Below are 100,103 nucleotides of genomic sequence, written 5' to 3'. Positions count from 1 at the left end.
GATCAGGAGACACCTGCATATCAAGCATAAAGGGATTACCACCTACAGCTTCCAAAGCATCCATATTTCTAATATAATTAGTTAATTTATTTGGATGTCTAGTTAGCCATCTGGTCAAACATGAGTAGAGGAACAGTATTGTAGTTATCATCATAAGTAAAGAATGTTCCATTGGGTCCTTGATAATATTCCCTTTCTACCTTGTTGCCATTGTCATCATAGAACAATCCAAAAAGCCCGTCCAAACTGGTTGAGAGGCTTATATCTCCTGTATTATTTCTTTTTTTAGTCATAATGTTAATCTTTTGATGACAAAGGTAAGAAAACAAAGGACAACCTTAAAAAAGATTAGTTTCCTGCTAAGGTTTCCTTTGCTTTTTACTTTATGGATACAAAGATATGAATTTATTCAGTATCTTGTATGAGGAGATACATCATTTCTTTATAAATTCTCCCAACTCACCAAGAGTATGGATGGTGTATATGGCATCCTTGTTGAAGTCCTTTATCATGTTTTCATGGATTTCCTGCTCTCTGGTGTTCTCATAATAGGGCATTATAATGATGAGGGACTTATGCCTCAGTGACCTTCCAAGTCTTTGTGGTCCAATCACTTCTGAAGAGGAATAGTTTGCAAATACAGCATATTTGCAGTCTGTAAGGTTGGCATTCTCATTGAGAATATTGACAGAGACTATGTGGTCAATCTTCCTGTTGTTGCAATCATTGTATATTTGGTCAGCGTCTTTGTACTTTGAGGTCGTTTTCTTTATTATTGTTTTTCTGAAACAAAGTGTCATAGTATCATTTTGAGCTTCATTTAAGGGGCTAAAGTACAGACCACCAAAGAATTACGCCAATGTTACTTTTCTGAATATTTTACAGAAAAGTAACATTGAAGTATCATAGAAGTATCATCGGGGGGTATCTTGGTTTTTGTCTAAAGATTATCCAGCATAGAAATCAGCAAGGGAAAAGGGAGTGCCACAAGCATCATTGGCAAGGAGAACAAAAAAGTGCAAGAAATGGGCACGGTGCTTGCCCCTGTTGGGTAACGTGCTTGCCCCTGTTGGGCACGGTGCTTGCCCCTGTTGGGTAACGTGCTTGCCCCTGTTGGGCACGGTGCTTGCCCCAGTTGGGCAGAACCCGTTCCGGAAAAGTGCCCAAAAACATTAACCCGAATCGGTCATCAGGGCTTGCCTGGATTTTATATTTTTAGAAGAGCGAATTTTGTTTGGCTTTTATGAGTAATAGCTTGCCGTTATGTTTTCTGTTCTTCGTGCTGAGGTTTTATAACCTGTGGATTTTTACCATAAAACAATATGTTTGGCATTTGCAAACCGCCGACTTTGTCCCCGTTTTCCGCTTGTTTGCATCAAGAGAATGATAGAAATAAGAAGCCATGACATCTATTGCCAAATGACCGTTGTTATGAAAACCGTTACAGAAGATGAAAATGTGCTATTTAAGTTGGCAATAATAATAAAAATGTGTAACTTAGCACCCAAATTATGTATTGACTAAAATAAAAGGAAATGATTATAACTACAACACCCTCTATAGAGGGACATCCGGTTAAGGAATATAAGGGCATTGTGACCAGCGAAGTGATAATCGGTGCCAATGCCATCAGAGACTTCATGGCAGGTATCCGTGACTTCTTCGGCGGCAGGAGCAGAACCTACGAACAGGTGTTTGCCGAAGCGAGATTCAACGCCTTCCGTGAGATAGAGCAGCATGCCGTGAATCTCGGCGGCAATGCCGTTGTGGGCGTGCGTCTCAGTTATGAGACCGTTGGCTCAGGCAACTCCATGCTGATGGTGGTCTGCAGCGGTACGGCAGTCGTGATCTGATTTCCGAAAGCCCCATCTGCAAGGAGGGAAGAAACATACTACTACTATATAATAAGACTAATCCAAGAGTAGCAAGTGTAAACTCGCAGCTCTATCGAAACAAACAAAATGATGAAGAAAAGTAATATCGTGAGGCTCCTCTGCCTCGCTGTATTTACGGCAGGCGCTATTGAAGCAGCTGCCGATACCAAGACACTCACCGTGACGCTGAAGAATCCTCTCAATGTAAGGCGTGCTGACGTTCCGGTGGTGTTGCAACTGAAAGATGTGCCCTTCAACGTGAAGGATGCAGTGGTGAGATGCGAGGGTAGGGAAGTGGCATCTCAGATAGACGACCTGGACCGTGACCTGCACAATGACGAACTCGCCTTCGTGATAGACATGGACGCCAAGTGCAAGAAGGTGGTCACCGTAGACCTGTATTCGGAAAAGCAGGCGGACCGCAGCTATCCGCGCCGCACATACGGCGACATGATAATGAGAGACAACAAGACGAAGGTGAAGAACGGATTCCGTTCCTACGTCCACTCGGTCTCAGCACCCGAAGGAGTTGACGTATTCCATCTCCTGCATCACCACGGAGCAGATTTCGAATCAGAACTCGTGGCATACAGAGTGTATTTCGACGAGCGTCAGACCTTCGACCTCTACGGCAAGTACAAGAAGCAGCTCGAACTCGAAACAAGCCAGTTCTATCCCGATGACAAGCAGCTTGCCGACGGATATGGTGACGATGTGCTCTGGGCAGGCAAGACAGTGGGACTCGGAGCCCTGCGCGGTTGGGACGGCGAGAAACCGACAATGGTCAGTCCGGTGCTGTCGAGAGGCCAGCGTATGGTGGCGAGCGGACCCGTCCGCACCATCGTGGAACTCACCGACGAGGGATGGCAGCTCTCAGGCGAGACCTTCAACATGAGGCAGAACGTGATAATCTATGCCGGACACAGAGACTGCGAGGTGCATGCCTGGGTGGACACGCCGGCAAAAGACGTGAAGTTTGCCACGGGAGTCATCAATCTAAACGACAAGATGTATTCCGACCATCGCGGACTCGTGGGCGACTGGGGCGGCAACTGGCCTAACGGTGCCAAGGACTCGATAGCCGGAAAACCGAAAATCGTGGTTGGTCTGGCAGTCAACGTGCCGGAGAAATATGTGGATAGCGAGCCGACGACAGAGAAAGACCAGTATCTCTATGTCATGCACACGGCAGGCGGCAATTATCTCACATACAATATGGCGTTCACCTGCGACAAGGAAACCTTCGGCTATAAGGACGCCAAGGAGTGGTTCGCATGGATGAAGCAATGGAAAAAAGAACTCGACAATCCCGTGACCGTCACCATAGAGTAGCGGACGGGAAGGAAAGAAAAATCAAATAAATGTCAACTATGCTGTAGTTTTCCAGATACTGCCAGCGTTATATAAGTAGTATTGACATTAAAACGAAAGAGTATGAAGGAATTTTTCAAGCAAGTAGGAGCTACGGTAGTAGGTATCATGATCTTCTGCCTCGTAGTGGGAGTGATGAGCGTGATGAGCATCGTGGGCATGATTGCCTCGTCAAGTGCCACAAAGGACGTTGCTGACAACACGGTATTCGTGATAGACCTGAACGGACAGCTGCAGGAGCGTGCCGAAGACGACATCATGGCGGTGCTCTCCGGCGGCAGAACCGACGTGATAGGACTCGACGACCTGCTGCTCGCCATCAAGAAGGCAAAGAACAACGACAAGGTGAAGGGCATTTACATACAGTCGGGACTCTTCGTCTCTGACTCTTACGCTTCGCTGCAGGCGGTGCGCAAGGCGTTGGTAGACTTCAAGAAGAGCGGCAAGTGGATAGTGGCATACGGCGACGTGTATACACAGGCCACATACTACCTCTCGTCGGTTGCCGACAAAGTGTATCTCAACCCCAGCGGTCAGGTGGAATGGAGCGGAATCTGCTCGCAGACGATGTTCGTGAAAGACCTGATGGCAAAGTTCGGCGTCAAGATGCAGGTGGTGAAAGTAGGAGCCTACAAGAGTGCAACCGAGATGTTCACCGGCGACAAGATGAGCGACGCCAACAAGGAGCAGGTGTCTGCATTCATCAACGGAATATGGAACACGGTGTGTACCGACGTGGCGAAGAGCCGCAAGGTGACCGTTGCACAGCTCAACCAGTATGCCGACAACATGATAACATTGGGCGATCCTAAAGACTACGTGAAATACAAGCTCGTGGACAAGCTGCTCTATGTTGACCAGCTCAAGGCAGAGGTGAAGAAACTGATGAATCTGAAGGATGACGACGATGTGAACACAATTGGCATAACAGGAATGGCCGGAGTGCCCGGCGGAGCCGACGACGGAGACTGCATCGCCGTGTATTACGCCTATGGCGACATCGTGGACAACGCCACAGGAATGGCATCTCGCAGCCATGTAATCGACGGCGCCAAGGTGTCGGCAGACCTGCGCGACCTCGCCGATGACGACGACGTGAAGGCAGTGGTGATAAGGATAAACTCAGGAGGCGGCAGCGCCTATGCCTCAGAACAGATATGGAGAGCCGTGCAACTCGTGAAGGCAAAGAAGCCGGTAGTGGTTTCTATGGGCGGAATGGCAGCATCAGGCGGATACTATATGAGCTGCTCAGCCAACTGGATTGTGGCAGAACCAACCACGCTGACGGGAAGTATCGGAATCTTCGGTATGTTCCCAGACGCCAGCGGACTGCTCACAGAGAAGCTCGGAGTGAAGTTCGACGAGGTGAAGACAAACAAGAACAGCGGTTTCGGCACTATGGCTCGCCCGTTCTCTGAAGAGGAGATGGGTTATCTCTCGGCATATATCGACCGCGGATACAAACTCTTCCGCCAGCGTGTGGCAGACGGACGCCGTCTCTCTACCGATGCTGTGGAGAAGATAGCACAGGGCAGAGTATGGCTCGGACAGGATGCGCTGAAGATAAAGCTCGTAGACCAGCTCGGCGGACTCGATGACGCCGTGGCAAAGGCTGCGAAACTTGCGAAGGTAAATGACTACTATACTGCCGAATATCCGGCAAAGGCAAGCTGGATGGACGACCTGCTGGACAACGGATTCTCTTCGGGCAGCTACATCGACGAGCAGATGCGCATGACGATGGGAGAATACTACTCCACATTCATGTTGCTGAAAAACATCAACCGGCAGTCGGCAATCCAGGCACGCATGCCTTATGTCATAACAATAAAATAGCGAAAAAACAATAACTCCACAACAGATATGGAAGGCGATTTCATCAAAATCAACGATTGGCTGCTGCCGCTGAGCTGGATCTACGGAGCGGGAGTGAGGCTGCGAAACCAGATGTTCGAAATGGGCATGCTGAAGAGCCGCAGCTTCGACATCCCCGTAATCTCCGTTGGTAACATCACCGTGGGAGGCTCCGGCAAGACACCACATGTGGAGTATCTCATCAATCTGCTCAGAGACAAAGTGAAAGTGGCTGTGCTAAGCCGCGGATACAAGCGCAAGAGCAAGGGATACATGCTTGCCACCGCCGACACTCCGATGAGCGACATTGGCGACGAGCCGTATCAGATGAAGAAGAAATTCGCCGATATCTATGTGGCTGTGGACAAAGACCGCTGTCATGGCATCGACCAGTTGACGACAAACGAGGAGACGTCAGACACCGACGTGATACTTCTCGACGATGCCTATCAGCACCGCTACGTGAAGCCGGGAGTGAACATACTGCTCGTTGACTATCACAGACTGATAATGTATGACAAACTGCTGCCGGCAGGAAGACTCAGAGAACCGCAGAAGGGGAAGGCGAGAGCCGACATCGTGATAGTGTCGAAATGTCCCGCCGACCTCAAACCGATGGAATTCAGGGTCTTAACCAAGGCGATGAACCTCTTCCCGTATCAGAAACTGTATTTCACTACGCTGAAATACGGCAGTCTGAGACCCATCTACGGCGGTGAGGACAGAAAACTCGATACGCTGACAGGCGATACCTCGATATTGCTGCTCACGGGAATAGCGTCGCCGCAGCAGATGATAGTAGACCTGAAGCCATACACGGAGCGTATCACACCGCTCACCTTTCCTGACCACCATCAGTATACCGATGCCGACATCGACCGCATCAATGCTGAATTTGAGGCGATGAAAGGCAACGACAAGATGATTGTCACCACGGAAAAAGACAACGCCAGACTCTGCGGAATGGAAGGACTGAGCGACGAGGTGAAAAAGAATATCTACGTGCTGCCCGTGGAAGTGGGCTTCATGTTAGACCAAGAAGAAGATTTTAACGAAAATATTATTGGCTATGTACGAAAAAATTCAAGGAACAGCATCCTGGCTAAAGCAAAGGATGACAACAAGTCCGACAACAGCGATAATTCTGGGAACAGGACTCGGACAATTAGCTTCAGAAATAACTGACAGCTATGAGTTCCCCTATTCTGAAATCCCCAACTTCCCTGTATCTACAGTGGAGGGCCATGCCGGAAAACTCATTTTCGGCAAGCTCGGAGGCGTAGACATCATGGCGATGGAAGGACGCTTCCACTATTATGAGGGATACAACATGAAGGAGGTTACATTCCCTATCCGAGTGATGTATGAACTGGGCATCAAGACCCTCTTCGTGTCTAACGCCTCGGGAGGCATGAACCCGGAATTCAAGATCGGAGACCTCATGATCATCACAGACCACATCAACTTCTTCCCGGAGCATCCGCTGCGCGGAAAGAACTTCCCCACGGGACCACGTTTCCCGGATATGCACGAGACCTATGACCACGCCCTCATCAAGCAGGCAGAAGACATCGCCCGAGAGAAGGGAATCAGAGTGGTGCATGGAGTGTATATGGGAGTGCAGGGACCTACATTCGAGACACCTGCAGAATACAAGATGTATCACCGCATGGGAGCCGACGCAGTGGGAATGAGCACCGTGCCGGAGGTTATCGTGGCACATCATTGCGGCATCAAGACCTTCGGAATCAGCATCATCACTGACCTCGGACTCGAGGACACACCGGTGGAGGTGAGCCACGAAGAGGTGCAGGTGGCTGCAAACAACGCACAGCCGCTTATGACTGAAATCATGCGTGAGATGATCAGACGCGCATGATAGAGACGGAGAACTTGTAAACATATAGACACGTGGGGCAGACAGACTGGCAGACAATGTAGTGAAACGCCAGGGCTGCTGGCAGACGGGAGTATGTTTGGATATTGACTTGTCCTGTGACCTATATAATATAAGGTGACGGGACAAGTTACTTTGGTTTTGCCCACTAAAACTCGTCAACTTGTTTACTTGTCATCTTGTCAACTCGTTTACTCGTCAACTGTATCGCAAGTTTAATACTTGCGATACCCAAATAATATAAAGAAACAAAAGAAAATAATGACAGATATCTCAAAGCTCGGAGAGTTCGGGCTCATCCATCGTCTTACGGATGGAATAAAGATAAAAAACAGTTCAACGCTGAAAGGTGTAGGCGACGACTGCGCCGTGATGCACTATCCAGACAAGGAGGTGCTTATGACAACCGACATGCTTATGGAGGGAGTGCATTTCGACCTGACATACATCGACCTACAGCACCTGGGATACAAGGCAGCGATGGTAAACATCAGCGACATCTTCGCCATGGGAGGAACACCAAGGCAGATGACCGTCAGCCTGGCTATAAGCAAGAGGTTCTCGGTGGAAGACATGGAGATGTTTTATAGCGGACTGCAGATGGCGTGTGACAAATGGAACATCGACATCGTGGGAGGCGATACCACTTCATCATATACAGGCATGGCGATAAGCATCACTTGCATTGGAGAGGCAGACAAAGAAGACATCATATACAGAAACGGAGCCAAGGACACCGACCTCATCTGCGTGTCGGGAGACCTCGGAGCGGCATATATGGGACTGCAGCTGCTGGAGAGAGAAAAGCATGTGTATTATCAGCAGGTGGAAGAGGCAAAGAAGAAAAACGACAAAAATGCCCTGAAGATGCTGACGGACTTCCAGCCCGATTTCGCCGGAAGAGAATATCTGCTGCAGCGACAGCTCAAACCGGAGGCAAGAGGCGACGTGATAGAAAACCTGCGCAAGATGAACATCAAGCCTACGGCGATGATGGACGTGAGCGACGGACTGAGCAGCGAATTGATGCATATCTGCGAACAGAGCGGATGCGGATGCAGAGTGTATGAGAAGAACATTCCGATAGACTATCAGACGGCTGTCATGGCAGAGGAGATGAACATGAACGTGACCACCTGCGCACTGAACGGAGGAGAGGATTATGAACTGCTCTTCACCGTGCCAATTGGCGACCTGGACAAAGTGAGACAGCTCGACGACGTGAAACTGATAGGAAACATCACGAAGAAAGAATATGGCTTGCAGCTCGTGGCAAGAGACGGAAACGAGTTTGAACTGAAAGCGCAGGGATGGAACCCACTGGCGTGATGGATTAAAGGAAAGGATTTCATAAAATATATATCGACTAATTATATAAATATAAAGAAGAAGGACTAAGGAACAAGCACAGATCTTCATGGAGGACAGAATATTAAAGGAAAAGAAAATCAGACGCGAACTTGACCTGTTGCTCAGAACCGGTGAAGTGCTCGTGGCAAGTGGAGCTGATACAAATAGAATAATCAGAAACATGCATCGTACGGCAGCATTCCTCGGATTGCCGGAAGAGAATCTGCACATTCATGTGACGTACAATATGCTTCAGGTGAACCTCAGTGATGAGGAACACTCGCTCAGCAAATTCCAACGTTGCGACAGGCATGGCATAAACATGACTGCCATAACGGAAATCAGCCAACTCTCATGGAAGGCAATCAGAGAAGACTATTCTCTCGACAAATATGAGGAGGAGCTTGAGAAGATAAATGGCAAACCGCGCAACTACACGGTGAACCAGGTGGCTGTGGGAGCGGGATTTGCCTGCGGAGGTTTCTGCATACAGTTCGGCTGCGACTGGACGGCATTCTTCTATGCCTCGATAGCAGCCATCGTGGGATTCAGATTGAGAGCCTATCTCAACGAGAAAGGGTCTAACGGATATGTGAACATCGGAATTGCCGCATTCGTATCCACGCTCCTCGCATGGCTCTCGACATTCATATCGACACCGGCTGCAGCACAGTATCTGCCAGAATGGCTGTATGCCATCTTGCATACCGACACACCGTGGCATCCGCTCATGGCATGCGCATTGTTCATTGTGCCAGGCGTACCGCTGATAAACTTCGTGTCGGATATGATAGAAAGCCATATCCAGATGGGACTCAGCAGAGCCATCAACACGCTGCTTATGGTCACGGCGATGTCGTTCGGAATATCAATGGCGATTACGGTGTGTGGAGTGGACAACTTTGTGAAAGACCTCAGCATGACGCCACACAACACATACATCAGCTATTCTATAGCGGCAGCAATATCGGCAATGGGATTCTCAATGATTTTCAACATACCGAAGAGGCTGCTTTGGGTAGTCGCCATAGGAGGTATCATCGCTGTATGTTCGAGAAACTTCGTGAATCTCGGAGCGAGCAACAACAACGTAGGACTCGACCAGGGACCTATCATGGCATCGCTTGTAGGATCGACGCTTATCAGCATCATTGCCGTGAAGTTCGTGCATGTGTTCCATGCGCCACATCAGTGTCTCGCCATTCCGAGTGTCATACCGATGGTGCCGGGAGTGCTTATGTATCGTGCGCTTTTCGCACTTATAGAGATGCAGGGCGTGGTGGGAGAACTTACCGAGGCGTTCTCTAATGCAGTGAAGGCATCGCTCATCATCCTGTGCATCGCCATTGGTGTAGCCATTCCGAACATCTATGCGCGCCGCTGGCTGATGCCGATGAGGAAGCATAAGCTGAACCAGCTTATTGCGCAACGCCGCGAGAAACGTATTTTCGAAGGACTTGATCCGGAATAAACAGAAACCTTATAAGCAACAAGATGTGACAATAAGTCACGTCCGTGGTGTGCCAAAATGTCGTATGGACGTTTTGGCACACTATTCGTATATGGACCGGTGAACGCTCGCAAATGGATTGCAGCGGAAATTAATAGTATAAACAATTAAATACATACAATTATGAATATCAAACCATTAGCAGACAGAGTTTTAATCGTACCTGCTCCAGCAGAGGAGAAGGTTGGTGGTATCATTATCCCAGACACTGCAAAGGAGAAACCTCTTCATGGAAAAGTCGTTGCCATAGGTCATGGCACCAAGGACGAGGAAATGATTCTGAAAGAGGGTGACGAGGTGCTCTACGGAAAGTATTCCGGCACAGAGCTCGAGTTTGAGGGCGAGAAGTATCTCATGATGCGCCAGAGCGATGTGCTCGCTGTATTGACAAAATAATTAGTATAGAACAACAATTTAATTAAAAGGATTACAATCATGGCAAAAGAAATAAAGTTTGATGTAGATGCCCGCGAGATGTTGAAGCAGGGCGTAGACCAGTTGGCTAACGCCGTAAAGGTTACACTCGGTCCTAAGGGCCGCAACGTTGTCATCGAGAAGAAGTTCGGTGCTCCACAGATTACCAAGGACGGTGTTACCGTAGCCAAGGAGGTCGAGCTTGAGAACCGTTTTGAGAATACCGGTGCACAGCTCGTGAAGAGCGTGGCAAGCAAGACTGGCGATGACGCCGGTGACGGTACTACTACAGCTACCATCCTCACACAGGCTATCGTGAACGAGGGCTTGAAGAACGTTACTGCCGGTGCCAACCCAATGGACTTGAAGCGTGGTATCGACAAGGCTGTAAAGGCAGTCGTTGCTTACATCAAGGAGAATGCTGAGATTGTTGACGACAACTACGACAAGATTGAGCAGGTGGCTACTGTCAGTGCCAATAACGACCCGGAAATCGGTAAGCTAATCGCCGATGCAATGCGCAAGGTGAGCAAGGATGGTGTTATCACCATCGAGGAGAGCAAGAGCCGCGACACATATATCAATGTGGTTGAGGGTATGCAGTTCGACCGTGGTTACCTGAGCGGATATTTCGTTACAGACTCTGACAAGATGGAGTGTGTGATGGAGAACCCATACATCCTTATCTACGACAAGAAGATCAGCAACATCAAGGACTTCCTGCCTATCCTGCAGCCAGCAGCCGAGAGCGGACGCCCATTGTTGGTAATCGCTGAGGATGTTGATTCAGAGGCTCTTACCACATTGGTTGTCAACCGTCTGCGTGGTGGCTTGAAGATCTGTGCTGTAAAGGCTCCTGGTTTCGGCGACCGTCGCAAGGCAATGCTCGAGGATATCGCAGTATTGACAGGTGGCGTTGTTATCAGCGAGGAGAAGGGCTTGAAGCTTGAGCAGGCTACTCTTGAGATGCTGGGTACTTGCGACAAGGTGACTGTTTCCAAGGACAACACCACAATCGTGAACGGTGCCGGAGAGAAAGAAAACATCGCCGACCGTATCGCTCAGATCAAGAATGAAATCGCAAATACTACAAGCACTTATGACAAGGAGAAACTGCAGGAGCGTCTCGCCAAGATGTCTGGTGGCGTAGCTGTGCTCTATGTCGGTGCAAACAGCGAGGTAGAGATGAAGGAGAAGAAGGATCGTGTTGACGATGCACTCTGCGCTACACGTGCCGCAATCGAGGAAGGTGTAGTAGTAGGTGGTGGTACCACATACATCCGTTCTCTCGGCGTGCTCAAAGACATAAAGGGTGAGAATGCTGATGAGCAGACAGGTATCAACATCGTTGAGCGTGCCATCGAGGAGCCTCTCCGTCAGATCGTGCGCAACGCCGGTGGCGAAGGTGCTGTAGTAGTACAGAAGGTTCGCGAAGGCGAGGGTGACTTCGGTTACAATGCCCGTAAGGATGTTTATGAAGATCTGCGTGTAGCGGGAGTTATTGATCCTGCCAAGGTGGCTCGTGTAGCTCTTGAGAATGCAGCATCAATCGCAGGTATGTTCCTCACGACTGAATGTTTCATCGTTGACAAGCCAGAGGAGAAGCCTCAGATGCCAATGGGAAACCCTGGAATGGGCGGTATGATGTAAAAAATGACAAGTTAAGATAACAAAAGAGGGAGTCGGTTTGTGTGCTGGCTCCCTTTTTTGTTCCTTTTATCACTAATTTATAATTTTCTTGTCAAATAATTTGGCAGTGATGAAAGTTATTCATAATTTTGTGGCGTAAATAAAAGAAGAATATATTAGCATAATAATATAACATTATTTTTTGATTTGTTTTAGTAGATTAGTTTTTAAGTAGTTTGTTTTTGAAAATCGGTTGTCGTGAGACATCCGATTTTTTTTTGTATCTATATATTTGTATGTAGAATTATTTGCGTACTTTTGCATCATGGAAAAGCTCATAGAACTTTATGCAGAATGGTCGGGTGAGAAACCCGCCAAAACGGAGAAGATTGCGGGAGCTGGCAGCAACCGTGAGTATTACAGATTTACGGATGCGGCAGGCAAGACTGTAATAGGAGTCATTGGAACAAGTCGCGACGAGAACCACGCCTTCATATATCTTGCCGAACATTTTAACTCGATGAAACTTCCGGTGCCTACCGTTCTTTGTGTGTCGGATGATGAGCTGCGCTATCTGCAGACCGACCTTGGCGGCACTTCGCTCTACGATGCTCTCAAGGCAGGACGGGATGCCGGTGGACGCTATACCCGGAAAGAGAAGCAGTTGCTCGTGAACACCATACGAGAGTTGCCGGCTATACAGATGCAGGGAGCTGTGGGGCTGGACTGGAGCAATTGTTATCCGCAGCCTGAGTTTAACCAGGACAGTGTGCTCTTCGATCTCAATTACTTCAAGTATTGTTTTCTGAAACCTACAGACCTCGACTTCCATGAGCTGAAGCTTGAGGCAAATTTCAGACTCTTTGCCAAAGACCTGACATCAGAAAACACCGACTCTTTCCTCTATCGTGATTTTCAGGCACGCAACATAATGCTCGATGATGCCGGCAATCCATATTTTATAGATTTCCAAGGCGGCAGGAAAGGACCTTTCTATTATGACATCGCCTCCTTTCTCTGGCAGGCATCTGCGAAATATCCGCATAAGCTGCGACGCGAACTGATATATGAGTATTATCATTCGCTGAAGAATTATACTGAAGTTCCTTCGGTGAGGCATTTCGTGGAGAGATTGTCACTCTTCGTGTTGTTCCGCACGCTGCAAGTGCTCGGCGCATACGGTTTCCGCGGATATTTCGAACGTAAGAAATATTTCATCGACAGTATTCCTGCGGCTATGCAGAACCTGAGAGAACTGTTGGAACTCGACGTGTTCCACTATCCATATATGATAGACATGCTGAAGCGTCTCACACAGTTGCCGCAGTTTGCTCCCAAGGAAGAACCGCGCCAGAGTCGCACTGACGGACTCAAGACCGATGACGCTTCTATCTTCAAGGGACATCCGCAGGATGGTCCTGCCACATTCTCGAAGTATGACGGCAGGGGACCTCTCGTCGTAAGGGTATTCAGCTTTTCATTCCGCAAGGGCATTCCGGAAGATGAGTCAGGCAACGGCGGTGGTTATGTGTTTGACTGTCGCAGCACCCATAACCCCGGTCGTTATGAGCCATACAAGAAATTGACAGGGCTCGATGAACCGGTAATCCGATTCCTGGAGGACGACGGTGAGATACTGACATTCCTCGACAGCGTGTATAAGTTGGCAGACGCTCATGTGGCTCGCTATATGCAGCGCGGCTTCACCGACCTGATGTTCAGTTTTGGCTGCACAGGCGGTCAGCATCGCAGTGTGTATTCTGCACAACACCTTGCCGAGCATCTCAACCAGAAGTTCGGAATAGAAGTGAGGGTGGTGCATAGAGAGCAGAATATCTCACAGGTGTTGGACAGAAGATAAATGACGAGTAGACGAGTAGACAAGTTGACGAGTAGACAAGTTTACAAGGCTCATTCCATGTCGTATCGTTCTCGTAATCTTTATAATATAAAAACTTTCATGCAAAGATATTTCATTTATTTGAGTTATGACGGCACCTCATATCACGGTTGGCAGGTGCAGCCCAATGGCAATTCTGTTCAGGAGGAGCTGCAGCGTGCCCTCTCGACATTGCTTCGCGAGAAGAAGGAAGTGGTGGGAGCCGGTAGAACCGATGCCGGTGTGCATGCCCGTGTGATGGTAGCACATTTCGAGCATGACGCATCCGTTAATTGTCCCCAACTCGCATACAAGCTCAACAGACTGCTGCCGCGCGACATCTCCGTGATGAAGGTCGTTCCGGTGGATGCTGATATGCATGCACGTTTCAGTGCCACGAAGCGCACCTACCATTATTATATACACACGCGTAAAGATCCGTTCTATCGCTTCTTCTCGTGTGAGACACATTACGACCTCGACTTCACATTGATGAACAAGGCAGCTTCGCTGTTGCTTTCGGCTTCCGACTTTGCTGCATTCTGCAAGACACATACCGATGTGAAGACCACTATATGCAGGGTGACAAGAGCCGAATGGGTGGACGACGGCTGTGGCTGTTGGCATTTCGTCATATCTGCCGACAGGTTCTTGCGTAATATGGTGAGAGCTGTTGTAGGTACGCTCATCGAGGTGGGGCGCCATCGCATGACTCTGGAACAGTTTCAGAGCGTGATAGAAGGCAAAAACCGCTGCAAGGCAGGCGAGAGCATGCCAGGCAATGCTCTCTTTCTTGAAGACGTGAAGTATCCTTTTGATGAGTAAGAAGATGAACCGTCAACTGGTCTACAATAAACAATAAAAAAATATATATAATCATGTGGCTGATATTAGCATTCTTATCAGCGACGCTTCTCGGATTCTATGACTCCTTCAAGAAGCAGTCGCTGCGCGACAATGCTGTAATTCCGGTATTGTTTCTCAACACGTTGTTTTCATCATTGATTTTCCTGCCGTTCATCCTCTTGTCGTCAAGCACCACGGTGCTCGACGGGTCGATATTCCATGTGGCATCCGGAGGGTGGGAGGTCCACAAATATATAATCGGCAAGAGCTTTATCGTATTGTCCTCCTGGATATTCGGATATTTCGGTATGAAGCATCTGCCGCTTACTATCGTCGGACCAATCAATGCCACCCGTCCTGTAATGGTATTGGTGGGAGCCTTGCTCGTCTTTGGCGAACGGCTCAACGTTTATCAGTGGATTGGTGTGGCGCTGGCTGTCGCATCCTTTTTCATGCTCAGCAGAAGCGGCAAGAAGGAGGGCATCGACTTCAAACACGACAAGTGGATATATTTCATCATCCTTGCCGCTGTGCTCGGTGCTGTCAGCGGACTCTACGACAAATACCTCATGGCACCGCAAGATAAAGGTGGAGTGGGGCTCAACAGTATGATGGTGCAGAGCTGGTACAACATCTATCAGTGCTTCATGATGCTCGTTATGATGCTTGTGTTGTGGTATCCCAAGCGCAACACCACTACGCCCTTCCGCTGGCATTGGGGAATCATCTTCATCAGCATCTTCCTCAGTGCGGCAGATTTCGTATATTTCTATTCCCTCAGTTTCCCTGATGCCATGATAAGTATCGTGTCGATGGTGCGCAGAGGCAGTGTGATAGTATCGTTCCTTTTCGGTGCCGTGTTGCTTCATGAAAAGAATCTCAAGAGCAAGATGGTAGACCTTCTTCTTGTGCTTTTGGGTATGGTATTCTTATATATAGGCAGCAAATAATCTCGTGATGTTGTCGAATTTGAATTTTAGGGCGCAAAATGTTTTGCAAATAACGTATAAAATAGTACATTTGCAATAGAATATTAATATGAAATCATAACCATTATGTCTCAAAACATATTCAAGGGCCTCGGAATAGCCCTTATAACGCCCTTTAATGCGTCTGGCGCTGTAGATTATGTAGTACTCAAGCAGCTGGTGGAATATCAGTTGAAAAATGGCGCAGATTTCTTTTGCATCCTCGCCACCACAGGCGAGACCCCGACTCTGACAGATGACGAGAAGCAGAGGATCAAGGAACTTGTAGTAGAAGTAGTGGCAGGCAGAGTGCCGATTCTCATGGGATGTGGCGGAAACAATACTGCAGCCATCGTTGAGGAACTCCATACGCGCGATTTCTCAGGTATCGATGGAATATTGAGCGTTTGCCCTTATTACAACAAGCCTTCGCAGGAAGGACTATACCAGCATTTCAAGACTATTGCCAATGCCACAGACATGAAAGTGGTGCTCTATAACGTTCCTGGCAGAACGGGTGTCAACATGAAGGCGGAAACCACTGTTCGTCTGGCTCGCGACTGCAAGAACATTGTCGCCGTGAAAGAGGCGAGTGGCAATCTGGAGCAGGTTGACGAGATTATAAAGAACAAGCCCGACACCTTTGATGTTATCAGCGGTGACGATGCTTTGACATTCCCGATGATAGCCTGTGGAGCGGTTGGTGTAATCTCCGTAATCGGCAATGCTTTGCCCAAGGAGTTCTCACGTATGTTGAGGCTGGAGCAGAATGGAGAGTTTGAGCCGGCACGCAAGATACACCACATGTTTACCGATCTCTTCAATCTCCTGTTCGTGGACGGTAATCCTGCCGGTGTGAAGGCGATGCTCCATGAGATGGGAATGATAGAGAATGTGTTGCGTCTTCCTCTTGTGCCGACGCGTCTCACCACGATGCAGAAAATCAGTGAGTGTCTGAAGTTCAGACTCTGAACAACATATTTTGAATCTTTGGTTTAGATCATTGAATAAGTTCCTTAGGTTGGGTCTCATTTGTTGGGATTCAGCCTATTTTCATATTCGGCAGCATACTATTATAAGAATAGAAGGTCAGCCCTTATGTAGCTTGCAATAAGTTTTACCTGACTGTAATGAACAAGACATAATCCAAGCAAGCCCTAATGGCCGATTGGGCTTAAACCCAAAACGGTCATTAGGCCGTTAAAGGTATATTTTTGATAACTGCTTGCAGTCTTTTGTTTTTTATAAGGTGTCTTTTGCCTGTTTTTAATTCGTAATAGCTCGCTATTACTCATTAAAAGCCAAACAAAAACCACTCTTCTAAAAATTCAAAATCCAAGCAAGCCCTAATGACCGATTGGGTTTTAAAAAAAACAAAAGCACCCTGAAAGGATAAAGCCAGAAGAAAGATTCTGGCTTTTAGCCTTTCAGGGCGCAATATTGTTAAAGTCTGTGTGCCGTTTGTCATCGTAGACATTGTCAGTTGCCATTTGCAATGCTTGTCATCATTGGCAACATGCGGCACAAGGCGGGATGTCGTCGGGATAACCGTTAGTTGTTTATCACCTTCTTGCCGTTGCGGATGTATATACCCTTTGGCAGGCTGTTGATGTCGTTGCCCATATATGTTCCGCTGATAGAGTATACATGGCTGTCAGTTGTCTTGTTTACAGTCACCTCGTTGATACCGTCAACAGGTTCGCCGCCGCCCATGAACTTGAATGACACGATGCCCTTCTCCGTATCGTTAGTGATGTCGGTGATAGGCTTGCCCATTGTCTCTCCATTGTATGTCCATGCCTTCATAGGCTGTGAGTCGTCGGTCAGCGATGTAGCGTTCGATGTGCCAGGGAAGAGGTCGCCGGCAGCCTCAGCCTTATAGTCTTCGATGCTGAATACTTGTCCGCCGTATTTTGCCACGAGGTCAGCGTTGTGCTCCTTCAGGAATGTGATGTAGCTGTCCTCGATGGTAGAACCGAGGAAGTATTCAGGAACGAACATACCGTCGGCAGCCATGACATGCATGCGTGGATGACCTCCAGTGTTGTTCACCTTGCATCCTCCGAGTGAGAACTGGCTTGAGAGATAGTCAACGTGGGTCACCATCAGTCCGTTGCCGAACAGGTTCTTGTTCCAACCATTGTTCTGCACGTTCTCCACGATATAATACTCGTGGCCCGTCTCGTCCTTGTCGTTATAGATGCGGAATGCTGCGCCACCCTCGTCAAGCGATTTCAGTTCCACGTTTGAAGGACCGGTCAGTGTGCCGATTTCCATCCATCCCAGACGCTCGCGCTCCCATGCTGTGTAAGCAGTAGGGCGGTATCCGTTCGCTGTATATTCTCCGGCGTCCATCAGGCTCCAGTAGTCCATATTCTGGTTTATGCAAGCCTCTGCAATTGAACCCGATTTCGGATATAGGTCAGGCAGTCCCATGCAGTGTGAGAACTCATGGCAGAAAAGTCCTATGCCGTTTATTATCGGTCCATTCGCCTGGTCAGCCGGTGTGCCGTTCAGCTCGTTGTTCACGCCATAGCGCTTCACGTCCATTCCGTCAAACGATTTTGCCAGTGAGAGATAACCCGATTTCGGATGTATGCAGTCGGTAGAGTTTCCGGCGATACTCTGTGAGAATCCGGCGTAGATGATGTAGATGAGGTCGATATTACCGTCGTCGTTAGAGTCATATTGGGTGAAGTCCACCTCGTCGTCAACAGCTGTGCAGGCGTCGGTGAGCAGCAGTCCCATATTCTCCTCTGATGAATATCCCGCTCCGTATGTTGCGAGAGGTTTGCCAAGGTTCACAGGACCATACACTTCAAATTCCGGCTCGAATTTTCCGAAGCTCATGTCTTTGAAATACTTAGCCACGCTGGCATAGTTCTGTCCCATCTCCGGGTCGGTCTCCTTGTTGAAAAGTTCTTTGCCGTTGAGATATTTGTCGAAGGTAGCCTTAGGATTCTCCACGCTGAATTCCACGTCGCTGAATTCCACGAGGATTACCGGTATCTTGTGTTTGCCGAGCGAAGGCAGCAAAGAATTGTCCGGTGTCATAGGCTCACGTCTCACCTTGTTTGCCTTTGCCTGTGTCTCCATCGAATTGTAGAAAGCCTTGGCGTTCTGCGCTTTGATGGCAGAGATTTCCTTTATCGTTCGCATACTTGGCTCGTGGGCGAGCACTCCGGTTGAATACAGAGTGCCGTCGGCTTTCACGCCGGCGATATAGAAGTTTGTGCCTTCCTGATAGAGCAGTGTGCCGTCAGAAGCGAGGAAATAGCTCAAGTCCTCGTCTCCGTAGGCTCTAACGGTTATAGTCGTTCCGTCAGCCTGCTTGATGATATTGATTCCAGGCTTCATTTTCACTGCCCCTGCTGTCATTGCGGCAAACAGAAGTCCGAATAGTAATTTCTTTCTCATTGTGCAGTATTAATAATATTGAAGTTAATATCGTTAAGATTAAGATGGCTGAAGGTTATTGTTCAGCCTCGTTTCCGTTCAGTTCGTTGAAAATCTTGTCGAACAAAGCCCTGAGAGCTGTCCGGTTGTTGATATAATCCCTTATCACCTTCAGGTTCTTTTCGTTTTCGCTCCCCGGAATCCATAGTTTTATGTATCCCGTATTGGAGTATTTGTTGTCGAGATGTTCCGTAAACCTGTCCCATTGCTGCTCCATGCTCATCTCCGGATAGTGGTCGCGTCCGTAGAGTATCGTGCGTCTGAACACGGTGTCGGGTTCGAGTTCCCTGTCAGCCTCAGCCACAATCTTGCCGTAGATGCTTCTTGGAGCGTGTGATGCCGAAGCCCTGTGGTCTTCCACTGCCTCCTTCATAATTTTCATCTGTTCGGCAGAGAACCATTTCTTCAGTCTTGTGTCTGAAATCAGTATTTTCCCGCTCGTCAGGTGGTGTATAGCTCTCGGTCCCTCCAGTCCCAGGTCGTGGTAAGCCGCCGTGACATAAGCCATGTTGATGTCGGCACCGATTTTCCTTGCCAGAGCCAGCGACTGTTTGATGACATGGTTGACGTGGTTCAGACGATGGGCCTGGTCGAAATTGGCATATCTCGGTAGAATCTGTGTCTCGACAAACTCCATCAGGTCCAAACTTACATTAATGTCTATCATGCAAAAGTAGTTCTTATTTTTTTGCAAATATACGATTTAATGTTTATTTTTGCAAGCCATTGGCGGTTTTAACACATTTGAACCCCCATATCGGCAAAAAGATTGAGCAGATGAATGATACTACAGTAAGAACTAACTCCCTACGTGCTTGGTTGTGTCCTGTAGAGATTGTCGGAGAGATGGTATGGAGAGCTGGATAGAATTAAGAACAAGAATATAAAGGAAAATAATCGATAAAACTATAGAATTATGAGAACAAGAACTTCAACATGGTTTGAGTGCAAGATCCGTTACGAAAAGATGATGGAGGATGGAATGCAGAAAAAGATTACCGAGCTCTACGTTGTAGACGCTCTCAGCTTCACGGAGGCAGAGTCGTCTATCATCGACGAGATGTCGGCTTATATAAGCGGTGAGTTTGAGGTGCGCGACATAAAGAAGGCGCCTTACGGAGAGATTTTCTTCAGCGAGGATGCATCCGCCGACCGTTTTTTCAAGGCAAAGCTCCAGTTTATCACTATCGACGAAAAGACAGAGAAGGAGAAGCGCAGCAACGTGAACTACCTCGTTCATGCCAACACTTTCAACCAGGCAGTTGCCAACATAGACAAGGTGATGGGAACTACAGCTATCGACTATGTAATAGCTTCTGTTGCCGAGACACAGATAATGGACGTCTTCGAGCATAACTCAGCCGCCAAACTGAAGAAAGAGGAGCCCAACGACGTTCCGGAATACGAGCAGCAGCCGGCTGCCGAAGGCGAGGCAGCTGCAGAATAAGGTGCGGTGATAGATAGCAGAGTCAGGAAATCTTATTTTTCAACTAAAATTATATTACCATGGATTATGATGTAGCAGGCAAACTGCGCGAAGTTAAGAGCAACATTCCCGAGGGAGTGACTCTCGTTGCCGTGAGCAAGTTTCATCCCAACGAGTATATAGAGGCAGCATACGCCGAGGGACAGAGGGTGTTTGGCGAAAGCCACGAACAGGAACTCTCAAAGAAGTATGACACGCTGCCCAAGGATATTCAATGGCATTTCATCGGACATCTGCAGACCAACAAGGTGAAGTATATCGCACCGTATATCTCTATGGTGGATGCCGTGGATTCGCTCAAGCTGCTCAAGGAAATCAACAAGCAGGCTGCAAAGCACGACCGCGTGATCGATGTGCTTCTCGAACTGCATATCGCACAGGAGGCTACGAAATACGGACTGACGATTGACGCCTGCCGCCAGCTTCTCGACGATGGCGAATGGCGGAATCTTAATAACGTGCGTATCTGTGGACTGATGATGATGGCATCGAATACCGATGACGAGAACCAGATACGCTCCGAGTTCATTCAGGCTGCCGACTTCTTCGATGAGGTGAAGGCAAAGTATTTTGCCGACTCTGCAGATTTCTGCCAGCGTTCCTGGGGAATGAGCCACGACTACAAGATTGCCGTGGAATGCAGAAGCACTATGGTGCGAGTTGGCACTACCATCTTCGGACCGAGAGTATATTGATGATGAAGCAATGCTTTAACCCAAATCGGTCATTAGGGCTTAACGTTCTGATAACCGATATGGGGTTTAATTGTATGCGTCAGGTTCAGGTTCCTGGGTGTCGTCCGTGTTTCCGTAGGAATTGTCTCGTATTTGTCCTTCTCGCATACTATAGCCCTGCCGTTGCTGAAGATTGTGGCGCCGGTATATTCAGAGCCAATCTTTTCCGGTTTCTTCTCCGCCTTGTATATCTCCCATAGGTTGGCTTCGTTTTTCACCAGGAACACACCGTTTCTCACCACGGTAGGTTGGTTTTTGAACTCTTGTGAGAACAGCACTTCTCCATCGGTTGTTATCATTCCCCACTTCCCCTTGTCCGTTTCCATATAAGGGAATGCCGTCACGTAGTCGTTGGTTTCCTTGTTGCATGATGAGAGTATCATCACCATGAACAGCAGTAAAGGTGTCAGTCTATTCATAACAGATTTTTTTGTCGTTATTGTTTTCGTGATATTATCTTTTTTATGTGTCTTTGCCATGCGATGAACGGATTGTTGCTTTCTTTTTTTGCAAAGATAGGTGTGGTGGGCAGATAAATAAATGGCATTTTCTTCCAAAAAACTTGCAAATCCTCTCAAAAAGCATGTAAATCGTTGGATTCCCTAAAATGTTACATGAAATATTACAACAATAAGTATAAGCGTTCTTTTTGTGTTGATGTCTTGTGTGCAGGGTGCTAACAAGGTGGTTGCAGGTTTCAGTATGTCTGGTTAGCGTGATGGAGTCTGTTCAGGGTTGTCCTTGGTGCAGTCTGATGAATTACAGGTGTCGGATAAGCAGGATTGCGTTGGTCGCTTTGTAGGGTATAGACACAAAAAAGCCGAAGAACTGAGTTCCTCGGCTTGGTCTTTTCGCTTAAATAGTTCTAGCTTTCGCAGAATTACTTGTTAGCTGTTGTGTCAACAGAAGTTGTGTCAACAGAAGTTGTGTCAACTGTATCAACTGCTGCAGTGTCAGTTGTATCAGCGCCCTCAGCCTGAGCTGTTTTGTTACCACATGATGCGAAAGAGATAGCTGCGATAGCTACGAACATTAAAACCAATTTTTTCATTTTTCTTTGCTTTTTAAATCTGTAAAACAATCATTTGTTTATTAAAACGCTGCAAAGGTAAGTATTTTTCTGATACGTTGTTCTCTTTTTTAGAGTTTTTTTTAGGGATAAAATGTAACTTTTTTGTAAGTTGTTGTTAATCAGTGAAATATGAAATTAATCAAAGTGTTAAATTTTCTATAATAGTTTTTGTGTGCCTTTACAATCCCTTGTTTTTATAGTAGAGTTTTTCTTTTTCCTGACTTAATTTTAGGAAAACATCAGCCCCGCATAGCGGTTTTTATGGAAAAATGAGCTACCTTTGCAAAACGAGCGATTCTTTTATATATATAATAATGTATGTATGGATGAATAATATATGGTATATTGCAGTTTTAATTGTAATTACCAAGGTGAATTAAAAATATCGAAATACAAGAAAATGATAGATACATCCGTTTTTCAAGGAAAGACAGCCGCTTATTTCACATTGGGCTGCAAACTCAATTTCTCTGAAACCTCAACATTCGGCAGGATGCTCCAGGATATGGGAGTGAGGAATGCCGCTGAAGGAGAGAAAGCAGACATCTGCCTCATCAACACCTGTTCGGTGACCGAAGTCGCCGACCATAAATGCCGTCAGGCAATCAATCGTATGGTGCGCCAGCATCCCGGAGCTTTTGTTGTCGTTACCGGATGTTACGCTCAACTTGAGGCAGAGACCATCAGCAAGATAGACGGTGTTGACCTTGTATTGGGAGCCAATGAGAAAGCGAGTCTCATACAGTATCTCTCCGACGCCTGGACCCAGTTGCAGTCAGACTCAGAAACCGCTGCTAACGGAGAGTCGCTTCACAGGCATTATTCCGTGAAGACGAAAGACATCAAGACCTTCGCACCCAGCTGCTCCAGAGGCAACCGCACCCGCTTCTTCCTGAAAGTGCAAGACGGATGTGACTATTTCTGCACTTATTGCACCATTCCCTATGCCCGCGGATTCAGTCGCAACCCAAGCATCAGCTCACTCGTGGAACAGGCACGTCAGGCAGCTGCCGAGGGAGGCAAGGAGATTGTTCTCACCGGAGTCAACATCGGTGACTTCGGAGCCACCACCCATGAGAGTTTCCTCGACCTCGTGAAGGCTCTCGATGGAGTGGAGGAGATAAAGCGCTTCCGCATAAGCAGTCTGGAGCCAGACCTTATGTCAGACGACCTCATCGAATACTGTTCCCGAAGCCGCGCCTTCATGCCACACTTCCATATCCCGTTGCAGAGCGGTTCCGACGCAGTGTTGAAACTCATGCACCGCCGTTATGATTCGGCGCTTTTCGCACACAAGATAGAACTGATAAAGAAATATATGCCCGACGCCTTCATCGGAGTAGACGTGATGGTGGGAACAAGAGGTGAGACGCCCGAGTATTTCGAGGAGACATACGAATTTCTGAAGCGCCTCGATGTCACCCATCTCCATGTGTTCCCATATTCAGAGCGCCCGGGCACTGCCGCCTTGCGTATCCCGTATGTGGTTTCAGACAAGGACAAGAAACTGAGGAGCAAGCGCCTCATAGAACTTTCCGACGAGAAGACACAGGCGTTCTATTCCCGATATATCGGACAGGAAGCGGAGGTGCTCTTCGAGAAATCCACCCGGGGCAGGGCGATGCATGGCTTCACACGCAACTATGTGAGAGTGGAGCTGCCGGCGGCAAAGTCTTCGGATGATCTCGACAACCAGCTCGTGATGGTCAGACTCGGTGGTTTCAACCATGACAAGACAGCCCTGATGTGTGAAATCTTAGATAGATAACAAATATAACTTTCAATAATGATGCCGTTATAAGAGGGTATACACATTATTATATAATATAGGCAGAGCCTCTTGTCTCGGTGGAATTAAAAAACCATAGCGCTATGGATAAGATAGCAATAGTGATACTCAACTGGAATGGAGTGGGTATGATGGAGAAGTTCCTGCCCTCTGTCTTGCAATACTCCATAGAGGATGGCGCCACGGTATATGTCGCCGACAATGCCTCTACCGACAATTCCATGCAGATGCTGAAAGAGAAGTTTCCGCAGGTACGCACCATACAGCTCGAGAAGAACTGGGGCTTTGCCGAAGGCTACAACAAGGCGCTGGCGCAGATAGACGCAGAATACTATGTGCTCCTCAACAGCGATGTAGAGGTGACACATCATTGGCTCGTGCCTTTGCTCGAGTTTATGGACAGCCATCCCGAAGCAGCCTTCTGTCAGCCCAAGCTGCTTTCTGAGAAAGACCGCAACTCTTTTGAATATGCTGGGGCGTCAGGCGGATATATCGACAAGTACGGCTATCCCTTCTGCCGTGGCAGGATATTCAATACCGTTGAGACCGACGACGGACAGTATGACTATACCACCAAGATACTATGGGCTACAGGCGCCTGCCTTATGATTCGCTCCGAAGATTATTGGCGTGCCGACGGTCTTGACGGACGCTTCTTTGCCCACAGCGAGGAGATAGACCTCTGCTGGCGTTTGAGGATAATGGGAAAAGACGGTTACTGCGTGCCCGACAGCGTGGCATATCATGTGGGAGGCGGTACGCTGCCAAAGGGAAATCCGATGAAGACCTATCTCAATTTCCGCAACAACCTCACTATGCTATACAAGAATCTCGCCGACGACGAACTCAAGGGAGTGATGCGTGTGCGCTGGTTTCTGGATTATCTCGCCGCCTTTCAGATGCTGATACTGGAGAGGAAATTCAAGGACTTCAAGGCTGTCGTGAAGGCGAGAAGAGACTTCAAGAAATGGAAAGACGATTTCATAGACGACCGCAGTTTCATACAGGCCTCGAGGTCGGTTGAAAACAAGGATATACAGGGCTTCTGCAGTTTCTCTATCCTGTGGAAATATTATGCCAAGGGAATCAGGAAGTTCTCTCAGCTATGACCCTCCCTTTTCCTTACATAACAATATTTTAAAACCGCTATATTATGAAAGACTCCGATACTATCAGCTCATGGGATGAACTGCTGGCTTCGCTTGAGACCGCAGTCAGTCATCCCGTTGATGCGGCATGGCAAATATACCGTTATTTGCAGAACAACTATACCACTATGGGCTCGCATCAGGTGCGCATGCTTTTGGTGGCATATCTCAAGCTGCCGGTAGACCGTCCGTCGCTGGTGCATTCGTGTGTTCTCGGCATCGCCGTGAAGATCAGTTCGGAGTATGCCGACTTCCAGTTTCCGCAGTTTCTGCAGATGTGGGGTTACGACAGATATCTGCGCGAAGAAGACAAGCAGAGGCAGACGGGAAAGGACGGCCGCAGCTATCCTTCGCTCATGCAGCGTGTGGAGCGCAGACTCCAGTCGTATGCCCTCCATCATCAGAGCGAGATGCCCCATCCCGTTGACGGCATCAAGGATATGGTAGCCGTCAAGGTGTTTGAGAAGCAGATGAACGGCAAGCGCCGCTACTTCGCCAAGCTTGTGGCTTCAGACGGTATGGAACTTGTGGCGAGCAGCCACCTCTTTCCATGCAAACCGTGGGAGATACAGGGACGGATGTATTCCGTGTCGGTAAGGGTGTCGAAGGAAGGCAACGAGAGGGCAGACGAAATAGTGGTGTCAGAGAAAAACATTGCTGACGCGTTTCCGTCCGTGGTAGGTTATGTAGACGGTGTGGATATGGGTCACGGTCATTATCATATATACGATTCATTGTCGAGACATTTCGTGGCAGAGAAACCCGCACTTATTGTCAAGCAGCAGGATTTCGTGGTCTTCTCGCCAGTCATACCGGCAGTAGACAAGTTCAAGAGTGCCATAGTCTCGAATGTCCTGCCTCATGATGAAGGTATGAAAGCCTTCGGAACGATGAAGGCGGAGATAACATATATGAATACCGACGAAGGTTATCTGCGCTATCGCATAACATCTCCAATCGCCGACACTCCGGAAGGCACCCTGGCGGAAGAAGGCTTTGCCCGTCTTTCTGCCGTTGCCGACGACAAGATGCGCCAGTCTTTGACAGTAGGCGATAGTGTCAGTCTTCTCCTTTTCCTGAAAAGAGGAAAAGATGGAGAGAAGCGAAACCACGTGGTTGAGATATCGTAAACTATTTTTTTTGATGAGCAAAACATAGGCTCCGGATTTCCCCCACGGCGTGGGGAATCAATCCCCCTTATGTGGGGTTTCATTCCCCACGCCGTGGGGAGTATTCTGATGTGCCAATTGGTAATGATACTTCGATGATACTTTAGTGATACTTTTCTGTAAAATAACCGGAAAAGTATCATTGTCTTTAACTTATTGATTTGTAGGGCTTTGGGTACTTGTGTAAAGCCCGAGAATGATACTATGATACTTTTCGATGCAGAAGTTACTATTTGCATCTATAAGTGGCTGATAATCAGCGTAAATATCTTTCTTTTGGACGGCTATCATATCTCATATTTAGAGTTATATGCGTGTATTTTGCTTCCAAATTCGATAAAATGCGAATTTTGAGATATAATTCTATAAAATAGAGTGATTTTAGGCAAAAACAGTTCGAAGCTAATGTTTTTTTTATTATATTTGCGCCAAAATTACTCATTATGACATTACAAAAGTGGATTGAAGATAGAGCAATTCATGGCTTTCCTACGTTTTCTGTTGAGGAAGTAAGGGCTGCTGACTTGTGTTCTTCTGAACAGATTCTTCAGAATGAACTTTCCAGACTATGTTCAAATAAGACTATAGCTAGTGTTTATAGAGGGTATTACGTTATTATTCCCACTCAATATGTGTTGCGTGGATCTGTGCCAGCAACCTATTATATTGATCAGTTAATGTCGTATCTGCAAAAGCCTTACTATGTATGTATGCTAAGCGCAGCCGAGATGCTTGGCGCAGCTCATCAGCGTCCCCAGCAATTCTCAGTTATGACGACTTTTCCTAAGCGTCGGGTCGTTTCTACTCGTAATGTGACCATAGATTGGTTTTATCGGGATGGACTGCCAGAGGAAGCCCTGATTACAAAGAATACTGAAACGGGAACTATCCGTATATCAAATCCTCTTCTAACCGCTGCTGACTTAGTGCAATATCAGCAACATGTAGGCGGATTGTCGCGAGTCGCCACCATACTTGAAGAACTTTCAGAGCAGATTGACATTAATAATCAGTTTGCGCCACTTGCAACTTATGTGAAAAAGGTTGTATGGCAACGATTTGGCTATATACTTGAAAATGTTGTCGGAGAAAAGAAGTTAGCAGATGAATTGTATGAACAGCTTCGTACATCATCTGGTTATTTCAAATATCAACCTTTGAGTACATCGGCAGAAAATAATCCATCATCCAGAGACAATCGATGGAAAATAAACATTAACGTAGAAATAGAAACAGACGATATATGATAAACAGAACAGCGATACAACAGTGGAGTGAGCATGCTCCTTGGATAGACAATGCGCAGATTGAACAGGACCTGATTATATGCCGTGCCTTGGTTTCCATCTTTAGTGATGAGTTCCTTGCATCGCAGTTAGCATTCCGAGGAGGAACAGCTTTACATAAGCTCTATCTTTCACCCCAGCCACGTTATAGCGAAGACATTGATTTGGTTCAGATTACTTCTGGACCAATCAAGCCAATCATGTATCGATTAGGAGAAGTTCTAGACTGGTTGCCAGACAGGGTAACTAAGCAGAAGCGATACAATAATACGATGTTGTTCCGTGTGGAGTCTGAAATACCACCTACGGTACAGATACGTCTGAAAGTTGAAATCAATTGCTTCGAACATTTCAATGTACTTGGGTTGACAAAGATACCGTTCAAAGTGGAGAACTCATGGTTCACTGGCGAAGCCGAACTGACAACCTATCATTTCGAGGAATTGTTGGGTACCAAACTTCGTGCCCTTTACCAGCGCAAGAAAGGACGTGACCTCTTTGACCTTTATATTGCCTTACAACGAAAGGAAGTGGATGTTGATAAAGTCCTTCAATGCTACAAGCAGTATATGGAGTTCGTAGTTGACAAGGCTCCATCTTACAAGCAGTTTGTCAATAACATGCAGGAGAAGATGGAAGATCCAGAGTTTACCAATGATATGCAATCTCTATTGCGTCCTGGCATAACATTCAATGCAAGTGATGCTTATCCTCTCATTTACGAAACATTTATAGATAAGATGGAGGGGAAGAGAGACTAATATGATTTCTATAATAATTTCTGTTTTTTCAATGTTAGCGTTCAAACAGAAATAAATAATAAACAAACAACAAATAATAAGGAAACCTGTTGGCAGAATTAAGTATGCACTAAATTAATTCCGCCAACAGATTGGCTATCTGTGTTCCAACATTATCGCATGAGAACGAGAACATATTAGCAACTCTGCCAATAAAAATAGTTCGATTGTAAGTTTTTGCTATAGAGTCCCTACAATGTTAAACTCCTCTACCTCCGTTCTATAGGTTTCAAGGTAGACAATAGTTTTTTGCCCGACACTCATGGTATTTCCGCAATGCCTTGGTTCGTGCAAATTGCAAGAACGCCATAAAAGGAATTGATTATACCTCTGTATATTTGGAACGTTTCTTCCGAAATCTGTTGTTGGGAGATAAATGGGATTTGCGTAACCGTTACCTTCACATCCATGCAACAGACGAATGGAAAGTGCAGCAGAATCTTGAAGGTGGAACAAACAATCAGCAAGAAGAGTATAAGCACGGGTCAAGTACGGGTCAAGTACAGGACAAGCTATCCACGGATAATGCTAATATCAAACGGCTGATTATTGTAATTGGAAATCAAGAGTTATCTGTGAAGAGTATGATGAATGCTTTGGAATTAAAGGGAAGAGACAATTTTCAAAAGCTTTATCTGAAGCCGGCTATTAGTGAGGGATATGTACGTTTGCTTTATCCGAACTCTCCTCGTCATCCTCGCCAGAAATATCTTCTGACCGTGAGAGGGTTAGCGGTGTATGATGAGTGTGTCAAATCAATGTGAAAAATCTGCCAGAGCTTGCTCCCCGAAGACGATTAGCCGAGAAACTCCGAGGATGCTTGGCTTGTCCAAGAACTCCTTTTGGAGTGGCAGCCTGATGCGGCTTTCAAAAACCGGTAATTAGGCTTGCCGATTTTTTTAATTGTTGTTTTAGCGGCATCGAGATATCTCGATGCAAAAATGAAATTACGTCAGGATAGACATGCCCTCAGCAGACGAGCTGAGAAGTAGTGGAATCAATGATGTATATCTCCACGTCGCCTATTCAATATCATATTTTTTAGGTATTGCCTATATATTCAATTGTCTTTAACTTTGCACCGCGGTTCAGAAGACAGGTGTAACGTATTTCGTGTGTCTTTGTCTGAATCGGTAATGAATAAAATCATTATATTCTCTTCAAAATATCTGGATTCACACACCTCGTATTTCCATCAGGAAGCCGACAGCTATCAGAACAACGGCAAGGCGGTTGATGCCGACGGAAAGGAGTATGAAACGATAGCCCCACTGTTCATCGGCTTCAACTCAAACGTCATCAACCAGCGTTTCGACATCAAGCCGGCAAAGAATTTCTCGATGTATGCCGGTGGATCATACAGCTACAAACTAACCGACCGTCCTGACTCCCGCACCGACATTACGGGAGGTTCCGACTATGATATGCGTAGCGAGGGATGGCGCTGGGAGGCAGGAGCGAAATATAAATTCGGCAAGCATTCGCTGCTTCTCGATTTTGTGAACGACAACTATCATTACGGAAACCTCTACCAGGTGGCGACAAAGACCTACGATGTGGGTGACTTCGTACGCAACAAGTTCCAGAAATACTATGAGGCAGAGCTGAAGGGCGTGTTCCATTTCTACGACAAGGCAACGACAATCATCGGTGCCGACTGGCGCAACGACTTCCTGACGGCAAAAAGCGGAGATGTCCGACCATCGCATCGACACTCCTTCGCAGAAAGTTGCCCTCTATTCACCGGGCAGAATGCTTGTAGTAGGACTAAAGGTGAATTTCGCAAAATAAAACAGACATTTTTACGTTATGCTAAGGAGAGTGGCAGAATCATCATGTTTTGGTTCTCTGCTCTCCTTGTGCTGTTTTGATAAAAAGAACATCTATGACAAAGAAAATACTTCTGAAAATCCATCTGTGGCTTTCATTGCCCTTGGGCGTTATCATAATGCTTATCTGCCTGTCGGGAGCCACCCTCGTGTTCAAGAATGAGATAAGGAATGCTCTCGGAATGCCAAGAGTCGTTGCTCCGCACGCCAAGGGCGACAATGGAGGAAAAACAGACAATGCCATAAAGGGAAAAGGCGCAAAAGACGCGACAGCTTCTTTCCGAGAGGAAAAGGCAGCAGCTCCCCACCAATGTTCTCCCGACGGATGCGACAAGTGTTCTTCGAGAGAAAAATGCCATCCGTCACCTTCTGCAAAGGATGACGTCATTGGTAAGGGCGCACCGGCATCCAAGAAAGAATCTTCTGTAGAGGATAAGTCTGCGGTAAAGGGCAAGGACGCATTGAAGACCAAGTCTCCTGCCAAGGATGCACCATACGGTACTACTACAAAGAGAGACTTCTTCTCCTATGTCACCAAATTCCACACCGGACTCATGATGGGACCGGTGGGCAAGATTATTGTCACCTACACCACATTGTTGTTTGTCTTTATACTGATAAGCGGAATATTCGTATTCATGCCCCAAAACGGCAAGCAGCTGTGTCAGCGCTTCAAGGTGGAGTGGGGCAAGGGAGGCAAGCGCCGCCTGTTCGACCTTCATGTCAGTCTTGGCTGGTGGGCACTCCTTTGGCTGATGCTTCTCGCCGTAACAGGCTTGGGCTTCGGTCTGAAACTTGTGCCGAAGGGAACGGAGATGATGCAGGTCTTCCATCAACTCCACATCGGTTCGTGGGGAGGAATGATAACGAAGATCATCACTTTCGTGGTCAGTCTCATCGGAGCTTCGCTGCCTGTGACAGGTTACCTGCTTTATTTCCGCCGCAAGCGGAAATAGGATGAGAATACGGAACAAATACTAAGGGAAAGGGGCTCCTTTGCCCCTTTGCACACTATCCGGCCTTTTACATATATCGGCAATTATGGATTGTTGGAATTGATAATTTGGGCGTAAACGTTTACGTCGATAACTTGCCTTACATTGGAATAGGATTGTCTGTATTTTACTATATTTGCAATGCTGATCATACATCTTGGAGTGACAAGATGAAAGAAAACAATATATACAGTAATCTACTAACATTAATACTTATTCTATGAAACAATTATGGGCTCTTGTAGCCACGGTAATGTCTTGTGCCACACTTTCGGCTCAAGATGTAGAATCAGACAATCGGTCGTGGTCGTTTACCTCTGTCTCGCAGGCTGATGTAAGTTTGATTTCCGGTGATGCAAACTGGAAGAAAGATTCAAAGAGTCGTTATTGCTATGTTCTCGCCATGGACAATGCGCCAGTGAAGGCCAACGATACGGAACTTGATGTAGCTAAGGGATTGACTTTCACGATTACTGACAATGACAATGGTAATTTGAGACTTGGCGGCAGCACCGGTGCGTTGTGGCTCGGTGATGCGTCTTCGCTCGTGATTCCCAACCGCAAGGCGGGAGAGATGGTGAAGATAGAATACTGCACTTCTAACAAGTCGTCAACCCGTTCGCTTGCTCTTGTCAATCTTGAAGGCACGTTCCCTGCCTCTACAGGAAAAGAACATCAGCAGGGCAGCGGTAAGGTAGTTGCTGATGGCGACGTAGTGGTAGGCATCACAGGAGGAATGTATATCTATAGCCTTGCCGTCGGCGATGAGGAAACCATAGGAGGAGGCGGTGGTACATCGCCCGACAACCCCGACAATCCGAACGACCAGACACCCGGTCTCGACTATATGACGGGAGATGCACCCATAGCAACGGCAAAGTTGGGATCAGGACCAAAGATCTATGTCTCACCGACGGGAAGCGACGCCAACGACGGACTGACACCGGAGACGGCACTTGCCAGCATTCAGCTTGCCATAGACAAAGCTGTGGATCCAGGAACAACAATCTGTCTCGCAGCCGGAGAATACCGTCCTACGGCACGCATAAACATCAACGACCGCAATGGTACGGCAGACAATTACAATTCGCTGGTCTGCCTCGACGGACGCGCCGTGATTAACTGCGACCATCCGTACCATTCGCATAGCGACAACCCATACCAGGGAATACGCCTCACCTCGTCTTACTGGCATTTCTATCATGTTGACGTGACAAACGCCAGTGACAACGGACTGCTCATCGAGCGCAACAAGCCGACCGGCGGTTCGTCAACCGACATCCAGAACAGGACACAGGATGCCCACGACAACATCATTGAAGATTGCAAATTCTATAGAAACGGTGATACGGGCGTTCAGATAAAGAATCTCGGAGCCTATAACTATATCCTCAACTGCGACGCTTTTGAAAACAAGGACGAGGGAGATGGTGATGCCGACGGTTTCGCACCGAAGATTTCCGTGGGAACAGGAAATTATTTCTATGGCTGCCGTGCATACAACAATTCAGACGACGGCTACGACGTTTTCTTCAAGAAAAGCGGAGGCTTCAAGGACAATGTCACGATAGTGTTTGAAAACTGTCTCGCTTACGAAAACGCCATCATCAACGGTGCCCTGACCCAGGGCAACGGCAACGGATTCAAGTGTGGTTCAGACCAGGGAGCGATGAACGTAGTGTTGAACCGCTGCATCGCAGTAAACAATGTGAACAAAGGATTCGACCAGAACCATAACTCAGGCGACATCATCATGAACAACTGTACGGGCTATGCTCTGAAAAGCGTAGACGGTCTTACGCTCAAGAAATCATATTCGTATAGAGCCTATGAGGATATAGCGGCAGGTCATGAGCTGGTGGCAACAAACTGTATATCCATCAACGACAATCTGAAGACGGACACACATCATGAAGACCCTACTAAGCTTGGCGAGAAAAGCACGAAATATGGAAGAACCCAGATTTCTGTCGGCACCCTCGTTACGACAGACCTTAGTGTTGATCCGTCGAATGTGGTAAACGAAGACAATTATGCAGAACTTATTGCCGATCGTGACGCCAATGGCGATTTGCAGTGGGACAACATCACTTGGGCACATCCCGTGGAAGGCAATGCCCTGCTCGTGGACAAGGGCACCGTGGTGGACGAAAATACAAAATATGCTTCACAAAACGTCAGAATACCAGCAATACGCTATGCTGGCGCCGCACCAGACCTCGGTGCTTTTGAACTTGGCTTGAAGAGCAAGTCTGTAGCATTCGGTTCCGCCACCAACGGCATTGGCTATATTCAGAACAGCGAGAGCAACGGCAAGAAAGTGCGTCTCGTTCAGGCTTTCAACGGTCAGGTGATAGTAAGTGTTGACGGTGCACAGGCAAAAGACCAATTCGTCATCAGCGCTTACGATGCCGACGGGATGCTCCTGGGCAAACACGACTTCAACGGTACCAACACAAGCATTTATCTACCAAAGTCAAATGGTATGATAATACTGAAAGTCAATGGCAAGAACCTGAAAGAAAGTCTGAAGGTCGTGGTAAAATAACAAGTAAGAAAATGTAAATGTCTATATAAATATCCTGTTCGTTGTTTTTTTTACAATGAATGGGATGTTTTTTTTAGCTTTATTTGTAAATGTCCAATAAATGAGTTAACTTTGCCATAATAAACAAACTAATCTATATCAAAGCATGAACAATTTTCTAAGGACATTGACGTTTTGCGTCATTGCCTTGTTGTCTGCCGTATCGGTTAAGGCACAGGGTGACGTGACTGCAAAATGGGACTTCAAGAACGACCTGCCGGCAGGCATCCAGGAAACTACGAACTATCAGAAGACCACAGTTGACATTCCTTCCACAGTTGAAGGCGTGTCGATGCATGTAGATGCCACCAACGGCAAACTCTATTGTATCGGCAGAAACAACGCACAGTTCAACAGTGGCACGATTCTGCAGGTGCCGGTAAAGTCAACCCGCGACATCGTAGTAGTGGAGAACTATCCCAATTATCGTGGTTACACCGTTGGCGGTGTGGCAGCAACAGCCGATGTGAACGAGCATCGCGCCACAACCGATGAAGTGGCTAAAGGATATGTAGAGATAAAGGCTACTGATAGTGGTTATCTTTATGGAGTGCAGGTGACTTTCGTTTCAGCCATCGCTACAAAAGAACTCTACAGCACCGATTTCTCTGATTGGGGAGCTTACGAGACAAAGGCTGACGACAAACAGGTGACTACAGCGGTATGGAATACCAAATACAGTCATGAGTCTCTTACCTTCTCTGTTTTCAATACCCAGATTGGTGCCACAAACTTCAATACGAGTAAATTCCCTGATTGGAACGGCGGTATGCTGATGGCTGCCAAGAGCGAGACTCCATATATAGAGACTTCGGCTTTGGCATCTGTCACTAAGGTTCATTTCCGTCATGGTGCTACAGGTGGCAACCGCGGATGGAAACTCCTGGCCAAAGGTGACGGTGATGCAGACTGGGTGGTAGTGTCAAGCACTGTTGCCAACCCGGCATCGGGATGCGATGTTGATGTTGACGTGAACAAGACAAACTGTAAACTGCGTTTTGAGAATATCACAACAAACCAGAATGCATATCTTCTCGAACTTGCCATCTACGGACTCGTTGACCTCTCGAAGACTCCGGCTTTGGGCAAGGTGACAATCAACGGAGTTGATTACCAGACTGCTGATATCTGTGAGGAAAACGCAGACGGCGACATGTGTGCTACCGTCGAGATTTCAAAGAAGGAGCAGATGGTAGACGAGACTGCCAACCCTGTAGTGTTCGGAACTCCAGACAATGGAGAAATCAAGAGCATTGAATATAATAAGGTGGATGACAACAGTACTGTCGTTACCGTGGTGGTGGCTGCAGGCGACAAGACTGTGACATATAAACTGACAGTGGCATTCAAGCCAGACTATACCCTCACATATTATAATACAGACGGAACTGTGCTTGAGGCTGTTCAGCAGGTGGAGAAGGATTCTCCTATAGCAACATTGAGAAACGGCGACGGCGTAATCGTTACCGACGGAAAGGCGTTCCGCGGATGGTTCGTAAAGAGCGATGGCGGACGCAAATATACTACTGCTGACATCGTGACTGGTCCTACCAGCCTTTACGCTGTGGCAACCGACATTGAAGTGACAAGCGACGTAAACCGCTATACTTATAATCTCGCAGATCCATATTTCTATGCAGAAGACCATGAAGGCTTCTGTCCTACAGGTGGAGCTTTCCACGACAAGCAGCATGGCTGGTCGTTCAGCGACGGCGATAAGATTGATATCCTCTCTGGCCGTCACTCTCTCATCTTCGTTACAGGCTGCAAATATAGCGGTGCTGCTAACCTGAAACTCATGAACGGTGAAACAGAGGTCGCTTCGATCGCTCTCGACAAGAGCAATGACGGTGTGATGCAGAGCATCGAATATACCGGTGAGCCAGGAACTCTTACTCTCGTTGCCGATGGTGGCATGTATATGCACAAGCTCGTTGTTGCAAACCTTGGTGACGCTTCAACTGAGAAGAACGAACTCGGATATTATGTCTGCCAGCCAGGCAACGGCGGCAACTTCCTCACTATGCTCGATCTTGCCAATGCAAACAGCAGCGCTACTGAGCGCACATGTATCTTCCTGCCAAACGGAACATACGACCTCGGTAAGGTTGCGCTGACCGCTGTTTCTGGAAACAATATCTCTATCATCGGTCAGAGTATGGACAAGACCATCATCAAGAATGCTCCGGATGTGAAGAACGAGGGAATCGGAACAACAGCGACTCTCTATGTTACAGGAAAGAATCTATATATACAGGACCTGACTCTTCAGAACGCACTTGACTACTACAGTTCTGGTTCTGCCGGTCGTGCGGTTTGTCTGCAGGACAAGGGTGACGGAACCATCTGCAAGAATGTGAAGATGCTTTCTTATCAGGATACATACTATAGCAACAACAATGGGGGTAAGTATTATTGGGAAGACTCAGAAATCCATGGTACTGTTGACTTCCTCTGCGGAGGTGGCGATGTATATTATAATAGGTGTAAGTTCGTTGTTGAGAAACGTAGTGCCGATGGTAAGGGTGGTTGTACTATAGCAGCTCCTTATACAGACGGTTCAAAATGGGGCTACGTGATGAACGAATGTGTTGTAGATAACTATGCAGAGACCTTCAACTATGGTCGTGCCTGGGGAGGAACTCCTCGTCTGGCATACTTGAACACAACTCTTCTTCAGCCAGACATGATTATCAAGGACCGTTTCACTGTTGGTGGAATGAACGTTCCTGCCGACAAGTTCGTAGAGTTTAACACAAAGGATGCCCAGGGCAATGTGGTTTCTCCTGCTTCTAACGTGCTGAAGTTCACAAAGGACAATAAAGTAAACGAGATGGAGACAATCCTCACTGCTGACCAGGCAGCTGAGTATGCTCTTGACAAAGTGTTCCCTACATGGACTCCTGATGCAGACTGCGCACAGGTGGGACTCGGTCTCTTGGCATCCGAAGGCAACACCATTACATGGGCTGCATCCGAAGGAGCTAAGGCATACGCAGTGTTCTGCGATGAGCTGTTCGTTGGCATGACATCGTCAACATCATGGACGGTTGCCGAGGGCAAGAAAGCTGCCGATTATCTCGTGCGTGCCGCAAATGCAATGGGAGGCTTCGGTGGAGGTTCAACAACTACCACAGGCATCAACAGCATGAAAGTGGATGGCGAGAATGTTGTATCTACAATGTTCTATGACCTCCAGGGTGTGCGTGTCGACGGCAGTCAGCGTGGTGTGCTCATCATGGTTCAGAAAATGAATGACGGCAGCATGAAAACGACTAAAATCGTGAAGTAATTTATAGAAGTTTTTCATTGGTATAAATATTTAAGGGTGCGCGCATCTTCTTTTGGTGTGCGCTCCTTTTGCCTTATGTTTTCATTGCAAAACAAGTTGTTTGCCATTGAAATATATATGGTTTGTGGAGTTTTTAACGCATTAAGTGAAGTTTGACACCTCTTTATGTTGTTTATATTTTGAAAAATTGTAACTTTGCAATATCTTTTTAATTATTTTATTTTTATTAGTAAAAACTATGTTTGGTAATTTAAAAACTTTTCGACTAGGACTTATTGCGCTTATGCTGTTCTTCGTAGGCAGTCTGTCAGCGCAGTCGCTAAAAGGAAATGTGAAGGATAGCACTGGTGAGCCGATCATCGGAGCTACCATCCAGGAGAAAGGAGCCAAGAACATGGCTGTTACCGATCTTGACGGTAACTTCTCCATCAAACTTTCCGGTGGCAAACAGATTACAGTTTCATACATCGGTATGAAGACTGCAACTGTCAATGTTAGCGGCAAGAGCAGTGTTAACATCGTAATGGAGGACGAAGCGACAACCTTGAATGATGTCGTTGTAATCGGTTACGGTACGGTGAAGAAAAAGGATCTTACCGGTTCTGTCACTTCTGTCAGTGCCAAGGATTTGGCAAACATCCCTGTATCTACAGCCTCTGAGGCTATCCAGGGTAAGATGGCTGGTGTGACTGTTACTACAACAGAAGGTTCACCAGATGCCGATGTGAAGATTCGTGTGCGTGGTGGTGGTTCTCTTTCTCAGGACAACTCTCCTCTCTACATCGTTGACGGGTTCCCTGTCAGCTCAATCAGCGACATTGCGCCTAACGATATCGAGAGCATCGACGTGTTGAAGGATGCTTCTTCAACGGCTATCTATGGTGCACGTGGTGCCAACGGTGTTGTAATCGTTACTACCAAGAGCGGTAAGGAAGGCAAAGTACAGGTGAACTTCAGCGCTTCTCTCGGTGTGCGCAAGGTGATGAAGGAACTCGACGTCCTCTCTCCATACGACTATGCCAAGTATCAGTATGAGACTCAGTATGGCAAGGAGCAGGAGTATGGTGACTGGAGAGATATGGATATCTGGAAGTCTGTTACCGGTCGCAACTGGCAGGATGAGCTCTTCGGCAGAACCGGTCTGCAGCAGATTTACAACATATCTGTAAGCGGTGGCTCCAAGGAGACAAAGTTCAACGTCAGCTATTCTCGTACCGACGACAAGAGCATCATGATGGGTTCAAACTTCAGCAAGAACAACGTCAATGCCAAGTTGAACAGCAAGTTGAACAAATGGTTGACACTCGACTTCAATGCCCGTTTGGCATATTCTGTAGTCGACGGTCTTAACTCAGGTGGCGATACCAACGACGCAAGCGCCTCAAACTCAATCATCAACAAGGCAATCACATACCGTCCTGTTGAACCACTTAACGCATCAAGTGATGACGATGCTGACGAGTCGTCAAATACCGATATCAATCCATACGACCGTATGAGCGGTACTTACAAGCAGCAGCGTCGTTTCCGTCAGGACTACAATGCAGGTTTGAACTGGAAGCCGTTCAAGCATTTCACTTTCCGCTCTGAATTAGGTTTCACATGGAGATTTGAAAATACTGACCAGGCTTGGGACAAGCTCGCTACACGTAGCGACAATACAGGTGCCGGTGCTCCAAAGTCTAAGTTCTCCCGCACTGACGTGCGCAACTGGCGTAACGCCAACACCCTGACATACGATACCAAGGATGCCTTCGCAAAGGGCGACCGTTTGAATGTGTTGGTTGGTCAGGAGTGGTCAAGCTCATTGCAGAAGGATTATTATTCTTCTACAATCAATTTCCCTACAGATTTCTCTATCGGTGAGGTACTCGCCCACCAGGGTGCTGGCGAGGCTCAGCCTAACGCCAACAGAATCGGTGCCAAGGACAATATGGCGTCTTTCTTCGGACGTGTGAACTATACCTATGCTGACAAATATCTTTTGACAGCTACATTCCGTGCCGACGGTTCAAGCAAGTTCGCTTCTGGCAACCGTTGGGGCTTCTTCCCTGCTGTAGCCCTCGGATGGCGTATCAGCGAGGAGAACTTCATGAAGTCTGTTGACTGGCTTTCTAACTTGAAGCTCCGTCTGAGCTATGGTGAGGCCGGTAATAACCGTATCCCTTCTGGCAGCATCTATCAGCCATTCTCTTTCCCTAACGACTACAGCAAACTGAAAGAGCCATATTTCGGTGGCGAGATGGGAACTGTGATGGAACTCGGAAACTCAAAGTCAAACAATGACCTGAAGTGGGAGACTACTATCACCCGTAACCTCGGTTTCGACTTCGGATTCTTCAACAGCCGTATCAACGGTAACTTGGATTTATATTGGAACACTACCAAAGACCTTCTGATGCTGAGCAAGATTTCTTCAAGCTCAGGTTATAACTTCATGTACAAGAACTTCGGTCAGACATCTAACAAGGGTGTTGAGTTCGCTGTGAATGCTTCAATCATCGAGAAGAAGAACTTCACTCTCAGCATGACTGCAAACATCTCTTACAACAAGAACAAGATCGACGAGTTGAACACTGGTTCTGAGTGGGATACAAACTATACTATTCCTGACGTGAACACAGGTCAGAACTTCCGTGTCGTTGAGGGAGGTTCTCTTGGTGAAGTATGGGGCTACAGACTACGTGGCTACTATACAGCATACGATGCAGAGAAGAATCCTAACGGTGAACTCACATGGGATGGCAAGAAATGGCAGCTCCGTGAGGGTCTGCTCGACAAGAGCTCTACAGTAATCGGTACTCTGCAGCCTGGTTCTCCAAAGCTGAAGGTTGACGAGGAAGGCAATGTGGTTAAGGAGAAGCTCGGCAACACCATCGCTCCATGGGCTGGTGGTTTCGGTTTCAACGCTACATTCTACGGCTTCGACGCTTCTGTATTCTTCAACTATCAGTTCGGCAACAAGATCGTGAACGGAACAAAGCTCGGTTCTTCATTCTTCCACGATACACGCAAGGGATACAACCTCAACCGTGATTTCCTGAACAGATATACAAACATCGACCCTGCAAACGGTCTGTCATTGGCTAACCCGACAAACGTAGCACAGTATTATGGTGGTGACGAGGCTAACGTTATCGCTCGCTTGAACGAGATCAACGCTAACGCAAGCATCTACAACCCTGTATCTGTAAGCAAGATGTATCTCCTCGACTACTTCGTGGAGAGCGCTTCTTTCCTTCGTCTTCAGAATCTCACAATCGGTTACACGCTTCCTAAGTCATTGCTCAAGAACTTGTTCCTCAATAACGTGCGTTTCTATTTCACAGGCTACAACCTTCTTACTATCACAGGTTACTCAGGCAACGACCCAGAGGTTGACTCAAGTAGCAAGAAGTCTCGAATGTCTCCGGGTGTAGACTATGCTTCTTATCCAAAGAGCCGTCTGTATGTATTCGGAGTTAACGTATCATTCTAATATATAATAAGGAGTAAAACAAAATGAAAAATATATTAAAGACGATATTGTTGGGAGGTGTCGCCCTGGCTACGTTCTCTTCGTGCAGCGACTTCCTTGACCAGAAATCACCGTCAGACACCGACGCAAGCAACGTTTGGCAGTCAACATATTATACCAAGAATGTGCTCAACAAGGCTTATGGCCTTCTCTGTGAGGACTACACATATTCTCAGGTGCTTTGCTATACCTTTATGGCTAACTCCGACGTTGAGTTTGCTAATGCCTATGGCGAGTCGAATGCCAAGGCTGAGGGTAAGGGCCGTGATCTGAACAACTATTATGCCGACAACGACGCTTCTTTCGCAAAGTCTCGTGATGCATGGGATCACCTCTATGAGAGTATCGAGTATTGCAACAATATCATTGAGGGTCTCAAGGGAATTTCTCCAGAGACAACTGACAAGACGGAAAAGCAGCTCCTTCAGTATAAGGGCGAGGCGCTCACTCTCAGAGCTATGCTTTATCATGAGTTGATACGTAACTGGGGTGATGTTCCATTCAAGACAGAGCCTACAAAGAACGACCTCTCTAACATCAATACCGGCAAGACAGACCGTGATGTGATCATGGACTATCTAATCAATGACCTTGAAGAGGCAATCAACTATCTGCCTTGGGCTGGTCAGAGCAGCTATACCACAGAGCATGCCACAAAGGGTTATGCTCACGCTCTTCTCGCTCAGATCGCACTTCAGCGTTCTGGTTGGGCTATTCGTGAGGCTGCAAAGGAGGGATATGTAACAGCTACAGAGAATAGTGATCCTACATATCCTACACAGCGTTGCAGCGATGAAGACCGCGTGAAGTATTACAACCTTGCGCTGACACATCTCAATGCTGTCATCAGTTCTGGCAAGCACCAGCTGAACCCAAGCTTCGAGGATGAGTGGACACTCATCAACAAGCAGACTCTCGACACCCAGTATCAGGAGAACCTTTTCGAGGTTCCTATGGGATTGGGCAACTCCAGCGAGTTGGGCTATGGTATCGGTGTGCGTTTTGCTGACAACTGTGCTTATGCTCTGAAGGGAAACTCTTCAGCTAACGTTCAGTTGCCTTCTACTCTCTTCTGGAAGTATGACCACAGCGGCAAGGATACTCGTCGCGACGTTACATGTGCCAACTTCGAAATCAAGGTTGACAATGGCGTTACCACAGAGACTATGCTCGGCAACAAACCATTCAACATCTATTGCGGAAAGTGGGACGTTCGCAAGTTCAGCGACGACTGGTCTGCTATCGCAAAGATCAAGAATGCCAAGTTCGGTACTGGTATCAACTATGTGAAGCTTCGTTACTCTCAGGTCCTTCTTTGGTATGCTGAGGTGATGAACGAACTCAACGGTAATCCTGATGTCGCTACCGGCGGTTGCGGTCTGACTGCCCGTCAGGCTCTTGCTCTCGTTCACGAGCGTGCCTATGCTGACGCTGACAAGGCTGAGGCAAAGGCTTATATCGATGGCATCTCTTCAGACAAGGACGCTTTCTTCAACGCCATCGTTGACGAGAACGCTCTGGAGTTCGCTGGTGAGGGTGTTCGTAAGTACGAGCTGGAGCGTTGGAACTTGCTTAGCGCCAAGATCGACCAGATGAAGAATGACTATATGACTCAGATTTATGAGTATCCTACAAAGCTCTACTATAAGACTTATACAGAGAACGGACTCGTTAAGATCGACATGAAGTCTGTACGCTGGTATGACACCGAGGCTCCTGAGAATGCTGCTGACTATAAGTATGTTACATTCTGGGGCGACGAGGCTAAGGAGTCTAACACCAAAAAGACTAATGTAGCAAACCTCGAGTTCATCAGCGGTGGCTTGAATGAGAAGGTGAAGAACCGCTATCTCCTGCCAATCTACAGCAGTACCATCAACGAGTCTGAGGGTTCATTGCAGAATTCTTATGGATTCCTCCATAAATAATTTTAAATTTTAGAAATCAAGATGAAACTGAATAAATCAATTATAAGCAAGGCTCTCTTCGGAGCTATGATGCTCCTCGGAGGTGCGTCGTTCACCGCTTGTACTGAGACGAACGACTGGGACGTTGATCCTGCTTACGACCGTCTGTTCCATTCCTCCAAGGTTTCCGTAAGCCCAGGTGAGGACCAGGCTGAGGTTACATTCAAGAAGATGCCAGATGCTGAGTTCTACGTAATAGAAATCAGCACCGACACTCTTTTCGATGAGGTTGAAACAACTGAGCATAGCATCTATTTCGGTGACAAGGAGGATGCGAGAATCACTACTTCTCCTTACACTATGACAGGACTTGAGGGTTCTACAAAGTATTACTTCCGTATCAAGAGCTGTGCTACAAACGGCAAGGGTTCTACATGGAAGTATCTTGATGATACAGAATCAAACTATAGCTTCACAACCAAGTCTGAGCAGATTATCCTCGATGTTGTGCCTGGTTCAAAGACCGTGAAGGTCAGCTTCAAGGCTGGCAAACAGATTACTGAAGCACAGATTGTAAAAGACGATGAGGTGCTCGTTTCACAGCCTGTTACTGCAGACGAGGTTGCTGCCGGTGAACTCACAATCAGTGGTCTCAATGCAAAGACTTCTTACACTGTGCAGCTGCTCAACGGCGAGAACGTTCGTGGTAAGAAGAAGTTCACTACCACTGAACCTTTCCCTGACGGATACGAGGTTATCAACGTAGCTGCTGGCGATGACGTGAAAGACCTTCTTGCTAATGCCACTTCAGACAAGGTTGTTGTTGTATTCCCACAGGGAATGGAATATACCGCTCTGAATGAGGAGGCACAGACCTCTACAATCAAGGTTCCGGAGAATATCAAGTCTGTCTATTTCTGGGGAGCAGCCGGCGAGTCTAAGGCAACTGTCAAGTTCAAGGGCGTTTCCTTCGAGTCATCAAGCATGGATGTTGTCCGTTTCTATAACCTCAACCTCCAGTATGGTGCCAACTCAGACGGTTACGTATTGAACCAGTCTGGTACTTTCACTCTCAACTCTCTCGAGATGGAGAAGTGTGACGTTAAGGATATCCGTGGTATTTTCCGCTTCCAGAGTATCGTGAATTCAACTGTCAATGCTATCAAGATAAATGACTGTGTATTGACAAACATTGGTACTTATGGTATCGTGAATACCAAGGACCAGAAATCATTGACTTTGGGAACAGTCAGCATTACCAACAGTACTCTCAACACAATCAACTCTGTGTTGACGAATACAAGCCAGGCTAACTTCTCTATTACTCTCGACCACTGCACAATCTGGAACTGTGTTCCTGCTACCAAGCCATACTTCGACTTGCAGAAACAGACGGGAGTTACAGTAGCATGTACAAACTCTCTCATCGGAGCATACTACGACTTCAAAGATGCAGCGCAGACAGTGAAGGGTAGCAGTCTGAAGGATATCGACGCTACTGGCACTGTATATACAAGTGACTTCAACTGGAACTCTGGTTATGAGATCGGTTCTCAGATTTCTGAGACATCTGCCCAGCTCTGGGCTAATCCTGCCAAGACTGGTGCTGACTTTACAGTGCAGAACTCTTCTTACAAGAATCTCGGTGACCCACGCTGGATTCCGGCAGAGTAATGATATAGATTTTAATTCTATTAAATAATAAAAGATGGAAAGTTCAATGTGTAGCTTTCCATCTTTTATTTTGTATACGAGGTGACATGTCTCTTGCTCCTTACATTTGGCAAGTTTCCAACTATGTTTCCTGGCCTTGATTTTTCCCCCACAGCGTGGGGAACATCACCCCCTAATGTGGGGTTTCATTCCCCACGTTAGGGGGAGAATTCTATATGATAAAAAGTCGAATGACACTTTTCTGTTGGACGTCCCTAAAAAAAAGTAATGTAAGTGTCCGTAATTCACATAAAATGTGTAAGTTTGCAAATATAATAACCTGTAAACGCCATCGTATATGATATTACATGTAGCCAATCCGATTTACGACTCCGTGTTCAAATACATAATGTCTGACGAACGCATATCAAAGACCATCCTCTCTGCACTGCTGAAGAAAGAAGTGGTGAAGGTGGAGATGCGCCCACACGAGTATGTGAACACCACACGAGACACGCTTTCAATGTTCCGCATTGACTTTGCAGCCACCGTGAGGGAGAAGGATGCTGAGGGCGAGGGATTCAAGGACCGCGTCATCCTTATAGAACTGCAGAAGACATGGCTCGACACGGAGACCCTGCGCTTCCGCCAGTATCTGGGTGCGCAGTACAGCAACAAGATAAACATCCGCAAAGACTCGCCGAAAGGCTTCGCATATCCAATGGTTGCCGTTTACCTTCTCGGACATCGAGTCGGCGACATTGAGGAGCCGGTGGTTTATGTCAACCACGACGTGTTCGACTACAACGGCGAGGTGGTAAAGGATGGCAAGGAAGACCCTTTCGTTGAAAGTCTCACCCACAACAGCATAATTGTGCAGATACCGAGGTTGAAAGGCCGTGTGAACAACCGCCTAGAGAAGGTGCTCAGCGTTTTCGACCAGTCGAGGAAAGATGCGGAAGACAAGCAGGTTCTCAATATTGACGAGAACAAATATGAGGATGATGCCGACATGATGTATATGCTCCATCGTCTTACAGCCGCTGCCGCCGACTCCGAGATGCGTCAGGACATGAACGTGGAGGACGAATATTACAAGGCGATAGAGGACCGTGACACTGCAATAATGAACCGTGACAAGGAACTGAAGCATAAGGATGAGCAGCTCCAGCAGAAGAGCGAGCAGCTCCAGCAGAAGAGCGAGCAGCTCCAGCAGAAGAGCGAACAACTCCAGCAGAAGAGCGAACAACTCCAGCAGAAGAGCGAGCAGCTCCAGCAGAAGAGCGAACAGCTCCAGCAGAAGAGCGAACAACTCCAGCAGAAGAGCGAACAACTCCAGCAGAAGAACGAGCAACTCCAGCAGAAGAGGGAGCAGCTTAAAAATATAGTAAAATCTCTCTATTCAAAAGGTATGAACATTCTGCAAATTGCAGAGATAACCGGAATTAACAAAGATGAAGTGGCAGCGATCTTGAATTAGAATGCTAAATCGTTTTAAACCGAGTATTAAGGAAAATGTGATTTTCTTAATGCTCGATTGTTATATCGCCGTTTTTTAATACCTTCGCTATTTGAAATATATTGAGATTCCTTTATTGTCGTGGTTTGAATGGCAAATTCGATTCTCGACGTTATGACTACTATACAAATCAAAATAAGATGAAATTAGACAGAAAATTATTGACTGGTGCTGCTGTTGTGTTGATGTCAGCATCTGTGATGTCGGCTTTTGCCGACAATCAACCCGCATTCCCTGGAGCCGAAGGGTTTGGTCGCTACACTACTGGCGGTAGAGGCGGAGCCGTGTATCATGTGACGAAATTAGATGATGACGGATCGGAAGGCACCTTCCGATGGGCTTGCAACAAGAGTGGAGTCAGAACCATCGTGTTTGATGTCAGCGGTACGATATTCCTGAAGAGTGCTCTGCAGTTGAAGAAAGGTAATGTAACAATTGCCGGACAGACAGCCCCCGGTGATGGCATTTGTATTGCTGATTACCCCTTCACGATAGATTCTGACAATGTTATTCTTCGCTTTTTGCGTTTCCGTTGTGGCAATCGTCATGTGGACAAGCACGAAGGTGACGGACTTGGAGCGATGGATCGTAAGAATATCATAGTGGACCATTGCTCTGTGAGCTGGAGTATCGATGAATGCCTGTCCGTCTATGGCAGTAAGAATCTCACCGTGCAATGGTGTATAGCCTCACAGAGTCTGAAGAACTCCGGACATTCCAAAGGTGCCCATGGCTATGGTGGCAACTGGGGTGGAAGCGGTGCATCGTATCATCATAACCTGCTTGCCGACCACGATTCTAGAACTCCACGACTGGGTCCGCGTCCCGGAACCCAGACTGACGAAAGGATGGATATGCGTAACAACGTGATATACAACTGGGGCGGCAACGGCTGCTATGGCGGTGAAGGAATGAATGTGAACATCGTGAACAACTATTATAAGCCAGGAGCTACAACGCGGAAAAGAAGCAAGACCATCCAGCGCCGCATCGCTTGTCCGGGTATACGCACTGTGGACTACTGTCTGGACAAGACACTCCTTGCAGCACGATTCCAGCAGACAACCGGTATAACCTGCAATAAAAACGACGTGAAAGGGTCGGCAGAAGATGGCAGAAATTATGTTACCATCAAGGGAACGAAGTACGAGATGGATATGAGCGGAAAACTTGCCACAATCACCGTGAATGGCACTCAGATTAATGTACCGTGGAATGATTGGGCAAAGATGCTACATGTGTGGGGAAAATTTTACGTGGAAGGCAATCATAATCCAGATTGGGATGTGGTGAATAAGGATAACTTCAAGTATGGCGTTTCCGACCAGATTGACAAGACCGGCAACGATGGCACTTATCCTGGTGATGAAGCAATACAGTTGAAGACACCGATGGTATTTGAGACCGTTACTACCCATACTGCGGCAGATGCCTTCAACCGTGTGCTCGACTATGCCGGTGCGTCATTGCGCCGCGATGCTCTTGACAAAGTCATCGTAAGCGATACCCGTAGCGGTTCTGATACCTATACAGGCAGCGGATGCACGTCAGGCATAATCAACAGTCAGGATGACACGAAGCCAGCCGACGCTTCTGCAGACTGGAGTCCTTGGCCAACACTTGCCACAGATACTTCTATCGACGTTACAGATACTGATGGCGACGGAATGCCGGATGGTTGGGAAGATGCCAATGGACTCGACAAGAATGATGCTGCAGACGGTAATACGCTCGCAGCCGATGGATATACCAATCTGGAGCATTATCTGAACAGTATCGTGGAGAGTATCATGACTAAAGAGAACGAGGGAGGTAGACTCCTCAGTGGCAGTATGACGTATGAAGATGCTGCAGGTATTGCCGATGTTACGCTGGATAACAACAATGTGGAAGATGGCAACATCTATAACCTTCAAGGTATGCGTGTAGAACACACTGTGGATGGTCGTATTTACATCAAAGACGGGAAGAAATTTGTTAAGTAGACGAATTTGCTTGACAATGAAATAAAAGGTTGAGTAGGGGAGTGTGTAATCCCTGCTCAACCTTTTGTTCTTTTATCGCTTATAGCAAGCAGTTATAAAATTCTTAATATAAAGGCCAATGACTGATTTGGGCTAGATTCTCTGCTCTGTATTGTTGTAGGTCAGCATACTTTGCGGCACGTTGTCTTTCACGCTTTTGATTATCAGTTCAGCCATTGAGTGGCGCACGAAAGTCTTTTTGGTAAGCAATACCACGTCTCTCACCGGTATAGGCAGTGCGAAGGGGCGCACCAGTCGCATCTGTTTGTCGGAAAGTTGGCTAAGGGCGAGTTCCGGAATGAACGTCACGCCCTGTCCGTTTTCCACCATTCTCATGAAAGTCTCTATGCTGCCGAGAGAATATTTTGATTTGCTCTCTGTTGCCGATTTCAGATCGCAGAATTTCACAAGTTGGTCGCGGAAGCAATGGCCCTCGTCGAGAAGCCACAGAAACTCGTTGCCAAGGTCCGAAGTCTTTATGTTCTTGTTGTTGAACAGCGGGTCGGTTTCTGCCACATAGGCTATGAACTGCTCATAATATAGCGATGTCTGGTTGAAAGCCTCCAGCTCGTCGAGTCTCACGGCGATGGCAGCGTCCAGTACGCCGCGGTTCAATGCCTTCTTGATGTCGGCAGTCTTCATCTCGATGATGTGGAAGTCGATGCCAGGATTCTCCTTCTCCAGTTTGGTGAAGAAGCGTGGCAGCAGATATGGCGCTATCGTGGGCAGTATGCCGATACGGAACGAACCATTCAGCGAGTGTTGTTCTTCAGCTACGATGTCCTTTATCTTGTTTGCTCTCGAAAGCACCTTCCATGCCTGTTCCACCACAAGTTTGCCGATGGCAGTAGGAGTGACCTGTTGTGATGAACGTTCGAAGATTTTCACTCCGAGTTCCTTCTCCAGTTTCTGAATCATGGCGCTCAGTGTGGGTTGTGTCACGCCGCACTGTTCTGCGGCATTGGCGAAGTGTCTGTATCTGTATACAGCCACGATGTATTCCATTTGTTGTAGAGTCATGGGATGCTTTCCTCCTCTAATGATTAATTTGATTAGCGTTGCAAATATACTAAAAAAAAACGTTGGCGGAATATATTTAAAGCATATTAACCCAGATGGCAGCTTGGGACTTAAAGGGCACGGTGCTTACCCAACAAGGGCACGGTGCTTGCCCATCATGGGCACGGTGCTTGCCCCGGATGGGCAGAATTGCTGTCAGGCGTATGCCCAATAAATTAATGTTATAACACCCATATTCCAGTTTCCAGGATTCTGCCAACGCATGCAATTCATGTCGTATGAATTCCTTACATCTGACAATTCCTTTCATCAGCAAACCATCCAGACAATTGGCTGACAGTTGATAGATGGTCAAGTGCCTGTCTGTCAGAATATTACGGCAAAAAACCAGATGGTCTGACAGTTTTTCGGAAATTCTTGTTTTTACTGAAAATCAGCGATATTGGCAACTTTTACTCATATCTATCAACATAACATAATTCCGCCAACGGGAAGTATTCCCATTGGGGTATGCAGATCGTAATCAGAAAAAAAAATATCATAATGTAATAAATCCCGAGGAGATGCGTTAATACAATAGAAGGATGAATTTATTTCAAAAAACAATGCCTATGGAACATTTTACTTCAGAAAATCCAATGCCGTCGAAGCGTACTATTGACATTATCAAAGCCATTGCCTACACCTATAGGGTGATGAACATCAATGGCAGTATGAAATCCTATTGTCTAAACTGATAAACTGAAAAACATATTTAAAAGAATTTATGGCAACAATTATTTCTCCATCCCTGCTGGCTGCTGATTTCACAGACTTGCGCCATGAGGTGGAAATGATTAACAAAAGTGATGCTGACTGGTTGCATCTTGACATTATGGACGGAACATTCGTTCCTAATATCTCATTCGGATTTCCCGTTATCGATGCGGTGGCAAAGATTTGCAAGAAGCCTCTCGATGTGCATTTCATGATTGAACACCCTGAGCGTTATGTGCAGCGCACGGCAAAGACCGGCGCCATGATGATGAACGTGCATTATGAGGCTTGCGTGCATCTGCATCGTACTGTGCAGGAGATTCACGATGCCGGCATGAAGGCTGGTGTGACTCTCAATCCTTCAACTCCAGTCTGTCTGCTTGAGGATATCCTGAATGATGTGGACATGGTGTTGCTGATGAGCGTCAACCCCGGATTCGGCGGACAGAAATTCATCGAGGGCACTATCGACAAGCTGAGAGCGCTGCGTGAGATGGTGGACAGGAAGAATTCTCGTGCTCTGATACAGATTGACGGTGGTGTGCAGGCTGAGACCGCTCCGCGTCTCGTTGAGGCAGGTGCGGATGTTCTTGTTAGCGGAAGCTATGTGTTCAAGGCTGCCGATCCTATCCAGACGATCCATGATTTGAGATCGCTCTGATATGAAAGTTTTCCTCAATATAACAATAATGTAGGTTGCATGGTGAAGACCATTGGGGAAGTATGTATGTGATCTTGATTCAAGAATAAAATATTGCGGGTAAATCCATAGTCCTTTTGAGAAATATGGATTTACCCGTATGTTTTGTAGATGTTATATAGACCTTTTAAACCCAAGCGGCCTGATGACCGATTGAGGCTAAAATATAAGTTCCTGTAGTTGAAACGTCATGAGTGCTGCGTTTATGGCTTTGTGTCAATAAACGGTTTCAAGTGACAGCTTATTCTTTCTCGCCATTCTTCTCATGTTGAGTATGGCGTATCTCATTCGTCCCAGGGCAGTGTTGATGCTCACACCGGTAGTCTCGGCGATTTCCTTGAACGACATCTCCTGATAGAAGCGCATGAAGACAATTTCCCTCTGTGTCGGAGGCAGCAGGTTCATCATCTTCTTCACATCGCGCAGCACCTGCTCGTTGACATATCTGTCCTCGATGTTGAAGTCTGTTATGTCGTTTCCTGTGACATTCGAGAGGTCGTTGTCGTCAGAAGTTTCCACGATGTTTTTGGCGCGGTTGTCTCGATACCAGTCCATTATCACATTGTGGGCGATGCGCATTATCCATGCCGAAAACTTGCCGGAGTCAATATATCTGCCCTCCTGCAGCTTCGTTATCACCTTCACGAAGGTTTCCTGGAAGATATCATTAGCCAAGTCCTGCTCGTGCACTACGAACAGAATATATGAAAACAATTTGGATTGATTTCGAGATAATAACAAATCGAAGGCCTGATTGTTTCCTCTAACGTATGACAATGCCAACTCTTCATCGGTCATTTCATTTAGTCTTATCATTTTAATTCAATTTTTTAGTGAAGTAAATGATGTTTCAATAGGCTTTAGAATTTTATTTGTTATTATATAATAATGTTCTCTCTTTTGCGTTTATATCTTTTTCATAGATGTTCAACACACTTGCAAAAGTAAGTATAAATGTTTGTTTGAACAAATTTTTTTCTTTATAATGCCGTTTTTTCTTTGAAGTTTCGAAAAATGTTTATAATTTTGCACCGTAAAGGTTCGCCTAATACGTGATTGAAAGGGAACGGAGTGAGAATCTCCGACTGTCCCGCAGCTGTAAGCTCCTTTATGCTCAGTGACGATAGGCCACTGCCCAGAAGAATGTTTCTTCGGTTTTTCTGTTTCGGGTGGGAAGGTGTCATGAGAGTGGAGCGAAGTCAGAATACCTGCCTTTATGTTAGTCTTTGCGGAATCTTCTCGATGTAAGGAGTGGAAGCGTAATTGTGTAAATATATGAAGCGGTTGATATGTAGTCGGCAGTATAATTTGCTTGGCGACATTCGCTTACGTCATAATTGTGCTTGACCATACTTTGATTTCGGCAGCTTTTGCGGGACGTTTGGTATGGCAATCATACGTGTATTATTATATAAGTTATTTTTTATGCTGAGAAAAGGCGTTGTCGTGAGGCAATGCCTTTTTGTCGGTATGCTCGGCATGAGCATTGTCTGACTGACGCGCAAGTCCCGAATAAGACATAATTGCGGAATTTGAATAGCCTATGTAAGGGGCGTTCATCGAGGGGCGTTGCTTTTCATTTCAGTTCATAACTCAATATCTCTTTCATTCCTGTCATCTTCATGTATTTTGTCTGGTAGCCATATATGGCAACGAGCCGTTGTATGTTTCCTGGGTTGTCCACGAGGTTCAGGTCGCGGCGAATCTTCGAACCGTTCTTCAATTGTATGGCTATGACGTTGGATTTTGATTTCTCGTTCTTATCGTCGGCGATGAGGATGGATGTGTTTGATTCATAGGGACTGTCGAAGAAATACTTGTAGCCTCCCGTTGATGTAGCACATCCTACGATATAGCCTTTCACGCAGATGGGGTCTTCGAAGACGTGGTTCTTGAATGTGTATACGTCCACCGTGTCGGTGCTCACCCATTCAGTATCGTTCTTTCCGTCACCGTTTGCCCATCCGCCGTTGTCGCCATTGTTGCCGGTGGAGGTTGATCCGTTGACTTTATCGTTGTTTTCCTTTTTGTTTTCAGTGTCGTCGATTACAGGCTTTTCGCAGCATGTGAACGCCAAGATGAAGAAGAAAAGAAATAGACTGTATATGTGTTTCATTGGAATGGTGTGTATAATTGCTTTTTGTTTATTTGACATGCAAATGTAAGCAATCAAATGCAGAACTCCAAAGATTTGCCGTCTTTTGTATTCAAGGGATAGCTTGGGCAAAAAAAGAGGTTGGCGCAGGATGCTACCAACCTCATGAGATTTCGTAAATGGCGAAATCATAAATAAGATGTGGCAAATGTAAGCCTTTATTATGAAACTTGCAAGAATTCCGACTATAAAATGTTGAATTTAACAAATTGTCCCTTTTTTTTATGTTATAAGGCAGCTTTTGTGTCATTGCTTTTAGTGTGCGTGTCATTCAATGTCGTGGTTCGCTATATGATAAATGCAAATAATCCTTATTTTTGTTGTTATATTTTTCAGATGTATTTTATTATGCGTATCTTTGCAACATCAAAAAATAAAACTACTATTGTATTTCTAAAAAACTTAACTGAATACATTTCAAACAAAACAGTATGAAAAAGCTACAAGCATTTTTACTGCTTTGCTTGCTCTTCCCTATGAGCCTATTGGCTTCGGTGTGGGATACAGACTACAAGCAAGTGGAGCAGAGCATCAGAGAACCGAAGTTCCCTAACCGCTCCTTCAGCATCACCAAGTATGGCGCTTCGCTGAAGAATACGGCAGCCAAGAACCAGAAAGCCATTAACAAGGCCATCGAGGCTTGTTCAAAGGCTGGCGGCGGCAAGGTGGTTATCCCTGCCGGAACATGGAAGACAGGAGCCATCAGACTGCGTAGTCATGTAAACCTCGTGATAGAGAAGAACGCTACACTCTTCTTCGAGTTCGACCGCAGTCTCTATCCCCTTGTTGAAACACGTTGGGAAGGTCTCGACTGTATCAACTACTCACCTCTTATCTATGCTTTCAAGGAGACCGACATCGCCATTACCGGTGAGGGAGTTATTGATGGCAACGGATCTGACGAGACTTGGTGGCTCATGAGCGGCAAGACTCCGAAGAGCCGCAACATAGAGGTGAAGGAGAAACAGCAGAATCCTGGCGGCCGTGCCGATTTGCTGCAGATGGCAGAAGACGGTGTGCCTGTTGAAAAGCGTGTCTTTGGTCCGTGGAAAGGTCTTCGTCCTCAGACGGTGAACCTCAACCAGTGTGACGGAATTCTCATCGAGGGCGTAAAGATGATACGATCACCATTCTGGGTTATGCATCCGCTGCTGAGCAAGAATATCACGGTGCGTGGCGTACATGTAGAGAACCACGGTCCTAACGGCGATGGCTGCGACCCTGAGTCATGTGAGAACGTGCTTATTGAGAACTGTATCTTTGATACCGGCGACGACTGTATCGCAATCAAGAGCGGACGTAATGAAGACGGCCGTGAGGGCGGTAAAGGTAAATACGTGGGGCGTCCAAGCAAGAATATCATCATCCGCAACTGCAATATGAAAGACGGTCATGGTGGCGTGGTGCTCGGTTCTGAGATTTCAGGAGGATGCAGCAACGTGTTCGTCGAAAACTGTACGATGGACAGTCCGGACCTGGAGCGTGTGCTCCGCATCAAGACAAACTCATGCCGTGGCGGTGTGATTGAGAATGTATATTTCCGCAACGTGAAGGTTGGACAGTGCCGTGAGGCGGTGTTGAAGATAAACACAAACTATGAACCAAAGGAGAAGGGTCGTCGTGGCTTCTATCCAACCGTGCGCAACGTATACATGGAGAATGTGACCTGCCAGAAGAGCAAGTATGGCGTTATGATCGTTGGCTTCGACAACATCAACACTATCCACAACATCAATCTGAAAAACTGTAACTTCACAGGAGTATATGGCCAGCCTGTGTATATCACAGGCCAGACAGACAAGCCAAACTATGAGAACCTCGTAATCAATGGTTCACAAGTGCTCTCGCAGCTGCCTTACAAGACATACAGCCAGTGGATGGCACACTCAGAAATGCAGCGCAATCCGGATCCATGCTATCTCGATTTCGCAAAGACTCCAAAGTGGGGCTATGTGGTTGGTATAGAGCAGGAGGCAATTCTCGATGCTTATCTCGCCAGCAAAGATGAGAGCATCATCAATTATCTCAAGCAGTATCCAGCCAAGATGATAGACGAAAAGGGTAATATCACAGGTTATGAGTATTCAGCTTTCAACCTCGACAATACCCGTCCGGCGCGTTTCATCCTGCGTATGAATGAACTGTTCCCTGAGAAGAAGAATGAACTTGCCTTGAAGACCATCTTCAAGCAGCTTGAGAAACAGCCACGCACAAACGACGGCGTATGGTGGCATAAGGCTATTTATGCATATCAGGTGTGGCTCGACGGAGTATACATGGGTCATCCGTTCTATACAATGGCAGCCCCAAAGCTGAAAGGCGAGAAAAAGGCAGAGAAATATTACGATGACACTTTCACACAGATTACCAAGACATACAACAGAACCTTCGATGACAAGTCCGGTCTCTGGAAGCATGCTTGGGATGAGACAGGCGAGATGTTCTGGGCTGACAAGCAGACAGGACTCTCGCAGCACACCTGGGCTCGTGCACAGGGATGGTTCGCAATGGCAATCCTTGAAGTTCTCGATGCAATGCCGGCAGACTACAAAAACCGTCCGGCTCTCGTAGCGATGCTCAACGACGTGATGACAAAGACCGTGAAATATCAGGACAAGAAGACTGGCCTTTGGTATAACGTAATGGACGTGAAAGACAATCGTAACTATTTTGAGGCAACAGCATCTTCAATGTTCTCTTACGTACTGCTGAAGGGCTCACGCCTCGGTTATTTCGGTGACGAACTGAAGGAAGCCGGCATCAAGGCATACAAGGGAATCCTCAACAATTTCGTGAAAGTGAATTCCGACAAGACCCTTTCTCTCACACGTTGCTGCGAGGTGTCAGGACTCGGTCCGGGTCTCAGCGCTAAGGTGCTGAAGGCAGCTCCAAAGGTGAAGGAGAACAAGCGCCGCGATGGTTCTTTCGAGTATTATATCAGTGAGCCAATCCGCGACAACGACGGCAAGGGCGTTGGTCCGTTTATCTGGGCTTCATTGGAGATGGAACATCTTGGCTACGACGTGGAGTCGCTCAACAAGTAACGACTCCGTTGCTGCCTTATCCAAAAGGACGCATAAAATCAAACTAAAACAAATATCAAATTATGAAGAATTTATGTTTGCCATTGGTAGCTTTGGCACTTTCCGCTTCAGCATCAGCACAGACTGGGGCTCCTGCCTTTCCTGGTGCTGAGGGATTTGCCCGTTACGCAGCCACCGGAGGACGCGCTGCCGATGGTACGACAAAGGTTTATCATGTCACAAATCTCAACGACAGCGGCACTGGTTCACTCAGATGGGCTTTGTCGCAGTCTGGTCCTCGCACCATCGTGTTTGACGTGAGCGGTTACATCGACTTGAAGTCAAACCTCAAAATAACATCAAATACCACTATTGCAGGCCAAACGGCACCAGGCAACGGAATTACACTCCGTTATTACACCGTGGAGTTCACAAACTGTGATAATGTCATCGTCCGCTTCTTGCGCTTCCGCCGTTCACAGGTGAAGCATGTTGACGACGGTGCGGATGCAACATGGGGAAGATACCGTAAGAATATCCTCATCGACCACTGCTCTATGTCGTGGAGCATTGATGAGCTGGCGTCTTTCTATGACAACAGGGATTTCACCCTGCAGTGGTGTATGCTCGCCGAAGGCCTCAACGCAGGACATGCTAAAGGCGACCACAGCTATGGTGGTATTTGGGGTGGAAAACCGGCATCATTCCATCATAACTTCCTTGCCCACATCCAGAACAGAGCACCTCGCTTCAATGGCGCCCGCTATAACTGGAACGGTTATGACAAAACCCAATATTCCAACTCCATACAGGCAGAGAGGGTAGACTTCCGTAACTGCGTGGTTTACAACTGGGGTAACGGAAACGGTTGTTATGGCGGTCCTGGTGGTGGCTATGTGAATATGGTGAACAACTATTTCAAGGCTGGTCCTGGCACGAAGAACAAGACTCGCGTAACGCAGATTTCATTCTCTGATGCATCAAACGGCGGCGACAATCCGTTCCCCAACTATTCCAGCCGTTATTTTATCAGCGGAAACTACGTGTCTGCAGCCGGTTCCAAGGCTGCCAACTATGATTGGAGCGGTGTGATTTACGACCAGAAAATCAAGATAGGCAATGATTATTATATGCAGGATGCCAAGCATTATTATGGTGAGGATCAAACCTATGTGAAGGATGCCAGCGGTGTAGACTGCATCAAGATAAAACTTGACAGTCAGTTTGACCCGGGCACCATCACTACCCAGACCGCTGAGACGGCATACGAGAAGGTACTCGCATACAGTGGAGCGAGTCTCTATAGAGATGCTTGCGATGTGCGTTATGTGGAGGAAGCAACCAATGGTACTGTTACCTATAACGCTTCTCATGCCAATGTTCCTGGTATTATCGATGTTATCAACGATCCGTCTTCAGACAGCCAGAATTCCGCTACGGCAAGTTTCCCCGAACTTCCATCAGAATCACGTGCTGCCAACTATGATACTGATGGCGACGGCATACCAGACGAATGGGAGATTGCCAACGGTCTTAATCCTGATGACCCAAGCGATGCACAGTTGAAGACTCTCGATACCGCGAAGTGTTGGTATTCAAATCTTGAAGTATATCTCAATTCTATCGTTGAGCATATCGTGAAATCACAGAATGCTGATGCCGTGTCGCCAGTGGATGAGTATTATCCAGCGTTTACATCAGGCATTTCTGCTTCGTCAACGAAGTCTGAGGTTAAGTCAATCGAGTATTATTCACTGAATGGCGTCAGACTCTCTGAGCCACAGCAGGGAATATCAATTCGCAAGATGGTCTTGACAGATGGCCAGACTGTAGTAGACAAAGTCTTGAAGAAATAATTTCAATTATCTTGTAACGGTCGTTGAGGTTCGAAAAATTATAATTCCGCAAAATGACCGTTTTCTTATTAGCGATAAAGAAGGGAAGTGCTGTTCGGTGCTTCCCTTTTTTAATGACTTTTGTTTCTTAACCTTATTTTAACACGCAAAGAGATACTTCATATCTATAAAAGTTCTATCTTTGCATAAAATAAGCTTCGGCTCGGGATAAGAAATGAATGTCTTCATTTCATTCTCCTCTCGCCTTGCATTATCTTTGCATAAAATAAGCTTCGGCTCGGGATAAGAAATGAATGTCTTCATTTCATTCTCCTCTCGCCTTGCATTATCTTTGCATAAGATAAGCTTCACCTCAGCATAACACTCAAGCAAGCTTGATGTTCTGCATTCGCCTTGCATTATCTTTGCATAAGATAAGCTTCGGATTATAAAATTGCTCAAGCAAATATAATTGTGTAAATATATTGTTTAATTAATTATTACATTATGAAGAAAACTTTACTCTTATTCGTTTCATTGCTTATGACAATGGGAATGTTCGCACAGTCTAAGACTGCGAAATTCGATTTCACAGGCGAGTCTGCTTATGGCATGACACTTTTGAGTGGCTCTACAAAAGAATACAACGCTGACCCTACGGTATGTACAGAGGGTGATGTCACTCTTACTCTCAATGGTCAGACCCGTTGGTGGAAAGCAACCAACGGCAACGAGTTGCGTTTCTATAAAGGCGCAGATATGACTTTCAAAGTGCCAGAGGGTAATGTCATCACAAAGGTTGAGCTTACAGCCAAAGTTCCTGCAAAATTCGAGTCTGCTGTAGGTACATACGCCAATGGCACATGGACTGGTTCAGCCAATAGTGTGGTTATCTCAACCAACATTACAGAGAAGAACACTCCGATCAGCTCTGCTGTAGTGACATACCAGTCATCTTCCGCTCCAATGAAGAAAGACCCGGCACTGTCGTTCAGTGAGACTACAGCAAGTGGTGTTGTAGGCGAGGCTTTCGTTGCTCCTACTCTCACAAAGGCTACCACTGCTGCCGTGGTTTATACTTCGTCAGACGAGGCTGTGGCTACCGTTAATGCTGAGACAGGCGAAGTGACACTTCTCGCTGCCGGTGAGACAAAAATCACTGCTACTGCTGCAGAGAACGATGAATATAATGGTGGTTCTGCATCATATACACTCACTGTCACAACTCCAGCTCTCGATGTAGTTAAAGAGCCTTACTCAGAGTCGTTTGAGACAGAGTTCGGTTCCTTCGTTCTCGACAATGTGAACCTCTCAGAGGGTCTCTCATACGTTTGGTCTATCGACAAAAAATATAAGTGTGCCAAGGCTTCTGCTTTTGTCAACAAGAAGAACCTTCCTTCTGAAAGCTGGCTCGTTTCTCCTTGGATTGAACTTTCTGCAGCAGAAGTAATACGTAGCCTGTATTTTGACCATGCCGTATCTAAATATTTCGGCAATGTTTCAGAGGAGGCTACATTGTGGATCAAGGCCGAGGGTGGTGACTGGACTCAGTATACTTCTATCTCATATCCAGAAGTTCCACAGGACAAGAGCTTCTCTCCTTTTGAGACACAGACAGTCAGCCTTGACGGCTATGAGGGCAAGAAGATAAAGGTCGGCTTCAAGTATGTAAGCACCGACGAAGCTGCCGGTACATGGGAAATCAGAAACTTCAAGGTTTGCAGCGGCGATCCTTCAGGCATCAACGAAATCAATGCCGACAAGTTCGACGTGAACGCTCCTGTATACAATCTCGCAGGTCAGCGCGTAAATGCCAATGCCAAGGGAATTCTCATTCAGAATGGCAAGAAGTTCATCAAGTAATGTTCTGAAGGTATTTACAGGGTAAACAATATCCCTAATCATATTAAAGTGTGTCAACCGAATGGTTCAGACGCACTTTTTTTTTGTTTTCATTGATCCCAAATCGGTCATTGGTGCTTGCTTGAATTCTGATTTTTCAGAAGAGTGGATTTTTAACTGAAAATTCCCCTATCTGTCATTATGTCCGTTTGAGGTTTATTGTCAGATGGGGAGCTATACTTCAGTTTATCATTCATCTTTGGAAATCCGCTTTTGCAATCGGGTTGCAATACTGTTGTGGTATCTTTGCATCCAAATAAATGAAAACCGAAAAAAATAAAGAATCAAGAATTATGCTGAAGAAAAGCTTTTACTGTTTATCGCTGTTCATTCTCGCTCTTGGTATGGCTGCCTGTGGCAGCAAAAACCACGATCATGACCATGAAGAAGAGACGGAGCAGCATGCCGGCGAAGACGCCCATGACCATGACCACGATGGTGACGTGATTTTGCTGACTCCAGAAAAGGCAAAAGCTGCCGGAGTGCAGGTTGAAACAATTATGCCTGGAACCTTTCATGGCGTTATCCATACCAGCGGTAAAGTGTTGTCTGCATCGTGCGACGAGACCACTGTCGTTGCCACAATCAGTGGCCGTGTGGCAAACAAGAATCATGTGAGTGAAGGATTGAAGGTAGCCAATGGTGCGGCCTTGTTCTCAATCACGTCAGCAGGAATGCAGGTTGCCGACGGCGATCCCGTGCAGCGTGCACGTATCGACTACGAGCGTGCAGAGCGTGACTACACCCGTGCGCGAATCCTTATAAAAGATAAGATAATAAGCGATAAAGACCTCGCTGTGGCGAAGGCAGAATATGAGGCTGCAAAACTGACATATACAAGCATGCAGAAAACACGCAGTGCTGGCGGCGTAGTAGTCACCGCACCTCGCGGAGGCTTCATCAAACAGTGTCTGGTTAACGGCGGCGACTATGTTGAGGCTGGCCAGCCGCTTGCCATCATAACCCAGAACCAACATCTCTATCTCCGCGCAGAAATTCCAGAGCGCGAGTTCAAGGAACTGAATAAGATAAAGTGTGCGAAATTCCGTACCAGCTACAGTGACCGCCTTTATGACATCACTGATATGGGCGGACACATACAGTCGTATGGACGTTCGGCAGAGGTAAACAACTCCTACATTCCAGTCATATTCGAATTCAACAATACAGGCGATGTTGTTCAGGGTTCCTACGCTGAAATATTCCTCATCACCCAAGACCGACCTAACGTGATGACCCTGCCGCTCACTGCCATAACGGAAGAGCAGGGCGTGCATTACATCTATATCCAGGTGGACAAGGAGGGATATCGCAAGCAGGAGGTGACACTCGGCGAGAACGATGGCGACAGGGTGGAAATCCTCAGCGGACTGAAGAAAGGCGACAGGGTGGTGACCAAGGGAGCCATACAGGTGAAGCTCGCTTCGGCCTCTAACGCTATCCCTGCCCACAACCATAATCATTAAAGAAAATCCTACGTAACAGACAGATTATAAATTATGCTGAACAAGATTATCAGGTTCTCGCTTGAGAACAGAATACTCGTTCTTGTGGCGGCAGTTCTGCTTGTCATCGCAGGGCTGTATTCTACAAGCAAGACCGAAGTTGACGTCTTCCCCGACCTCAATGCCCCAACCGTTGTCATAATGACAGAAGCGGGAGGTATGGCAGCAGAGGAGGTGGAACAGCTCGTCACCTTTCCTATAGAAACGGCAGTGAACGGCAGCACCGGAGTGCGCCGGGTGAGGTCGCAGTCAACCCATGGCTTCTCTGTAGTCTGGGTAGAGTTCGACTGGGGCACAGATATATATCTTGCACGCCAGATAGTCAGCGAGAAACTCGCAGCCGTTGGCGAACAGATGCCCGAAGGTGTCAGTGCGCCAGTGCTCGGACCGCAGTCGTCTATTCTTGGCGAGGTGCTCATCGTGAGTCTTACCAGCGACAAGGCGTCGCTTCAGGATCTGCGCACCTATGCCGACTGGGTAATCCGTCCGCAGCTGCTCTCAACGGGTGGTGTGGCACAGGTAAGCGTGCACGGAGGTGACATCAAAGAATACCAGATACTCATCAGTCCCGGCAAGATGAAGCATTTCGGTGTGTCGCTCTCCGAAGTTATGGCCAGCACACGCGGCATGAACACCAACACCAATGGTGGTGTGCGCTATAAATACGGCAACGAATATATCATCCGCGCCATCACCTCTACCAACGATATCGACAAGATCGGTGCCTGCATCGTGAAGAAAAACGGCGAGAGCGTGATAACACTTGCCGATGTCGCAGACATCAAGGTAGGCAACCAGTCGCCCAAGCTCGGCGTGGCAAGCGAGAAGGCACGTCCGGCAGTATTGCTCACTGTGACAAAACAGCCAGACACCAGTACGCTGAAACTCACCGAACAACTGAACAATGCGCTCGACGAACTGAAGACCAACCTTCCGGCAGATGTACATATCTCAACCGATATCTTCCGTCAGGCAGATTTCATCGACAGCAGTATCGACAACGTGCAGAAGTCGCTCATGGAGGGAGCCATATTCGTGGTCATCGTGCTGATGATATTTCTTGCCAATGTCCGTACTACGGTGATTTCACTTGTCACAATCCCAATTTCATTCCTCGTGGCAATGATAGTGCTTAACGTTCTTGGCATAAGCATAAACACCATGACACTTGGCGGTTTGGCAATTGCCATCGGTTCGCTTGTGGATGATGCCATAGTGGATGTGGAGAACGTGTATAAACATATACGGCAGAACCGCGAACTGCCGGAGGCAGAGCGCATACCGATAATAGAACTCGTATACAACGCCTCACGTGAGGTGCGTATGCCGATTCTCAATTCCACACTTATCATTATCGTCAGCTTTGCCCCGCTGTTCTTCCTCAGCGGTATGGAGGGCAGGATGCTCATTCCTCTTGGCATAGCTTTCGTCACGGCTTTGTTCGCTTCCACACTTGTGGCTCTCACGCTCACACCGGTGCTCTGCAGCTATATGCTGAACAAAAGCAATGGTGAGATGCCGAAGGAGGCTTTCGTGGCGGTGTGGCTGAAGAAATACTACCGTGAGGCTTTGCTCTGGGTGCTCGACCATACCCGCACCGTCTTCATTTCCTCTGCGTCATTGCTTGTTTTGGCTTTAGTGATATTCCTCTCGCTTGGCAGCAGTTTCCTGCCAAAATTCAATGAGGGATCATTCACCATAAACATATCCTCGCTACCCGGCATTTCCCTGGAGGAGAGCGATTCCATAGGAGCGCGGGCGGAAAGGCTTCTGCTGCAGGTACCGGAGATTCAGACCGTGGCGAGGAAAACAGGACGTGCAGAACTCGACGAGCATGCTCTCGGCGTGAACGTAAGTGAGATAGAAGCACCATTCAAGCTCGACGGCCGTAGTCATGAGGAGGTACTCGATGATGTGCGCCATCGCCTCTCCGTATTGGCGGGCGCAAACATAGAGATAGGCCAGCCGATATCCCATCGTATCGATGCCATGCTCTCAGGTACGCAGGCAAGCATCGCCATAAAACTCTTTGGAACAGATCTCAACAAGATGTTCACCATCGGCAATCAGATAAAGAAGGCTTGCAAGGACATCGACGGAATCGCCGACCTGAATGTGGAACAGCAGATAGAGCGTCCGGAACTGAAAGTCATTCCGCGCCGCGAACTCCTCTTGCGCAACGGTATCACGTTGCCCGAATTCAACGAGTTCATCTCTGTTAACCTTGCCGGTGAAACTGTTTCTCAGGTGTATGAGGCTGGCAGGGCCTTCAACCTCGTGGTGAAAGGCGGCGACTACGATGAGATAAGCGACCTCATCATAGACGCGCCAGACGGACGCAAGGTGCCGTTGTCTGACGTGGCAGACATCGTGTCGAGTGCCGGACCGAACACCATCAACCGTGAGAACGTGCAGCGCAAGATAGTAATATCTGCCAACACCAGCGGCAGGGCATTGAGCGACGTCGTAGCTGATATCAAGAAAGCAGTGGGCGAAGAGGTGAAATTGCCAGAAGGCTATCGCATAGAATACGGTGGACAGTTTGAGAGCCAGGAGAGTGCAAGCAGAGTGCTTTATCTCACTTGTACCATCGCCATTGCAATAATTTTCCTGCTGCTCTTCATGCAGTTCCGCAATGCCAAGGAAGCAGGCGTTATTCTTCTGAATCTGCCTCTTGCACTCATCGGAGGTATATTTGCTCTGGTGATTACTACAGGAGAAGTGAGCATACCGGCAATCATCGGATTCATCTCCCTCTTTGGTATCGCCACACGAAACGGAATGCTCCTCGTGACAGAATACAAGCGTCTGCGCACAGAAGAAGGCGCTACAGTAAGGGAGGCTATAGTGAACGGTTCGCTGTCTCGATTGAATCCTATATTGATGACGGCTCTCACTTCGGCTCTTGCCCTCTTGCCACTCGCCCTTGGTGGAGACCTGCCGGGAAATGAGATACAGTCGCCTATGGCAAAGGTAATTCTCGGAGGATTGATTAGTTCAACATTACTTAACGCATTTATAATTCCGGTAATATATGAAAAGATTTCTAATCGCCGTTAGTTTCGTACTTATGGCTTTCACAGCCTCGGCAGACAACAGCGTTGACGATGTGCTGAAGCAGATAGCCCAGAATAATCTCACTCTGAGAGCTCTGCAGCACGATAACGAGGCTGATGTACTCGACATAAAGGCTGAAAATTCCCTCGATGGACTGTCGGTGGAATACAGTCCGTTCTTCAGAAGCGGATATTCGGGTGTGGCGGAGAGCGAACTTGTGGTGAGCCAGGAGATACAGTTTCCTACCAAGTATGCCGACCGCAACAAACAGGCGAAGATGCAGAAGACGGTGGGAGGCAAGATGTATGAAAAGAACCGTCGCGACATACTGCTCGAAGCAGAACAGCTGTGTCTCGACATCATACGTTTGAACATGACTATGACAATGCTCGACCAGCGCTTGGAGAACAGCGAAACCCTGCATCAGATGTACGACAAACGTATGGCGGCAGGAGATGCAAATATCCTTGAGGTAAACAAGGTGAAGCTCGACTGCATGGAGGTGCAGACCATGGTAAGCGAGGCGCAGAACGAACGGATGCTCCTGCTACAGCAGCTGCAACAGCTGAATGGCGGAAAGCCCGTGACAATTGACAGTGAGAAGTTTCCTGAATTCCAGCCGATAAAGGACTTTGAATCCTACAAGGCTCTTTATCTAGCCAGTGATGCCGATATACAGATGGCTGAGACGATGCTGAAATCTGCTGATATGAATGTGAAAATGCAGAAAAGAGAGTGGTTGCCTAACATCTCCTTTGGCTATCGTCGCAACACGGAGCAGAAAGAAGGAGTGAACGGTATTATGGTAGGGGTCAGCTTTCCGCTCTATAGCAACAGCAAGAGAATCAAGGCAGCCCGGGAGCGCCGGCAGAGTGCAGAGCTGCAAGTGGAGCAGGCACGCAAGGATGCTGAATCGCAGTTGCAGTCTGGCTATCAACAGCTTGTCGGCTTGCAGCAGGTGCTTGACCATAGTGATGTCAAGATGATGCAGGAGTCTATAGTACTATTCTCCAAAGCTCTCCAGCATGGAGAAATCAATGCTTTGGATTATTACACAGAGGTAAACAGCATCTACGAGAAGCTCCAGCGCCATATCGACATTCATTGTCAGAGCGCAAAACTGCATGCAGTGCTGCATAAGAACGAATTGTAAGAGATTTGAAATCGAAAATAATAGGGGCAAGAATCTGTCATGTGATTCTTGCCCCTTGACCATTGGTCCTTATTTGTCCAGACTTTTCCCTGATGATAGGATAGGGATTTGTTATTTTTCCCTGTGCACTACACTTCCGCTTGCCTGGTGTGTGGCAAGTATGAGCACTTCGGCAATCTGCACGTGCTTCGGAGCCGATGCTGCATAGAAGGCTACATCGGCGATGTCGGCACCGGTTAGCGGCTTGATGCCCTTGTATACATTGTCGGCACGCTCGTTGTCGCCATGGAAGCGCACCTTGCTGAAGTTCGTTTCCACGAGTCCCGGCTTGAGGTTCGTCACTCGCACAGCAGTGTCGGCTACGTCGATACGCAGTCCGTCAGACAGAGCCTTCACGGCTGCCTTTGTGGCACAGTATACGTTTCCTCCGGCGTAGGCGGCATCGCCTGCCACGCTACCGATGTTTATCACGTTGCCCTCGTTGCGTTCCACCATACCCGGCACCACAAGGCGCGTCATCGTGAGCAGTCCCTTCACGTTGGTGTCGATCATCGCGTCCCATTCTTCTGGCTTGGCTTCATATTCCTTGTCGAGGCCAAGGGCGAGTCCGGCATTGTTTATCAGCACGTTGATTTTCTTCCATTCCTCATCGAGCGAGTCTATCGCCTTTTTTGCAGCAGCCGTATCGCGTACATCGAATGCCAGGGCCTTCACCTCCGTGCCCCTGGCTTCCAGTTCGGCTTTGATTTCAGCCAGTTTCTCCTCGCGGCGTGCCGTGAGAATCAAGTCATAACCGCCTTCGGCAAACTTTCTTGCACAGGCTTCTCCAATGCCGCTTGTGGCTCCTGTGATAAGTGCAATCTTTTTCATCTTGATATTTTTTTATTTATTATTGTAAGTCATTGTTGTCGTATCCGCAGTGATAATCCCAATTTTTGCAAATTTAATGTATTTCTCGTAAATAAGCTTTCTATAAGCGGGCTTTTCGTGTTTTTTGAGTGAATTTTTTTCCTGTTTACCTCACAGTAATTTGATGGAAAAGAATGGAGATTGAAAATAAAACATTACCTTTGTCTGCCGTTTCCATGAAAGGAATGGAAAAATGACATGTGGGCTGTTTGTCGTCAACTCGCATTCAGACAGCTTCTATAGGATAATTCGTTTTTTTTAATCACCAGCTTATGATGATAAAAGTATGCGGAATGCGCGATCCGGAGAATATTCGCGATGTGGGGAAACTGGGCATCGACATGATGGGATTTAATTTCTGTAAAGATGATCCGCGTCATGTCGGCATGATAGCGTCTTTGGCTGCCATTATTCCCGATTATGCAGACAGGAGACTCATCGCCGAAAACAATTCACCACGGCGTGTGGGAGTCTTTGCCGACGACATGCCGCAGAACATCGTCACTGCTGTATATAATTACAAGCTCGATTGTGTTCAACTTCAAGGCAGCGAGTCGCCAGTAATGATAGACAACCTTCGCCGGACTCTTGATCCTGATATTTGCAAAGGTGTCAGAATTTTCAAGACTCTGAATGTGGCGAATATAGATGATTTGAAATCAAGCAGACAATATTCAGCTCATGCCGACATGTTGGTCTTCAATATGAAAAACGATGATACGGAGGGGGCAAGGTCGTGTTCCGACTTTGAGTTGCTTGATGAATACGATGGTGGTTTGCCATTCCTTGTAGGAGGAATAGTGATGGAGGATTCGGACGGCATTAAGTCTGTTTCCAATCCTTGTTTTGCAGGTGTAGACCTGAACGAAGGATTTGAGACGAAGCCTGGCATCAAAGATACCTCAAAACTTAAAGATTTCATCTCCTTATTGAGAAAATGATTTGAAGACAAAAATCAGGGAGAATATGAGAATCGCTATAATTGACAATTACGACAGCTTTACATATAACCTCGCACATCTCGTGAAGGCCATCGGTGTTGATGTTGACGTGTTGCGCAATGACTGTTTCGAACTCCACAGTCTGGCGGAATACGACAAGCTTTTGCTCAGTCCCGGTCCCGGCATACCGTCAGAGGCAGGGCTTCTTCTTGATGTGATAAGAGAATATGCCGGCAGGTTGCCAATCCTGGGAGTCTGTCTGGGTCACCAGGCAATAGCCGAAGTCTTTGGAGCAAAGATTGAGAATCTGTCGCATGTCTATCATGGTGTGGCTACGCCATGTGATATTATAGCAGACGATAGCCTGTTTGATGGCCTGCCAAGACGTATCGAGGTGGGACGTTATCATAGTTGGGTGGTCAGCAGAGAAGGCTTTCCTGAGTGTCTTGAGATTACATCTGTGAGCGATGACGGAAAGATAATGTCCTTCCGCCACCGTCATTATGCAGTGCATGGAATACAATTCCATCCAGAGAGTGTGTTGACACCGGATGGAAAGAGAATCATCGGGAACTGGTTGGGAGAATGATGCTGTTTGGTTGCATCCTTTGCAGTTGTCCCGACAATCCTTATTCCGTCACAATCTTGAATCTCACTCTGAACGAATGCTTCATCTCGTCCCAGTTGGTGCCGAGCAGCACGAACTTTCCTATTTGTGCAGTAGAACGCACATGCTTTCCGATACAAGGACATGCGTCGTAGTCGCCGATGCGCACGATACGCAGGGTTTCCGATGCGTCGTCGGGCAGTCTGTCAAGCTGTACATTGTCGGGAACATGGTCTCTGTCCACATATTCGAAAGTCACTGGCAGATCTTCGGCTATCAGCTCGTTCATCCTGCGTTCTATTTCCTTTTCCTCGTTGCGGTCGGGCTTGTGGTCAAGGATATAACTGATTTTGCTTTTCTTTCGCTCTATATGAGCGTTTCGTGATCGTTCACATCCGAACATCCTCATCATCGTCTGGTTGAGAAGATGTTCGGCGGTATGAGCCGGCGGAAACTCCTCTTTGTTGTGTGTATTCAGTTCGTAGTCCATAGATTATTATTGTTTGATTCATTTTGATATCTTTATCACTCTGCCGCTCCATGCCTCCACTGAAAGATTCAGTGGGTCGGTGTCAGAAAGGGTGATGGTGATTTTCTCTCCGTTCAGCAGGTCGGTTCCTTCCATTATTCCTTTCTTCAGGTTGAGATAGTTGAATGCGTGTTGCGGAATGTTTACCTTGCAGTCGCTGCTCTCGTCGCTGAAGTTGGCAAGTACTATCATCAAATCGTCTTCGTTGCTTCTTAAGAAAACGTATTGCCTGTCTGCATTGAAGTCTGCAGATGTTGGGTTTACATACATGAGGTCGAAGAACTTGCCTCCTGTTACGGCATTCTCGCTGGTCGCAATGTTTAGCACCTTCTTGTATGTGGCTTCGATTGATTTTTCCTCTTTTGTCAGTTGTCTTCTGCTTGAATATCCGTGTATCAGCGAGTCGACAGACCAGTAGTCGAATATTGTCGTTCTTCCGTCTCTTCCGCTGAATCCCTCTTCGTCCATTCCTCTCTCTCCATATTCCTGTCCGGCATAAAGCATGAACGGGTTGGTTCTCATAAGTGCGCTTGTCATGAGAGCCGGTATGCCTTTCCTGGCGTCTCCGGCAAAGAAGTCGCTTGCAATTCGCTGCTCGTCATGGTTTTCCAGGAAATAAAGCATGTGGTCGGCGATGTCGTCATTCGTTTGCCACTGTCTCGTGATATCAGTGGCGCTCCTATGGCCGCATACCACGTCACGCAAGCTGTCATACATTCCCACCTTGTCGTAGAGATAGTCAAAACCGGCATTTATATATTCTCTGTATCTGCCGGGATTGTATACCTCGCCAATGAATTTCACGTTGTGATGTTTTTTCCTCACTTCCGTCGTGACCCATTGCCAGAAAGCAGACGGCACCATTTCTGCCATGTCGCATCTGAATGCGTCTACTCCTTTTCCTGCCCAGAATAGCAGTATGTCGAGCATCTTCTTCCAAGTGTCTGGAGTGGGGGAGAAGTGTGTGGACACTCCGCCGGCATCGCAGTAGTCCACGCCGTAGTTCAGCTTCACCGTCTCATACCAGTCGTTCCTGCCCGGTCTGTTTCCGAAGCAGTCGTTGCCTGTGGCTTTGGCTGGGAATTCCTCGTATGGTAGTTCTTCACCATGATAGAGATCGATGTCGGCTGCAAAACTCTGTTCCGGGCAGTAGTAGAAATTGTTTTGCGGAGAGAATTGCATTCCTGTATTGTCGTTCTCACCGAAGTCGGCAATGCCTTTTGGTTTTGCTGTCGATTTGTATTGTCGTGCCACGTGGTTGGGCACAAAGTCTATTATCATCTTCAGACCTGCTTTGTGTGTGCGCTTAACGAGAGATTCGAATTCGTTCATTCGCTTTTCTACGTTAGTCGCCAGGTCTGGGTCGATGTCGTAGTAATCGGTTATGGCATACGGGCTTCCCGCATTTCCTTTCACCACAGCCGGATGTTGCCGTGGTATTCCGTATCGGGTATAGTCTGTTGTTGTGGCGTGTCGTATCACTCCTGTATACCATACGTGTGTGACGCCGAGCTCCTTTATTCTGCGCAACACAGCTGGAGTGAATGCGTTGAGTTTACCGCATCCGTTGTCCGTCAGCGTACCGTTGTGTTTCCTTGTTGTATTCGTGTTTCCGAACAGTCTTGTGAAGATTTGGTAGATTATAGCTTTTTCCATAAGTTTTCCGTTTTATGCAAATTTACATATTATTTTCAAATTATCGCCAGAAGTAGGTACAAAAAAAGAGCCATAGGTGAAAAACCTATGACTCCTTATGCTGTTTAAGAGGTTGTTCTTACTGTATTCCGTGAGCGGCTACAGTCTTGTCGATACGGCCGATCATACCCTGAAGAGCTTTGCCAGGACCACATTCTGTGAAGTCGTCTGCTCCGTCAGCGATCATGTTCTTTACACACTCTGTCCAGCGTACAGAGCTTGTGAGCTGTGCGATGAGGTTCTTCTTGATGTCGGTAGGGTCAGTATGAGGCTTGCCGTCAACGTTCTGGTATACCGGACACTTAGGAGCGTGGATTTCGGTCTTCTCGATAGCTGCTTCAAGCTCATCCTTGGCTGGCTGCATGAGTGGAGAGTGGAAAGCACCACCCACCTTCAGCGGCAGGGCACGCTTTGCTCCGGCTGCCTTCAGTTTCTCGCATGCCTCGTTGATAGCCTCGATGTTTCCTGAGATAACGAGCTGGCCTGGGCAGTTGTAGTTTGCAGGCACTACCACGCAACCAGGCTTGCTTACTTCAGCACAGATTTCTTCGATCTTGTCATCGGCCAGACCTACGATTGCTGCCATTGTCGATGGAGCTGCCTCACATGCCTTCTGCATAGCCATGGCACGGGCGTAAACAAGTTTCAGACCATCTTCGAAGCTCAGTGCTCCAGCTGCTACGAGAGCAGAAAACTCTCCGAGAGAGTGACCTGCAACCATTGATGGCTGGAAAGCGTCGCCCATGCAGAGTGCGCTGATTACGCTGTGGAGGAATACTGCAGGCTGAGTAACCTTGGTCTGCTTCAGTTCCTCGTCTGTTCCGTTGAACATGATGTCGGTGATGCTATAACCGAGAATCTCGTTAGCCTTATCGAAAAGTTCTTTTGCCAATGGATTGTTTTCGTAGAGGTCCTTGCCCATACCTACGAACTGTGCTCCCTGTCCGGGAAATACAAATGCTTTCATTTTTATATATATGTTTGTTTATAATTAAGCGCTGCAAAGTTACAAGTTTTTTGTCGGATAACAGGCATTTAGTAAACAAAAACGTTCATAATTAGTCTAAAATACCTTTTCCTTGGTAGATTATTGCTGGTTTAACTCGTTGGTGGAATTAATTTAGTGCACACATTAATCCTAATGTCGGTTTGTTATTAAATGGGCACGCTGCTTTCCCAACTGTGGTACGCTGCTTGTCCCGGATGGGCAGAATTGCTGTCAGACAAATGCCCAATAAGTTCATTTTGTAATTCCAACCATCATGTCTTACTTTTGTTTCATTCTTGTTATGGAGCGTATAATAATCATGCTTGTCTTTGTCGTTTCATATATTTGTAATACTTTTGCATCCTGCAATCATACCTTTGCCGGTATGTGTTCAGGTATATTTTAAAAGCTGGAAAGATATATTATAGCAATCATTAATTCATTATTAAAATGAGAGAATACAAGACCTACGTTTTTGATTTGGACGGTACGCTGCTAAATACCATCAATGATTTGGCGGCAAGTGTTAACTTCGCATTGAAAGAATATGGAATGCCGCAGCATACGGTTGATGAAGTGAGAAACTTCGTAGGTAATGGAGTGAAGAAACTTATGGAGCGGGCTGTTCCCGATGGACTCGACAACCCATTGTTCGAGGATGCTTATGCCACATTCAAAAAACATTACTTGGAGCATGGACTCGACACAACAAAGCCATATCCGGGTATGGTGGATCTTCTTCGCGAACTGAAAAAGAGAGGAAAGAATATTGCAGTGGTGAGCAATAAATTCTATGATGCCACAGGTGAACTCGTGCGGCATTTCTTTGGAGAATATGTTAAGGTGGCAATCGGTGAGAGGGAGAATATAAGAAAGAAGCCAGCTCCGGACACCGTGCTCGAAGCCTTCCGTCTGCTTGGTGTAGACAAAGAGGAAGCTGTATATATAGGTGACAGTGATGTTGATGTGAACACAGCAAAAAATGTCGGCATTCCATGCATCAGTGTTTTGTGGGGATTCCGTGACAAAGAATTCTTGATAGAGAATGGGGCTACGACATTTGTGGAAACTCCGCAGGAAATATTGTAGTTTCTCATTGACTTGTATTTGTCAACTGGCAGGCATTCTCTTCTTGGGCGATTCCTCTTGTGCGATTTGAGTGGCCGTCCGGCTTGACTTCAAATTTCTTTCAGTTCATCTACTTATATATAATAAAGGTGAAAAAAGTTTTAGTCATTTGGTGAAAAGACGATAATAGATTACTTTTGTCTGTATGAAAAAGATGTTGTTTCTGATATTTTCCGCTATCCTTGCCTTGCCTTCGATAGTAATGGCTCAGGAGAATCTTGATGATATGAAGCAGGTGAAACCTAAGGATGTTTTGCAGGCAGATTCATTGGCAAGTCTTGAGATGAACAAAGACTGTATTCTCCCTCCATCGGTAGGGCCGCAGCCATACGCTCGCACAGAATATCTCGATAGAGGCAGACAGAATGCGGATACGTTGAATTTGCCGACTCTCAATATGAAAGGACAAGTGCCGCTCATGACTTATCCTTATGATGGGTGGTGGGGGTTCAACAACTGGACTCTCCATAAAGGTCTCAACGTGAATCTCGGTGCTTCCGTATTCGCAGCCTTTGGCAAAGGAGCCCCCAAGGGAGCAGGCTTCGCACAGGATTTGTCTATGATGTATGCTCTGCCGTTGACCAAACGGCTCACTCTTGCCATTGGCGGATGGGTGAGCAATGCATATTGGGCACACGACAGGTTTACAGATGCCGGTGTCAGCGCAGTTCTCGGATATAAATTTGATGAGCACTGGGAGGCATATGTCTATGGCAGAAAAAGCCTTGTAAACAAACCAATCCCATATCGCTTTTGTACGATGGACGACCTCGGTGACCGTATAGGCGCTGCCGTGAAGTATAATTTCAGTCCGAGTTTCAGCGTTCAGGTGTCTGTTTCTATGGGACAACGGGACTACAGAAATCCATATGGTGGAATGTTCGGTTCAGAACCGGATATGGGATTTGGAGGCATGAGGTGATTTGACTTGTAGTGTGTAGTTTACATTTTAGTGGATTTCACGTGTTTAATCGCAATTTTGTAAATGTGGCAAGGCCTGATTTCCTTTGCTAAAGCATTTTTTATAGTCAAAGTGTTTAAAATATTTTAAATACATCCTCTGTTCCTTTTGTTTCTAAACCATATTTCTTATATTTGCAAAAGAAAATTAAAAGAAGAACGAAATATTATATAGAAATTTATGTTTGAGAATCTAAGTGACAGACTTGAGCGTTCCTTCAAGATACTGAAAGGAGAGGGAAAGATTACAGAGATTAACGTTGCAGAAACGCTCAAAGATGTACGTAGGGCATTGACGGAAGCGGATGTCAATTATAAGGTTGCCAAGACTTTTGTTGACACCGTAAAGAAGAAGGCGATGGGTATGAATGTGCTCACTGCCGTAAAACCAGGTCAACTCATGGTGAAGCTCGTTCATGACGAGCTCGCTGAACTTATGGGTGGTGATGCTGCCGAGCTGAAGCTTCAGGGCAGACCATCAATCATCCTGATGTCTGGTCTTCAAGGTTCCGGTAAGACAACTTTCAGTGGAAAGCTTGCCAATATGCTCAAGAAGAAACAACACAAGAATCCGTTGCTCGTGGCGTGCGACGTTTATCGTCCTGCCGCTATTCAGCAGCTCAAGGTCGTTGCAGAGCAGATCGGTGTTCCTGTGTATTCAGAAGATGGAAACAAGAATGTCGTAGAGATTGCCGACAATGCCATAAAGGAGGCTAAGGCAAAGAGCTACGATGTCGTTATTATAGATACCGCCGGTCGTCTCGCCGTTGATGAAGAGATGATGGACGAGATAGAAAGACTGAAGAATGCCGTCAATCCCGACGAGACACTCTTCGTTGTTGACTCCATGACCGGTCAGGATGCCGTGAATACGGCAAAGACATTCAATGACCGTCTTGATTTTGACGGTGTCGTTCTGACAAAGCTCGATGGTGATACACGCGGTGGTGCGGCATTGAGTATCAGAACGGTTGTGACAAAGCCTATCAAGTTTGTCGGAACTGGTGAGAAGATGGAAGCAATCGATGTTTTCCATCCGTCACGTATGGCTGACCGTATCCTCGGAATGGGAGATATCGTCAGCTTGGTTGAGCGTGCTCAAGAGCAGTTTGATGAAGAGGAGGCAAAACGTCTGCAGAAGAAGATTCAGAAAAACAAGTTCGACTTCAACGATTTCCTCGGACAGATTCAGCAGATCAAGAAGATGGGTAATCTGAAAGACTTGGCTTCGATGATTCCGGGTGTGGGAAAAGCAATCAAGGATGTGGACATCGACGACAATGCTTTCAAGGGTATCGAGGCGATAATCCTCAGTATGACTCCAAAGGAGCGCACTAATCCGGAACTCCTGAATACGAGTCGCCGCCAGCGCATCGCCAAGGGATCCGGTACGAATATCCAGGACGTAAACCGTCTGATAAAGCAGTTCGACCAGACTCGCAAGATGATGAAGATGGTGACTGGCTCGAAGATGACACAGATGATGAACGCCATGAAGCACATGAAGGGCGGAATGCCAGGAATGCCGGGTGGTATGCCTAAGATGTGATAGGCAGGAGTTTTAATTAAGAAATTACAAAACTTACATATATAAGATATGCAGTTGATTGACGGAAAGGCTACAGCGGCGAAAATCAAGGAAGAGATTGCCGCTGAAGTGAAAGATATAATGGCAAAGGGAGGTAAACAGCCTCATCTTGCCGCTATTCTCGTGGGTCACGATGGCGGTAGCGAGACATATGTAAAGAACAAGGTTCTCGCTTGTGAAGCTTGCGGATTCAAAAGTTCACTGATACGTTTCGAAGAGAATGTGAGCGAGGAGGAACTCCTTGATACAGTGAAGAAACTGAATGACGATGCTGATGTTGACGGTTTTATCGTTCAGCTCCCGCTCCCCAAGCATATTGATGAGCAGAAGGTAATCGAGGCTATCGACTATAGAAAAGATGTTGACGGATTCCATCCAGTCAATGTGGGTAGAATGGCGATAGGTCTGCCTTGCTTCATCTCAGCCACACCGCTCGGCATACTGACATTGCTTCAGCGTTATAATATCGAGACGTCTGGCAAGAAATGTGTTGTTCTCGGCAGAAGCAACATCGTAGGCAAGCCTATGGCACAGTTGATGATGCAGAAGCAGTATGGTGACTCCACGGTGACTGTATGTCACAGCCATTCCAAGACTCTCAAGGAGGAATGTCGCGAGGCTGACATCATAATTGCAGCCATCGGCAGACCGGACTTCGTTACTGCTGACATGGTGAAGGAGGGTGCAGTAGTAATCGATGTCGGTACCACACGTGTGCCGGACGCTACACGCAAGAGCGGATTCCGTCTTAATGGAGACGTGAAGTTCGATGAGGTCTCTCCAAAATGCTCTTTCATCACTCCTGTTCCTGGCGGAGTAGGACCGATGACTATCTGCTCGCTCATGAAAAACACTTTGGCGGCAGGTAAGAAGGAGTATTACAAATGATAATAAGACAGAACAAAATAATTCTATATCATGACGGCAGAAGAATTTTACATGGAAGGAAGGGAGTTTCAGCGTGCTGGAAACTGGCAGGAGGCTATCCGCTGCTATAATGAAGCGATAGCTCTAGATGCAGAATGCGCTGCCGTTGAGGCCAAGAGGATGGTTATGGACATCCTCAACTTCTACAACAAGGATATGTACAACCCATAAACATGATGTGGGTTTGTGCATTTTCTTGTGACTGACGAAAGAAAAATTTAGACTAAAAAGATTTTATAAGCTTAAGGCGATGGACATGAGGAGACGGGTTATCTCCTGTAGTCCTTAACTGTTACCCTTTAATTTAATTTAGAAAAGACATGGGCAAAATCAAAGGATCAATTGTAGTTAACACAGACCGCTGCAAAGGCTGCTCTCTGTGTGTTGTAGCTTGTCCTAAGGATGTCATCGCATTGTCTGACAAACATGTCAATGTGAACGGTTATCCTTATGCCGTGGCTGTACGCCCCGATGATTGTATCGGTTGTGCGTCGTGTGGTATCGTATGTCCTGATGGATGTATCAGTGTTTACAAAAAACGTATGGAGGATTAAGCAATGGCAGAAAAAGAAATTCTTTTAATGAAAGGAAATGAGGCTATCGCTCACGCAGCAATCCGTTGCGGATGTGATGCTTATTTCGGTTATCCTATCACACCTCAGAGTGAGGTGATCGAGACTCTTGCAGAGCTCAAGCCATGGGAGACAACTGGTATGGTAGTTCTCCAGGCTGAGAGTGAGGTGGCATCCATCAACATGGTTTATGGAGCGGCAGGTGCAGGTAAGAAGGTATTCACTTCTTCATCAAGCCCTGGTGTAGCCCTTATGCAGGAGGGAATCTCTTATATGGCAGGTGCTGAGCTTCCAGGTGTATTCATCAACGTGCAGCGTGGTGGTCCTGGTCTGGGAACTATCCAGCCTTCACAGAGTGACTATTTCCAGTCTACTCGTGGTGGTGGTAATGGTGACTATTATGTTATCGTTCTCGCTCCATCTTCAGTTCAGGAGATGGCAGACTTCATGGATCTCGCTTTCACACTTGCATTCAAGTATCGCATGCCAGCGATGATTCTTAGCGACGGTGTTATCGGTCAGATGATGGAGAAGGTGGTATTGCCACCAGTTAAGCCACGTCGTACCGAGGAGGAAATCAAGAAAGAATGTCCTTGGGCTACATTCGGTCGCACACCAGACCGTAAGCCAAACATCATCACTTCTCTTGAGTTGCAGCCAGAGGTCATGGAAATCCGTAACCAGAAGCTTCTCAAGAAGTATGAGCTGGTAAAGGAGAATGAGGTTAGATATGAGACTTCACAGTGTGAGGATGCTGACTATCTGTTTGTTGCATTCGGTAGTGCAGCCCGTATCTCAGAGAAGGCAATGGAGCTCGCTCGCGAGGATGGCTTGAAGGTCGGACTCTTCCGTCCTATCACATTGTGGCCTTTCCCGGATAAGCAGCTTGAGGCTCTTGCTAAGGGCAAGAAGGGTGTTCTCTCTGTTGAGATCAACGCCGGCCAGATGGTAGAGGATGTACGTCTCGCTACCCACGGCACTGTGCCAGTAGAGCATTTCGGCCGTCTTGGTGGTATCGTTCCAGATCCAGAGGAGATTGTAAACTCTCTGAAAGAGAATATCAAGAGCGGAAGATTTAATGGCTAATCTTTAATTTTGAAACAGCATGAAAGAAGATATAATTGCACCAGAGAATCTGGTATATGAAAAACCGTCGTTGATGAACGACACTCCTATGCACTACTGCCCAGGTTGCTCTCATGGAGTTGTTCATAAGCTCGTTGCAGAGGTTATCGAAGAGATGGGCATGCAGGACAAGGCTGTAGGTGTAAGCCCGGTAGGTTGCTCTGTATTCGCATATCGTTATATTGACATCGACTGGTCTGAGGCTGCTCACGGACGTGCTCCTGCAGTTGCTACTGGTATCAAGCGTTGCTGGCCAGACCGTCTCGTGTTCACATATCAGGGTGATGGTGACTTGGCTTGTATTGGTACAGCTGAGACAATCCACGCACTGAACCGTGGTGAGAACATCACTATCATCTTCATCAACAATGCCATTTATGGTATGACTGGTGGTCAGATGGCTCCTACTACATTGCTCGGACAGAAGACTGTAACTTGTCCTTATGGCCGTACACCGGAGCTTCACGGATACCCATTGAAGATGACAGAAATCGCTGCCACACTTCAGGGTACATGCTATGTTACACGCCAGAGCGTTGACACAGTAGCAGCTATCCGTTCAGCAAAGAAGGCTATCCGCAAGGCTTTCGAGGCTTCTATGCAGGGCAAGGGCTCAAGCCTCGTAGAGATTACAAGTACATGTAACAGTGGTTGGAAACTCTCTCCTGTAAAGGCAAACGAGTGGTTGCGTGAGAAAATGTTCGAATTCTATCCGAAAGGAGACCTTAAAAATACTATAGACGAATGAAAAAAGAAATAATCATATCAGGATTTGGTGGTCAGGGTGTTCTTTCCATGGGTAAGATCTTGGCTTACTCTGGTCTTATGGAAGACAAGGAAGTAACATGGATGCCAGCTTACGGACCAGAGCAGCGTGGTGGTACTGCCAACGTTACTGTAATCGTAAGCGATGAGCGTATTTCATCACCAGTGCTCAGCAAGTATGACATTGCTATTGTACTCAACCAGCCATCACTCGACAAGTTCGAGTCTCGCGTTAAGCCAGGTGGTATCCTCATCTACGAGGGAAATGGTATCATCAACCCCCCAACCCGCACCGACATTGACATCTATCGCATCGATGCTATGGACAAGGCTGCAGAGCTCAAGAATACCAAGGTGTTTAATATGATCGTACTTGGTGGTATGCTCAAGGTTTCTCCTGTGGTTAGTGAGAATGGTGTTGAGAAGGCTCTATTCAAGACTCTTCCTGAGCGTCACCACAAGTTGATTCCTCTGAACATGGAGGCTATCAAGATTGGTGGAGACATCATGCAGAAGCAGTAATATTTCAACTTCTTATATAACAAAATGGGGGTATGTCGTATTTGGCATACCCTCATTTTGTAGTATTTTGAGTTTGCTTGGCTTTTCGTCAAGTAATACTGCTTGTTTGGTTGCTATAGAATATTTGTTTTCTTCTTCCTTAAGCTATACTTTCCGTGCTTGTCAAACACGAGCCAGTATAGCACAGGCAGGATTGTGGCTATGAGAACCATCGAGATTAGTGTGCCGAAGAATATCACAGCACCCATTGGCGACCATAACGTGTTGTTTTCCAACATCATCGGCAATACGCCCACTGAGGCTGCTGCTGATGTGAGGAAGATAGGGCGCATGCGTCGCTCGCCGGCTTGGAAGGCGGCATCGCGTATTGACAGTCCCTTGTCGCGTCGGAGTTCCTCGGCATAGTCGAGCATGATGATACCGTTGCGCACAAGTATTCCCATCAGACTGACAACACCCAATACACATGTCAGGCTGACGTCATATCCCGTGATGAAGAGTCCTATGGCTGCTCCGAAGATGCAGAGCGACATTGAAGAGAGATTTACCAATGCCAGACTGATGCGTTTGAAATGGAAGAGGAGAATGAAGAATATCACCAGTATCGCAACCATCACTCCTGATATCACTTGCGGCATGGTTTCAGCATCTTTTTCCGACATACCTCCTACTTCCCATGTGAGATCCGGGTCGAGTGAGAGTCCGGCAACCTTTGTCTTCAGCTCTTCAGACAGCTTGTTGGCGTTATATCCTCGTAATGGTTCGCCCACGATAGATATTGTGCGGACACCATTACGGCGTATTATGCTGCCGTCATGCCAGTCAGGTGAAATCTTTGCCAACTGCCGTAGCGGTACGCTGGCTGTTCCACCCATTACGGGGATGTATTCATTTGCCAAATCACTGTCGTTTTCCGATTTCAGAACCATTTTTACCGGGTAATCGCCTTCCCAGAGAGTAGACATCGGTAAACCGCTGCCGAAATGAATTGCCAGGTCAGCAGAGAGGATAGTCTTGTTCACACCCAGTCTGTTTGCCTCTGTAGCATCCGGTGTAACACTTATTCCAGGCTGCGGTTCCTCGTAATTTGTTCGTATCAGGTTTATTCCCTCCACCTCATGCATGCAGGCGGCAATCTGTTTGGCAGCCTTTTTCAGGTCGCTGATACTGTCGCCGCTCACTCTTATCTCGATGGGATAAGAAGCAGAATTATAGTCCATCTGCTTGAAGCGGATATAGCAATTCGGGAAATAGTTGGAATAATGGTCGGCATACTTGTTGAGCACCTCCTCCGTAGCATCATTGCTCACGGTATTTACAATGAACTGTGCGAAGTTTGGTCCGCCAATCTGTGGAGCGTATGTAGTGTGAAAACGTGGCGATCCTTGTCCGATAAACATCGTTACGGCAGTCACTTTAGGGTCTCGTTTCAGAATATTAGCCATGGAGTCGGCTATAATGGATGTCTTTTCAGCTGTCGTACCGTTGGGAAGATAGAATTCAACGGCAAACTGGTTGCGCTCTGCGATAGGCATCATTCGCTGTGGCAGTTTCACGAATATCATGGCTCCAGTGGCAACCAGAGCGGCTCCTATGACAAGCGTGGTGCGTGGAAAGGCAAAACAACGGTTCAACAACCACGTATATCCCGTTTGCAGATAGTCAAGAGGTTTCTTCTTTGCGTTAGGTTTCGGTGTGCTGGATATGCCTTGGTGTATCACGATATACTGCAGATAAGGAGTAAGCAGCAGTGATACTGTCAGCGAAATGCTCAAGATGATGAACATCGCCCATGGGAACGACTGCACGAAATCGCCCATATCACCGTGCATGGTGAACAGAAACGGGAAAAAGGTCAGTGAGATGCTCAGTGTGGCAGATAGCACCGACATGAAGAATTCTCTCGGGGCTGCTATGGCAGCATGCCATCGAGACATGCCGTGTCCCAGTTTTTCCATGTAGTTGTCAATAATCACTACGGAGTCGTCTACTACCATTCCCAATGTCACTATGAGTGCCGCCAGTGTCACAGTGTTCAGTTCCATGCCGAAGAGATAGAAAATGCCGACCGACGAGAATATGGTAATTGGAATGCTGAGGGCAGAAACCTCAGCCACGCGTCTTGGCATCAGCAGGATGACCACAATGATGACCGAAATGACCGAGATGAGCAGCTCCTGCAGAAAGTTCATCACCGATTCGTTCACCACTTTGCTTTGGTCGGTGATGGTGGCGATATGCACATCCTTTGGCAAGGTCTCCTCAAACTCGTCCAATGCCTTGTGGACATCATTTCCCATCTTCACGATATCGTTTCCTGGTCGCATCTCGATAGACAGAAGCACACATTTGTTGCCATTGCTCTTGATGTATTTCTCCTGTTTCGGGTATTCCCTCGTTATGCGTGCAATGTCTTTGAGCCTCACGATGTTGCCTTTCGGGTCGGAATATACAATCTGTTCCGCCACATCACGCTCGTTGTTGTAGGAGTCGGTGATATGGATAGGCAGAGTTAGATTGCCCATGTCCAGACTTCCGCTAATGGTGGTGAATCCCTGAAGCGCCAGTTCGTTGAGTATCTTGAAGGGGCCGATGCCATATTTCGACAGCTTGTTCTGGTCCAGATAAATGCTTATCTGTTCGTTCTGCAAACCGTATGTCCGGAGGTTGGATATGGCGTCGATGCGTCGGAGCCTGTCTTTCAGGTTGTCTATATAGGTGTTTAGTTCCCGGTAAGTCTTCTGTTTGCTTTCAATCGTTATGAGCAAAGCCGATGTCTCGGCAATATCGTCTACCGCCTGCAATGCGATTACTCCCGAAGGCAGTGAAGACTTGAATGCCTGCAGTCCATGTTTGAACTTGCTCCAGAAAGCATCTTTGTCTTCCACATAGTCGTTCAGTTCCATGAATGCAATCAGCATGCCGTCTTTGCTCTGTGTGTATGTCTTCTTTTTGTTCACCTCTTTATATCCGAAGATGAAATTCTCCAGAGGTTTCGCCACCCGTTCTTCCACCTCTGCCGATGTGGCACCCGGATATACTGCTACGCATGCACCTTGGCGCACCGTGAACTGCGGCATCTCCTGCTTCGGCATCGTGGCGAGTCCCAGTATTCCCAGGAGCACGAGCATTCCCATAAGCAATATCACGATATTGTGGTTACACATCGCAGCCTCTATAAATGACCGTTTTATCACCCGGTTTGGTTTCCTCGTGAGGCGCGCTTTGATGTGTTCCCGAAGGGCAGTGTCCTTCTTCTTCGCCTTTTTGTCAATGTCCATGTTATTTCCTTTCCGTCATTATCTGTCCATACCCTTGCCGGTGTCCACTCTCATTCCCTCAGACACCTTCTGCTGGCCGTTTACTATAACTTGGTCGCCTGGTTTCAGTCCAGACAGGATTATAATTCCGTCCCCTTCGAAGTCGCCGGTCTCCACACGCTGCTGATGCGCCTTCCCGTCTACTACAGTCCAAACGAATCTAGAATTGTCCACATCCAGTTCTATGCTTTGTGGTGGCACGATGATATGCGCCTGTTCTTTTGTTGCGCCGCCCGTAACGTTGGCGTTGCACACCATGCCGGGGAGAAGACGCCCATGAGTGTTGGCGATACCCACTTTTATGTCATAAGTATGTGATATGGGATTGGCGTCGATGCCCTTTTCCGAAACCGTTCCATAGAATACAGCATTGTCAAGTGCAGCAACCGTCAGTTTCACCTTGTCGCCGATGCGTAGATGTGATATCTCGCTTTCAGGAACAGAAACCTTCGCGTTTACCTGTTCCACATCAGCCAACTTCAGTACGGGTTGTCCTGGCAGGACGTACGTTCCCAAATCCGCATTCTTTGAGGCTATCACTCCGGCAAAAGGAGCCGTGAGTGTGGTGTGCGACAGTTGTTGGCGGGCTATGCTCTCTGCCGCTTTCGCCTGTTCCAGTTTGCTTTCAATATCCACCCATTGCAGTTCGGAAATCGTTCCAGCCTTATGCAAGGGCAGAAATCTCCTATATGCGTCTTCCGCCTGCTTCAGAGCAGTCATCGTACTTTTGTGAGCCTCCCTCACTGTGGTCGGGTTTATGGTGGCGAGCACTTGTCCTTTGCTCACTATGTCTCCCTCATCCACTCTTATGGAAGTGATGTTGCCGGCAATCTCGAAACTTAGTGTTGACCCTATTTTTTCTTCTATAGTCCCGACATAATCTTTGGTTTCTCCAAGCGCCGTACTGCCCACGGTGATAGTCTCCGTTTTGATTGTCTTCTGCTCCTTCTTCTTCGCTTGTTTTGAGCATCCTGTCAGTAATAATCCGCCGATAATGAATGCCACAAGCCATCCTGTAACTGTATTTTTCCTTTTCATCTCAATGTCAAATTTATACCTCAAATAATTATATGATGTTCAATAATGCAAAGGTATGTCTTTTATGCGGAAGCAAAATGTCGTGCTGGGATAAAAAATGTAAAAAGGGAAACGAAAGACGTGGTTTCCGTCACCAAATCCGGCAGCAGTCCCTGATTTGGGTTTAATAATTATTGTGGAGATTATAAAACAAAAAGATGCATTTACTTTTGTAAACACCTCTTGATGAAATCTAATTCTTAGTGACTCCGACAGGATTCAAACCTGTAACCTTCTGATCCGTAGTCAGATGCTCTATTCAGTTGAGCTACGGAGCCATATTTCTGAATTGCGAGTGCAAAGGTATGGATTTATTTTTAATCTGCAAAATATCCGTGGACTTTTTTTGAAAATCACTTGATTTTTGATTTCTATTTTACATATTCCGCTCTATCTTGTCAGAAATATACTTTTTTGTGATGAAGAAATATGACAATGCTGCAATAATGCTGCTTGTCAACAGGATGTAGTAAATATTGTCTGTTGTAAACTCGCAGACAGGGTTTTGTGGGGCTGCGGTCATCAAGCTTGTGAATAATCCGATGCTTATTCCCAATTCCAGAGTCAGGAAATATGTGCTCAAGGCAGAGCCGCGCTGACAATGGTCTGCTGTCTCGATGAAGCATGAATGATGTACAGACAACAGTATCGTTGCCGCCGCTCCTGATGCCGCCATACAGATGAGATGCAGCAAGGGATTTACTGTCAATGCCCTTATTGCCAGAATCAGCGATGCCGCAAGCAGCGCATAGCCTATGGCCGGCAGCATTGTAGTGGTGTGATTTCCGCCGCAGAGAGTGAATTTGCATTTCGTGGTCTGTGATTTGCGGAAGAAGATGATGTATATTGCCAATATTGCCAGCAGAATACCAGCCAATATGCCGGCAAACTCTTTCATTTGTCTTATGCAGATGATCACGGTTCCTATTACTATGCCGATGGCGATGTTCGGGATAATGATCGGCAGACTTGACACCACGAAGAAACGGTCGCATGACATTCTCTTCAGGGTTTCTTCCGGGGCCTTGAACGGGAACTTGATGCTCGACATTATATATATCGCTATGAAACAAGATGCCATGGCGGTATACAGCACATTCTGTATGTTGGATTCTATTACCATCAGCAGTCCGATTGATCCTCCGGCAGGAATTGCCGCCAGATGCGTCCATGCCATGATGGTATTTGCTTTTGTGCGGTGGTCAGAGTCGCAGCAGTCTATTGTCAGCGTGCTGCTGAGAATCATCAGCGACAAACCGAAGAAAGCTCCCATCAACCCCCTTGTCGCGAGGAGGAAGACGGGACTTTCCTGTATTATTCCTTTGAGCAGGAATTCATCCATCAGATACGTCGTTGCCAGAATTGTCAGCGCCATACATGCCGTTGACAATATGCAGACTTTGTTGCGTCTGTATCTCTGGATGAGATATGAACAGAATAAGCCAAAGGCGAATACCGATACTCCCGGCATTCCCGTCCATGATGCTATCTGTGTCTGTGATAGTTCCAGGACAGAAGACAGAATCTCCGGCATTGTCGGAATCAGCATATACATTGCCGCGGCAATGAAAAATGTAGAAGTAGTCAGTTTCCAGAAGTCAGTATGCATTTGGCGTTGTTTTAGTTAATATCAATACGATTCCTCGCTGTTGGGGAAATCGCTGCTCTTCACATCTCTTATGTAGTTGCCTATGGCGTCGGTCATGACAGTGTTGAGGTCGGCATATCTGCGCAGGAATTTAGGACTGAATCCCTTTGTCATTCCGAGCATGTCGTCCACCACGAGAATCTGTCCGTCGGTTCCGTTTCCGGCTCCGATACCGATTGTAGGGATGGTCAGTTCCTTGCTCACCTTTGTGGCAAGACTTGCCGGCACCTTCTCGAATACCACAGAGAAGCATCCTGCTTCCTGGAGCAGCAGTGCGTCAGAAGCGAGTTTCTCAGCCTCAGCCTCCTCTTTTGCGCGCACGGCATAAGTTCCGAATTTGTTGATGCTCTGCGGAGTCAGTCCGAGATGTGCCATAACAGGGATGCCGGCATCCAATATACCCTTCACGGTATCAATGATTTCCACTCCGCCCTCAAGTTTCAGAGCGTCGCATCCGCTTTCCTTCATTATCTTGATGGCGTTTTTCACGCCCTCTTTTCTGTCCACCTGATAGCTTCCGAACGGCATGTCGCATACCACGAGAGCTCTTTTTACTGCTCTTGCCACGGCACTTGCGTGATAGATCATCTGGTCTATCGTAATAGGTAGGGTAGTGCTGTTGCCCACCATCACGTTAGAGGCAGAGTCGCCTATCAGAATACCGTCGATACCGGCACCGTCAACGATACCAGCTGTGGTAAAGTCGTATGACGTCAACATTGAGATTTTCTCTCCACGCTCCTTCATTTCGATGAAACGATGGGTCGTAACCTTTCGGTTGTCGCTTACTAAATAACCTGACATTTTCTTTTCTTGTTTTTTATTTCTTTAATTGGTTTATACTCATTATTATGTTCATCAGGCATCTTGTCCCAATGATTTCATTATTCCTTCGTAACTCAAGCCAACGTAGTCGTCAACAACGGTGTCTGAGTATGGTTCTATTGCCTCATGGGAGTTTGTCGTTGCAAATCCCACTACGAACATTTTTGCAGCCCTTCCTGATTTCAGTCCGTTGAAGCTGTCCTCCAGAACCACGCATTCGTCAGAAGTCAGTCCGAAACGCTCTGCGGCTTTCAGATAGCAGTCTGGCGACGGTTTGCTCTCGTCGAAGTCTTCCGAAGTGAGAATCTCGTCGAAATACCCCTTGAACTCCGGGTGCTTGGCATACACGTTCTTCATCTTCATCACGTTGGAACTTGTCACGACGGCAGTCTTTACGCCTTTCTCGCGTATGTTCTTTACGAAATCCTCAAAGCCTCTGACATATTCAAACTGCATCTCGTCTTCAAACCTGTCGAGCCTTCTTGTTATCTCCTCCTGCACCGATGGGTCAGGGAAGTATTTGTCGTATATCTCCACAAGGGTCTGCCCCTTGATGAGCTTTTCCATCTCGTGGCTTCCTGGATAGTATTCCTTGAATTGGTTGCCCCAGAATATCGTGTATTGCGGTTCGGTGTCGAACACTACGCCGTCAAGGTCGAACAGGGCACCTCTGAACTGTCTTTTATTCATTATTTTTCGATTCATTTTTCTAATAAGTCTGCAAAAGTACTAAAAAATATATTAACACTTGAATTTTGTACGTATAAAATCGCTTTTGTCGGTTTTTCCTTAACTTCCAATGGTCATTGTGCCGTTAATTGCATCAGATTTCAATTGCTTGCAGTCATATTTTTGCCAGTCGTCTCTACCTTGTCTTTATTCCGGAAACAGCTGACTTTCATTTGTCAATCGAACTATGAATGAGTGTACTAAATAACACATCAGGTGCTGACTATTTGTAAATTGCGAAATATTGCCGTATGTTCCAAAATTCGCATTTATTATACATAAAGTCGGAAATCTGCACAAACGACAAAAAAATGTGTAGTTTGGCTTTGTTTCAAAAGTCCTTTGATGTATTTTTGCACAAAAATTATAAGTTTATGCAGTTACTTAAAAATTTTAACACCTTAATTAATCGTTTGCAGTCATTGGAAAACAGAAAAAAAGTAGTACTTGTTTGCCCAAATGACTCACATACTGAATACGTGATTAACCGCGCCTTGGAAGAAGGTTTCGTTGATTTCACCCTCGTGCTTGGAGGTACGAGAGCACCGTTCATCGACCGCTTCCTTGCAGACTATCCTGATCATGTTACCGTTCATGAGACAGCCACACCTGACGATGCCGCAGCCTATGCCGTGAAGCTCGTTCACGATGGTGGAGCTGATGTTCTTATGAAGGGTACCCTCAATACCGACAATCTCCTGCGCGCTGTGCTCAACAAGGAATATGGTCTTCTGGAGAAGGGCCATGTGATGACACACGTGACAGTTGTAGAGATACCATCATACGACAAGCTTCTCGTTTTCTCAGATGCTGCCGTTTGCCCACGTCCAACCGACGAGCAGTTCAAGGCTATCCTTGGTTATGTTCTCGGAGTTTGCCGCAGTCTCGGTGCCGAAAGCCCGAAGGTTGCCCTTATCCATTGCACAGAGAAGGTGAGCGAGAAGTTCCCACACACATTGAGCTATGAGTCAATGAAGGAGATGGCACGCAATGGCGAGTATGGCGACTGCTGTGTTGACGGTCCTATGGATGTCAAGACAGCCTGCGATTCAGACAGTGGTGCAATCAAGGGCATCAGCTCTCCTGTAGTAGGTAATGCCGACGCTCTGATTTTCCCGAACATCGAGTCAGGAAATGTGTTCTACAAGACTCTCACCTTGTTTGCCAAGGCAGAGACAGCCGGAATGCTTTGCGGAACAACCGCTCCTATCGTAGTGGCTTCAAGAGCCGACAGCGGAGAGTCTAAGTTCAACAGCCTTGCCCTTGCTTGTTTGGCAGACAAGGTTAACAAGTAATCAATATTACAAAACTATACAATATTAATCTTAATGAAAATACTTGCTATCAACCCAGGTTCCACTTCTACCAAGTTGGCTATTTATGAAGATGGAAAACAGGTTTGGGCCGGTGGTGCCCATCACGACCTCAATGAAATCGCTCATTTCCATCAGACGATAGATCAGTATGAGTATCGTAAGGAGTTCATCGTGAAGCGTCTGAAAGACGAGGGTATCGCTATGGATTTTGATGCTGTTATGGGTCGTGGCGGTCTGCTTTGCCCACTCAAGGGTGGAGTTTATGCTGTCAACGAGAAGATGAAGCACGACCTGCTTCATACCAAGCACGACCATGTGTGCAACCTCGGAGCTATCATTGCCGACGAGATTGCCAAGGAGTGTGGTTGTCCTGCTTTCATCGCAGACCCTGTCGTAGTAGACGAGTTCCAGTTGAAATCCCGCGTTTCCGGCGTTCCAGGCATCAAGCGTGAGTCAATCTTCCATGCTCTCAACCAGAAGGCTGTTGCCCGCCGTTACGCCAAGTCTATCGGCAAGAAATACGAAGAGCTCAATCTTATCGTTGTCCACTTGGGAGGTGGTATCTCAGTAGGTGCCCATCGCAAGGGACTCGTGATTGATGTCAACAACGCCCTCAACGGTGAAGGTCCTATCTCTCCGGAGCGTGCCGGAACAGTTCCTTCAGAGGCTTTGGCTACTTTGTGCTTCAGCGGCAAATATACCCTCAATGAAGTTAAGAAGATGCTCCATGGCAAGGCTGGTCTTGCAGCATATCTTGGTACATCAGATATGATTACCATCGAAGAGAAGGCTATTGAAGGCAAGGAGCCATACAAGACTCTCGTTGCAGCTATGGATTATACCGTGGCAAAGGAGATCGGAGCGATGTTCGTTGCCTTGAAGGGACAATGCGACGCCATTATCCTTACAGGTGGTATAGCATACAGCGATTATTGCGTTGCCGACATCAAGGAGCAGATAGAATATCTTTGTAAGGTAGTCGTATTGCCGGGAGAGAACGAGATGGAGTCGTTGGCAGAGAATGCTTTCGGAGCATTGACCGGCGAACTTCCTGTTCTGACCTACACAGGCGTTTCTTGCGCAGAGGAGATTCCTGGTATGGCTGAGGCTTAACTGGAGTTTCTTTTCCGTAGATTTTTCATATATTCCGAAATCGGTAATTAAGGCTTGCCGGGATTCTGGTCCTGAGGATAATGCAAGGTTGGTTTTTTACAGATTTGGGATAAAAAATAAAAACAGCTTTCTTCACAGAGAGCTGTTTTTTGATTCAATAGGTATTAGCTTCTAAGGTAAAAAGATTGTATTCAGGATAACTGTTGCAAATTTATAGCGTTTTTGGCTTGTAACAAAATAAATTTATATGTTACATAGCAGGTTTTTGCTGTTTCTTGCCGTTTTAACTTACTTTTTGTAAGCATTATGGATATTCTTTGTCTTAGAGCCTGTCTGAGCCATGTGAAACATCGGTTTGATGCATGTCAAGACGAAAAACGCAACTCAAACGTTATTGCCTGAGTTGCGTTATTCATTGTCAGTTGAGATGAGGCTTATAATTCTATGCCTATCTTTCTCATTACTTCCTGCTCCTTCTGTCCGTAGCTGGTCAGAGCCTGGAAACCAAGAGAGCTGCGTTTCAGGTTGTGCAGGCGATGCAGTTCTTCGTGATACTCTTTGGCAATGATCTCACAGAAGAATATTTTGGAGAACCCAGCGTCAGTAAGCGTGTTGCCGGCAGAAAGCATCTTTCCCTCTTCTATGTTTGAAACATCGTCAAGACGGAGGAACTGTTTCCCCTTGTCATCCTCGTATGCTGTAAGCAGAGCGTCATCCTTACGGGCAGGACAGATGAAGATTGGTTTGCTCTGTGCATACATCTTGTATGAACTGCCTCTGCTCTTGTCTGTCAGCTGGTCCATAGGAATCCTGTTCACCTTGCCGTCTTCATATACGACAATCAGACTGCCCTCAAGTTCATCGTCATGAATGGCGAGCGTCAGGATGCCGTCCTCCCATTCCACTTCGTCCAGCATGCACCAGTTTCCGATTGATTGTATGCGCAGATAGCAGGAAGTGTCAATGCCATAGCCGTCAACCCAGTTTTCTGTGATGTTGCTTCTCAGTTCACTTGTGCCGATTATGTCGTCAGGCAATGCCTTTGTCTTGATTTTGACCGTCTGCTCCTTCTTTTCCTCCTGCTCGGCAGTTTCCTGAACATCGTTTTCTTCTTCCGGTTCCGACACTCTTGTGTCGTATTGGGCGAAGTTTCGTTCTTTCATGATGTCTATCAGTTGCGGCTGGTCGATGAGATGTGTTGAAGACCCTTCCCGCAGATAGAAATTGTTGTCGAGCCGCAAAGGAATCGGAGTCTTGCTTGCAGCCACCTTGATGGCATATATCCAGTGCTTGCCTGCCTCAGGATGCTCAATGACGACAGAGGCGTTTACCGAATCGCCGAGAGAAGTGCGAATCTGGTTTCTGACATAGAGGTCGAACTTGTCTTTGCTCTCTTCAAAGAATTCCAGGTCGTCGGCAAGACCCTTGGCGGTGCCTGTGTCGTAGACACCGAGATAGAGGGTTCCACCGTATGCGTTTACCATGCCGCAGATCACCTTCATGATGTTGAACGTCTGTTGCTTGATATCCGCACGCATATTGTTGTTTGGAGGGAACACGATTGATGTCTTGAACTCTGTGGTCTGGTTCTCTTCTCCGAACGAGTAGATTTGCGGAAGTTCTACGTTCACGTTCAGAACGCCCCTTATCTTGTTTATGATTGCCTTCTGGTGCTCCTGCAGTCCAAAGCCTTCCGCCATGTTGTATGACAGCATAAGACGTGAGAGTTTGCTGAGAATGTTGTCAGGTTTGTTGTCGTTCACCATGCTCCACAGATACGGGTTCTTGTCTTGCTGTCCGAAGCAGTTCACGATTCTCATTTCCGAGAGGCGCTGCTTGAGGATAGGGAACTTTTCAACGATGTCGCCGTAGTCATTGCCCAGTGCTTCAAGTTCATCGTCGTTAATCTTGCCATTCTCGCCATAGTCTTCCAGTATGCTGAGGAAGTGCTGCCTTTGTTCCAGATATTGCATCATCGCCTTGTCGTCGATCATCTTTGACAGAATGTGGGCTATCGACAGGAACGCATAGGCACGGATATTGTCGGTTTCCAACACCGCCTTATGGTCGAAGATGTTGATGATTTCTTTCATGTAGTCCAGTTCGAAGATGTCTTCAGATGCCGCCATCGCTTCTTCTTCCAGTTCTTCCTCTGTTTCCTCGTATAGCTCATCCTTGTACTCATGAAGCACGCTTTCTGCTGCCTCTTTGATGACAACCGCCTTTTCTCCAATACCGGTTATTTCTCCCTGTATTGCGTTTGGACGGGAAGCGTCAGTCACACGAACACTTACCGTGTCGCCGATGTTTAACCGGGCGAACTCATCAGAGGGATGTATGAAGATGCCATAGCCGTATTCTGTAACTCCACAGAAGATATCATTCTTTGGATCGTAGTAGAATATGGTGCAGTCGGACTCTTCGCCGAAACTAACCTGATCTTTGATTAGCCCGTCAATGAATGACACGGCGTCAAACATATAGGTGCGCACCTCGTCGTTTGGGCTGCCAACGGAATTCACCCTTGCCTTGAACAGGATAGGCTTGCCGTCGATGTAGAAAGAATCGATGTCCAGTTGTGGGTCGTAATGGAACAGACCGATGGAGCCTCCTTTCTGGTATGTGTCAATCCAGCCCTCGCCCTCATATTGGTCATCCTCAATTCTGCAGTAAAACCTGTTTTGATGGTACTCGTCCTTCCAGAGCACTCTGATGGTGACAGTTGTGCCCACCTCTGGGGCAATCTTGCGTTGGGGGTGTATGGATGGCGTCTTCTTCTCCTCGAAAAGGGCGTTTTCAACTTTCTTCCAATAGTCTTTCCACATTCTTACCTTTGCCTTCTTTCCGATAGAGTATTTGCCGGGTTGGTCAAGGAATATCTGCAGGTTGAACCATCCAGGGAAATCCTGTGGGAGTATGTTCTTCTCTTTTGAGGCAGAAGAAGACCTCGCTATTGTTATGCTGTCGGCACTTACGGTGAAGCGCACGTTATGAGCCTCGTATGAGCGTGTGAGGAAGGTAGTGCTGCTTGCCTTGGTTGCCGCCATCTGGTATGCCAGAAGTTCCGTCTGTCTGAAATCCCTGCCCCATGAGAAGTCTTTCATCTTGTCTTCAGACACCACAAGGGTGGTGAATGCCCTGTCTGCAAGCTGTTCGGCGAGGTTGTGGGTGTGGTCGTTGTCGCCAAGCACATTTCTGCTCCTTGTGAATGACAGATAGTGGAACAGCAGCGAACGGTATAATGCCACGTTTATGTCCTTGCCGTTGGTCATCAGGAGCAGATAGCATATAGAACGCACCATGCGGCTCAGCAGCAAGTTATTCTGCTCGTTGTCGATTACTGCCTCGCGGTTTGTCTTCTCCATATTAGACATGACATAGAACTGAAGGAAGCTGGAGAAGGCATCGTTGAATGATGCCGTTTTCCATTCTTTTGCCTTTTCTGCGAGCAGGTCAAGGATGGCGTCGATCTTCTCTTCCAGAAGTTCCGGTTGGAGTGAGAACATGGCAATCAGCAGCCGCATCCTTTTGTGTGGGTGGTAAATATATCCTGAATTGCGGATTTTCCTGAGTATCAGGTCTGTCTCTTCGCTGCATTTCTTTTCGCCGATAAACGAAAGGCATTCAAGATAAGTTTCAGACATCGTCACCCTGTCGGCAATCCATGTCTGGAAATTTTCCCTGTCCGACTCGTTGAACTGATGCAGATAATCGGAATCTTCAAGCAGATACAGGCAAATTCTGTGGTAGCATGAGAGTAGAATTTCTTTGTTTTTATTTGAAAGGTTCGGCCATTGTTCCACTTCCACGATGGCTGTTATCGCCTTTATCACCCATTCCGGATTGCCTTGTTCATAATATTCCCTTGCCTCTTCAAATCCGGGATTGGTCGCAAAACTGTATAGAAGAAACCTTTGACACTTTTCTTCGATGCCGCTTTTCCTCAGCAGTTCCTTGGGGCTTATGCAGTTTACAATAACGTCCTTTTTCGTGTTTTCAAGTATCAGAATCATCTTGTTCAGGCTTGGCCTTGACACCATACATCTGATTTTCTGGTTTGGCACTAAGAATGTGTTCTTTTCACATTTTATTCTGAAGGGCACACCATTGTAATCCCTTATGTCATAATACCTGAACTCGTTATTCGGATTATAGGCTTCCTTGTTTACAATGAATGGGTAAACCTTTCCAGATATATAAATGTCTTCGAACATCCGGGCAAAGTTTTGCACGAATACGATGTTGTCGCCGTGTATGTCTTTAACCATACATGGCAATTCCTCCATTTGCAATACTTTTTTGTCGGATTTCTGGAAATCGAACATTCGGATTGCATACTCCCTGTTGTTGGCGTTTACGATGAAGAAAGTGTTGTTGCCTTCTTCCCTTAAGGCTTTGATGGGCAGCGTGTAGAATTTGCCCTTTTGAAATGTCTGAACTGTCATTGTTGTTTGATTTAATGGTTATTGCTTATTATTGAAATTTTAGGTTGTGCTCCAATCTCGATGAAGCTAAAATCCGCTTTCCTTGTCTTGGGATTCGGGATAATGCAAATTTACGGATTTTATCATTAACTTGGTTCGGTTGTGGAAGAAAAGGCGGAGCAATTCTGTGTTAACCTTGATTGCCGCCTTAACTTGTGCAATTGACTTGCTTTTTGTGGCGAACAGAATCAGGATAATGTTGTCTTCCTTCCGTATGGTTTTCTCTCGCGCACACGTATAAGTTTCTTCAGCCAAAAGTGTCAAAGTATCATTCCGGTGCCATCAGCTTGCATAAGTCCTTGAACACAAGGATTATATGGAAATGATACTTTTCTGAATAATTTACAGAAAAGTATCATAAAAGTATCACAAAAGTGTCATTGTCTGGAATTTATTTCGTATATTTGCAGTGCTAATGCGATAAGATATAGATACAGGATATTCACGGTCTAATGACCGTTTTTATGTTTAATACAAATTTGGCAAGTTGTACTTGCGTCATTAATTCATTAATTATTTCAACCATGAAAAACATCAAGATTCTTGAACAAGCCTTTAAAGAAGGCAAGACTCCAAAGGGAATCGTTTATTGCTTCCTGGAGCAGTGTGAGAAGAAGACGGAGTGTCTCCGTTATCAGTGTACCAAATGCAAGAACCGGGCAATCAGGCTGGACTATGCTATGTTTCCTGACGTTTTGGCTGATGGAGAGTGCAAGTGGTTCGTTCCTCTGCGTGTGGTGAAAATGGCATGGGGCTTCGATTCGCTCTTCATCGATGTCAAGGTGCGTGATGCCCAATCCCTGCGCGAGACGATGAAGGAATATCTCGGCAGCGACAGCCAGTATTACCGCTATAAGCTCGGTCAGCTCAAACTCAATCCCAACCAGCAGGCTCATATCAAGAAGCTCTTTGCTGAATATGGATACGAAAACGTGGACTTTGACAATTATTCCACAGAGATAGATTTCCATAACAGATGATTCCGGATTTCCCCCACACCGTGGGGAATGAAACCCCACATTGGGGGGAATCGTTCCCCACGCCGTGGGGGAAATTCAGGATGCTTTAATGACCGATTCGGGTTAAACTCTAATGACCGATTCAGGTTAAACTATGTTACTCAAGTAAAACAAATTTTTGAAAAATACTATGAAGATAACAATTCGACATACGGATAATAAAAACAAGATGGTGATGAGCCACTGTTCGATAGACCGCTTGCTGTCACGCATGACAACCGATGATTCCCGTCGTACGGTGATGCGCTTCAGAGAGGTGGCGCCATATAGAGACCGCAAAATTCATAATTACGACGATATGCCACAGTGGAGACATGTATATCCCGGAGCGGAACTGAAGCGGGATGACAATGACAATATGGTGATGAAATGCTGCAACGGGATAATCACCTTGCAGTTTGGAGATGTCACAGACCGCGATGCTATAGAGAAAGTGAAGCGTGCCGTAGCTTTCGTTCCGTCCACTATGGCAGCCTTTCAGGGAGCCGATGGCATGAGCGTGGTGGTGCTGGTGAGATATGCCGGGGCAGACGGCACGTTGCCTTCTGCAGAAGAAGAGGCAGACCGCCAGTATCGTATTGCCCACCAACGCATACTGCCGATATACAGGGCAGTGATGAACGTGCCGTTGCGCGGCGGCGAACCCTCTCTCTTCGACAGTTTTCTCATGACCGTGGATGCAGAGCCATACTACAATCCCGATGCCGTGGCATTGCGTATCGACGACAGTAGCGGAGTGCAGCCCATGTCGTCGCCCGTTTCGTTGGGCGATATTGAAGATGAACCCTATGCGGACGACAATGAGGAAGCGCAGAAAGAAGACAATGGCGTGCGAGTGAATATCGTTAGGATGATGAGGCTGCTGCGTAGCCGTTATGATTTCCGCTATAATGTGGTGATGAAATACGTGGAATACCAGTCAAAGGAAAAGCCATGGTATGGCTATATGCCGGTGGAGCCGAGGGTGCAGAAGCGTATGACTCTCGAAGTGCAGTTGGCGGATATCCGTGTCAGCATCAAGGATGTGCGTAATTTCCTGGAGTCGGACTATATACAGAATTATGACCCGATAAGCGACTTCCTGCAGGAGTGTAACGGCAAGTGGGACGGCAAAGACCATATCCGTGAGCTGGCACGCACCGTACCTACATCCAATCCGCATTGGGAAGACTGGTTCTACACTTGGTTCCTCGCTATGGTGAGCCAGTGGCAGGGAACCACCTTCCGCCAGTATGGCAACTCCGTGGCGCCGCTGTTGATTTCCCGGCAGGGCTACAACAAGAGCACCTTCTGCCGCCGCCTTCTGCCGCCGGAACTTCAGTGGGGCTACAACGACAACCTCATACTCTCAGAGAAACGTCAGGTGTATCAGGCAATGTCGCAGTTTCTGCTTGTCAATCTCGATGAGTTCAATCAGATTTCACCCACTGTGCAGCAGGGGTTCCTGAAGAACCTCATACAGTTGCCTACGCTGAAGATAAAGCGTCCCTATGGCAGTCATGTGGAGGAGTTTCCGCGCCTCGCCTCGTTTATAGCCACGAGCAATCTCACGGATATCCTTGCCGACCCGTCGGGCAACAGACGCTTTATCGGAATAGAGCTCACCGGACCCATAGATGTGAGCGTCCGCCCCAACTACCGCCAGCTCTATGCCCAGGCGTTGGCGGCATTGAGGGATGGCGAGAAGAGCTATTTCGATTCCGAACAGGTGCGCCTCATCATGCATAGCAACTGTGAGTTCGAGGTCATGTCGCCCATCGACCAGTATTTCAACATCTATTATGAGATTGTTGACGACGAGAATGAAGGCGAGTGGCTTACGGCAGCAGAGATCTTCTATTTCCTGAAGAAGACCGTAGGGTCGTCGCTGAAGGTGAATTCGCTGATGGGATTCGGCAGGCGCCTCGCCAACATGGCAGATATCCGTCGCAAGCGTTTTGCCTCCGGAATGAAGTATCTGGTGAGAAAAAGAACGTGATTTCGCCCCGATGATGATACTTCATACCCGTTTGTGATACTTTTATGCTACTTTTCTGTAAGGAAAACAGAAAAGTAGCATTCTCTCAATATGTTGATAACGAGACAGTTACACCCATTTCGATACCCCAAAATGATACTTTGACACTTCCGGGCAGGAATATGAATCCACGATATGTGCGGTTTTGCTTCGGCACGAAATTTGCTGATGACTTATAAAAGATTAATTTAGAGGAAAGGAGTTGACAATATGGCATTTATTGATTATTACAAGATACTTGGTGTGGACAAGACCATACCGCAGAAGGATGTGAAGAAGGCTTATCTGAAGAGAGCCAAGCAGTTTCATCCCGACCTTCACCCTAATGACCCCAAGGCAAAGGCAAAGTTCCAGGCGCTGAACGAGGCATACGAGGTGATAAACGATCCGGAGAAACGAAGGAAATACGACCAGTACGGTGAGCACTGGAAGGAGGCGGAAGCCTTCGGACGGGGCGCCGGACGAGGAGGAGCCGGTGGTGGTTTCTATGATGGCGAGGATGTACCATTCAGCGGTTTCGATTTCTCAGGTTTCGGTTCCGGTACGGGCGGCTTCTCCAGTTTCTTCCAGAACCTCTTCGGAGGTGGTGGCGGAATGGGCGGCGGCAGAGGCAGCAGGATGCGCCAGAACTCGGGAGAGATGCAGGCAACGGTGAACATCGACCTTTATACCGCATTGCTCGGCGGAGAGGTGATGCTGCAGCTCGGCAACGGTTCGAAGATAAAGCTGAAGGTAAAACCGGAGACCCAGAACGGTACCAAGGTGCGTTTGCGTGGCAAGGGCTATGACCGTGGCGACGGAACGATAGGCGACATGATAATCACCTATAACGTAAAGTTGCCTACTAATCTCACGGAGCGGCAGAAAGAGCTGTTGCAGCAGATGAGGCAGGGATGATGCTGATTGCCCTGACGTTCCACCAGATGGTTGTCTCAAAGAAACATAATAGGATAGATAAATAAAAAAGACAAAGCGGCAAGCATGTGGATTGATTCCCGTTGCTTGTCGCTTTGCTTTTATTGTTTCCGTCAAATGTCTTTCAGTGGCATTTGCAGAGATATCTGTCAAGTCCAAATCGGTCATTCCAAGTAGGCTCTAATGACCGATGGGGGATGATTAGAATTCGCTCGTGAAGTGGAACTTGATATTCTTGAAGTCCTCCTGTGCCATAGACAACACATAGCCGGAGTCGGCAAGGAAGACATCGCGGCCATCCTTGTCTTTCGCCATATACTGATATTTGCGCTTTTTGAAGTTCTCCAGTTCTTCCTCGTCGTCGCTCTCTATCCAGCATGCCTTATACAGGTGTACCGGTTCCCAACGGCATTTGGCGTTGTATTCGTTCTCCAGACGATATTGTATCACCTCAAACTGCAGCTGACCGACAGTACCGATGATCTTGCGGCCATTGAACTGGTTTATGAACATCTGTGCCACACCCTCGTCCATAAGCTGGTCGATACCCTTGTTGAGCTGTTTGCTCTTCATAGGGTCGTCGTTCTCGATGTATTTGAACATCTCAGGAGAGAATGAAGGAAGACCGCGGAAGTGCAGCTGTTCGCCATCCGTCAGCGTGTCGCCAATCTTGAATATGCCGTTGTCTGGCAGTCCGACGATGTCGCCAGGATAAGCCTCCTCGATGGTGCTCTTGCGCTGAGCCATGAATTGGGTGGGGGAGGAGAAACGTACCGTCTTGCCCATTCTCACGTGGAGATAAGGTTTGTTGCGTTCGAACTTTCCGCTGCACACCTTGCAGAATGCGATGCAGGAGCGGTGGTTAGGGTCGATGTTTGCCGTTATCTTGAAGATGAAACCGGTGAACTTCTTCTCTTCCGGCTCTACTATTCTCTCCACAGCCTTTGTGGGGCGTGGACTTGGAGCAATCTCCACGAAGCAGTTGAGCAGTTCCTGAACACCGAAGTTGTTGAGGGCCGATCCGAAGAATACCGGGGCTACCATGCCCTTACGATAGTCCTCCACGTTGAACTCAGGGTAGACACCCTCCACCAGTTCCAGGTCTTCGCGCAGTTTCCCGGCGTCCTGTTCGCCGACATGCTTGTCGAGCTCTTCGCTGTTGATGTCAACCTCTACTTTCTCCGTAACGCGCTGTTTGTCAGGCGTGAAAAGATCGAGCTTGTTCTCGTAGATATTATAGACACCTTTGAACTTCACACCCTGGTTGATAGGCCATGACAGAGGGCGCACCTTTATTTCCAGTTCATCTTCCAGTTCGTCGAGAAGGTCGAATGGGTCGCGTCCCTCGCGGTCCATCTTGTTGATGAAGATTATCACCGGTGTATTGCGCATACGGCAGACGCTCATGAGTTTTCTCGTCTGCGTCTCCACACCCTTGGCGCTGTCCACTACGATGATTGCGGAGTCAACGGCAGTCAATGTGCGGTAAGTGTCCTCGGCAAAGTCCTGGTGACCAGGGGTGTCGAGGATGTTCACCTTGTAGTCTTTGTAGTCGAACTCCATAACGGAGGTAGACACGGAGATACCACGCTGCTTCTCGATGTCCATCCAGTCGGAAGTTGCGGTCTTGCGGATTTTGTTGCTTTTCACGGCACCAGCCACCTGTATCTGTCCTCCGAAGAGGAGAAATTTCTCCGTCAGCGTTGTCTTACCGGCGTCAGGATGGGATATGATGGCGAAGGTTCGCCTTCTTTCTATTTCGTTAGCCATATTCTTTGTTGAAGAGTGATGAATGGATGAAAGACGATATTGGGATTTTTCATTGTCTTTTTATTATTCATCCAGCATTATAAATGTATATAGTTAATATTATCTTACTTTTTTCAATGCACCCATATTTTCCATACATGCCATGAGACTGTCAACCCAATATGGGATTTTTATTCCGAAGGTGTTCTTCACCTTTGTCTTGTCGAACACGCTGTAGGCAGGACGTGTCACCGGACTTGGGAATTCGCTGCTGTGGCATGGCTGAATGTCGCAGCCGTTGTTGCCTGCCAGTCTTGCTATCTGTATGGTGAAGTCGTACCAGCTGCATACTCCCTCGTTGGAGAAATGGTAGATGCCATAGTTGTTTTCATACAACTTGTTGTCGATGATATGACCTATCAGCTTGGCCAGATCTAAGGCGTAGGTCGGAGTGCCGCATTGGTCGAACACCACTTTCAACTGAGGCTTCGTGGCGGTGAGGTTGAGCATCGTTTTCACGAAGTTCTTTCCGAACTCAGAGTATAGCCATGCTGTGCGCAGTATGATATGCTTCACTCCGGTGGCGATGATCTTCTGTTCGCCGTGCAGCTTGGTCAGTCCGTAGACACCAGTCGGAGTTCCTTTCTGGTCCTCCTTGCAAGGAGTGTTGTATGGGTCGGCGCCGAACACATAGTCGGTGCTGATATGTATCAGCAGTCCGTCAACCTCCTTCATTGCCTTGGCGAGATTTTCCGGAGCTGTCGCGTTTAGTGTTTCCACGATATCGCCAGCGGTTTCCGCAGCGTCAACATTTGTCCATGCGGCACAGTTTATGATGCATTTGATGTCGTTCTCGCTCACCATCTTTCTGATGTCGTCGATTGATGTTATGTCGAGATGCGTGTATCCATCGCATACGTCGGTGAAGATGTAATTGTCTTTGCTCCCTTTTGCCACGATTTGCATTTCGTTGCCGAGCTGACCACCGGCGCCGGTTACCAATATGTTCATGATTGCTTGTTTTTTGTTGCTGATGAGTCGTCGAGGCTGTGTGAACCTCTTATGTTGTCGAGGGTGCAAACCGTCGGAGAAATTCTTATTCCAGTTCCAGTTCGCCCTTCTTGTCCTGAAGGTAATAGTCGGAGAGCATGCCGATGAAGGTCGTTATTTCCTTTATGGCATGTTCCGTGTCAGGGCTGACGGGCTTCTTCTGCAGTCGGAGCATCATTACTCCGTATAGGGCATTGAAGCATGTCTCTATCTCGTCCTCATCCTTGGCGCCACGTTTGCGCAGTTCAACGATGAAGGGCAATACCCTGTAATACTCGCTGTTGTAGAAAGGAAATTTTGGTGAGGCAAGAAGCGTGCTGCTCAGTTCGGACAACTGCTGTATCACGATTTTGTTGATCTGCAGATGTCCTTTCTCCCGGCAGCCCTCGGTGTTCATCATCGTGATGAGATTGCCATACCAGTCTGTCATTTCCTCTTTCTGTTCCTCGGTATAGTCGAAGCGGTCTATATACTCGTGCTTTATCCTCGACAGCGAGCATCCGTATGCCCTTATGATATCTTCTATCTGCCACATATATAGCAGATATTCAGCTATGCTCTTCTTTCTTAATTCCTGAGATATGAACATATATTTATCAAGTTATTGAATGTTGTCAATAGTTT

The 100,103-nt window shown here is 47.1% G+C and carries 76 protein-coding genes, 1 tRNA gene and 1 riboswitch (1 of these 78 only partly in view); of the genes, 54 read left to right on the top strand and 23 right to left on the bottom strand.

Going from position 1 to position 100,103, the window contains the following annotated elements; genetic code table 11:
• Positions 1 to 434: 434 nt before the first annotated feature.
• On the bottom strand, positions 435 to 800 hold the full coding sequence (locus ST42_RS09375) for a hypothetical protein (RefSeq protein ID WP_044073304.1): 366 nt from the start codon (positions 798 to 800) through the stop codon (positions 435 to 437).
• 735 nt (positions 801 to 1,535) lie between these two features.
• Between ST42_RS09375 and ST42_RS09370 the strand changes: the two genes are divergently transcribed.
• From ST42_RS09370 to dapA, 13 genes are all read left to right on the top strand, one after another.
• Positions 1,536 to 1,853 (top strand): heavy metal-binding domain-containing protein, encoded by a 318-nt coding sequence (locus tag ST42_RS09370; RefSeq protein ID WP_022315798.1) that lies wholly within the window; start codon positions 1,536 to 1,538, stop codon positions 1,851 to 1,853.
• Positions 1,854 to 1,961: 108 nt separating this feature from the next.
• The gene (locus ST42_RS09365) at positions 1,962 to 3,206 is read left to right on the top strand and encodes a DUF4861 domain-containing protein (protein WP_052488301.1); all 1,245 of its coding nucleotides are present in this window, start codon (positions 1,962 to 1,964) and stop codon (positions 3,204 to 3,206) included.
• A gap of 102 nt (positions 3,207 to 3,308) precedes the next feature.
• Positions 3,309 to 5,081, top strand: coding sequence for a signal peptide peptidase SppA (gene sppA / locus ST42_RS09360; RefSeq protein WP_044073302.1), 1,773 nt, complete (start codon positions 3,309 to 3,311; stop codon positions 5,079 to 5,081).
• Between the two features lie 27 nt (positions 5,082 to 5,108).
• Positions 5,109 to 6,284: a tetraacyldisaccharide 4'-kinase gene (gene lpxK, locus ST42_RS09355; RefSeq protein WP_044073301.1), complete on the top strand. Its 1,176-nt coding sequence runs from the start codon at positions 5,109 to 5,111 to the stop codon at positions 6,282 to 6,284.
• A complete protein-coding gene (locus ST42_RS09350; protein WP_082028628.1) occupies positions 6,169 to 6,978 on the top strand; it encodes a purine-nucleoside phosphorylase in 810 nt (269 codons plus the stop codon). The genes lpxK and ST42_RS09350 overlap by 116 nt, the downstream gene beginning before the upstream one ends.
• 279 nt (positions 6,979 to 7,257) lie before the next feature.
• Positions 7,258 to 8,325 carry a thiamine-phosphate kinase gene (thiL, locus tag ST42_RS09345; RefSeq protein ID WP_022315803.1) on the top strand — a complete coding sequence of 356 codons (1,068 nt, stop codon included), beginning with the start codon at positions 7,258 to 7,260 and terminating at the stop codon, positions 8,323 to 8,325.
• Positions 8,326 to 8,413: 88 nt separating this feature from the next.
• Positions 8,414 to 9,817, top strand: a complete 1,404-nt coding sequence (locus tag ST42_RS09340) for a threonine/serine exporter family protein (RefSeq protein WP_044073299.1) — start codon at positions 8,414 to 8,416, stop codon at positions 9,815 to 9,817.
• Between the two features lie 162 nt (positions 9,818 to 9,979).
• Entirely contained in the window at positions 9,980 to 10,252 is a 273-nt protein-coding gene (locus ST42_RS09335) for a co-chaperone GroES (protein WP_044073298.1), read from the top strand.
• A gap of 39 nt (positions 10,253 to 10,291) precedes the next feature.
• The gene (gene groL / locus ST42_RS09330; protein ID WP_044073297.1) at positions 10,292 to 11,920 is read left to right on the top strand and encodes a chaperonin GroEL; all 1,629 of its coding nucleotides are present in this window, start codon (positions 10,292 to 10,294) and stop codon (positions 11,918 to 11,920) included.
• A gap of 304 nt (positions 11,921 to 12,224) precedes the next feature.
• Positions 12,225 to 13,760 (top strand): RapZ C-terminal domain-containing protein, encoded by a 1,536-nt coding sequence (locus ST42_RS09325; RefSeq protein ID WP_044073296.1) that lies wholly within the window; start codon positions 12,225 to 12,227, stop codon positions 13,758 to 13,760.
• A gap of 99 nt (positions 13,761 to 13,859) precedes the next feature.
• The gene (truA, locus tag ST42_RS09320; protein WP_044073295.1) at positions 13,860 to 14,603 is read left to right on the top strand and encodes a tRNA pseudouridine(38-40) synthase TruA; all 744 of its coding nucleotides are present in this window, start codon (positions 13,860 to 13,862) and stop codon (positions 14,601 to 14,603) included.
• A 53-nt stretch (positions 14,604 to 14,656) separates the two neighbouring features.
• On the top strand, positions 14,657 to 15,574 hold the full coding sequence (locus ST42_RS09315) for a DMT family transporter (protein WP_044073294.1): 918 nt from the start codon (positions 14,657 to 14,659) through the stop codon (positions 15,572 to 15,574).
• Positions 15,575 to 15,679: 105 nt separating this feature from the next.
• Positions 15,680 to 16,564 carry a 4-hydroxy-tetrahydrodipicolinate synthase gene (dapA, locus tag ST42_RS09310; RefSeq protein ID WP_022316224.1) on the top strand — a complete coding sequence of 295 codons (885 nt, stop codon included), beginning with the start codon at positions 15,680 to 15,682 and terminating at the stop codon, positions 16,562 to 16,564.
• 579 nt (positions 16,565 to 17,143) lie between these two features.
• Here dapA and ST42_RS09300 read toward each other — a convergent pair.
• Both ST42_RS09300 and ST42_RS09295 read right to left on the bottom strand, forming a co-directional pair.
• A complete protein-coding gene (locus ST42_RS09300; protein ID WP_042518969.1) occupies positions 17,144 to 19,009 on the bottom strand; it encodes a M6 family metalloprotease domain-containing protein in 1,866 nt (621 codons plus the stop codon).
• A gap of 55 nt (positions 19,010 to 19,064) precedes the next feature.
• Positions 19,065 to 19,715: an HD domain-containing protein gene (locus tag ST42_RS09295; protein ID WP_022317199.1), complete on the bottom strand. Its 651-nt coding sequence runs from the start codon at positions 19,713 to 19,715 to the stop codon at positions 19,065 to 19,067.
• 249 nt (positions 19,716 to 19,964) lie between these two features.
• Here ST42_RS09295 and ST42_RS09290 point away from each other — a divergent pair, with 249 nt between their 5' ends.
• Positions 19,965 to 20,495 carry a DUF4494 domain-containing protein gene (locus ST42_RS09290; protein ID WP_044073290.1) on the top strand — a complete coding sequence of 177 codons (531 nt, stop codon included), beginning with the start codon at positions 19,965 to 19,967 and terminating at the stop codon, positions 20,493 to 20,495.
• A 59-nt stretch (positions 20,496 to 20,554) separates the two neighbouring features.
• The gene (locus ST42_RS09285; RefSeq protein WP_044073287.1) at positions 20,555 to 21,229 is read left to right on the top strand and encodes a YggS family pyridoxal phosphate-dependent enzyme; all 675 of its coding nucleotides are present in this window, start codon (positions 20,555 to 20,557) and stop codon (positions 21,227 to 21,229) included.
• Positions 21,230 to 21,261: 32 nt separating this feature from the next.
• On the opposite strand, the gene ST42_RS09280 is transcribed toward ST42_RS09285, so the two are convergent.
• Positions 21,262 to 21,687: a hypothetical protein gene (locus ST42_RS09280; protein WP_156139343.1), complete on the bottom strand. Its 426-nt coding sequence runs from the start codon at positions 21,685 to 21,687 to the stop codon at positions 21,262 to 21,264.
• A 461-nt stretch (positions 21,688 to 22,148) separates the two neighbouring features.
• Positions 22,149 to 22,319, bottom strand: a complete 171-nt coding sequence (locus tag ST42_RS14070) for a PG1828 family lipoprotein (protein WP_022317203.1) — start codon at positions 22,317 to 22,319, stop codon at positions 22,149 to 22,151.
• Positions 22,320 to 22,740: 421 nt separating this feature from the next.
• Between ST42_RS14070 and mtaB the strand changes: the two genes are divergently transcribed.
• The 15 genes from mtaB to ST42_RS14350 all read left to right on the top strand — a co-directional run bounded on the left by mtaB (position 22,741) and on the right by ST42_RS14350 (position 47,816).
• Entirely contained in the window at positions 22,741 to 24,108 is a 1,368-nt protein-coding gene (gene mtaB / locus ST42_RS09270) for a tRNA (N(6)-L-threonylcarbamoyladenosine(37)-C(2))-methylthiotransferase MtaB (protein ID WP_044073282.1), read from the top strand.
• Between the two features lie 104 nt (positions 24,109 to 24,212).
• Entirely contained in the window at positions 24,213 to 25,238 is a 1,026-nt protein-coding gene (locus tag ST42_RS09265) for a glycosyltransferase family 2 protein (RefSeq protein WP_044073281.1), read from the top strand.
• Positions 25,239 to 25,282: 44 nt separating this feature from the next.
• Entirely contained in the window at positions 25,283 to 26,407 is a 1,125-nt protein-coding gene (locus ST42_RS09260) for a hypothetical protein (protein ID WP_044073279.1), read from the top strand.
• A 482-nt stretch (positions 26,408 to 26,889) separates the two neighbouring features.
• Positions 26,890 to 27,693, top strand: a complete 804-nt coding sequence (locus tag ST42_RS09255) for a type IV toxin-antitoxin system AbiEi family antitoxin domain-containing protein (protein WP_042517842.1) — start codon at positions 26,890 to 26,892, stop codon at positions 27,691 to 27,693.
• Entirely contained in the window at positions 27,690 to 28,493 is an 804-nt protein-coding gene (locus ST42_RS09250) for a nucleotidyl transferase AbiEii/AbiGii toxin family protein (RefSeq protein ID WP_042517845.1), read from the top strand. The genes ST42_RS09255 and ST42_RS09250 overlap by 4 nt, the downstream gene beginning before the upstream one ends.
• 377 nt (positions 28,494 to 28,870) lie before the next feature.
• Complete coding sequence (locus ST42_RS09245) at positions 28,871 to 29,296, top strand: Fic family protein (protein WP_082030860.1); 426 nt, start codon at positions 28,871 to 28,873, stop codon at positions 29,294 to 29,296.
• Between the two features lie 372 nt (positions 29,297 to 29,668).
• Positions 29,669 to 30,403 carry a TonB-dependent receptor gene (locus ST42_RS09240; RefSeq protein ID WP_044073278.1) on the top strand — a complete coding sequence of 245 codons (735 nt, stop codon included), beginning with the start codon at positions 29,669 to 29,671 and terminating at the stop codon, positions 30,401 to 30,403.
• A gap of 14 nt (positions 30,404 to 30,417) precedes the next feature.
• Positions 30,418 to 31,317, top strand: coding sequence for a PepSY-associated TM helix domain-containing protein (locus ST42_RS13205; RefSeq protein WP_052488300.1), 900 nt, complete (start codon positions 30,418 to 30,420; stop codon positions 31,315 to 31,317).
• Between the two features lie 259 nt (positions 31,318 to 31,576).
• Entirely contained in the window at positions 31,577 to 33,904 is a 2,328-nt protein-coding gene (locus ST42_RS09230; RefSeq protein ID WP_082028627.1) for a right-handed parallel beta-helix repeat-containing protein, read from the top strand.
• A gap of 145 nt (positions 33,905 to 34,049) precedes the next feature.
• The gene (locus ST42_RS09225; protein ID WP_052488299.1) at positions 34,050 to 37,235 is read left to right on the top strand and encodes a pectinesterase family protein; all 3,186 of its coding nucleotides are present in this window, start codon (positions 34,050 to 34,052) and stop codon (positions 37,233 to 37,235) included.
• A 238-nt stretch (positions 37,236 to 37,473) separates the two neighbouring features.
• The gene (locus ST42_RS09220; protein ID WP_044073274.1) at positions 37,474 to 40,713 is read left to right on the top strand and encodes a SusC/RagA family TonB-linked outer membrane protein; all 3,240 of its coding nucleotides are present in this window, start codon (positions 37,474 to 37,476) and stop codon (positions 40,711 to 40,713) included.
• A 23-nt stretch (positions 40,714 to 40,736) separates the two neighbouring features.
• The gene (locus tag ST42_RS09215; protein WP_044066264.1) at positions 40,737 to 42,680 is read left to right on the top strand and encodes a RagB/SusD family nutrient uptake outer membrane protein; all 1,944 of its coding nucleotides are present in this window, start codon (positions 40,737 to 40,739) and stop codon (positions 42,678 to 42,680) included.
• A gap of 21 nt (positions 42,681 to 42,701) precedes the next feature.
• Positions 42,702 to 44,333 (top strand): DUF5123 domain-containing protein, encoded by a 1,632-nt coding sequence (locus ST42_RS09210; protein ID WP_044073272.1) that lies wholly within the window; start codon positions 42,702 to 42,704, stop codon positions 44,331 to 44,333.
• A 337-nt stretch (positions 44,334 to 44,670) separates the two neighbouring features.
• Complete coding sequence (locus ST42_RS09205) at positions 44,671 to 45,792, top strand: hypothetical protein (protein ID WP_044073271.1); 1,122 nt, start codon at positions 44,671 to 44,673, stop codon at positions 45,790 to 45,792.
• A 224-nt stretch (positions 45,793 to 46,016) separates the two neighbouring features.
• Positions 46,017 to 47,816: a pectate lyase family protein gene (locus tag ST42_RS14350; protein ID WP_044073270.1), complete on the top strand. Its 1,800-nt coding sequence runs from the start codon at positions 46,017 to 46,019 to the stop codon at positions 47,814 to 47,816.
• Between the two features lie 132 nt (positions 47,817 to 47,948).
• Here ST42_RS14350 and ST42_RS09195 read toward each other — a convergent pair whose 3' ends face one another.
• Positions 47,949 to 48,875 (bottom strand): hydrogen peroxide-inducible genes activator, encoded by a 927-nt coding sequence (locus ST42_RS09195; protein ID WP_044073269.1) that lies wholly within the window; start codon positions 48,873 to 48,875, stop codon positions 47,949 to 47,951.
• A gap of 611 nt (positions 48,876 to 49,486) precedes the next feature.
• Between ST42_RS09195 and ST42_RS14445 the strand changes: the two genes are divergently transcribed.
• On the top strand, positions 49,487 to 49,612 hold the full coding sequence (locus tag ST42_RS14445) for a hypothetical protein (protein WP_262503124.1): 126 nt from the start codon (positions 49,487 to 49,489) through the stop codon (positions 49,610 to 49,612).
• Positions 49,613 to 49,641: 29 nt separating this feature from the next.
• Positions 49,642 to 50,292 (top strand): ribulose-phosphate 3-epimerase, encoded by a 651-nt coding sequence (gene rpe, locus ST42_RS09190; protein WP_022316185.1) that lies wholly within the window; start codon positions 49,642 to 49,644, stop codon positions 50,290 to 50,292.
• Between the two features lie 255 nt (positions 50,293 to 50,547).
• On the opposite strand, the gene ST42_RS09185 is transcribed toward rpe, so the two are convergent.
• Both ST42_RS09185 and ST42_RS09180 read right to left on the bottom strand, forming a co-directional pair.
• On the bottom strand, positions 50,548 to 51,147 hold the full coding sequence (locus tag ST42_RS09185) for an RNA polymerase sigma factor (RefSeq protein WP_042517861.1): 600 nt from the start codon (positions 51,145 to 51,147) through the stop codon (positions 50,548 to 50,550).
• 204 nt (positions 51,148 to 51,351) lie between these two features.
• Positions 51,352 to 51,561, top strand: a riboswitch (cobalamin riboswitch).
• 346 nt (positions 51,562 to 51,907) lie between these two features.
• On the bottom strand, positions 51,908 to 52,447 hold the full coding sequence (locus ST42_RS09180; protein WP_044073267.1) for a DUF6359 domain-containing protein: 540 nt from the start codon (positions 52,445 to 52,447) through the stop codon (positions 51,908 to 51,910).
• 470 nt (positions 52,448 to 52,917) lie between these two features.
• Here ST42_RS09180 and ST42_RS09175 point away from each other — a divergent pair, with 470 nt between their 5' ends.
• The 6 genes from ST42_RS09175 (at position 52,918) to ST42_RS09145 (ending at position 64,961) form a co-directional block, all read left to right on the top strand.
• A complete protein-coding gene (locus ST42_RS09175; protein ID WP_044073266.1) occupies positions 52,918 to 55,530 on the top strand; it encodes a glycoside hydrolase family 88 protein in 2,613 nt (870 codons plus the stop codon).
• 62 nt (positions 55,531 to 55,592) lie between these two features.
• Positions 55,593 to 57,365 carry a pectate lyase gene (locus ST42_RS09170; RefSeq protein ID WP_044073265.1) on the top strand — a complete coding sequence of 591 codons (1,773 nt, stop codon included), beginning with the start codon at positions 55,593 to 55,595 and terminating at the stop codon, positions 57,363 to 57,365.
• 486 nt (positions 57,366 to 57,851) lie between these two features.
• Positions 57,852 to 59,207: a choice-of-anchor J domain-containing protein gene (locus ST42_RS09160; RefSeq protein WP_082028626.1), complete on the top strand. Its 1,356-nt coding sequence runs from the start codon at positions 57,852 to 57,854 to the stop codon at positions 59,205 to 59,207.
• 335 nt (positions 59,208 to 59,542) lie between these two features.
• A complete protein-coding gene (locus ST42_RS09155; protein ID WP_082027861.1) occupies positions 59,543 to 60,712 on the top strand; it encodes an efflux RND transporter periplasmic adaptor subunit in 1,170 nt (389 codons plus the stop codon).
• Positions 60,713 to 60,745: 33 nt separating this feature from the next.
• On the top strand, positions 60,746 to 63,811 hold the full coding sequence (locus ST42_RS09150; RefSeq protein WP_044073261.1) for an efflux RND transporter permease subunit: 3,066 nt from the start codon (positions 60,746 to 60,748) through the stop codon (positions 63,809 to 63,811).
• The gene (locus ST42_RS09145) at positions 63,786 to 64,961 is read left to right on the top strand and encodes a TolC family protein (RefSeq protein WP_082028625.1); all 1,176 of its coding nucleotides are present in this window, start codon (positions 63,786 to 63,788) and stop codon (positions 64,959 to 64,961) included. The genes ST42_RS09150 and ST42_RS09145 overlap by 26 nt, the downstream gene beginning before the upstream one ends.
• A gap of 111 nt (positions 64,962 to 65,072) precedes the next feature.
• Here the strand turns inward: ST42_RS09145 and ST42_RS09140 are convergent, their stop codons facing one another.
• Positions 65,073 to 65,831: an SDR family NAD(P)-dependent oxidoreductase gene (locus ST42_RS09140; RefSeq protein ID WP_044073257.1), complete on the bottom strand. Its 759-nt coding sequence runs from the start codon at positions 65,829 to 65,831 to the stop codon at positions 65,073 to 65,075.
• A 311-nt stretch (positions 65,832 to 66,142) separates the two neighbouring features.
• Here ST42_RS09140 and ST42_RS09135 point away from each other — a divergent pair, with 311 nt between their 5' ends.
• Positions 66,143 to 66,811, top strand: coding sequence for a phosphoribosylanthranilate isomerase (locus tag ST42_RS09135; protein WP_044073256.1), 669 nt, complete (start codon positions 66,143 to 66,145; stop codon positions 66,809 to 66,811).
• A 25-nt stretch (positions 66,812 to 66,836) separates the two neighbouring features.
• The gene (locus ST42_RS09130; RefSeq protein WP_022316198.1) at positions 66,837 to 67,400 is read left to right on the top strand and encodes an anthranilate synthase component II; all 564 of its coding nucleotides are present in this window, start codon (positions 66,837 to 66,839) and stop codon (positions 67,398 to 67,400) included.
• 40 nt (positions 67,401 to 67,440) lie between these two features.
• Here the strand turns inward: ST42_RS09130 and ST42_RS14590 are convergent, their stop codons facing one another.
• From ST42_RS14590 to fabD, 3 genes are all read right to left on the bottom strand, one after another.
• Entirely contained in the window at positions 67,441 to 67,908 is a 468-nt protein-coding gene (locus ST42_RS14590; protein WP_044073255.1) for an alanyl-tRNA editing protein, read from the bottom strand.
• A gap of 18 nt (positions 67,909 to 67,926) precedes the next feature.
• Positions 67,927 to 69,603 (bottom strand): alpha-amylase family protein, encoded by a 1,677-nt coding sequence (locus ST42_RS09120; RefSeq protein WP_044073254.1) that lies wholly within the window; start codon positions 69,601 to 69,603, stop codon positions 67,927 to 67,929.
• Positions 69,604 to 69,721: 118 nt separating this feature from the next.
• Positions 69,722 to 70,609 (bottom strand): ACP S-malonyltransferase, encoded by an 888-nt coding sequence (gene fabD, locus ST42_RS09115; protein ID WP_022316201.1) that lies wholly within the window; start codon positions 70,607 to 70,609, stop codon positions 69,722 to 69,724.
• 471 nt (positions 70,610 to 71,080) lie between these two features.
• On the opposite strand from fabD, the gene ST42_RS09110 reads away from it, so the two are divergent.
• From ST42_RS09110 to ST42_RS09075, 9 genes are all read left to right on the top strand, one after another.
• Positions 71,081 to 71,719: an HAD family hydrolase gene (locus tag ST42_RS09110; RefSeq protein ID WP_044073253.1), complete on the top strand. Its 639-nt coding sequence runs from the start codon at positions 71,081 to 71,083 to the stop codon at positions 71,717 to 71,719.
• A 184-nt stretch (positions 71,720 to 71,903) separates the two neighbouring features.
• The gene (locus ST42_RS09105; protein WP_156139342.1) at positions 71,904 to 72,680 is read left to right on the top strand and encodes a hypothetical protein; all 777 of its coding nucleotides are present in this window, start codon (positions 71,904 to 71,906) and stop codon (positions 72,678 to 72,680) included.
• A gap of 219 nt (positions 72,681 to 72,899) precedes the next feature.
• Positions 72,900 to 74,267: a signal recognition particle protein gene (ffh, locus tag ST42_RS09100; protein ID WP_044073251.1), complete on the top strand. Its 1,368-nt coding sequence runs from the start codon at positions 72,900 to 72,902 to the stop codon at positions 74,265 to 74,267.
• Between the two features lie 48 nt (positions 74,268 to 74,315).
• Positions 74,316 to 75,194 carry a bifunctional methylenetetrahydrofolate dehydrogenase/methenyltetrahydrofolate cyclohydrolase FolD gene (folD, locus tag ST42_RS09095; RefSeq protein ID WP_022316205.1) on the top strand — a complete coding sequence of 293 codons (879 nt, stop codon included), beginning with the start codon at positions 74,316 to 74,318 and terminating at the stop codon, positions 75,192 to 75,194.
• 30 nt (positions 75,195 to 75,224) lie between these two features.
• Positions 75,225 to 75,404: a tetratricopeptide repeat protein gene (locus ST42_RS09090; RefSeq protein WP_022316206.1), complete on the top strand. Its 180-nt coding sequence runs from the start codon at positions 75,225 to 75,227 to the stop codon at positions 75,402 to 75,404.
• A 149-nt stretch (positions 75,405 to 75,553) separates the two neighbouring features.
• On the top strand, positions 75,554 to 75,787 hold the full coding sequence (locus ST42_RS13580) for a 4Fe-4S dicluster domain-containing protein (protein ID WP_022316207.1): 234 nt from the start codon (positions 75,554 to 75,556) through the stop codon (positions 75,785 to 75,787).
• Between the two features lie 3 nt (positions 75,788 to 75,790).
• Positions 75,791 to 76,891: a 3-methyl-2-oxobutanoate dehydrogenase subunit VorB gene (locus tag ST42_RS09085; RefSeq protein ID WP_044073249.1), complete on the top strand. Its 1,101-nt coding sequence runs from the start codon at positions 75,791 to 75,793 to the stop codon at positions 76,889 to 76,891.
• 19 nt (positions 76,892 to 76,910) lie between these two features.
• Positions 76,911 to 77,678 carry a thiamine pyrophosphate-dependent enzyme gene (locus ST42_RS09080; RefSeq protein ID WP_022316209.1) on the top strand — a complete coding sequence of 256 codons (768 nt, stop codon included), beginning with the start codon at positions 76,911 to 76,913 and terminating at the stop codon, positions 77,676 to 77,678.
• Positions 77,675 to 78,217 carry a 2-oxoacid:acceptor oxidoreductase family protein gene (locus ST42_RS09075; RefSeq protein ID WP_044066245.1) on the top strand — a complete coding sequence of 181 codons (543 nt, stop codon included), beginning with the start codon at positions 77,675 to 77,677 and terminating at the stop codon, positions 78,215 to 78,217. The genes ST42_RS09080 and ST42_RS09075 overlap by 4 nt, the downstream gene beginning before the upstream one ends.
• Before the next feature lie 113 nt (positions 78,218 to 78,330).
• Here the strand turns inward: ST42_RS09075 and ST42_RS09070 are convergent, their stop codons facing one another.
• The 6 genes from ST42_RS09070 to ST42_RS09045 form a co-directional block, all read right to left on the bottom strand.
• Complete coding sequence (locus tag ST42_RS09070; RefSeq protein ID WP_082027857.1) at positions 78,331 to 81,498, bottom strand: efflux RND transporter permease subunit; 3,168 nt, start codon at positions 81,496 to 81,498, stop codon at positions 78,331 to 78,333.
• Positions 81,499 to 81,516: 18 nt separating this feature from the next.
• A complete protein-coding gene (locus ST42_RS09065) occupies positions 81,517 to 82,575 on the bottom strand; it encodes an efflux RND transporter periplasmic adaptor subunit (protein WP_044073315.1) in 1,059 nt (352 codons plus the stop codon).
• 243 nt (positions 82,576 to 82,818) lie between these two features.
• A tRNA-Arg gene (locus ST42_RS09060) sits at positions 82,819 to 82,892 on the bottom strand.
• A 98-nt stretch (positions 82,893 to 82,990) separates the two neighbouring features.
• Complete coding sequence (locus tag ST42_RS09055; RefSeq protein ID WP_042517198.1) at positions 82,991 to 84,223, bottom strand: MFS transporter; 1,233 nt, start codon at positions 84,221 to 84,223, stop codon at positions 82,991 to 82,993.
• 21 nt (positions 84,224 to 84,244) lie between these two features.
• Positions 84,245 to 85,066 (bottom strand): 3-methyl-2-oxobutanoate hydroxymethyltransferase, encoded by an 822-nt coding sequence (gene panB / locus ST42_RS09050; RefSeq protein ID WP_044073247.1) that lies wholly within the window; start codon positions 85,064 to 85,066, stop codon positions 84,245 to 84,247.
• A gap of 54 nt (positions 85,067 to 85,120) precedes the next feature.
• The gene (locus ST42_RS09045) at positions 85,121 to 85,777 is read right to left on the bottom strand and encodes an HAD family hydrolase (RefSeq protein ID WP_044073245.1); all 657 of its coding nucleotides are present in this window, start codon (positions 85,775 to 85,777) and stop codon (positions 85,121 to 85,123) included.
• 413 nt (positions 85,778 to 86,190) lie between these two features.
• Between ST42_RS09045 and ST42_RS09040 the strand changes: the two genes are divergently transcribed.
• Positions 86,191 to 87,111: a phosphate acyltransferase gene (locus ST42_RS09040; protein WP_022316216.1), complete on the top strand. Its 921-nt coding sequence runs from the start codon at positions 86,191 to 86,193 to the stop codon at positions 87,109 to 87,111.
• A gap of 33 nt (positions 87,112 to 87,144) precedes the next feature.
• A complete protein-coding gene (buk, locus tag ST42_RS09035; protein WP_044066241.1) occupies positions 87,145 to 88,245 on the top strand; it encodes a butyrate kinase in 1,101 nt (366 codons plus the stop codon).
• Positions 88,246 to 88,679: 434 nt separating this feature from the next.
• Here buk and ST42_RS09030 read toward each other — a convergent pair whose 3' ends face one another.
• A complete protein-coding gene (locus ST42_RS09030; protein WP_044073243.1) occupies positions 88,680 to 92,690 on the bottom strand; it encodes an AlbA family DNA-binding domain-containing protein in 4,011 nt (1,336 codons plus the stop codon).
• Positions 92,691 to 93,253: 563 nt separating this feature from the next.
• Between ST42_RS09030 and ST42_RS09020 the strand changes: the two genes are divergently transcribed.
• The 3 genes from ST42_RS09020 to ST42_RS09010 all read left to right on the top strand — a co-directional run bounded on the left by ST42_RS09020 (position 93,254) and on the right by ST42_RS09010 (position 96,662).
• Positions 93,254 to 93,709 (top strand): DUF6078 family protein, encoded by a 456-nt coding sequence (locus ST42_RS09020; protein WP_022315688.1) that lies wholly within the window; start codon positions 93,254 to 93,256, stop codon positions 93,707 to 93,709.
• Between the two features lie 169 nt (positions 93,710 to 93,878).
• On the top strand, positions 93,879 to 95,726 hold the full coding sequence (locus ST42_RS13575; RefSeq protein ID WP_082028624.1) for a VapE domain-containing protein: 1,848 nt from the start codon (positions 93,879 to 93,881) through the stop codon (positions 95,724 to 95,726).
• Between the two features lie 249 nt (positions 95,727 to 95,975).
• Entirely contained in the window at positions 95,976 to 96,662 is a 687-nt protein-coding gene (locus ST42_RS09010) for a DnaJ domain-containing protein (protein ID WP_022315690.1), read from the top strand.
• 219 nt (positions 96,663 to 96,881) lie between these two features.
• On the opposite strand, the gene ST42_RS09005 is transcribed toward ST42_RS09010, so the two are convergent.
• From ST42_RS09005 to ST42_RS08990, 4 genes are all read right to left on the bottom strand, one after another.
• Positions 96,882 to 98,450, bottom strand: a complete 1,569-nt coding sequence (locus ST42_RS09005) for a peptide chain release factor 3 (RefSeq protein WP_022315691.1) — start codon at positions 98,448 to 98,450, stop codon at positions 96,882 to 96,884.
• 99 nt (positions 98,451 to 98,549) lie between these two features.
• Complete coding sequence (gene rfbD / locus ST42_RS09000) at positions 98,550 to 99,440, bottom strand: dTDP-4-dehydrorhamnose reductase (RefSeq protein WP_044073241.1); 891 nt, start codon at positions 99,438 to 99,440, stop codon at positions 98,550 to 98,552.
• A gap of 85 nt (positions 99,441 to 99,525) precedes the next feature.
• Positions 99,526 to 100,068, bottom strand: coding sequence for a DUF4924 family protein (locus tag ST42_RS08995; protein WP_022315693.1), 543 nt, complete (start codon positions 100,066 to 100,068; stop codon positions 99,526 to 99,528).
• Positions 100,069 to 100,093: 25 nt separating this feature from the next.
• Positions 100,094 to 100,103 carry the 3' end of a LysE family translocator gene (locus ST42_RS08990; protein WP_022315694.1) on the bottom strand. It continues 671 nt past the right edge of the window, so the window shows 10 of its 681 coding nt (coding positions 672-681); the start codon falls outside the window, past its right edge — the gene reads right to left on this strand; it ends in the stop codon at positions 100,094 to 100,096.

The organism is Prevotella pectinovora, assembly GCF_000834015.1.
GTDB classification, from domain to species: domain Bacteria; phylum Bacteroidota; class Bacteroidia; order Bacteroidales; family Bacteroidaceae; genus Prevotella; species Prevotella pectinovora.
The sequence above is the reverse complement of the archived record's forward strand: the minus strand, read 5'-3'. Positions and strand labels throughout refer to the sequence as shown.

Excerpts from the sequence above, each read along its gene's own strand:
- ST42_RS09185 (WP_042517861.1), bottom strand. The coding sequence starts at position 51,147 with ATGATAAGACTAAATGAAATGACCGATGAAGAGTTGGCATTGTCATAC.
- rpe (WP_022316185.1), top strand. The coding sequence starts at position 49,642 with ATGGCAACAATTATTTCTCCATCCCTGCTGGCTGCTGATTTCACAGAC.
- ST42_RS09295 (WP_022317199.1), bottom strand. The coding sequence starts at position 19,715 with ATGATAGACATTAATGTAAGTTTGGACCTGATGGAGTTTGTCGAGACA.
- ST42_RS09130 (WP_022316198.1), top strand. The coding sequence starts at position 66,837 with ATGAGAATCGCTATAATTGACAATTACGACAGCTTTACATATAACCTC.
- ST42_RS14590 (WP_044073255.1), bottom strand. The coding sequence starts at position 67,908 with ATGGACTACGAACTGAATACACACAACAAAGAGGAGTTTCCGCCGGCT.
- ST42_RS09080 (WP_022316209.1), top strand. The coding sequence starts at position 76,911 with ATGAAAGAAGATATAATTGCACCAGAGAATCTGGTATATGAAAAACCG.
- ST42_RS09150 (WP_044073261.1), top strand. The coding sequence starts at position 60,746 with ATGCTGAACAAGATTATCAGGTTCTCGCTTGAGAACAGAATACTCGTT.
- ST42_RS09010 (WP_022315690.1), top strand. The coding sequence starts at position 95,976 with ATGGCATTTATTGATTATTACAAGATACTTGGTGTGGACAAGACCATA.
- ST42_RS09055 (WP_042517198.1), bottom strand. The coding sequence starts at position 84,223 with ATGCATACTGACTTCTGGAAACTGACTACTTCTACATTTTTCATTGCC.
- ST42_RS08995 (WP_022315693.1), bottom strand. The coding sequence starts at position 100,068 with ATGTTCATATCTCAGGAATTAAGAAAGAAGAGCATAGCTGAATATCTG.
- ST42_RS09375 (WP_044073304.1), bottom strand. The coding sequence starts at position 800 with ATGACACTTTGTTTCAGAAAAACAATAATAAAGAAAACGACCTCAAAG.
- folD (WP_022316205.1), top strand. The coding sequence starts at position 74,316 with ATGCAGTTGATTGACGGAAAGGCTACAGCGGCGAAAATCAAGGAAGAG.
- ST42_RS09215 (WP_044066264.1), top strand. The coding sequence starts at position 40,737 with ATGAAAAATATATTAAAGACGATATTGTTGGGAGGTGTCGCCCTGGCT.
- dapA (WP_022316224.1), top strand. The coding sequence starts at position 15,680 with ATGTCTCAAAACATATTCAAGGGCCTCGGAATAGCCCTTATAACGCCC.
- ST42_RS09340 (WP_044073299.1), top strand. The coding sequence starts at position 8,414 with ATGGAGGACAGAATATTAAAGGAAAAGAAAATCAGACGCGAACTTGAC.
- buk (WP_044066241.1), top strand. The coding sequence starts at position 87,145 with ATGAAAATACTTGCTATCAACCCAGGTTCCACTTCTACCAAGTTGGCT.
- ST42_RS09230 (WP_082028627.1), top strand. The coding sequence starts at position 31,577 with ATGAAACAATTATGGGCTCTTGTAGCCACGGTAATGTCTTGTGCCACA.
- ST42_RS14070 (WP_022317203.1), bottom strand. The coding sequence starts at position 22,319 with ATGAAAAAATTGGTTTTAATGTTCGTAGCTATCGCAGCTATCTCTTTC.
- ST42_RS09140 (WP_044073257.1), bottom strand. The coding sequence starts at position 65,831 with ATGAAAAAGATTGCACTTATCACAGGAGCCACAAGCGGCATTGGAGAA.
- ST42_RS09145 (WP_082028625.1), top strand. The coding sequence starts at position 63,786 with ATGAAAAGATTTCTAATCGCCGTTAGTTTCGTACTTATGGCTTTCACA.
- ST42_RS09255 (WP_042517842.1), top strand. The coding sequence starts at position 26,890 with ATGACATTACAAAAGTGGATTGAAGATAGAGCAATTCATGGCTTTCCT.
- truA (WP_044073295.1), top strand. The coding sequence starts at position 13,860 with ATGCAAAGATATTTCATTTATTTGAGTTATGACGGCACCTCATATCAC.
- ST42_RS09315 (WP_044073294.1), top strand. The coding sequence starts at position 14,657 with ATGTGGCTGATATTAGCATTCTTATCAGCGACGCTTCTCGGATTCTAT.
- ST42_RS09180 (WP_044073267.1), bottom strand. The coding sequence starts at position 52,447 with ATGAAACACATATACAGTCTATTTCTTTTCTTCTTCATCTTGGCGTTC.
- ST42_RS09045 (WP_044073245.1), bottom strand. The coding sequence starts at position 85,777 with ATGAATAAAAGACAGTTCAGAGGTGCCCTGTTCGACCTTGACGGCGTA.
- ST42_RS09350 (WP_082028628.1), top strand. The coding sequence starts at position 6,169 with ATGTACGAAAAAATTCAAGGAACAGCATCCTGGCTAAAGCAAAGGATG.
- ST42_RS13580 (WP_022316207.1), top strand. The coding sequence starts at position 75,554 with ATGGGCAAAATCAAAGGATCAATTGTAGTTAACACAGACCGCTGCAAA.
- ST42_RS09335 (WP_044073298.1), top strand. The coding sequence starts at position 9,980 with ATGAATATCAAACCATTAGCAGACAGAGTTTTAATCGTACCTGCTCCA.
- ST42_RS09170 (WP_044073265.1), top strand. The coding sequence starts at position 55,593 with ATGAAGAATTTATGTTTGCCATTGGTAGCTTTGGCACTTTCCGCTTCA.
- groL (WP_044073297.1), top strand. The coding sequence starts at position 10,292 with ATGGCAAAAGAAATAAAGTTTGATGTAGATGCCCGCGAGATGTTGAAG.
- ST42_RS09205 (WP_044073271.1), top strand. The coding sequence starts at position 44,671 with ATGATATTACATGTAGCCAATCCGATTTACGACTCCGTGTTCAAATAC.
- ST42_RS09040 (WP_022316216.1), top strand. The coding sequence starts at position 86,191 with ATGCAGTTACTTAAAAATTTTAACACCTTAATTAATCGTTTGCAGTCA.
- ST42_RS09300 (WP_042518969.1), bottom strand. The coding sequence starts at position 19,009 with ATGAGAAAGAAATTACTATTCGGACTTCTGTTTGCCGCAATGACAGCA.
- ST42_RS09220 (WP_044073274.1), top strand. The coding sequence starts at position 37,474 with ATGTTTGGTAATTTAAAAACTTTTCGACTAGGACTTATTGCGCTTATG.
- ST42_RS13575 (WP_082028624.1), top strand. The coding sequence starts at position 93,879 with ATGAAGATAACAATTCGACATACGGATAATAAAAACAAGATGGTGATG.
- ST42_RS09135 (WP_044073256.1), top strand. The coding sequence starts at position 66,143 with ATGATGATAAAAGTATGCGGAATGCGCGATCCGGAGAATATTCGCGAT.
- mtaB (WP_044073282.1), top strand. The coding sequence starts at position 22,741 with ATGATAGATACATCCGTTTTTCAAGGAAAGACAGCCGCTTATTTCACA.
- ST42_RS09250 (WP_042517845.1), top strand. The coding sequence starts at position 27,690 with ATGATAAACAGAACAGCGATACAACAGTGGAGTGAGCATGCTCCTTGG.
- ST42_RS09065 (WP_044073315.1), bottom strand. The coding sequence starts at position 82,575 with ATGAAAAGGAAAAATACAGTTACAGGATGGCTTGTGGCATTCATTATC.
- ST42_RS09285 (WP_044073287.1), top strand. The coding sequence starts at position 20,555 with ATGGATTATGATGTAGCAGGCAAACTGCGCGAAGTTAAGAGCAACATT.
- fabD (WP_022316201.1), bottom strand. The coding sequence starts at position 70,609 with ATGAAAGCATTTGTATTTCCCGGACAGGGAGCACAGTTCGTAGGTATG.
- ST42_RS09290 (WP_044073290.1), top strand. The coding sequence starts at position 19,965 with ATGAGAACAAGAACTTCAACATGGTTTGAGTGCAAGATCCGTTACGAA.
- sppA (WP_044073302.1), top strand. The coding sequence starts at position 3,309 with ATGAAGGAATTTTTCAAGCAAGTAGGAGCTACGGTAGTAGGTATCATG.
- ST42_RS09030 (WP_044073243.1), bottom strand. The coding sequence starts at position 92,690 with ATGACAGTTCAGACATTTCAAAAGGGCAAATTCTACACGCTGCCCATC.
- ST42_RS09105 (WP_156139342.1), top strand. The coding sequence starts at position 71,904 with ATGAAAAAGATGTTGTTTCTGATATTTTCCGCTATCCTTGCCTTGCCT.
- ST42_RS09175 (WP_044073266.1), top strand. The coding sequence starts at position 52,918 with ATGAAAAAGCTACAAGCATTTTTACTGCTTTGCTTGCTCTTCCCTATG.
- ST42_RS09240 (WP_044073278.1), top strand. The coding sequence starts at position 29,669 with ATGAATAAAATCATTATATTCTCTTCAAAATATCTGGATTCACACACC.
- ST42_RS09210 (WP_044073272.1), top strand. The coding sequence starts at position 42,702 with ATGAAACTGAATAAATCAATTATAAGCAAGGCTCTCTTCGGAGCTATG.
- ST42_RS09020 (WP_022315688.1), top strand. The coding sequence starts at position 93,254 with ATGAAAAACATCAAGATTCTTGAACAAGCCTTTAAAGAAGGCAAGACT.
- rfbD (WP_044073241.1), bottom strand. The coding sequence starts at position 99,440 with ATGAACATATTGGTAACCGGCGCCGGTGGTCAGCTCGGCAACGAAATG.
- ST42_RS09365 (WP_052488301.1), top strand. The coding sequence starts at position 1,962 with ATGATGAAGAAAAGTAATATCGTGAGGCTCCTCTGCCTCGCTGTATTT.
- ST42_RS09120 (WP_044073254.1), bottom strand. The coding sequence starts at position 69,603 with ATGGAAAAAGCTATAATCTACCAAATCTTCACAAGACTGTTCGGAAAC.
- ffh (WP_044073251.1), top strand. The coding sequence starts at position 72,900 with ATGTTTGAGAATCTAAGTGACAGACTTGAGCGTTCCTTCAAGATACTG.
- ST42_RS09110 (WP_044073253.1), top strand. The coding sequence starts at position 71,081 with ATGAGAGAATACAAGACCTACGTTTTTGATTTGGACGGTACGCTGCTA.
- ST42_RS09260 (WP_044073279.1), top strand. The coding sequence starts at position 25,283 with ATGAAAGACTCCGATACTATCAGCTCATGGGATGAACTGCTGGCTTCG.
- ST42_RS09370 (WP_022315798.1), top strand. The coding sequence starts at position 1,536 with ATGATTATAACTACAACACCCTCTATAGAGGGACATCCGGTTAAGGAA.
- ST42_RS09085 (WP_044073249.1), top strand. The coding sequence starts at position 75,791 with ATGGCAGAAAAAGAAATTCTTTTAATGAAAGGAAATGAGGCTATCGCT.
- lpxK (WP_044073301.1), top strand. The coding sequence starts at position 5,109 with ATGGAAGGCGATTTCATCAAAATCAACGATTGGCTGCTGCCGCTGAGC.
- ST42_RS09195 (WP_044073269.1), bottom strand. The coding sequence starts at position 48,875 with ATGACTCTACAACAAATGGAATACATCGTGGCTGTATACAGATACAGA.
- ST42_RS09225 (WP_052488299.1), top strand. The coding sequence starts at position 34,050 with ATGAACAATTTTCTAAGGACATTGACGTTTTGCGTCATTGCCTTGTTG.
- ST42_RS09090 (WP_022316206.1), top strand. The coding sequence starts at position 75,225 with ATGACGGCAGAAGAATTTTACATGGAAGGAAGGGAGTTTCAGCGTGCT.
- ST42_RS13205 (WP_052488300.1), top strand. The coding sequence starts at position 30,418 with ATGACAAAGAAAATACTTCTGAAAATCCATCTGTGGCTTTCATTGCCC.
- ST42_RS09160 (WP_082028626.1), top strand. The coding sequence starts at position 57,852 with ATGAAGAAAACTTTACTCTTATTCGTTTCATTGCTTATGACAATGGGA.
- panB (WP_044073247.1), bottom strand. The coding sequence starts at position 85,066 with ATGTCAGGTTATTTAGTAAGCGACAACCGAAAGGTTACGACCCATCGT.
- ST42_RS09005 (WP_022315691.1), bottom strand. The coding sequence starts at position 98,450 with ATGGCTAACGAAATAGAAAGAAGGCGAACCTTCGCCATCATATCCCAT.
- ST42_RS09325 (WP_044073296.1), top strand. The coding sequence starts at position 12,225 with ATGGAAAAGCTCATAGAACTTTATGCAGAATGGTCGGGTGAGAAACCC.
- ST42_RS09280 (WP_156139343.1), bottom strand. The coding sequence starts at position 21,687 with ATGAATAGACTGACACCTTTACTGCTGTTCATGGTGATGATACTCTCA.
- ST42_RS09075 (WP_044066245.1), top strand. The coding sequence starts at position 77,675 with ATGAAAAAAGAAATAATCATATCAGGATTTGGTGGTCAGGGTGTTCTT.
- ST42_RS09265 (WP_044073281.1), top strand. The coding sequence starts at position 24,213 with ATGGATAAGATAGCAATAGTGATACTCAACTGGAATGGAGTGGGTATG.
- ST42_RS14350 (WP_044073270.1), top strand. The coding sequence starts at position 46,017 with ATGTCAGCATCTGTGATGTCGGCTTTTGCCGACAATCAACCCGCATTC.
- thiL (WP_022315803.1), top strand. The coding sequence starts at position 7,258 with ATGACAGATATCTCAAAGCTCGGAGAGTTCGGGCTCATCCATCGTCTT.
- ST42_RS14445 (WP_262503124.1), top strand. The coding sequence starts at position 49,487 with ATGGAACATTTTACTTCAGAAAATCCAATGCCGTCGAAGCGTACTATT.
- ST42_RS09070 (WP_082027857.1), bottom strand. The coding sequence starts at position 81,498 with ATGGACATTGACAAAAAGGCGAAGAAGAAGGACACTGCCCTTCGGGAA.